Here is a 115343-nt window from a genome sequence, read left to right on the forward strand (position 1 = left end):
CCTGATCGCCAAACACCTCGACAACAAAGGCAAACGCGGCGCCATGCGCGTGCTCAAACGCCACCTCACCGACGTCATCCACCGCACGCTCCGCCGCGACATCCCACCGCTGACCTGCCACCAGCCAACCGCTTGACATAGAAGCGTCATTCCCAGGCGGGGTCAGGCGATGCGGTGCTCCTCGAGCGCGTCCTCGTCGGGGTCGAGGCCGGCGCCGGGGACCTCGGGGACGGTGACGGTGCCGTCGGGGTTGAGGTCCGGCGTGTGCTTGTACACGCGCCCGGCCATGGCGTTGACCTCTTTCGGGTAGAACTCGAGGAGCGGCGCGTTCGGGATGGCCGCCAGCAGGTGCAGGTGCGCCTGCTGGTCGCCGTGCGGGCAGACGTCCAGGCCGTGCGCCTGCGCCATGGCGGCCACCTTCATGAACTCGGTGACCCCGCCCATGTAGCGGACGTCGGGGTTGAGGATGGCGACGGCCTGGGTGGCGACGAGGTCGCGGAACCCGTGCTTGGTGTACTCGTTCTCGCCGGTCGCGAGCGGGATCGTCGTGTGCGCGGCGATCTTGCGGAAGCCCTCGTAGTCGTCGGGCTGCACGGCCTCCTCGAACCAGAACGGCTCGTACGGCTCGGCCCGCCGCGCGAGCTGGATGGCCTCGTAGTACCGGTAGGCGCAGTTGGCGTCGAGCAGGAGCTTGACGTCGGGACCGACGGCCTCGCGCGCGGCGGCGATGCGGGTGATGTCGTCGTTGACGGGGACGGCGCCGATCTTCATCTTCACGGCGCGAGCACCCAGCGCGACGTACGACGACAGTTCGTCCTGCAGCCCGCCGACACCCTTGCCCTCGGTGTAGTAGCCACCGGCGATGTAGATCGGGATGTCCTTGCGGAAGCCGCCGAGCAGCGCGTACAGCGGCAGCCCGGCCACCTTGGCCTTGATGTCCCAGAGCGCGATGTCGATGGACGACAGCGCCCGGGTCTCGTTGCCGCGACGGCCGGAGAGCTTCGGGCTCCACAGGTCGGCCCAGATGCGCTCGGTCATGAGCGCGTCGCGGCCGACCAGCTGCGGCAGGAACGAGGCGCGCAGCTCGTTCTCGCCGGCCCGCGGCCGGCCGACGCCGTAGCCGGTGACCCCGGCGTCGGTCTCGATCGTCACCACCGTCATCTCCGACGTGGTGTACGTGTGCAGCCCGTTGGTGATCGGGACCTCACGCTTCCACTCGTAGTCGGCGGTCGACACCCGGGTGATGGTGACGCTCATCGGCGCTCCTCGGTGGTCAGTCGCCGGCCGTGCCGACGACGATGCTGCGCAGGTTGGTGAACTCGCGGGCGCCCGCCACGCCGAGCTCGCGGCCGTAGCCGCTGTGCTTCACGCCGCCGAACGGCAGCCGGCTGTCCGACGCGACGACGGCGTTGACGAACAGCGCGCCGGAGGTGATGCCCGCGCCCACGCGCATGGCCCTGTCGGTGTCGCGCGACCACACACTGGCCGCCAGGCCGTACCGCGTGCTGTTGGCCACCTCGACGGCGGTGTCGTCGTCGGGGACGGCGACGACGGCGGCCACGGGGCCGAAGGTCTCCTCCGTCATCACCGCCATCGACGGGGTCACGTTCGCCAGGACGGTGGGGGCGTACCAGCAGCCCGGCCCGTCCATGGGCGCGCCGCCCACCAGCACCCGGGCGCCGTCGGCGACGGAGCGCCGGACCTGGGCGTCGAGGGCGTCGACGAGGTCGGCACGCGCGAGCGGCCCGATCTGCGTCTGCGGGTCGGCCGGGTCGCCGACCACGAGCTCGGCGGTCGCCGCCGCCAGTCGCGTCGCGAACTCGCCGGCCAGGCTCTCGTGCACGACGAACCGCTTGGCCGACAGGCAGCTCTGCCCGCCGTTGAGGTAGCGCGACGCGACGGCCCGGGGCACGACGGCGTCGAGGTCGGCGTCGTCGAGCACGACGAACGGGTCGGACCCGCCCAGCTCGAGCACGCTCTTCTTGATCGCCGCGCCGGCCGCCGACGCGACGGCGGACCCGGCCCGCTCGCTGCCGGTGAGCGTGACGGCGGCGACGCGGTCGTCGGCGATCAGGTCGGACACCACCGAAGCGACGTCGGACTCGGCCAGCACCAGCGCGCCGAACAGCCCCTGCGACAGCCCCGCGTCGAGGCACAGCCGCTCCAGCGCGAGCGCGCAGCCGGTGACGTTCGGCGAGTGCTTCAGCAGCACCGCGTTGCCCGCCACCAGCGCCGGCGCCACGCACCGGATGACCTGCCAGTACGGGAAGTTCCACGGCATGACGGCGAGCAGCACGCCCAGCGGCTCGTACCGCGTCCACGCGCGGGCGCCGGGGCCACCGACGCCGTCGGCGAGCTCGTCGGCCAGCGCCGCCGGGCCGTGCTCGGCGTAGTAGTCGCACGCGGTGGCGCACTTGGCCACCTCGGCCATGGCCTCGCCGATCGGCTTGCCCATCTCGGCGACCGCCAGCTCGGCCAGGCTCTTCTGGTCGCGGCGCAGCGCCTCGCCGATGGCGGCGACCATGCGCGCCCGGTCGTGGCGGTCCGTCCGGGCCCAGTCGGCCTGCGCCCGGACGGCGCGATCCAGCAGGTCGTGCGCCGTCCGGGGGTCCATGACGGGGTACGAGGAGAGCTCGGTCCCCGTGGAGGGGTCGACGGTCGTGACGAAGCCGTGGCTCATGTGGTCCGCTCAGACGTCGATGGTCTCGTAGGTCTTGACCTCGCGGGCCTCGAGGTACTCGACGATGTGACCGAACACGTGCTTCTGGAAGTGCTCCGACGCCTTGTGCGCCTCGTAGCCGTCGGCGTCGGCGTACTGCTCGTAGAGGAAGAACGTGGTGGGGTCGTCGGGCGACACCTGCGCCTGGTAATACAGGCACGCGGCCTCGGCGCGAGACAGCGGGGTCATGGTCTCGATGACCTCGCGGACGCGCCCCTCCTCGCCGGGCTTGGCCTTCCAGACGGCGGCGACGACGAATGCCATGTCAGTCCCTTCGGATGGGGCGGGGGCCCACGCGGTTGCGCAGCACCCCCACCGGTTCGGCTTCCAGCTCGATCACGTCACCGGGCTTGAGCCGGCGATCGAGTTCCAGGCCGGAGCCGCCCTTGGCGGTCCCGGACCCCAGCAGCTCCCCCGGGCGCAGCGTCAGCTCCTCGGAGGCGTAGGCGATGAGGTCGGCGAACGTGTACCGCATGTTGGCGGTGGTGTCGCGACCCCACTCCTCGCCGTTGATGCGCACCGCGAGCCAGGTGTTGCCGGGGTCGATCTCGTCGGACGTGACGATGCACGGCCCGAGCACGTTGGAGCCGTCCCAGTCCTTCGCCTTGCCAGGACCCATGCCGACGGGCAGCTCGCTGCGCTGGGCGTCGCGCGCGGACATGTCGTTCCAGAGCGTGTAGCCGAAGACGTGGTCCAGCGCCTCGCCGGCCTTGATGTCCTTGCCCTGGCTGCCGATGATGACGGCCAGCTCCAGCTCGTGGTCCAGTTCGTCGGTGTAGGCAGGCCAGGGGATCTCCTCCTCCGGCCCGATGACGGTGTCGGGCAGGCCCTTGTAGTAGGCCGGGACCTCGTACCACTCGCCGGGAATCTCGCGGCCCAGCCGGCCGAACGCGTTGATCAGGTGGCCCTCGAAGGCCAGGAAGTCGCGGATGGTGCGTGGCCGCAGCGGCGCCCTCAGCACGGCGCCCGGAACCCGGCGGGTGGTCCCGTGCGGCGCTCCGGCCTCGATGAACGCCACCATGTCGCCGTCGAAACCGAGGTCGACGACGTCGTCGCCGTCGAGGTATCCGACCCGGGTGGCGCCGTCGGCTGCGTACGTCACGTACCGAGTCATCCGCGCGGCCTCCCAACCATTGATTATCGATAATCAATCATTGCGAGCCGACCTTTGTCAAGCATCGGCCGTGGCGTCGAGCAACCGCTGGACCGGCCGGGATACCGCTTCCCCGGCTACACTGTCGATAATCGATATCTGCCCGTGGAGGACGATCCCGTGGAGACGGTGACGCCGAACGTACGGACCGTGACCACGGTTCGCGGCTGCAACCCGAGCGTGGTCACCACCAGCGACGGCGTCGTCGTCATCGACACACCGCAGCTGCCCACCCACGCCCTCCGGCTCCGCGCCGAGGCCGAGCGCGACGGCCCGGTCCGCTACGTCGTCAACACGGAGCACCACGTCGACCACGTCTTCGGCAACCACTGGTTCAAGGGCGCCGGCGAACTGGTCAACCATCGCGAAATCGATCGGCTGTTCATGGTGGGCGGGCCCGAGCTCGAGCCGTTCGGCTACGCCGTCGAGGCGATCCCCACCGACGACCCCGATGGCGCCGCGCTGCTGCCGTCGCGCGAGCAGTACTTCGCCGAGGCGCACCGCGCCTCCGTCGTGTTCACCGGCGACCTCACGCTCACGGTCGGCCGGCACACTTTTCACCTGCTGCACACGCCCGGCCACACCCCCGGCCAGACGGCGGTCTACGTGCCGCAGGAGCGGGTCGTGTTCACCGGCGACACCGTCTTCTCCGAGTGCCAGACCTGGCTGATGAACTCCGACATCGATCAGTGGCTGACGGCGCTCGAACGCATCGCCGGCCTCGACGTCGACCACGTGGTGCCCGGCCACGGGCCGGTGACGACACCGTCGTACCTCGACGTCCAGCGCAAGGTGCTGCTCGAGTGGGTCGACGCCGTCGCCGAGGCCGTCGCCCTGGGCTGGTCGCGCGACGAGACCGTCGAGCGCGTGACGTTCGCCGAGCGCTACCCCGTCGACGTCGGCCAGGGGTACATGATGCAGCACATCCAGACGCTCAACGCCGGCTCGCTGTGGGACAAGCTCGCGCACCGGCGCCCGCAGGAGCAGGAGGACGACGCGTGGCAGCCCTGAACCGCACCGTACTGCGCGAGCAGATCAAGGAACTGATCATCGAGCGCATCCTCGACGGCACCTACCCTCCGGGGACCCGCATCATCGAGCTGCAGCTGGCCCAGGAGTTCGGCGTGAGCCAGGCCCCCATCCGCGAGGCCGTCCGCGACCTCGAGGCGATGCGCTTCATCGAGAGCGAGCCCTACCGGGGCGCCCGCGTGCGCGCCGTCACCGCGAAGGAGCTGGCCGAGATCTACCCGGTCCGGGCCGCGCTCGAGGAGGTGGCCGGCCGGGCCGCCGCCCCACTCGTCACCGACGACCTCCTCACCGGCCTCGAGTCCGAGCTCACCGGCATGCGCGAGGCCGCCGTGCGCAACGACGTCCACCAGCAGCTCGTGCACGACGCCCGGTTCCACGAGCTGATCCTCGAGGCGGCCGGCAACCAGACGCTGCTCGAGGTGTGGCGGTCGCTGCGCATCGAGGCGCGCACGCTGGTCACCGTCATCACCTCCGAGTTCGACCTCGGCGCCATCGCCGAGACGCACGTCCCGGTGCTCGAGGCGCTGCGCCGCCGCGACCCCGAGCTCGCGGGCACCGAGATGCGCAGCCACATCGAGCGCTTCGGCGCCGCCCTGCAGCTCAAGACCCAGAGCTGAGTCACACGCGGTTGACCGTCGCTTCAGCGCGCCCGTATTCTGTTATTCAGACAATAACTTCCGAATAGCGGAATTCTAGGAGCGCGATCATGGCGGGTATCGAGGTCACCGGTCCTCTGCACGAACGGTTCGACGAGGTGCTGACCCCGACGGCGCTGGGCCTCATCGAGCGGCTGCACCGCGAGCTGAACCCGCGCCGGCTCGAGCTGCTGCAGCGCCGTGCCGAGCGCACGGCCGCCATCGCCGGCGGCGCCCAGCTCGACTTCCTCGCCGAGACCGCGGACGTCCGGGCCGACGACTCGTGGCGGGTCGCCCCGCCCGCGCCGGGACTCGAGGACCGCCGGGTCGAGATCACCGGCCCCACCGACCGCAAGATGACCATCAACGCGCTCAACTCCGGCGCCAAGGTGTGGCTGGCCGACCAGGAGGACGCCAACACCCCGCTGTGGGAGAACGTCGTCGGCGGGCAGCTCAACCTGCTCGACGCCGTCGAGGGGACCATCGAGTTCACCAGCCCCGAGGGCAAGCACTATGCCCTGCGCGACGACCAGCCGCTGGCCACCATCGTCGTCCGGCCGCGCGGCTGGCACCTGCCCGAGAAGCACATCCTGGTCGACGGCGAGGCGACGTCCGGGAGCCTGGTCGACTTCGCGCTCTACCTCGCGACCACCGGGCAGAAGCAGATCGACCGCGGTCAGGGCCCGTACTTCTACCTGCCGAAGATGGAGAGCCACCTCGAGGCGCGGCTGTGGAACGACGCGTTCCTCATCGGCCAGGAGGCGCTGGGCATCCCGCGCGGCACCATCCGCGCCACCGTCCTCATCGAGACCTACCCGGCGGCGTTCGAGATGGAGGAGATCCTCTACGAGCTGCGCGAGCACTCGGCGGGCCTCAACGCCGGCCGCTGGGACTACATGTTCAGCGTCATCAAGAACTACCGCACGCGCGGCTCGGACTGGGTGCTGCCGGACCGCAACTCTGTCACCATGACCGTGCCGTTCATGCGCGCCTACACCGAGCTGCTGGTCCGCACGTGCCACAAGCGCGGCGCGCACGCCATCGGCGGCATGGCGGCGTTCATCCCCAGCCGCGACCCCGAGATCAACGCGGCCGCGTTCGCGAAGGTCCAGGACGACAAGACGCGCGAGGCCGGCGACGGCTTCGACGGCTCCTGGGTGGCGCACCCCGGCATGGTCGAGACCTGCCGCGACGCGTTCACCGCCGTCCTCGGCAACCGGCCGAACCAGATCGACCGCACCCGCGACGACGTCGACGTCACGGCCGCGCAGCTCCTCGACGTCGCCTCGACGCCGGGTGAGGTCACCGAGGCCGGCCTGCGCAGCAACATCTCCGTCGGCGTGCAGTACCTCGCCGCCTGGCTGGGCGGCCTCGGCGCCGTCGGCATCAACAACCTCATGGAGGACGCCGCCACCGCGGAGATCAGCCGCAGCCAGGTCTGGCAGTGGCGGCACAACGGGGTCAAGCTCGCCGACGGCCAGCAGGTCACCCGCGAGCTGGTCGAGCGGCTCATCGACGAGGAGTGCGCGGCCATCGAGCAGCGCGTCGGCGCCGAGGCCTTCGGCGGCGGCCACTGGGCCGAGGCGCGGGCCACCTTCACCGACCTCTCACTCGCCGACGAGTACGTCGACTTCCTCACCCTGCCCGCCTACGACCGGATGCCCTGACGAACGACGCCGCCCCGAGCCCTCCGGTGCGGAGGACTCGGGGCGGCCGGCCGTCCGGGGTCAGGCGGTTGCGTGGGCCGCGTGCTTGACGGCGGTGGCGACGGCCGGGGCGACCTCGGGGTCGAACACCGACGGGACGATGTAGCTGGCGTTGACCTGCTCGGGGCCGACGGCGTCGGCGATGGCCCGGGCCGCGGCGAGCATGGCGGCGTCGGTGATCTCGTGTGCACCGGCATCGAGCATGCCGCGGAAGAACCCGGGGAACGCCAGCACGTTGTTGATCTGGTTCGGGAAGTCCGACCGGCCGGTGGCCACGACGGCGGCGTGCTCGCGCGCCGCGATGGGGTCGACCTCGGGGTCGGGGTTGGCCAGCGCGAACACGATGGCGTCGTCGGCCATGGTGGCGATGTCCTCGCCGGTGAGCAGGTTCGGGCCGGAGACGCCGATGAAGACGTCGGCGCCGGCCAGCACCTCCTTGAGCGTGCCGGTGGCGCCGCGCGGGTTGGTGTTCTCGGCGATCCAGCGGCGGAACTCGTCGCGGCCCTCGCCGTTGGGGTGCACGGCGCCGCGGCGGTCGCAGGCGACGATGTCGGTGACGCCCTGGGCGTGCAGCAGCCGGATGATCGCATGGCCGGCCGCGCCCACGCCGCTGACGACCACGCGGACGTCGTCGAGCGACTTCCGGACCACGCGAAGCGCGTTGTAGAGCGCCGCCAGCACGACGATGGCGGTGCCGTGCTGGTCGTCGTGGAAGACGGGGATGTCGAGGGCCTCGCGCAGCCGCGCCTCGATCTCGAAGCAGCGCGGCGCCGCGATGTCCTCGAGGTTGATGCCGCCGTAGACCGGCGCCAAAGCTCGAACGATCTCGACGATGTTGTCCACGTCCTGGGTGTCGAGGCAGACCGGCCAGGCGTCGACGCCGGCGAACTGCTTGAACAGCGCCGCCTTGCCCTCCATGACCGGCAGCGCGGCGGCCGGGCCGATGTTGCCCAGGCCCAGGACGGCCGACCCGTCGGTGACGACGGCGACGGTGTTGCGCTTGATGGTGAGCCGGCGCGCGTCCTCGGGGTTCTCGGCGATGGCGAGGCACACCCGCGCGACGCCGGGCGTGTAGGCGCGGGAGAGGTCGTCGCGGTGCTTGAGCGGCACCTTCGGGTTCACCTCGAGCTTGCCGCCGAGGTGGATGAGGAACGTCCGATCGCTCACCTTCCGGACGGTGACGCCGGCGACCTGCGTCAGCGCCTTGGTGATCGACTCGGCGTGGTCGGAGTCGACGGCGTCACAGGTGACGTCGACGACCAGCCGGTCGGCGAACGACTCGACCACGTCGAGAGCGGTCAGCGCGCCCCCGGCCGCGCTGACGGCGGCCGCCAGGCCACTGGTGGCCGTCGACGAGGACGGCGCCTCGACGCGGACCGTGATCGCGTATCCCGGGCTGGGCGTTGCCATGCTCAATCTCCAAAGTTCGTAATGCGGACGTTAGTATCTGCTGTGTGGAAACCGACTCGTCGTCGCGGCCTCGCTCGGGTGGTGTGCAGTCGGTCGAGCGCGCGTTCGGCCTGCTCGAAACCATGGCCGACCACGGCGGCAGCATGGGGTTGTCCCAGCTGGCCACGGTCTCGCGACTGCCACTGCCGACCATCCACCGCATCGTCCGGACCCTCGTCGACCTCGGCTACCTGCGTCAGGAGCCGTCGCGACGCTACGCTCTCGGGCCGCGCCTGATCAGGCTCGGCGAGAGCTCCTCGACCATGCTCAGCACGTGGGCGCGGCCGCAGCTCACTCGCCTGGTCGACGAGCTGGGCGAGTCGGCGAACCTCGCGATGCTCGACGGTGACCAGATCGTATACGTCGCCCAGGTGCCGTCGCGCCATTCGATGCGGATGTTCACCGAGGTCGGCCGCCGCGTCTGGCCGCACTGCACCGCGGTCGGCAAGGCCGTGCTGGCCACCCTGCCGGAGCGGACGGTGCACGAGATGCTGCAACGCACCGGCATGCCGAAGCAGACCGAGCACACCATCACCGACCCGGCCGCGTTCGCCCGCGAGATCGCCCACACCGCCGAGCGCGGCTACGCCATGGACGACGGCGAGCAGGAGATCGGAGTGCGCTGCGTCGCCGTCGTCGTGCCCGACGTGCCCTCGAAGCTCGGCCTGTCGATCTCGGGTCCGTCGTCGCGGGTCACCGACGAGCTGGTCGAGCGCGCGGTGCCGCTGCTGACCCGGGCCGCCCGCGAGCTCTCCGACGAGCTGAACGGCCAGACCCGGGCCTGACGCCGTCGGCGCCGTCACCGCCTGGCCTTCGGCAGCGGCACCCCGCGGATCGACGCGTCCAGGATCTCGATGGGGTGCACCAGCGGGATGTCCTCGCTGAGGAACCGGCGCACCTGGAGCAGGCAGCCGGCGTTCGCGGTGGCGATGACGTCCGGCGCCGTCGACTCGATGTGCGCGGCCTTGCGCCGGCCCAGCTCCTCGGCGGCGTCGGGCTGGACGAGGTTGTAGATGCCGGCCGACCCGCAGCAGATGTCCGCCTCGGGGATGTCGGTGACCTCGACGCCGGGGACGGCGCGCAGCAGGTCGCGCGGCTGCTTGCGGATGCGCTGGGCGTTCGCGAGGTGGCAGGCGTCGTGGTAGGCGACCTTGGCCCGGACGGGGTGCCGGGGCGCCCGCGGCGCCAGCTCGGCGAGCAGCTCGTTGACGTCGCGGACCGCCGCGGCGAACCGGGCGGCCCGCTCGGCGTACCGGGGGTCGTCGCGCAGCAGCTGCCCGTACTCCTTCATGGACGAGCCGCAGCCGGCGACGTTGACGACGACCACATCGGCCTCGGCCCGCTCGAAGGTGTCGATGAGCGTGCGGGCACGCGCGGCGGCGTCGTCCTCGAGGCCGGCGTGCAGGTTCAGCGCGCCGCAGCACTGCTGGCCCTGCGGCACCACGACCTCGCAGCCCTCGGCCGCCAGCACCCGCATGGTCGCGGCGTTGACGTCGCCGAACAGCACCCGCTGGGCACAGCCCTCGAGCATGGCGACCCGCAGCCGCTTCTCGCCCGCCGCGGGCGCACCGGCGGGCAGCCGGCGGAACAGCGACCGCACCGGCACCGGCGGCAGCAGGTCCTCGGCGGCGCGCAGCTGGGCCGGCAGCCGGTTCATGATCCCGAGCGAGTGCGCGAGCCGGCGCAGCCCGAGCCGCCGGTACAGCACGCCGAGCACCGCCGCGGCCCGCATGCGCGCCGGGTAGGGGAACACCGCGAAGATCCCCCGGCGCACGAGCCGGTCGAGGCGGGTGCGCGGGACGTGCCGCTCGAGCTGCGGCCGGGTGGCCTCGAGCAGCAGGTCGTACTGGACGCCCGACGGGCACGCCGTGACGCAGGCCAGACAGCCCAGGCAGGAGTCGATGTGCCCGGCCATCGTGCGGTCGAGCGGGATCTCGCCGCGCTGGGCCAGGTCCATGAGGTAGATGCGCCCGCGCGGGGAGTCCATCTCCTCGCCGTCGATGAGGTACGTCGGACACGTCGGCAGGCAGAACCCGCAGTGCACGCAGTCGTCGAGCAGGTCGCGCCGCGGCGGGTGGTGCGCGTCGAACGAGCCGGTGTCGCCGGGGATCAGAACCATGGCGCGAACCTTCCCTTGCCGAGCCGGTCGTCGGGATCGAACGCGCGCTTGACCGCGCGCAGGACGGCGACGGCGGGCGGCGGCTCGCCCCAGGCGGGCAGCAGGTCACGCAGGCCGCCGGTCCATCGGCACACGGTGACGGCCGGCGCCGCCTCTCGCAGGTTCTCCACGACGGCGGCGTGCGCGGCCGCCGTCCCGCCGCGCAGCCGGACGGTGTGCGCGCCGGCGAACGGGCTGCTCGACATGGCGGCGTCGACGGCGTTCGCCGCGGCCTCGCGGGCCACCAGCGCCGCCAGCGACGGCGTGCGGTCCGGCGCCGTGCCGAGGCGGACGACGGTGTCGCCCTCCTCGCCGTGCACGACGCGGCCGACGCCCTGCCAGACATCGGCCGCCGCGTCGGTGGCGTCGGGTCCGGCGAGCGCCCGCGCCCGGCGCAGGCGGTCGTCGACGCCGCCGGCGGTCCCGTCGAACCGGGCCAGCAGCGTCGCGTCACACCACTCGACCGCGACGGGTTCGAGTGAGCCGTGCACCAGCCGGCCCCCGAGGTCGAACGCCGCGGCCGCATCGCACGGGACCGCCAGGGTCGCCGTCGCCGCCGGGCGCGGGCGCAGCCGCAGGATCACCTCGGCCAGCACGCCCAGGGTGCCGAGCGAGCCGTGGAACAGCTTGGCGAGGTCGTAGCCGGCGACGTTCTTGATGACATGGCCGCCGGAGCGGGCCACCGTCGCGTCGGCCAGCACCACCGTCACACCGATGACGCAGTCGCGCAGGCTGCCGAACGTGTGCCGCACCGGGCCGGCGTCGGCCGTGGCCAGCAGCCCGCCGACGGTGGCGCCCTCGGCCGCGCGGGCGGGGTCGAGCGCCACCCACTGGGCGTTCTGTGCCAGCGTGCCCTGCAGCGTGGCGAACGGCATCCCGGCCTGCACGGCCACCGTCATGTCGGTGGGGTTGTAGCTGATGAGGCCGCTCATCGCGGTGATGTCGAGGACGGCGTCGTGCTCGGTCCGGCCGCCCCAGCCGGCGGCGGTGCCGGCGCCGGCGACGGCCAGCCGCTGCCCGGAACGGGCGCTGTCGGCCAGGGCGTCGCGCAGCTCGGCGAGGCTCGCCGGCCGGTGGGTGACGACGGTGCCGGTCATAGCCGCTCGATCACCCCCGCCTCCTCCAGCGGGTGTGGCCGGTACTTCCCGGGCCGCTCTCCGCAGAGCCGCGGCGTCGGGAACACCTTGCCGGGATTGCACAGGCCGTCGGGGTCGAACGCCGAGCGCAGCCGCAGCATGGTCGCGAGGTCGTCCTCGCCGAACATCCGCGGCATCGAGCAGGCCTTGTCGGCGCCGATGCCGTGCTCGCCCGAGAGCGACCCGCCGAGCTCGACGCACAGCTCCGCGATGTGCGTCGACAGGTGCTCGGCGCGGTCGTGCTGCCCCTCGGCCTCGCTGTAGAGGACGAGCGGGTGCAGGTTGCCGTCGCCGGCGTGGAAGACGTTCGCGACCCGGATGCCGGCGTCGTCGGCCATGGCGGCGATGCGGCCGAGCACCTCGGCCAGCCGGCCGCGCGGCACGACGCCGTCCTGGACGAAGTAGTTGGGGCTGATCCGCCCGACCGCGGCGAACGCGGCCTTGCGGCCCTTCCAGATCAGCGCGCGGTGGTCGGCGTCGGCGGCCAGCATGATCTTCGTGCTGCCGTGCGCCCGGCAGATCTCCTGGACCTCGTCGAACTGCTCGGCGACGTCGTCGGGCGGGCCGTCCAGCTCGACGACCAGCGCGGCGGCGGTGTCGGCGGTGAAGACGCTCTCGGTCGACGCGGCGACCGCCTGGATGGCGAGGTTGTCGAGCATCTCGACCGCCGCCGGGACGATGCCGGCGGCGATGATGCCGGTGACCGCGTCGCCCGCGCCGGCCACCGTCGCGAAGTCGGCGACCATGGTGCGGACGGCGGCGGGCAATGCCTGCAGCCGCACGGTCACCTGCGTGACGATGCCCAGCGTGCCCTCGGAGCCGATGAACGCGCCGAGCAGGTCGTAGCCGGGCAGCTGCGTCGACTCGCCGCCGAGCGTGGTGACGGTGCCGTCGGCCAGCACGACCTCGGCGGCCAGCACGTGGTTGACGGTGAAGCCGTACTTCAGGCAGTGCGCGCCGCCGGAGTTCTCCGCGACGTTGCCGCCGATGGTGCAGACCTGCTGACTGGACGGGTCCGGCGCGTAGTAGAGCCCGTACGGCGCGGCGGCCTTGCTGATGTCGAGGTTCGTGACGCCCGGCTCGACGACGGCGCGCAGGTTGACGGGGTCGACCTCGACGACGCGGCGCAGCCGCTGCAGCGAGACGACGATGCCGTCGGCCACCGGGAGCGCCCCGCCGGACAGCCCGGTGCCGGCCCCGCGGGCGACGAACGGCACGCCGTGCCGGGCACAGACCCGGACGGCCGCGGCCACCTCGGCGGCCGACCGCGGCAGCACGACCATCGCCGGGACCACCCGGTAGCCGGTGAGACCGTCACACTCGTAGGTGCGCAGCCGGGCCGGGTCGGTGATGACGTTCTCGCGCCCCAGGGCCTCGGTCAGCTCGGCAACCCAGGTCATATTCCGCAATCCGGAACACGTCGCCTCGCCATACGGATACCTTAGATCCGGCGCCAGGGGCGGTCAACGGCCCCGCCAGGGGCGTCGTTCCGGCCGCATCGCGCACGGGAGCGCAACCTATAGGATCACGGTCGCATTTCCGTTGTGTTGCCTCGCGGTAAAGCCGCAGGATCCGCTGCTGAGCTGCACCGTTACCGGTTGGCGGACACTCCGCGCCGAGCAGCCGATCGGATAGGATCTCGCCTGTTCGCGCGGAGGGAGTTGCATCGTGTCCACGGGCGCCGTCACCACCGGCATCGCCGGGCTCGCACCGCTGAACCGCATGCAACGCGCCGGCCGCACCGCGCCACACGTCCGCGACCTCCTCGAAGAGGCCATCCTGCAGGGCGTGCTGCTGCCGGGGGCGCACCTCAACGCCGACGGCCTGGCCAAGCAGCTCGGCATCAGCCACATCCCGGTCCGCGAGGCGCTGCGCGCCCTCGGCGTCGACGGCTGGATCGAGTTCCGGCCGCACCAGGGCGCGTTCGTCCGGGGCCGCAGCGAGCAGGAGCTGGCCGACCTGTTCGAGAGCCGCACGTTCCTCGAGGCGCACGCCGCCACGCTGGCGGCCGAGCGGCGCACCGGCGAGCAGCTGGCCATCCTCGACGACATCCTCGCCCGGCAGCGGCGCTCCACGGACCCCGTCGAGCTGGCCCGCATCAACGCCGAGTTCCACAGCGCCATGGCCGACTGCTCGCAGAACACCCTCATGGCCGGGTTCGTACGCACCCTGAGCATGCGGGCGCGGTTCTACTTCTCCACCGTCCCGCCGCGGCGCCAGGACACCTCCCGCCGGCAGCACGAGGGGCTGGTCGACGCGATCCGGCGGCGCGACAGCGCGGCGGCCGGCCAGCTGGCCCGCGAGCACGTGGCCGCCACGAGGCGCGACGTCCGCGCCGACCTGCACGCCCCCTGACCTTCCCGGTCCCCCGCCCCGGAATGACCACGTTCACCACCCGATTCCCTGCGCCACGAGGCCTGCGGACCTCGTGATGCCCGCGATGTCCTCGTGACGGAGCATCACGAGGATCGCGCGCGCGTCACGAGGCCTACAGGCCTGGTCTGGCACCCGATCGGGTGGTGAACGTGATCACTCCGGGAGGGGAGACGGCGACGCGCCGCCGCGAACCCTGGACGGGGGTCGCGACGGCGCGTCGTGTGCGTGCTGAGCCGTCAGTCGCGGCGGCGGCCGTAGCCACCCGACGGGCGGCCGCGGCCGGCGCCGGCGCCGGCGCCCTTGTACGGGCGGCCCGAGCCGGACCGGTTCGGCCGGCCGTTGCCGGACGAGCGCGGCCGCTCGCGCTCCGGCGCCATGGCCGGGGCGTCGGCGAGCGACGTCGGGGTGATGGGACCCTCGACGACGCGGGCGTCGACGTTCTTGGCGGTGACGCCGGCGCGGCGGAACAGCTCGCCCAGGCCACGCACCTGCCGCGGGGTCGCGACGGTGACGACGGCGCCCGTGGCACCGGCGCGGGCCGTGCGGCCGGAGCGGTGCAGATAGGACTTGGGCTCGCCGGCCGGGTCGAAGTGCACGACCATGCCGACGCCGTCGACGTGGATGCCGCGGGCCGCGACGTCGGTGGCGACGACCACCTTGGCACGGCCGGAGCGGAACCGGTCGAGGTTGCGCTCGCGGACCCGCTGCGACAGGTCGCCGTGCAGGTCGACGGCGGCGACGCCGGCGTCTTCGAGGTCCTCGGCGAGGCGCGTGGCGCCGTCCTTGGTGCGGGTGAAGACGATGCTGCGCGGGTTCGCCTTCATCAGCTCGGTCATGACCTCGAGCTTGTTGTAGGGGCCGACCACGAGCACGTGGTGGTCCATGGTCGTGACGGAGCCGGCGTCGGGGTCGACCTCGTGCTTGGCCGCGTTGTTCAGGTGCCGGCGGACCAGCCTGTCGACGTCGCCGTCGAGCGTGGCCGACAGCAGCATGCGCTGCCCGCCCTCGGGCGTGGCCGCGAGGAGCTCGTCGACCACCGGGAAGAAGCCGAGGTCGCACAGGTGGTCGGCTTCGTCGAGCGCGACGACCTCGACGTCGTCGAGCTTGCAGACGCCCTTCTCGATGAGGTCGCTCAGGCGGCCCGGGGTGGCGACGACGACGTCGGCGCCGCGGTCGAGCCGGCGGATCTGCCGGTCGTACGGCGCGCCGCCGTAGACGGTGACCATGCGCAGCCGCAGCGCCTCGGCCAGCGGCTCGAGCGCGGTGGTGACCTGGCCGGCCAGCTCGCGGGTCGGGACGACGATGAGCGCCCGCGGCCGGTTCGGCTCGCTGCGCTTGCCGTCGAGACGGGCGAGGATGGGCAGGCCGAACGCCAGCGTCTTGCCGGAGCCGGTCTTGGCGCGGCCGAGGACGTCGCGGCCGGCGAGGGCGTCGGGCATGACGGCAGCCTGGACCGGAGTCGGCTCGACGATGCCGTCGACGCCGAGGATCTTCACGACGCGGTCCGGCACGCCCATGGTGGCGAACGCCGAGCCGGCCGGGTCGAACGCGTCGATGGCGGCCCGGCGGGCGGGGTCGAAGGAACGGCGCTCGGCGGGGCGGCCGCCCTGGCGGCGGTCGCCGCGGAACGGCCGTCGGCCGTCGCCGTCACGACGGAAACCGCCCTCGCGGCGGTAGCCACCGCTCTCGCCGCGGTAGCCGCCCTCGCGGCGCGGACCGCCACTGCGGTCGGTTCGCTGCTGGCGGTAGCCGGAGGAGGAACGGGAATCGGTGCCGGTCGAACCGCCGGCGGGGTCGTACGAAGTCACTGTGCTCCGAATCGGTAGAGCGCGGGCGCGCACCCCAGCACGTCCGCAAGCGGGCGGACGTACGGTAGGCCTTCGAGGGCGCGGGGTACCCGACTTTCCCTCGACGTTCCACCGTCACAGAATTCGGGCACAGAATCAGGCCTCGCACGAACACGAGGCCCTGGCTTGTCTCTCAGTCTACCGGTTCGGCGCCCCAGGAGCACCATCGACGACGGAGACGCTCGTCACCACCCCGCGCCGTGCCCTGGAATGCGGCGCCTCGGCTGCCGCGTTGATCGCGGCATGAGCGACGACGCCCTCCGCAGACTCCTGGCCGGACAGAACCTCGGCGTGCTGGCCACCATCAAGCGCGACGGCCGGCCGCAGGTGTCCGTGGTGACCTACCACTACGACCTCGGCACCGACCTGATCCGCGTCTCCGTCCGCGACCCACTGGCCAAGACCCGCAACCTGCGCCGCGACCCGCGGGCCACGCTGGAGGTGACGGTGCCGGGCGGCGGCACCTGGGCGGCCGCCGAGGGCGTCGCGACGCTCAGCCCGGTGGCTCGCGACCCGCACGACGACACCGTCGAGGCGCTGGTCGAGCACTACCGCGACGCCCGCGGCGAGCACCCGGACTGGGACGACTTCCGCGCCGCGATGGTCCGCGACGAGCGGGTGCTGGTGCGGCTGCCCGTGGACCACGTCTACGGGCGGGCCTGAGCCTGCACCGGATCGGGCGCCTCGGCCGCGGCCGTCGCCACTGACGTCGTGAGGAACGGGTCGAGCAGACCGGGCGCGGCGGCCGTGGCCAGCTCGACGGCGTCGGCGGACGCGACGTCGAGCGCGGAGTATCGGCCCATGCCGGCCGCGGTGGTGACCTCGACGGTGGCCAGCCGCAGCCGCCGCTGCAGCAGCGACTGGCGGAACGTGACACCGACGACGGCGCGGCTCTGCAAGGCCGTGGTGGTGCGCGCCCAGGCGCCGGACCGGACGACGAGGTAGCCGTCGGCGACGGCGTGCCCGAGCGAGCGGTATGCCACGACGGCCAGCGCCAGGCCCACCGGCAGCAGCCCCAGCCCGGCGAGCCAGACGCCGCCGGGGAGCCCGTCGATCAGTGTGGTGAGCCAGGCCAGCAGCCCGGTGACCACCCCGGTGGTGGCGAGCGCCCAGCCGGCCCGGCGGCGCAGCGCCCGCCGGGGGTGCGGGCGCAGCGGCCGGTCGACGGGGCTGGGCGTGGTCTCGAGCACCTCGGCCGCCACCCGGCGGGCGACGGAGATCGGCCCGCGCGGCAGGATCTGCGCCGACGGCGTCATGCTCCAGATGCTCAAGCCGGTCGAGACGACGCTGGTGTCGGCCATGCCGATCCAGCGCCAGAGCAACGGCTCGGCGATCTGGACGCCGCGCAGGCGGTTGTCGTCGCGGTTGACCTCGCGGGTCTTGAACAGGCCCTGGGTGGTGCGCAGGACGGTGCCGCGCTCGCCAGGGACGCGTTCGAGCACGAATCGCCAGTTCTCGGTGAAGAAGTCGACCGCCAGCCCCACGACGCCGACGGCCCCGACCGCCGCGACCGCGATGACGATGGTCCACGCCGTTCCGATGGCGTCCCAGTCGGCCAGGCCGCGGACGAAGCCCGCCGGGTCGAGGCCGAACATCCGCAGCAGCCAGTACGTGCCCCACAGCAGGCCGGCCGCCATGAGGAACGCCCAGATGCTGAACATGTTGTAGAAGACCCAGGACCGGGCCAGCCGGGCCAGCACCCGACCCTCGGGTCGCGGCTCGGCGGGTTCGGCGGCGTCGACGGCGTCCGCCGCCGGGGCCGGGGTGACGCCGTAGAGCAACTCTTGGCGCAGCCGTTCCGCGGTCTCGGTACGCACGGCGTCGAGCACCAGCGCCGCCTCGCCGGCCGCGCTGTGCTGGCCGGCGCCGACGGTGACGACGCGCAGCCCGGCGAGCTTGTGCCGGAACCTCGCCGACGTGTCGACGCTGCGGATGCGGTCGCGGCGGATGGACCGGTGCCGGCGGACCAGCAGCCCGGTGCGCCGCTCGACGTACTGGTCGGTGATGCGGTAGCGGGTCTTGACCCAGCGCAGCAGGTCGGCGATGCCGCCGAGCACACCGAACGCGGTGGCCCCGAGGATGGGGCCCATGGTGCCCCAGTCGATCTCGGCGCCGAAGAACGCGATGGCGATGCCGGCGGGGACCATGGAGAGCAGCGTCTTGGCGGCGTCGACCCAGACGACCCGGGTGTCGAGCCGCTGCCAGGGCTCGTCGGAGGCGGGGTCGGGGGTGTCGGTGACCGCAGGCTCGGCGCTCATGTCGCGTCGCCGGGCGTGCGCTGGGTGATCTGCGTCAGCTCTTCGGCCACCCGTGCGGCGACCTGCGCGTCGATGCCGGGCACCTTGACGGCGCCGCGCGACGACGCCGTCGTGACCACCAGGGTCGCGAGGCTCATCGCCTGCTCGAGCGGCCCGCGGATGGTGTCGACGGTCTGGATGCGCGAGAGCGGCACGACCCGCCACTCGCGGACGACCCAGCCGGAGACGGCGTACACGGCGTCCTCGGTGACCTCCCAGCGATGCACGGCGTAGCGCCACAGCGGCATGACGAGGGTGACGACGGCGCCCCAGACCGCCACGACCACGAGGACCGGGCCGAGCCAGGAGCGCGCGCCGTCGACGATCAGATAGGCGGCCGTCAGCAGGCCGGCCAGCACCCCGAAGCCGATGAGCGACTGCAGCGCCCACAGCCCGATGGCACGCCGCTCGACCCGGTGCTTCGGGGAGCGCAGGGCGATCGGCTGCTCAGCCACGGGTGATCCGGCGCAGGCGCGATCGGCGGACGGCGAGGTCGTACGTCATGGACAACTCCTTCGCGTAGGCGGCGACGTCGGTGCCGGGACGGGCGAACAGCTCGCCCGGGATCGCCTCGAGGCTGCCGAGCAGCGTGACCGCCATGAACCGGGGCGAGAAGTCGCGGAACTCGCCGTGCTCCTGTCCCTCGCGCAGCATCTGCTCGATCTGGCCGACGGACTGCTCGCGCTGCGAGCGCACGAGCTCGCCGTTCTCCTGCCCGCCGACGCCGGCCAGCAGCTGACCCAGCGCGAGCACGTGCGCGCGGTGGGAGTCGCAGAACAGCACGAAGCCCTCGATGAGCCGCCGCAGCGCCTCGCGGTAGGTGTCGGCGTCGCCGATGTGCTCGGTGAGCCAGCCGTCCATGAGTGCGTTGATGTCCGCGACGACCTGCTGGAACAGGTCGGACTTGTTGTCGAAGTGGTACGAGATGAGGCCGGCGCTGATACCGGCGTGCTCGGCGATGCGAGCGAACGACGTCTTGGCATAGCCCAGTTCGGACAGGATCTCGACGGCGGCCTGGACGATCTGGTCGCGGCGTGCGGCCTCGATGAACGAGCGAGCCTTCTGGTCGATCGCCCCATTTCTTGGTCGCATGACCAAGATTCTAGCGATGCCGGCAAGATTCTCGTAGGATTGTTCGTCAGTGCAGGTCAGCCGCCGGAAAGCACGAGTTCGACGCGACTGGTGCCGCCGTCGACCACGCGGATCGGGATGCCCCAGTCCTGCTGATGGATGTGGCAGGCGGCGTTCTCGCCGCCGTCGTCGCACGACGCGGCCATGGCGGCGACGTGCAGGACACCGGCGCCGTCGGCACCCGGCTCGATGCGCAGCCGGCGGGCGAGCGCGGTGTCGCGGCCCGCGCCGTCGGTCAGCATCGTCCCGGGCGTCGACGACACCGTCAGCCGGGTGGCCGGGCCGTACCGCTCGTCCAGCTTCTGCCCCGGCGGCGGATCGAACACGACGACCAGCTCGACCTCGCCCGGCGCGACGTCGAGCACGGGCCGCTGGGTCCGGTGGGCCGAGCCGGACGCCGTCGCCGCCGATCCGAGCGGCACCCGGGTGAGCCGGTGCGCCGCGGACTCGACCACGACGAGGTGCTCGCCGTCGACGACGGCGCCGCTCGGCTCGCGCAGGCCGGTGGCGAGCGTGCTCACCTCACCGGTGGCGGGGTCGTAGCGGCGGACGGCGTTGTTGTAGGTGTCGCAGACGGCGACGGAGCCGTCCGGGAGCGCCGTCACGCCGAGCGGGTGCTGCAGCATCGCCTGCTCGGCCGGGCCGTCGCGGAAGCCGAAGTCGAACAGGCCGGAGCCGACGGCGGTCTCGACGACGCCGTCGCGCACGTACCGCAGTGACGACGTCTCGGAGTCGGCCACCCACACGGTGCCGTCGCCGTCGGTCGTCAGCCCGGAGGTCTGGGCGAACCAGGCCTCGCGGAGCTTGCCGTCGACCAGCCCCTCGTTCGTGGTGCCCGCCAGCACGGCGATGGTGCCGGCGACGGGGTCGTGGGCCCAGAGCTGGTGGATGCCGGCCATCGCGACGACGACCGTGCGGTCCGGCGGCGACCAGGCGAGGTCCCACGGCGACGACATCGAGACGGCGCGCGGGTCGCCGCCGACGTCGTCGCCGTTGGGGTCGCCCTGCATCCACGGCGTGCCGGTGCCGGCGACGGTGCCGACGTGGCCGTCGGCCAGCCGCAGGCCGCGGAGCACGTGGTTCACGGTGTCGGCGACCAGGACGTCGTAGCCGGCCCGCTCGCGCAGCTCCGGCGCCAACAGCAGGAGGCCCTGCGGTTCGCTGAATCGCGCCTCGCCCGGGCCGCCGTCGACGAGGCCGCGCTCGCCGGTGCCGAAGCGCCGGACCACCGTCTCGAGATCGTCGGCCAGCTCGACCAGGCTGTGGTTGCCGCTGTCGCTGACCAGGAACGTGCCGCCGGGCAGCGCGACGACCTTGCCGGGGAAGCGCAGCGTGGTGGGCTCGGGCTCCGGCGGGACGTACGGGCCGTCGCCGCGGCGCAGCGTGCCCTTGGCTTCGTGCACTCCGATGAGCTCGTCGAGAATGGCCGTGACCGCGTGTGCGTGCCCCTCGCCGGAGAACTGCGCGACGACGTACCCCTCCGGGTCGACCAGCGTCAGCGTGGGCCAGGCCCGGACGGCGTAGTTCTGCCAGGTCGTGAGGTCGGGGTCGTCGATGACCGGGTGGTGGACGCCGTAGCGCTCCACCGCCGCCGCGACGGCCTCGTGCTCGGCCTCATGCTCGAACTTCGGCGAGTGCACCCCGATGATCGTCAGCTCGTCGGCGTAGCGCTCCTCGAGCGGACGCAGCTCGTCGATGACGTGCAGGCAGTTGATGCAGCAGAAGGTCCAGAAGTCGAGCAGCACGAAGCGGCCGCGCAGGTCCGCGAGCGTCGGTGCGGTGTCGCCGGTGTTGAGCCAGCCGCCGCGGCCCACCAGCTCAGGAGCGCGGACCCGAGCCCGCCCAGTCGTTGCCATGGCCCCATTCTGCGCGTCCGACTTCACAGGAGCGTCGGGCGGGCGTCACCGAGTGGCCCACTACCGCACACCTCTCCTCCCGACAGTGGATGGTTCACCCCCACCCCCACCGGGAGAACCCATGCCCAGCACCCTGAGGACGACGGCGATCACCACGGCCGCCGTCGCGCTGACGGTCGCCGGCTTCGTCCGCGCGGACGACCAGGCGCCACCACCCGCCCCGCCGGAACCAGCGGCCGTCCAGCCGAGCACTCAGGTGACCGGAATCGAGGCCATCCACGAGATGTACCTCGACCACGGCCTCGACGCCGGCGTCATGGTCATCGCGCACCGCGGCTACTGGCGCGGCGCGCCGGAGAACTCGATCGCCGCCGTCGAGCAGGCGATCGAGCGGGGCGCGCACGTCGTCGAGATCGACGTGCAGCGGACGGCCGACGGACACCTGGTCCTCATGCACGACACGACTGTGGACCGGACCACGAACGGCACCGGCGCGGTCTCGTCGCTCACGCTGGCGCAGATCAAGGCGCTGCGGCTGCGGGAGCACCTCGGCGGCGCGCAGGCGGCCGTCACCGACCACCAGGTGCCCACCCTCGAGGAGGCGCTGGCGGTCGTGAAGGACCGGGCCTTGGTCAACCTCGACAAGGGCTGGCCGTTCCGCGACCAGGAGTACGACCTGCTGGTCGAGACCGGCACGCTGCGCAACGCGATCTTCAAGAGCGGCGCGCCGGTCGCCGAGGTCGAGGCGTTCCTCGCCCGCGACCCGGAGATCCTCTACACGCACGTCGTCGGCGACGGCAACGCCGCCTCGATCGGCGCCTTCACCGACGCCGCGGGCCGGCCGCAGGCGTACGAGCTGGTCTTCGACCGGCTGACCGACCCCCAGATCCAGCCCCGCACCGTCACCGGCATCCGCGAGCAGGCCCGGGTCTGGATCAACACCATGTGGTACGGCCTGGCCGCGGGCTACACCGACGAGAGGTCGCTGACCGACCCCGTCGACGGCTGGGCGAGCGTCGTCGACCGGCACGGCGCGTCGATGATCCAGACCGACGACCAGGACCAGCTGGTCGACTGGCTGGCGGCGCGCGAGGCCGGCCGCGACTGGCCGGCGCTCCCTCGGGCGGGCACACTGCGCGTGCAGGGCGAGGACTACTCCATCGACGGCGTGGGAGTCGGCTACTCCGACCAGGACGCCGAGAACCGCGGCGGCGCGGCCCGCGAGTACGAGGGCGTGGACGTCTGCGACAACGGCGGCGCGACCGTCGTCTGCTGGATCCGCGGCGCCGAGTGGATCCGCTACTCCGCCGACGTCCGGGTGCCCGGCCGGTACGCCGTGACCGCGCGGGTGTCGTCGCCGTACCGCCCGGCCGGCCGGTTCACGCTCGAGGTCGACGGCGGCAGCCTCGGCCCGGTGGACGTGCGGACCACCACCGGCCACAACACCTTCATGACCCAGCCGGTGGGCGAGGTCGTGCTGGGCCGCGGCATCCACGAGCTCACGTTCCGCGTCGACGCCGACGCCTACCAGAACTTCAACCTCGACTGGTTCGAGCTCACCCGGATCGGGAGCCGCTGATGCGCCGCACCACCGTCCTCACCACCGCCGCCGCTGCCCTGGCCCTGACCGCCGTCGCGCCGGCCGCCACCGCCGACCAGGCCTCCGGGCAGGCCGGCACCGTCCCCGTCCAGCTGTTGTCGATCACGGACCTGCACGGCTACGTCGGCGACTACACCGCGAGCATCCGCGGCGCGCACGCCGGCGACCCGGCGCAGACCGTCGGCGGCGGTGCGTACCTCGCGACGCACCTGAAGCGGCTCGCCGGCGGGCAGCCGAACTCGATCCTGTTCTCCGCCGGCGACGACTTCTCCGGCTGGCCGGACGAGACCGAGTTCTTCTGGAACGAGCCGACCATCGAGTACCTCGACGCGATCGGGCTGGAGTTCAGCACCGTCGGCAACCACGAGATGGACCGCGGCTTCGCCTTCCTCGACCACATGCGCAACGGCACCTGCGAGGGCCGCCCGGACGACGACCTCTGATTCACCGACTCGACCGGGCGGGTGTTCGACGGCGCCGAGTACGAGTACTACTCGGCGAACGTCGTCGACCGCGCGACCGGCGAGCCGGCCCTGGAGCCGTCGCACGTCGAATGGGTCGACGACGGCGCCGGCGGCCGGCTCCCGGTGGGCTTCGTGCACGCGACGACCTCGCTGACGTCGAGCGAGCAGATGTCGTACACGCCGGCCGGCTACGACTACACGCCCGAGGTCGCCGCCATCAACGCCGCGACGGCGGACCTGCGCGACCGGGGCGTCGAGGCGATCGTCGTCGTGCTGCACGAGGGCTTCTCGCAGCAGGCCGGCACCGGCTACAACGACTGCGTCGCCCCGTTCGGCCCGGCCGTCGACGTCAACCGCGAGATCGACGCGGAGGTCGACGCGATCGTCACCGGGCACTGGCACGGCATGGTCAACTGCTTCCTGCCCGGCCCCGACGGCGTGCCGCGGCCCATCGTCCAGGGCGGCAACCACGGCCACCTGATCAGCGAGATCGGCCTCGAACTCGACACGGAGACCGGCGACGTGGTCCGCCAGCGCACCACGTCCGTCCTGCACCCCAACACCCAGGACGTCGCGCCGGACCCGGAGGCGCTGCGGATCGCCGCCTACTGGCGCGCGGAGCTGGCCGAGCGCAACGCCACCGAGGTCGCCACCGTCACCGGCGACCTCCGGCGGGCGCCCGGCGACGCGGCGGAGTCGCCCGCGTACAACCTGGCGGCCGACGCGTTCCTGTGGGCGGCGAACCGGGACGGCGAGGCGGACCTCGCGGTGGCGATGCCGGGGATCCTGCGGGCCGACCTGACCCATGCGCCGACGGCGTCGCGGCCCGGTGACGCGCCCGGCCGAGTGCTGTTCCCGGAGATCGCGGTCGGCCTGGTCTACGACTCCGGCATCGGCGTCGGGATCGTCCGCGGCACGGTGACCGGGCGCGACGTGCTGGACCTGCTGGAGAGCCAGTGGCAGGCGGGCCCGAACGGGACCGTGACGTTCCGGTCCATGGCGGTGTCGGGCAACATGACCTACGCCTACGACACCGACCGGCCGGTGGGCCGGCGGGTCGTGCCGGGCAGCGTCCGGATCGACGGCCGGCCGCTGCGCCCGGGCTCGGACTACCGAGTGGCGACGCTGGCGAACAACTTCTTCGCCAAGAACGCCACACCGGGCTTCACAGCCCTGTTCGACGCCCGCGACCAGGACCGCAGCCTCTTCAACGGCGGTGACGCGCTGTGGCGGTACGCCGAGGCGCACTCGCCGCTCGCCCCGCCCGAGGTGGGCAGGGCGAGCGCGCGCTGACGGACGAGCGCGAGGCCCAGGGGGCGCCGGCGATCAGGTGAGGATCGCCGGCGTCTCCCAGTCCTTGCCGAGCACCTGGTGGGCCAGGAAGGCGAAGACCGTCTGGTACCAGACCTTCGCGTGCTGCGGGGTGAGGATCCAGTGGTTCTCGTCGGGGAAGTAGAGGAACTTGTGCGGGATCTCGCCGTCCTCGGCCTCGGCACGTGAGGCGATCTCGAACCAGAGCCGCAGCGCCTCGCCGATGGGCACCCGGTAGTCGCGGTCGCCGTGGATGACGAGCATGGGGGTGGTGATGGAGTCGACGTGGTGGTGCGGCGAGTTGGCCGCCGCCATCTCGGCCGTCATCTCCTTGACCCAGTAGAAGGCGGCGTCGGTGGTGGGCCCGAACTGGTCGAGCGCCCACAGACTGGCGTGGGTGACGATGGCGTCGAAGCGGTCGGTGTTGCCGGCCACCCAGTTGGCCATGTAGCCGCCGAACGAGCCTCCCATGGCGGCAGTGCGGGTCTCGTCGATGTCGTCGCGGGCCACGGCGGCGTCGGTGGCCGCCATGAGGTCGGTGAACGGCGCCTTGCCCCACGCGCCCCAGCCGCGGCGGACGTAGTCGAGGCCGTAGCCGGTGGACAGCGCGGGGTCGGGCAGCAGGACGGCGTAGCCCTGCGCGACCGCCAGCCACGGGTTCCACCGCCACGACCACGCGTTCCACGAGCCGAGCGGGCCGCCGTGAATCCACAGCAGCAGCGGCGCCGGGCTGGTCGCCGAGGCGCCCTCGGGCAGCGCCAGCCAGGACCGCACGCGGACGCCGTCGGTGGCTGTGGCCTCGACCTCGGTCAGCGTGCCGGGAAGCTCCGGCACGGGCGCCGGCGCCGGCAGCGGCGACGACTGCTGGCCGGCCTCCGTCGCGGACAGGCGCACCGGCCGCGGCGGCTCGAGGTACGACGTGCGCAGCGCGTAGACGGTCCGGCCGTCGGGCGAGACGACGAGGTCGGAGTAGGCGTAGTCGTCGGCGGTGAGCTTCGTGATCTCGCCACTCGCCACGTCGATCCGGAACACCGGGGCGCGGCCGTCGTCGTCGGCGGAGAAGAGGATCGCGGTGCCGTCGGGCGTCCACACGGGCGCGCCCGGCCAGCGGTCCCAGTCGGCGGTGAGCGAGCGGATGGCGCCGTCGGCGAGCGTGACGAGGACGAGCTCCTGGTCGACCGGCTCCGTGGGCGTCGACCGCTTGCCCTGGACGGCCGCCACCGTGGCGCCGTCGGGGCTGAACCTCGGCGCCTCGAACTCGTGGTCGTCGACGTCTGCGAGGACGCGGCGCTCGCCGGTCGCGACGTCGATGACCACCAGCACCTGGCGGAAGCCGCCGCGCTCGGGCTTGTTCCAGACGGAGACGACGGTGCCGCCGTCGGGGCTGACGTCGTAGCCGGCGGAGTCGAGCGAGCGGCCCGCGTCGGGCGTGAGGTCGCGAAGCTCGACCGCGGGGTCGTCGAGCGGGGACTCGCCGTCGCGCAGCGTGCCGGCGAACAGCCGCGGCGCGTCGGGTCCGAGGTCGTGGTCCCAGTACCGCACCGGATAGCGCTCGTGCAGGATCGCGTTGACCTTCTTCTCCTTGCGCTCCTTGCGCCGCTTCTCCTCCGACTCGAGGTCGGTGGACGACGGGAACGTGCTGGAGGCGACGACGACGGTGCCGGACTCGCGGGCGACGACCACGCCGCCGACACCACCGGGACGCTTCGCGACGACGCGCGCCTCGCCGCCGCCGGCCGGCAGCAGCCACAACAGAGGAACGGAGTCGTCCGCATCTTCGGAGCCGGCGGGATCTGGGCGGGCCGAGCCGAACAGCAGCGAGCCGTCGGGCAGGAACGCCGCGCCGCTCTCGCCCTTGGCGCTGCGGGTGAGCCGCCGGGCCGGGCGCTCCCCGGCGGGGTCGACGTCCCAGAGGGCCGTGACGTACTTGGTGGAGTCGGGGTTGAGCGTGGACACGGCGGTCACCAGCCGGGTGCCGTCGGGTGACAGCGTCAGCCCGCCGGTGCGCGGCAGTGCCACGTAGGCGTCCAGGTCGTGGAACGGAGTGGGTGGGGTGTCCGGGGTCTCCGGCGTGGTCTCTGTCACCTTTCTTACCTATCACGCCGTTACGGCCCGCTGACAGGACTACGTACGCAATGGCGCCGTGCTGGTCCGGGCGATGAGCTTGGTCGGGACGGTCATGACGGACGGCTCGCTGTCGATGCCGGAGCGCAGCCGGTCGACCAGCGCGGCCGCCGCCAGCCGGCCCTCTTCGCGGACGTCCTGCGCGACGGTGCTCAGCCCGAACAGCCAGGACAGGTCGTGGTCGTCGACGCCGATGACCGAGAGGTCCTCGGGCACCCGCACGCCGTGCTGCCGGGCGGCGTAGATGATGCCCATGGCGACCTCGTCGGACACCGCGAACACGGCCGTCGGCACCACGTCGAGGGCGGACAGCTCCCCGTAGGCGGCGATGCCGGCCTCGACGGTGAACTTGGCCGGCACCGAGAGCCGCGGGTCGGCCTCGACCCCGACGGACCGCAGCACCTCGACGTAGCCGAGCCGGCGGTCCGGCGATACCGGGAAGCCGAGGTGGTCGTCGGGGTCGCCGCCGGCGAACGCGATGACCCGGTGGCCGAGCTCGACCAGGTGCCGGGTGGCCTGCCGGCCCACCTCGACGTCGTCGACCCGGACCGAGGAGATGCCCGGCACGATGGGCCCGACCACCATGACCGGCCGGTGCATGGCGTGCAGCGCGGCGACCTCGTCGGCGTCGAGCGGCAGGCTCATGATCAGCAGGCCGTCGGCGCGCTTGCGCAGCAGCTGGGTGTCGAAGACCTTGCGCCGGTTGGTCTCGACCTCGGAGAGGTCGTAGCGGAGCACGTCATAGCCGTGTTGCGTCAGCACCTCCTGCGCGCCCTCGAGCACGGCGGTGAAGTACCAGCCGCGGGCGACCGGGGACACGACGGCGACGGCGCCCGTGCGGCCGGTGGGCAGGCCGGCCGCACTGGGCGACGCGACGTAGCCCAGCTCGGCCGCGATGTCCTGCACGAGCCGCCGGGTGGTGGCCGACACCCCTGGCAGCCCGCGCAGCGCCCGGGACACCGTCGCCACCGACACCCCGGCTCGAGCCGCGACGTCGACGATTCCGGTCATCGCACAGATCTCTCCGCCGCAGACGGGTCCAGGGTCACCCCTTGACGCTGCCTGCGAGCAATCCTCGGACGAAGTAGCGCTGGAGGAACACGAACACGATGACCGGGACGACGATGGACACGAAGGCGCCCGCCGACAGCAGGTGCCAGGTGCTGCCCCGGCTGCCGGAGAGCTCGGCCAGTCGCGCGGTCAGCGGCTGGATCTCTTGGGCGCCGGTCGCCATGGTGATCGCGACCAGCAGGTCGTTCCAGACCCAGAGGAACTGGAAGATCGCGAACGCCGCGATCGCCGGGGTCACCAGCGGCAGCATGATCCGCAGGAAGATCGTCACGTGCCCCGCGCCGTCGACCCGGGCCGCCTCCATCAACTCGCCGGGCACCTCGCGGAAGAAGTTGTGCAGCAGGAAGATCGCCAGGGGTAGCGCGAAGATCGTGTGCGAGATCCACAGCGGCCAGAACGTCCCGTTGAGATCGGCGTCGACGAAGAGGCGCAGCAGCGGGATCAGCGCCACCTGCAGCGGCACGATCTGCAGCGCGAACACGGCGACGAACAGGGTGTCGCGCATCGGGAACTTCATCCAGGCGAACGCGTACGACGCCAGGCAGGCGATGGAGACCGGGATGACCACCGACGGGATCGTGATGACGATCGAGTTGACGAAGTACGTCGACAGCGACGTGCCGCCGTAGAGCACCTCGTCGTAGTTGGCCAGGGTCAGCTGCGGGTCCGAGAACCAGGTCCACCAGCCGGACGTGCGGATGTCCATCTCGGGGCGCAACGAGGTCAGCAGCAGCCCGAACGTCGGAATGGTCCACAGCACGGCGATGACCAGCGCGAAGAGCGATGCCCAGCGCGAGGTCAGCCGCTTGCGGGTCCGGCCGGTGATGGTGGCCGGCTCGACCGTGGCCAACTCCTCCTGGAGCGCGGGCGTGGGGATCGCGGCGGTCATCGCAGGTCCGCCTTTCGCAGCTGTCGGACGTTGTAGGCAACGATCGGGATCACCAGGATGAACAGCAGGACGGCCAGCGCGGACGCAAGGCCCGTGTCACCCAGCTGGAAGCCCTGCGTGTAGAACTCGTTCGCCACGACGCTGGTGTCGAACTGCCCACCGGTCATGGTGCGGACGATGTCGAAGACCTTGAGGGTGCCGATCGAGATGGTCGTCAGCACCACGATGAGCGCCGGCCGGATGCTCGGCACGGTGATGTAGCGGAACATCCGCACCCCGGTGAGGCCGTCGAGCTGGGCCGCCTCGGTGATGTCGGACGGGATCGCCTTGATGGCCGCCGACAGCACCGTCATGGCGAACCCGGCCTGCACCCAGATCATGACGACGATGAGGAACAGCGTGTTCCACGGCGAGTCGACGAGGAAGTGCCGCGGCTCCAGCCCCACCCACACGAGGAGCTGGTTGAGCAGACCGACCTGGTCGATGTTCTGCTGGTCCGGCCGGTACTCGTAGACGTAGCGCCAGATGATCGACGCGCCGACCAGCGAGATGGCCATGGGCAGGAAGATGACGGCCTTGGCGAACGCCTCGACCCGGCTGCGGTCGACCAGCACGGCGTAGACCAGGCCGATGAACGTCGCCACGATCGGCGTCACGATCACCCAGATCGCCGTGTTGCGCAGGACGATCAGCATGTCCGAGTTGGTGAAGATCTCGGTGAAGTTGTCGAGACCGAGGAACTCGTCAGTGGTGCGGTCGAAGAGCGACTGGTACATGGTGCGGATCGCCGGGTAGATCAGCCCGACGCCCAGCAGGAGCAGCGCCGGCAGCACGAACGCCAGCGACTGCCAGATGTCGACGCGCCGCCGGGCCCGGCCCACGAGCAGCAGGATCGCGCCCATGACACCGACGAACAGCACCACCGCCAGCGCCATCTGGCCGAACTTCTCGAAGTTGTCCACGTGTCACCACCTCTAGACGCAGGAGGACGGGGCAGCAGAGAGGTGGGGGCGAGCGTCGTGCTCGCCCCCACCTCACCCGCTCACGGCCAGGCGGCCTCGATGGCGTCGACCGTCTCCTGGGTCTCCGCACCGGTGACCCAGTCGACCATGCCCGTCCAGAAGGCGACGGTCCCGACCTCGGCCGGCATCAGGTCCGACGCGTCGAACCGGAACACCGCCTCGGGGTCCTGGATGATCTCGGCCGAGAGCTGGTTGACCGGGCTCTCGTAGGCGTCGATCGGCACGGTCCGGTTCGCCGAGACGAAGTTGCCGTGACTGGCCCGCTCGGCGTGCCAGTGGTCGCTCGACAGGTAGGTCTGGAAGGCCTGGACCTCCGGACGCTCGGCGAACGCGGCCACGAACTCACCGCCGCCGAGGACCGGGTTGCCGTGCTCCTCCTCGATGCCGGGGAGGTAGAACGCGAACACGTCGCCGTCCTCCGCGACCTCGACGCCCTCGCCCCAGTTGGCCTGGTAGAACGACGCCTGGTGGTGCATCCAGCAGTTGCCGTCGAGGATGGGCAGGCCGGCGTCCTCGAACCGCGTGGTGGCGATGCTGGCGACGTCGCCGAGCCCGCCGTTGACGTACTGGTCGTTCTTGAGGATCTCGCCGACCGTGTCGAACGCCTCGACGACCTGCGGGTCGTTGAACGGGATCTCGTGCTTGTACCACTGGTCGTAGACATCGGCGCCCGCGGTGCGGAGCATGACCTCCTCGACCCAGTCGGTGCCCGGCCAGCCGGTCGCGTCGCCGGAGCCGAAGCCGGCGCACCAGGGCAGGCCCCCGTCCTCGACGATCTGGTCCGACAGCGTGATCAGGTCGTCCCATGTCTCCGGCACCTCGTAGCCGGCGCCCTCGAACGCCGACGGCGAGTACCAGACGAAGGACTTCACGTTCGCGCCGAACGGCGTGCCGTAGTAGGTGCCGTCGACGGTGCCGTACTCGATCCACGACGGGTCGAACGAGGCCTCGACGTTGGCTCGCGCCTCGTCCGGCACCGGGATGACCGCGTCGTAGTCACGGACCAGCGAGGCCAGCAGACCCGGCTGCGGAATGATCGCGAGGTCGGGCGGCGAACCGCCCTGGATGCGGATCGGCAGCTGTGCCTCGAACTCGTCGGAGCCCTCGTAGACGACCGTCGCGCCGGTGCACTCCTCGAACGCGTCGAACGACGCCTCCAGAGGCGCGTCCTCCGGCGCCACGATGGTGCTGTAGGCCGTGATCTCGGTGCCCTCGAGGTCACCGTAGTCGGCCGCGAAATCGCAGTCGGCGCTGTCCCCGCCCGTCTCCCCGCCGCCTGCGGTGTCGTCGCCGCCGTCGTCGCCACCACAAGCGGCAAGGACGAGCGACACGCTTGCAGCGAGGCCGACAGTCGCCCAGCCCTTGCGGGCGCTGCTCTTCGCCATGTGTCTGTCTCCCTCCCAGAAGGGATCGGTCCGAGCACCTGCCGCTCGAATCCCAATGCGTGTACTAGTGCATGAACGAAAACGTTTACGCTCCGAAATTGCAAGAGCCCATCGGCAACTTCGCCGTAACGATTACGTCACGCCGCCCGCGCGTATGTGAAATGTGACACGGAACAGCTCAGGCATGCCTGCGTGCGGTCACCACCCGGAACCGCGAGGCGACGAACGCGGAGTCGGTGATGCACGAGTTCGCGGCCGGGTTGGCGCCCGTGCCGTGGAAGTCCGAGAACGCCGCCGACTGGTTGACGAAGACGCCGCCGGTGAGGTTCACCGACAGCGGCACGCCGGCCTCGAGCGCGGCCTGCTCGGCCGCCTCCAGCACGGCCGGGTCGGTCGAGTAGACCGACGCCGTCATGCCGCCGTGCTCCTGGACCGACGCCGCGAACCGCTCCAGGGCCTGCGCCGTGGAGTCGGCCGCGATGAGGAACGAGACGGGTCCGAAGCACTCGGCGGAGTAGCGCTCCTCGTCGGCGACGTCGACGGCGACGACAGCCGGCGTGCGGACGGTGGCGCCGGGCCAGGCCGGGTGGGTGATCGAGCGCGCTGCCAGGACGGTGCCGCCGTCGCCGGCCAGCGCGTCGACGCGCTCGCGCACGCCGTCGTTGACCACGGCGCCCAGGATCTCGACCGCGCGGGCGTCGTCACCGAGCAGCTTGTCGATCGCGCCCGCGAGCGCGGCGCCGAACTCGTCGAAGGTGATCGTGCCCTGGTCGGTGAGGATGCCGTCGCGCGGCACGAACACGTTCTGTGGCGCGGTGCACATCTGGCCGGTGTAGAGGCTGAGCGAGAACGCGAGGTTGCCGACCAGCCCCCGCAGGTCGTCGGTGGAGTCGACGACGACGGTGTTCAGGCCGGCCTTCTCGGTGAACACGACGGCCTGGCGCGCGTGCTCCTCGAGCCAGTCGCCGAACGCCGTCGAGCCGGTGAAGTCGACGATGCGGACCTCGGGCCGGACGGCGAGGACGGCGGCCAGCCGGTCGGCGGGGTCCTCGGCGGCGAGCGTGACGAGGTCGGCGTCGAACCCGTGCTCGCCGAGCACCTCGCGGATCGCCTGCACGGTGATGGCCAGGGGCAGGACGGCGTTCGGATGCGGTTTGACGACGACGGCGTTGCCGGTGGCCAGCGACGCGAACAGGCCGGGCCACGAGTTCCACGTCGGGAACGTGTTGCAGCCGATCACCAGCGCGACACCGCGCGGGACCAGGTGGAACGTCTTGGTCATCCGCAGCGGCTCGCCCTTGGCCGGCTTCTCCCACAACGCCTCGGCGGGGACGCGGGACTGCTCGGCGTGCGCGTAGGCCACGGCCTCCAGCGCGCGGTCCAGCGCGTGCGCGCCGCCGGCCTGGAACGCCATGACGAACGCCTGGCCGGACGTGTGCATGACCGCCTGGGCGAGCTCGAAGATGCGCCCGTGCAGCCGGGACAGCGCCTCCAGGCAGACCGCGGCACGGGCGTCGGGGCCGGCGTCGCGCCAGCCGGGGACGGCCGCCCGCGCGGCGCTGAGCAGCGTCGTCACGGCCTCGTCGATGGCCGGCACCCGCGGGTAGCGGATGCCGAGCTCGGGGCCGAAGGGGCTGACCTCGGTGGCGACGGCGCCCTCGGCGCCGGGCGTCTCGAGCGGGAAGTCCGTACCGAGCCGAGCCTCGTGCGCCGCCAGACCGTCGGCGGCCGCGGTCTCGCCGTACACGCGCGGGCTGGGCGACTCCGGGTAGGCCGAGAAGAAGGCACGGTCCGCGATGGCCGCCTCGGCCTGGCCGAGCAGGTCGCGGTGTCGTTCGATCAGACTGCCCAGCGACATCGCGGGACCTCCAGAGCATGTGACAAACTAGCGCACAGTTGGCTCCACTCTGTCATAGCGACCTGGTGCCCGTCCACGAGGGGAGAGACTCGGTCCTATGGAGGCGATCGCTCGTTCCGTGCCCGTCGGCGTCGTCGGCGCCGGCACCATGGGCGCCGGCATCGCTCAGGTGGCCGCGGTCGCCGGGCACGAGGTGCGGGTCTACGACGCGGCCGACGGCGCCGCGGCGGCCGCCGTCGAGACCATCTTCGCCCACCTGGCCCGCGCGGTCGACAAGGGCCGGCTGCTCCAGGAGGAGGCCGAGGACGCCGCGACGCGGCTGCGCGCCGTCGGCACCCTGGAGGACCTGGCCGGCTGCGGCCTGGTCGTCGAGGCGGTGGTCGAGGACCTCGAGGTGAAGCGGGCGCTGTTCGCCGGGCTCGAGGCGGTCTGCGGGCCCGACGCCGTCCTCGCCACCAACACGTCGTCGCTGTCCGTCGACGCCGTCGCCGAGTCGCTGGCGGCTCCCGCCCGGGTCGCGGGACTGCACTTCTTCAACCCCGCACCGCTGCTGCCGCTGGTCGAGGTGGTCAGCGGCGCCCGCACCGACGACGGCGTCGCCGACCTGCTGGTGGCGACGGCGGCGGCCTGGGGCAAGACGCCGGTGCGGGCCGCGTCGACGCCCGGCTTCATCGTCAACCGCGTGGCCCGGCCGTACTACGGCGAGGCGTTCCGGCTGCTCGAGGCGGGCTCGGTCGACGCCGCGACCGTCGACGCGCTGCTGCGCGAGTCCGGTGGCTTCCGCATGGGCCCGTTCGAGCTGGCCGACCTCATCGGGCACGACGTCAACCTCGCGGTGAGCCGCTCGGTGTGGGAGGCGTTCGGCCGCGACCCGCGCTTCACACCGTCGGTGCTGCAGGAGCGCCTGGTCGCCGACGGCCGGCTGGGCCGCAAGACCGGCGGCGGCATCTACGGCGGCGACGACGCGCCCCGCCCGGCCCCGTCGACCGCCGAGCCGGTGGCGAGCGGGCCGACGGCCTGGGCGAGCTCCGGCGGATTCGATCCGTCGACGCCGGGGTGGCGCGCCGGCAACGGCGACGTCGAGCTGCGGCTCACGGACGGGCGCACCGCTGCCCAGCACACCGGTGGCGGCCCGAGCACCGTCGTGCTCGTCGACCTGGCCCTCGATCGGGCGGCGGTACGGCTGGGCATCGCGGCGCCGGAGCACGCACCCAAGGAGCACGTCGAGGCGGCGATCGGGTTCCTGCAGGGGCTCGGTCACGCCGTCACGGTGCTGCCGGACACCCCCGGCCTCGTGGTGGCGCGGACGGTGGCGACGCTCGCCGCCGCGGCCGCCGACGCCGTCGACTCCGGCGTCGCCACGGCCGAGGACGTCGACACCGCGATGCGGCTCGGCGTGAACTACCCGCGCGGCCCGTACGAGTGGGGTTCGGCGCTCGGCTGGCAGTGGGTCGCGGGTGTCCTGGACGCGCTCGCGGCGGCCGAGGACCCCGGCCGCTACCGCGTCTCGCCGCAGCTGCGCCGCCGCGCTCTCGAGGCCGGCGGCCGGCGCGACGACCCCGACGTGGCCGGGTACGACGACCTGGCCCGCCGCGCGTCCGAGGCGATGTGGGCGGCCGACGCGGCCTCGCAGGCGCTGGGCATGACGGTCGAGCAGGTCTCGCTCGGCACCGCAATGGTGCGCATGCGGGTCCGGCCGGACATGGTCAACGGGCACGGCGTCTGCCACGGCGGCCTGATCTTCGCCCTCGCCGACAGCGCGTTCGCCGTCGCCTGCAACACCCACAACCGGCGCACCGTCGCGCAGGGCGGCGACATCACGTTCCTGGCACCCGCCCATGAGGGTGACGACCTGCTGGCGGTCGCGAACGAGCGGTACCGGTCCGGGCGGACCGGCGTCTGCGACGTCACCGTCTACCGCGACGGCGCGACGATCGCGGAGTTCCGCGGCCGGTCGCGCGAGATCCCCGGCACGCTCGTGCCCGACGAGGAGGAGACATGACCGAGGCGTTCCTGGTCGACGGCGTCCGCACCCCGATCGGGCGGTACGGCGGCGCACTGTCGCCCGTGCGCCCCGACGACCTCGCGGCGCACGTGCTGCGCGCGCTGCTGGAGCGACACCCCGAGGTGCCGGCCGACGTCGTCGACGAGGTCGTGCTCGGCTGCGTCAACCAGGCCGGCGAGGACAACCGCAACGTCGCCCGCATGGCCGTCCTGCTGGCCGGCTACCCCGCGTCGGTGCCCGGCGTGACGGTGAACCGGCTCTGCGGCTCCGGCCTCGACGCCCTCGCCTACGCCGCCCGGACCGTGCGCACCGGTGAGGCCGACGTCGTCGTGGCCGGCGGGGTGGAGTCGATGTCGCGGGCGCCGTTCGTGCTGCCCAAGGCGCAGGTCGCGTTCGACCGCGGCACCGCGCAGGTCTACGACTCCACCATCGGCTGGCGGTTCGTCAACCCGGCGCTCGAGGCCGCCTACGGCACCGACGCGATGCCCGCGACCGCCGAGAACGTCGCCACCGAGCACGGGATCGCCCGCGCCGACCAGGACGCGTTCGCGCTGCGCAGCCAGCAGCGAGTGGCCGCCCGGCGCAAGGAGCTGGCGGCCGAGATCGTCTCCGTCACCGTGCCCCAGCGGCGGGGCGAGCCGGTCACCGTCGACCTCGACGAGCACCCGCGCGAGACCTCGCTCGAGGCGCTGGCGAAGCTGCGGCCGGTCGTGCGGCCCGACGGCACCGTCACCGCCGGCAACGCCTCCGGCGTCAACGACGGCGCCGCCGCGCTGCTGGTCATGAGCGCCGCGGCCGTCGAGCGCCACGGAGTCGAGCCGCTGGCCCGCATCGCCGGCGCCGCCACCGCGGGCGTCGAGCCGCGGGTCATGGGCCTCGGCCCGGTGCCGGCCACCCGCAAGGTGCTCGCCCGAGCCGGCGTCGCGATGGCCGGCGTCGGCAACGTCGAGCTCAACGAGGCGTTCGCCGCCCAGGCGCTGGCCTGCCTGCGCCTGCTCGGGCTGCCCGACGACGCCGAGCACGTGAACCCGAACGGCGGCGCCATCGCGCTGGGCCACCCGCTCGGCATGAGCGGCGCCCGCATCGCGCTGTCGGCGGCACTGGAGCTGCAGCGGCGCGGCTCGCGGCACGCGCTCGCCACCATGTGCATCGGGGTGGGCCAGGGGATCGCGGTGCTGCTGGAGCGGCCCTGAGCCCGGCCTGAGCGGCCGCTCACCGAGTGCCGGTACCATGAGCACCTGTACGCGCCGGTGCGTACAGGTGCTCATGGCACAGCGGGCTCAGCTCCAGACCAAAGCGTTGCCCGGGTCCTCGAGCAGCGCCGCGAGGTCGGCCAGGAACCGTGACCCCTGCTCGCCGTCGACCAGGCGGTGGTCGAACGAGAGCGCGAGCGTGGTGACCCAGCGCGGCTTCACCTGGTCCTTGTGCACCCACGGCTGCTTGCGCACCGCGCCGAACGCGACGATGGCCGCCTCGCCGGGCGGCAGGATCGGGGTGCCGGTGTCGACGCCGAAGACGCCGACGTTGGTGATGGAGATGGTGCCGCCGAGCATGTCCTCGGGCGGCGTCCTGCCCTCGCGGGCCGTGGCGGCCAGCTGGTTGATCGCCACGGCCAGTTCGCGCAGCGGCAGGCGGTCGGCGTCCTTGACGTTCGGCACGACCAGCCCGCGCGGGGTGGCCGCGGCGATGCCGAGGTTCACGTAGCGCTGCAAGACGATCTCGCCGGCCGTCTCGTCCCAGCGGGCGTTGACGTCGGGCGTGCGGCGGGCCGCGATGCAGACCGCCTTGGCCAGCACCGCGAGCGGAGACAGCTTGACGTCGCGGAACTCGCGGGAGTCGCGCAGCCGGTCGACCAGCTTCATGGTGCGGGTGACGTCGACGGTGACGAACTCGGTGACGTGCGGCGCGGAGAACGCCGACGTGGTGACCGCTCTCGCGGTCGCCTTGCGGACCGAGCGGATGGCGACCCGCTCCTGCCGCGGCAGGCCGTTCCAGCCGGTGCCCGACGGCGTCGGGCTCGGCGCCGCCGTGGGAGCGGGTGCGGCGACCGCCGCCTGGACGTCGTCGCGCGAGATGGTGCCGTGGGGACCGGTCGGGACGACGGCGGCGAGGTCGACGCCGAGGTCCTTGGCCAGCTTGCGCACGGGCGGCTTGGCCAGCACCGACACCCGCTCGGCCGGTGCGGCGACCGGCTCCGGCTCGGCGACGGGCGCGACCGGCTCCGGCTCGGCGACGGGCGCGACCGGCGCTGCCGCAGCCACCGCCGGCTCGGCCGTCTTCCGCGCCCGCCGCTTCGCCGCGGTGGTGCGCGGGCCGTAGCCGACGAGGACGGCCTGCCGCTCCCCCTCGGGCCCGGCCTCGGGCGCCGGCGGCGTGGGCACCATGTCCTCGGCCGGCCCGCCGACGACCCCGGCGGAACCCGGCGCGGGCGCCGAGCCGCCGCCGTCGCCGGTGCGGACCGCGATGATCGGGGTGCCGACGTCGACCGTGGTGCCCTCGTCGACCAGCAGGGTCTGGACCACACCGGCGAACGGGCAGGGCAGCTCGACCAGCGACTTCGCCGTCTCGATCTCGACGATGACGTCGTTGACCTCGACGTGGTCGCCGGGCTTGACCTTCCAGGACACGATCTCCGCCTCGGTCAGCCCTTCGCCGACGTCGGGGAGGTTGAACTGCGACACACTCATGCAGACCCTCCTCAGTAGGCGAACGTGCGGTCGACGGCGTCGAGCACGCGGTCGAGGTCGGGGAGGTACTCCTCCTCGACCCGCGCCGGCGGATACGGGGTGTCGTAGCCGGTGACCCGCTGGACCGGCGCCTCGAGGGAGTAGAAGCACTGCTCGGTGACCCGGGCGGCCACCTCGGCGCCCACGCCGAGGGTGCGGTGCGCCTCGTGCACCATGACCAGCCGGCCGGTGCGGCGGACGGAGTCGTACACCGCGCGCAGGTCCAGCGGCGACAACGAACGCAGGTCGATGACCTCGAGCGACCGGCCGTCGTCGGCGGCGGCCGCCGCGGCGTCGAGGCAGGTCTTCACCATGGGGCCGTACGCCGCGACCGTGGCGTCGGTGCCGGGCAGCGCCACGCGGGCGGACTCCAGCGGCAGGTCGGGCTCGCCGTCGAGGTCGACCTCGGCCTTCTCGTAGTAGCGACGCTTCGGCTCGAAGAACACCACGGGGTCGTCGAGCCGGATCGCCTGCTGGATCATCCAGTACGCGTCGAGCGGGTTGGAGCAGGTGACCACCTTGAGGCCCGGGATGTGGGCGAAGGTCGCCTCGGGGCTCTCGCTGTGGTGCTCGACGGCGCCGATGCTGCCGCCGTAGGGGATGCGGATGACGATGGGAAGGCGCAGCCGCCCGCCGGAGCGGAAGTGCATCTTCGCGACCTGGCTGACGATCTGGTCGTAGCCGGGGAAGACGAACCCGTCGAACTGGATCTCGCAGACCGGGCGGTAGCCGCGCAGCGCCAGGCCGACCGCGGTGCCGATGATGCCGGACTCCGCGAGCGGGGTGTCGATGACGCGGTCCTCGCCGAAGTCCTTCTGCAGGCCGTCGGTGACGCGGAAGACGCCGCCGAGCTTGCCGACGTCCTCGCCCATGACCAGGACCTTGGCGTCGTTCTCCATGGACCGGCGCAAGCCGGCGTTGATGGCCTTGATGATGTTGAGCTTCTGCACACCCGTGGGCTGGTCGGTCATCGCGCCGCCTCCTCTTCGAAGCTGTCCAGATGGGCCGTCATGGACTCGCGCTGGGCGACGAGGTCGGGCGTGGGCTCGACGTAGACGTGGTCGAAGATCGAGGTCGGCGTGGGGTCGGGCAGCGCCCGGCAGGCCGCCCGCAGGTGCACGGCCAGCTCGTCGGCCTCCTCCTCGACGCCGTCGAAGAACGCCTGGTCGGCGAGGTCGCCGCGGACCATGAACGCCTTCACCCGCTCGATGGGGTCCTTGAGCTTCCAGTGCTCGAGCTCGGCGTTGAGCCGGTACCGGGTGGGGTCGTCGGTGGTCGTGTGCGCGCCCATGCGGTAGGTGAACGCCTCGACCAGCGTGGGACCCTCGCCGTCGCGGGCCCGCTGCAGCGCCTCGCGGGTGACGGCGAGGCAGGCCAGCACGTCGTTGCCGTCGACGCGGACGCCGGGGAAGCCGAAGCCCGCGGCCCGGCGGTACAGCGGCACCCGCGTCTGGCGCTCCAGCGGCTCGGAGATGGCCCATTGGTTGTTCTGGCAGAAGAACACGACCGGCGCGTTGGTGACGCTGGCCCAGATGAACGCCTCGTTGACGTCGCCCTGGCTGGTGGCGCCGTCGCCGAAGTAGGCGATGACGGCGGCGTCGCGGTCGGGGTCGCCGGTGCCGATGGCGCCGTCGCGCTGGATGCCCATGGCGTAGCCGGTGGCGTGCAGTGTCTGCGCGCCGATGACGATCGTATAGAGGTGGAAGTGCGTCTCGACGGCGTCCCAGCTGCCCTGGTCGACGCCGCGGAACAGCGCCAGCAACTTCACCGGGTCGACGCCGCGGCACAGCGCGACCGCGTGCTCGCGGTACGTCGGGAAGACGTGGTCCTGGGGGCGCAGCGCGCGGGCGGAGCCGACCTGCGCCGCCTCCTGGCCCAGCAGGCTGGCCCACAGGCCCAGCTCGCCCTGGCGCTGCAGGGCGACGGCCTCGCTGTCGACGCGGCGGCCCAGCACCAGGTCGCGGTACATGGACCGGACGTCATCGCCGGTGATGTCGGCGATGAGGGGGTCGTAGTGCTCGCTGGGGACGCGCTGGCCCTCGGGGGTGAGCAGCTGGACGAGCTCGGGTTCGGGCGGGGTGTCCCCGGCCGCCGTCTCGACAGTCATGTGTCTCCTTCACGTCGTCGGCTCCGCAGGATTGCCGCGGGAGCCTGCTCCTCGTGACCACCGGCGGCGTGGGTGAGGACTACGGGTGGGTCCTCACGCCTCGCCGCGGTGCATGACCGTGACCGAAGTCACGACCTCGCTACCGCAACGGTACCCAGATCCGGGGTCGGACGGATGCACCGAGGCGGCAGGTGGGGCTCCATCCTGCAGCACCTCCTGCCAGCCTGCCCGCTGGGGATCGCTCGGAGGCTCGTCGTTCCGGACAAACTTCCTTGCCCGGACGCTGCACTGACCGCACAAGTCCTCTGTCGTCCTCGTAAGCCGCGCGCCTGACCTGAGACGACACGAGCCGCGCGGCGCGTCCGTCGGGACGCACCGCGCGGCTCGCGAGGTGTTCTGCCTGACTCGTGTTACTCGGAAGCGCCGCTGAACCGGCGGCGCAGCAGGAACGCGGCCGCGGTGATGAGGCCCAGCCCGAGGGCCAGCAGCGTGGCCGGCGAGCTGCCGGTGTCCGGCAGGTCCTCGTCCGGGCTGTCGCTGGGCGACGGCGTCGGGCTCTGGCTGGGCGTCTCGGACGGGCTGTCCGATGGCGTCGGGGTCGGCGTCTCCGAGGGGGTCTCCGACGGCGTCGGGGTCGGCGTCTCGGACGGCGTCTCGCTCGGCGTGGGCGTCGGCGTCTCGGTCGGCTTGGCGGTCCAGTCTACCGTTCCCTCGACGGTGAGCTCGGTCTTCTCCGACTGGGCCAGGATCAGCGACTGCGTGCGGATCTCCTCGGTGGAGCCCACGAACAGCCGTCCGGTGCTCAGGTTCGCCTCGGCGTGCAGCCGCACGGTGCCGTCGCCCGCCTCGGCGTCCTCGGGCACGTCGACGCCGAACGTGTCGCCGTCGCCCACCTGGCCACCCAGCGGGGCGCCGTCGCCGTCGACCAGCTCGACGCCCTCGGGCAGGTCCGCGGTGACGTCCACCGTCTCGGCGTTCGTGCTGACGGTGAACGGGCCGAGAACCGAACCGGCCTCGCCCGACAGCGACGTCGGATCCAGCGACAACGCAGGCTCCGGCTGCTCGCCGATGCCGACGTTCTCCTCACCGGTGAGGTACTCGTAGACCGCTCGGACGTCGGCGTCGATCTCGTCGTTCTCGGTGGTGATGTCCTCGAGGTCGACGGTGATGTTGTCGCTGAACGTCCACACGGCCGCCGAAGTGGCGGTGATCGCCTCGTCGACCGACAGCCCGTCGTTGAACGAGACATCGGACAGCGCGGCCTCGATCTCGTCGACCGATACGACGGGATACGAGTGTCGCAGTACCCAGAGGATCTTCGGCGAGTTCTCGGTGAACGGCGCATCCGGCTCCGGGTAGGCGTCCCAGGGCACCTCGGACATCTCGACCTCGTCGTCGGCGATGGGCACGTTGATCTCGACACAGTAGGCCTGCAGCAGCGCCCCGTCGTCGGCACGGAGGCCGAACAGGACGCCTTCGACAGTGGCGTCCTCGACGTCGGTCCGGTTCACGTCATAGGCGAAGTCGTGACCGCCGGGGTCGAGGTTCGCCCGGGGCTCGACGCCGGTCAGCTCGAACTCCGACGCGGCGGCGGGTGTGAGGAACGCGGCTCCGGCCAGCAGGCCGGCTGCCAGCGCGCCGGCGCCGAGGCGGCGCCGGGCCGGATGAATGGACATGTGTCTCCTTAGAGAACGTCAATGCTCAGGAAAATGAGCGCGCGCACCAGCACGGAACGACACGCAAGGAATCACAGACATGACTCAGAAAGCCCCCCTAGCGTGGGCATCCTAGTGGAAACGGCTATGTTTCGGGAAGTCCGGGACATCCCGGACGTCGCCGCACCCCCTGTCGGTGCCGGGCGGAGTCGCATAGGGTCTTGACCCGTGCCTGACTTCGACGAAGCGTCGGCTACGCGCCAGGTCTCCCCGGGCCTGCACAGCGTCGACATCGACGGGACCTGGTCGGTGGGCGAGGTGCCGAACGGCGGCTACCTGCTCGCGCTGATCCTGCGCGCCGTGCTCGGCGAGTCCGCCCACCCGCACCCGGTGACCACCAATGCGCACTTCGTGACCCCGCCCACGGCCGGGCCGGCGCAGGTGAAGGTCGACGTCGTGCGCACCGGCCGCACCATCGAGACGTTGCGCGCGACGCTGGTCCAGGACGACGAGCCGCGGGTCGAGGCCACGGTCACCACCAGCACGCTCTCGCGCACCTCGCCGGTCGAGTGGGTCGGCCCGCCGCCGGAGCCGGTGGCGCCGGTCGACGAGTGCATCCGTGCCGTCGTCGACCTCCCCGACGGCACTCATGTCGGCCTGCTCGAGCACGTCGACCTGCGGCTTGACCCGCAGACCCTCGGCTGGTTCTCCGGCCGCCCGGCCGGCCAGCTGTCCATGCGCGGCCACGTCCGGCTGGTCGACGGCACCCAGCCCGACCCCGTGGTGCTGGCGCTGGCGGTCGACTCGCTGCCGCCGACGGTGTTCGGCCTCGGCCGGTTGGGCTGGGCTCCCACCGTGCAGCTGTCGGTGCTGACGCGCAGCCTGCCGGCGCCGGGCTGGCTGACGGTGCACCTGCGCGGCCGGCTGGTCCGCGACGGCTGGTTCGACGAGGAGGCCGAGGTCTACGACGCCGACGGCGCTTTGGTCGCGCAGTCGCGCCAGCTGGCCCGCATCCGCGTCACCTGAACAGGCCTCCGGCCGAGTTCTCGCCAGCGTGTCGAGAACGCCGCGCCGGCTCCGTCCCAGGTTCACCAGCGGCCAGGACGGACCGCGCGACGACGTGAGGAACCATCATGCGCAAGCTCATCGCTCAGCAGTGGGTGACCGTGGACAACATCGCCGCGGAGGAGGACGGCGGGCTCGGCTTCGTATCGGGGGAGCCGTTCTCCGAGAGGACCAACCCGGCGTTCAAGGACTCCGTCATGGGGTTCATCGACTCGGTCGACACGATGATCCTCGGCGCGAACACCTACGCCCAGTCCGTGGGCTACTGGCCGACCGCCGACGACCAGGGCGAGTACGGGCAGAAGCTCAACGCCCTCACGAAGTTCGTCGCCTCGTCGACGTTGGACGACGCCCCCTGGGGCGAGTTCCCCGCCGCGACCGTGACGCCCGACCCCGTCGCCACCGTCAGGGAGCTCAAGGAGAACAGCGGCAAGGACATCTGGCTGTGGGGAAGCCTGACCCTCATGCAGTCGCTGCTGGACGCCGGCCTCGTCGACGAGGTCCGCATGCTGGTGTGCCCGGTGTCGCGCGGCAAGGGAAGGCGCGTCTTCGAGGGTGCGCACGACCTCGAGCTGATCGAGGCCACCGCGTTCGACAACGGCCTGGCGCTGCTGCGCTACGCGGTCAGGACCAGCTGACCCGGCACGTCGTTCCGGCCCGGGCCGGCCGTCAGTCGCCGGCCGCGAGCTTCTGCCGCAGCTGCTCGGTCATGCGCGCCTCTCCGGTGCGCAGGTGGGCGAGCAGCCGCTGCCGGGCCAGCTCGAAGTCGCGCCGCCCGACCGCCTCGGCGATGCCGGTGTGCTCGTCGAGGGTGTCGTCGATGCGCTGCGGCACCCCCGACGAGAGGTAGTGCCGCCCCCGGACGATGTGGTTCTCGATGACGGCGTAGAACCCCTGCAGCCGCGCGTTCTTGCTGCACGCGACCAGGAACGTGTGGAACGAGTGGTCGTGGCCGAAGTAGTCGTCGAACGTGTCGGGCAGAATCGGGTGCTCGTAGCCGTCGAAGAAGGTGGCGATGCGCTCGATGGCGTCGTCGTCGGGCTCCTCCTCGAGGCGGTCGAGGCCGGCGGGCTCGAGCCGGCGGCGCAGCTCGAACAGTTCGTGCACGTCCTGCTCGGAGAACGGGGTGACCACCCAGCCGCCGCGGCCGCGCGGGGTGAGCAGGCCGGCCGCCTCGAGCCGGTGCAGCGCCTCGCGCACCGGGGTGCGGCTCAGGCCGAGCAGCTCGGCGAGCTCGCGGTCCTTGACCGGCGCGCCCGGGGGCAGCTCGGTGCGGACGATGGCCTCGCGGATGGACTCGAAGGCGCGGTCGCCCAGCTGGACGGTCTCGATGGGCTGCAGGGACGTCACGGTCGGTTCCACCCCATTCATCTGCGCAGACGGCCCGTCTGGTCTTCCGAGAACAGTATCGTGTGTTCCGGATGTTGATCCGTAACGCGTCACGGCAGCTCCACCATCCGCAGGGCGGCATCGATCCAGGCGCGGTCCCAGGTCCCGGCCTCGATCGCCCGCCGCTCCGCCTCCTCGGCCGACCGCTTCTCCTCGGCCAGCGCCACGATCTCCTCGGCCCGCCCGCGCGGGATGACGGCGATGCCGTCCGCGTCGCCGATGACGAGGTCGCCGTCGGCCACCGCCACGCCGGCCAGCGCGACCGGTCCGCGCAGCTCGCCGGGGCCGTCCTTGTACGGCCCGAGGTGGCTCACGCCCGCGGCGAACACCGGCGGCGCCAGCGCGGCGAGGTCGGCCCGGTCGCGCACGGCGCCGTCGACGACCAGGGCGGCCAGCCCGCGCGTGCTCGCGTACTGGCCCATGAGCCCGCCGAGCACCGCCCGGTCGGTCTGCCCGCCGCCCGCCACCACCAGCACCTCGCCGGGCCGGGCGAGGTCGAGCGCCTTGTGCACGACGAGGTTGTCGCCCGGCCGGGTGCGCACGGTCAGCGCCGGCCCGGCCACCACCCGGCCGGTGGCGAGCCCGGCGACGGGCAGCAGCCCGGGCGCGCCGGCCCACCGGCCGAACACGTCGGAGACCAGCGACGTCGCAAGCTTGCGCAGCCGGTCGACCAGCTCTGACGGTGGCAGCGGCGTAGCCGGGTGGATCGGGCAGTCGACGGGCATGGTCACTCCATCTCCGGGGTGGACGGGCGCGTGGGCAGGCGGCGGTGCGGCAGGCCGAACTCGGCGGCGACGGCGTCCAGCTCGGCCCGCGCGGCGGCGGAGAGCCGGACCCCGTCGCGCTCGGCCGCGGCCAGGGCGGCGTCCTCGACCTCGCCGGGCAACAGGACGCGCTCGACACCGTCGGCCGGCGGCAGGTCGTGCACCTCGCGGGCGAACCCCTCGACGTGCGCGGCGAACGCCTCGCGGCCCAGCCAGCGGCCGGGGTCGAGGGCGAGGAACAGGTGGCTGACGCGCTGCTGGCGGTCCGGGTGCAGGTACATGTCGCCCAGTGCGTGCCCCGTCACCCCGGCCACCAGGCCGCCGCACAGCAGCTCGATCATCATCGCCAGGCCCGACCCCTTCGGCCCGGCGAACGGCAGCATCGAGCCGGCCAGCGCCGCGGTGGCGTCGGTGGTCGGCCGGCCCTCGGTGTCGACCGCCCAGCCCGGCGGGATCGGCCGGCCCTGCTGCTCGGCGACGATGACCTTGCCGCGGGCGGTGGCGCTGGTCGCGATGTCGAGCACCAGCGGCGGTCCGCCCGCGCGCGGGACGGCGATGCTCAGCGGGTTGGTGCCGACGGCGCGGCCGCGGCCGCCGTGGTACGTCATGGTCGGCGGGGCGTTGGAGAGGGCGACGACGGCGAACCCCTCCGTGGCCGCCCGGCGGGTCAGGTAGGCCAGCGTGCCGCAGTGGTTGGAGTTCGCGACCCCGGCCACGCCCACGCCGTGCGCTCCGGCCAGCGCGACCGCGGCTTCCAGCCCGGTCAGCGCGCCCAGCTGGCCGACGGCGTTGCGCGCGTCGACCCGGGCCGCGGCGCCGTCGTGCTCGGTCACCGGGACGGCCAGCGGGTCGACCGCACCGGACTTCAGCCGCGACGCGTAGACCCGCAGCCGGACCACGCCGTGCGAGTCGATGCCGCGCGCCTCGGCGTCGACCAGCGAGCCGGCCACCAGGTCCGCCGTCGCCGCCGGGAGCCCCGTCGAGCCCAGCACGGCGGCGCAGTGCGCCCGCAGGACCTCGAGCGGGATCGGGTCGGCCGGCGTCATGCGGGGTCGGCCCACCGCTCGTTCGGGATCAGGGGGTACCAGTCCGGCCGGGCGGGGTCGCGGTCGTAGGTGTAGTTGCCGACCTTCTGGAACAGCTCCGAGTACTTCGCCATCTTGTCCGGGTCGAGCACCACGCCGAGCCCGGGCCCGTCGGGGACGGCGATGGTGCCGTTCTCATAGGTCATCTTGCCGCCGACGATGACGTCGTCGGCCAGGTGGTGGTAGTGGGTGTCGACGGCGAACGGCAGTGCCGGCAGCACCGCGCCGAGGTGCAGCATGGTGGCCAGCCCGATGCCCAGCTCACCTGACGAGTGCATGGCGACGCTGAGCTGGAACGTCTCGCACACCCCCGCCGCCTTGACGCACGGCCGGATGCCGCCCCAGAACGTGGTGTCGAGCAGGATGACGTCGACCGCGGGCTGCAGCACGTTGGCGGCCAGCTGCTCGAAGTTCACGACGACGGTGTTCGTCGCGGTCGGGATGGTGATCGCCTCGCGCACCCGGCGCATGCCGTTGAGACCCCAGGTCGGGTCCTCGAAGTAGTCGTTGCGCAGGTGCTCGATGCCGCGGGCGAACCGGATCGACTCCTCGACGCTGAGCACCGAGTTCGGGTCGTAGCGCAGCCCGTCCCCGGGCGCCGCCTCGGCCACCGCCTCGTAGGCGTCGCGCTCGTAGTCGGGGTGGAAGACGCCGCCCTTGAGTTTGTGCGTGCGGAAGCCGAAGCGCTCCTTGAGGTCCAGCGTGTGCGCCGCGAGCTGCTCGGCGGTGCGGACCTCACCCGAGCCGTCCTCGTTCGGGTAGCGGAAGAACAGGTACGACCCGAACTCGACCCGGTCGCGCAGCCGTCCCCCGAGCAGCTGCGAGGCGGGCAGGCCGAGCGCCTTGCCCATCAGGTCGATGCAGGCGAATTCCAGCGCCGCGTGCAGGTGGGTGCGGTTGCCGTACAGCGCGGCGGTCGGGTTGAGCAGCTTGAACCGCATCGCCTCGAGGTCGAACGGGTCGTGGCCCTGCAGGTACGGCAGCAGCCCCCGGAACGCGTCCTCGGTGGCCCTGCCCGCGCCGCGCATCTCGCCCAGGCCGGTCAGCCCCTCGTCGGTGTCGACCTCGACGATGGTGCGCACGAACCGGCCCCAGTGCCCGCCGTTGGCGTGCCGCAGCGGCGCCTCGAGCGGTATCGCCACCGTCGTCGCGCGGATGTCCGTGATCTTCATCGGTGTCTCCTCACCGGTTGTAGAGCGGCGCGGCGCCACCCACGTCCGCCCAGACCTCGTCGCACGCCGCCGCCGTGGCGTCGTCCAGCGGTCCACCGTCGATCGCCCGCAGGTTCGCCTCGAGCTGGCCGAGCCGCGACGCCCCGAGCAGCACGGCGGCGGTCAGCGGCCGGTTCGCCACCCAGCGCAGGGCCAGCTCGACCAGCGTGATGCCGGCGGCGTCGGCGACACCGGCCAGCCGGTCGACGGCGTCGAACAACGGCCCGTTCCAGTACCGGTCGCGGTACACCTCGCGGCTGAACCGGGTGCCCGGCTCCGGCGCCCGATCGATGCGGTGCTTGCCCGTGAGCAGGCCGCCGGCCAGCGGGTTGTAGACGATGTTCGACAGCCCGAAGTGCTCGGCACAGGCGGCGTACTCGGCCTCGATGCGCCGGCCGACCAGGTTGTACATCGGCTGCGAGATCAGCGGCTCCGGCCAGCCGTTCGTCCGGGCGAGCAGCAGCGCCTCGGTGACCTGCCAGGCGGCGAAGTTGGACTGGCCGACGTGGCGGATCTTGCCGGCGGCCACGAGGTCGGCCAGCGTGGCCAGCGTCTCCTCGATGGGCGTGCCGTAGTCGGGCCGGTGCAGGTAGTACACGTCGATGCGGTCGGTGCCGAGCCGGCGCAGGCTGGCCTCGACGGCCTTCGTCAGCGCCGCCCGGCCCAGTCCCGTGAGCGACTCGTCGGCCTGCTCGACGTGGCTGCCGCCCTTCGTGGCCAGCAGCACCTCGTCGCGGAACGGCCTCACCGCCCGGCCGAGGATCTCCTCCGACGCACCGCCCTGGTAGTTGTTGGAGGTGTCGAACATGGTCACGCCGGCCTCGCGGGCGGCCCGCACCATCTCGACCGCGCCGGGCTCGTCGACCTGGGCGCCGAACGTCATGGTGCCGAGGACCACGCGGCCGATCGTCAGCGGCATGAGCTGCTCCTCCTGCGCCCTGGGGGCTCGATGGGGTGGGATGTGATGGGTGGCGGTCATTTCAGCCCCGTCGTCGCGACCCCGCGGACGAGGTACTTCTGGGCGGCCAGGAAGAACCCGAAGATCGGGCCGAGCGAGAGGATCGACATCGCGAACAGCGGCCCCCACGACGACTCGCCCTCGGCGTCCATGAACGCCCGCAGTGCCAGCGGGACGGTGTAGTTCTCCGGCGTCGACAGGTAGATCAGCGGCGACAGGAAGTCGTTCCACGTCCAGATGAACGTGAAGATCGCCGTGGTGGCCAGCGCAGGCATCGTCAGCGGCAGGATCACCCGCCAGTAGATGCCCCACCAGCCGCAGCCGTCGATCTTCGCGGCGTCGTCGAGCTCGCGCGGCAGCGTCCGGATGAACTGGACCATGAGGAAGATGAAGAACGCGTCGGTGGCCAGGAACTTCGGCACGATCAGCGGCAGGAACGTGTCGATCCAGTTCAGCTCCGAGAACAGGACGTACTGCGGGATCAGCACCACGTGCTGCGGCAGCATGATCGTCGCGAGCATGATCGCGAACCAGAAGCGACGGAACCGGAAGTTCAGCCGGGCGAACGCGTACGCCGCCAGCGAGCAGGCGATCAGGTTGCCGACGATCGAGCCGATCGCCACGACGAACGAGTTCACGAAGAACGTCGAGAACGGGATCCGCAGCGCGTTCCAGCCGTCGGTGTAGTTCGACAGCGTGAACCGGCTCGGCCACAGGCCCGAGTCGCTGAAGATCAGCTCGGTCGGCTTGAACGAGCTCGAGAGCATCCAGATCAGCGGGTAGAGCAGCAAGAGGCCGAACGCCACCAGGGCCACGTGCTTGACCAGCCGCCGCGCCCGCGACGGCCGTCCCGTCGTCGCCGTCGCCCCGCTCATCGCTCGTCTCCGTAGAACACCCAGTACTTCGACGCCGCGAAGTTGAGCGCGGTGAACAGTGCGATGACCACGAACAGCACCCACGCCATCGCCGACGCGTAGCCCATGCGGAAGCTGGCGAAGCCCTCCTGGTACAGGTACAGCGTGTAGAAGAGCGTGGAGTCGACGGGGCCGCCGGTGCCGTCGCTCACCACGAATGCCGGAGTGAAGGCCTGGAACGCGCCGATCATCTGCAGGATCAGGTTGAAGAAGATGACCGGCGTGAGCAGCGGCACGGTGATCGAGAAGAACCGCCGCACCCGGCCCGCGCCGTCGACCGACGCCGCCTCGTAGTACATGTCCGGGATCTGCCGCAGCCCGGCCAGGAAGATCACCATGGGCGCGCCGAAGGTCCACACGCTCAGTGCGACCAGCGTGTACACGGCGGTCGCCGGCTCGGAGATCCAGCTCCGGCCCTCGATGCCGAACGCACCGAGGAACGAGTTCACCAGGCCGTCGCCGCTGAAGACCCGCCGCCACAGGATCGCGATCGCCACCGACGAGCCGAGCAGCGACGGCAGGTAGTACACCGACCGGTAGAAGGAGAGCCCGCGCAGCCCCTTGTCCAGCACCATCGCCAGGAGCAGCGCGAACGCCAGCTGCAGCGGCACCGAGACCACGACGTAGATCAGCGTGACCTTCAGCGACGCGATGTAGCGCGGGTCGTCGGTGAACAGCCGCACGTAGTTGTCCAGGCCGATCCACGACGGCGACGTCAGCGGGTTGTACTCGGTGAAGGACAGGTAGAGCGAGGCGATCATCGGGCCGATGACGATGACGAACAGCCCCACCAGCCACGGCGACAGGAACAGGTACCCCGCCACGTTCTCGCTGATCCGGAACCGGCGCCCGCCGGCGCGGCGGGGCCGCTCCGGCGGGCTCTCGACCCGGTCTCGTGTGGCGACGGACATCAGCCGAGCAGTCCCGGCGCTTCGCTCATCAGCTGGCCGACGGCGTCCTCGAGAGTCATCCGGCCGAACGCGTACTCGTAGTACAGCCGCTGGTAGAGGTCGTTGAAGTCGCCGAACCCGGTCGGCAGCACCGGTGTCACCTGCGCGTCGTGCGCCTGCACGGTCTCGAGGTGCTCGAAGGAGCGCTGCTCGGTCTCGTCGACGGTGCCCAGGACCTCCTCGCGGATCGTCGGCGACGCCGGCACGCCGCGGGTGGTCTGCAGCAGCGCACCCGCCTCGGAGTCGTTGACCAGGAAGTCGATGAGCTTGGCCGCCTCGTCGGCGTTGGCGCTGGTGCGGGTGACGCTCCAGGCCATGCCGGCCCGCCAGACCTGGCCGGGCGCGCCGTCGTCGCCGAACGGGTAGGTGGCCATGCCGACCTCGCCCGGGCTCAGCCCCACGAAGTTCGTGTACTGGCTCGACGTGGTGAAGTCCATGGCCGCGTAGCCCTGCACGACGCCGGAGTTCTCCGGGTTGGCGCCCTGCGCGGTCTGCAGGTCGGCGGGCACCGCGGCGCCGTCCTCGCGCAGGTCCCCCCAGAACTGCCACAGCTCCTCGACGTCCGCGGCCTCGAAGCCGAGCTCGTTGCCGTCGAACAGCTGCTTGCCGCGCTGGTTGAGGAAGGACTGCAGGACCTCGTACTGCGGGCCGCCGTCCTCGGTGCCGTAGTAGCCCTCGCCGCCGGCCGCCGCGATCTCGCGGGCCAGGTCGGCGAACTCCGACCACGTCCACGTCTCGCTCGGCGGCTCGATGCCCAGCTCCTGCAACTTCGTGGCGTCGTAGACGAGCGCGTGGCCGTCGAGGCCCGGCGGGATGCCGTACAGCGTGCCGTCGATGGTCTGCGCCTCGAGCGGCTCCTCCTCCCAGCCCTCGATGTCGATGGTGCCGTCGTCGACGTACGGGCCGAGGTCGAGCAGCACGTCGCTGGTCGCGTACTGCGAGAGCACCTGGCCCGACATCTGGATGATGTCCGGGGCGTTGCCGCCGGCCACCTGCGTGGTCAGCCGGTCCCAGAAGTTCGTCGCGGTGGTGTACTCGACGCTGATGTCGACGTTCGGGTTCTGCTCCATGTACAGGTCGAGCGCGTCCTGGGTGCGGGTGTTGCGCTCGTCCGACCCCGACCAGGCGATCCGCAGCGAGACGTCACCGTCGCCACCCTCGGCGCCGGCGGAGTCGCCGTCGGACCCGCAGGCGGCGAGGCCCGCGACGAGCAGGGCGCACATCGTCGCCGTCAGAGCTGTGACTGCCCGCTGACGCGTAGTCCGTACCGTCATAGCGGTCTCCTCCTTGAGAGCTATCGATCACGGCAGAGTGCGGGAGCGCCGGCTGCGGGTCCGGGTGGCGTCAGATCACGACGCCACGCGGCCGAGCTGGCGACTGAGCTGGGCGAGGTTGCCCTGGACGGCCGCGTACAGGCCGTCCGCGGTCTCCTTCGGCGTGCGGGTGGAGACGGTGTAGGGGTCGGTGGCCACCTGGGCGGTGATGGTGGGCTCCCAGTCGGGGGGCAGTGCCGCCGTGCCGCGGAGCGCGGCACTGAGCGACCCCGCCACGCAGGCCCGGCCGTCGGTGTCGCGGCCGAGGTTGACGGCGGCGACGACGGCCTCGTACGGGTCGGCCCGGCTGATGTTGACGGCGGCGAGCGCCGTGCCGAGCGTCTCGACCGGCCACAGGATCGTGCGGCCGGCGTACTCGTCGTCGAGCAGGCCACGCAGGTTGCGCCAGTCGCCACCCGCGGGGACGTGCTCGAGGATGTGCTCGATCTCCGCGCGCGGCAGCGGCGAGAGCCGGGCCAGCGCGGCGTCGATGACGGTGTCCACGGTGGCGTCGGCGCTCAGGCCCTCGGCGATGCCGGCGGCGACGGCGGACGCGACCTCGAGGGCGTAGTTGCCGGGGACGCCGCTCTGGTCCTTGAGCCGGCCGACGTCGAGGGCGTCGGCGGCGGCCTGGGCGGGGTTGCCGGCGTTGACGACGCCGACGGCCGCCATCATCGCGGTGACGCCCCAGGCGCCCGGGAAGTAGGCGAACTTGCCGATCTCCCACGGCGGGACGCCGGCCTTGGCGGAGTAGTAGATGACCTGGTCCTGGCCGCCGAGCAGGATGCCGAACTTCGCCGGGTCGATGTCGCGGACCCAGATCTTCGCGACGTCCTCGACGGTGACCCGGCCGCCCTTCTCGATGACGGCGGTGACGGTGAGGCGGTGCCGCTCGTGGCCGTCCTCGCTCATGCCGGGCGGGCGGTCGTGCACCTGGTAGGTGTTCGGGTAGCCGCGGACCACCGGCAGGTTCGGGAACTTGTCCTTCCACTTGTTCGGCTGCGGCAGCATGGTCGTCACCAGGCCGAACTGCTCCTCGATGTCCTTCCAGTGCATCACCTCGGTGACGTCGCCCATCGAGTGGCCGACCGTCGCCGCGATCTCGACCGCGAGGATGCGGTCGTAGAGGCGGCCGCCGGTCGGCGCGTCCTGCTCACCGTCGGTCTGCGCGTGCGGCGCCATGTCCCTCCCGGTCGTCGTCGGCACGGGTTCCCATCCGCTGCGGAGCTCCATGGCGGTGGATGGTATTCAAAATTCTGTACTCTGGTCAAGGCATCCCTAACCGATCAAAGGACGCGACCCATGCCGACGTTGTTCGAGAAGATCTACGGAGTCGAAGCCGCCACCACCATCGCCAACTCCATGGGCGACGTGCTCGAGGGCCTGGCCTGGTTCGAGATCGAGGAGAGATACGGGCTGGTCACGGAGTTGCTGCCGCAGCCGAACAAGTGGGGCAGCCGGCCGGTCATGGGCATCAGTGCCGACGAGAACGGGCCGGCCCGCATGCCGCAGGAGTGGGGCAACGACTTCGTCTGGTACCCGCACGACCGGCCGCCGGGGCAGAGCGAGGACGGGCACGAGCGGCACCGGCTCGCCGTCACGGCCATCATCGAGAAGGGCGGCCGGGTCACCGTCGAGGACGTCGCCCGCATCTGGCTGCGCGACATCGACCCGGCGAGGTTCGGCTACCTGCTCGGCCCGCAGGACCAGGTCATCTACTACGCGCTCAAGGCCGGCGTGTGGCCGTGGGAGACCGGCCGGTACGCCACCTTCCCCGGCATGATCGGCACCTCCAAGATGATGATCGCCATCGGGACGGTGAACGCCTGCGACCCGCGGCAGGCCGCCCGCGACGCCCTCGACGTGGGGCGCATCAAGGACATCCGCGGCCCCCGCGACAACTACTCGCTCGAGGTCGCGGCGGCGATCGCGGCCGGCACCGCCGAGGCGCTGAAGCCCGCGGCCACCGTCGACTCCGTCCTGGCGGTCGCGCTGGAGCAGCTGAGCCGGGTGCCGCGGCGTGAGGTCGAGACAGCACTGGGCTGGGCTCGCGACACCGCCGACTGGCGCGACCTGCGGCCGAAGTTCCAGGACAAGTACCTCGGCCACTGGATGTCCGACGCCGTCGAGATCCTGTCCGGCGGTGCGGCGATCTTCCAGATCACCGGCGGCCACGTCGAGGACTCGATCGTCCAGGCGGTCAACCTGGGCCGCGACACCGACTGCCGCGCCTATATCGCCGGCGGCTGGTCGGCCGCGCTGCGCGGGATCGACGCGGTTCCCGAGCGCTGGGTGAAGACGGTGACCGAGCAGGTCGCGACCGATCCGTACACCGTCTCGACCCGCACCCCGCTCGAGAGCGCCACCGGGCTCTACGAGGCCGTGCAGAACGAGCTGCGCCGCTCGAAGGAGCGCGTCGCCGACCTGGAGTCCCTCGGCGCCGGCTCAGAATGATCACGTCCACCACGGAATTCCGTGCCACACCAGGGCTGTATGCCTGGTGTGGCACGGAATCCCCGTGTGGTGTGGCCATGCCTGCGTTGGTAATCGCTTTCCAGATGGCGTTCGCAGACGTCACGAGGATTACCTGAGCTTCACCACGATTGCAGGCCTGGTTCACCAGGGAATCGCGTGGTGAACGTGGTCATTCCCAGTGGGTCAGCCGGTGATGGTGAGCGTCAGCAGGGCCACGTTGAGGCTGACGACCACGGCGCTGACCAGCACGGCCAGCGCCGTGGTCAGCCGCGAGTTGGCCCACCGGCCCATGACCGACGACTTCGCGGTGACGGCGACCAGCGGGATGATCGCGAACGGGATGCCGAACGACAGCACGACCTGCGAGAGCACCAGCAGCCAGGTCGGCTCGGCGCCGGTGAGCAGGATCGCGACCGCCGGCACCAGCGTGACGAGCCGTCGGACCAGCAGCGGGATGCGGCGCAGCAGCAGACCCTCCATGATCACCGCGCCGGCGTAGCAGCCCACCGACGTCGACGCGAGGCCCGACACCAGCAGCCCGACGGCGAACAGCACGCCGATCGCCGCCCCCAGCCCGGACTCGACCGCGGCGTGGGCCCCGGCGATGGTGTCGGTGCCGTCGACGCCGCGCAGCGAGGCCGCCGCGACCAGCAGCAGGGCGATGTTGACGCTCCCGGCCACCAGCATCGCGACCCCGACGTCGGCGCGCGTCGCCCTGAGCAGCCGGCCGACCAGCCCGGGCTCCGGCGTGGCGCCGAACCGGTCGCGGGCCAGCGCCGAGTGCAGATACACCACGTGCGGCATGACGGTGGCGCCGAACATGCCCGCCGCCAGCAGAACGGTCTCGGTCCCCTCGAACCGCGGGGTCAGCCCGGACACGATGCCCGACGGCGACGGCGGCTCGACGAACAGCCCGGCCACGAAGCCGACGGCGATGACCAGCAGCGCCGTCGTGACCACGCCCTCGAACGCCCGCTGCCCCCGACCGTTCTGCACCGTCAGGAGCGCCATGGACACCACTCCGGTGATGACGCCGCCGAGCCACAGCGGCAGGCCGAACAGCAGGTTCAGTGCGATGGCCCCGCCGACCACCTCGGCGATGTCGGTGGCCATGGCGACCACCTCGGCCTGCAGCCAGTACGCCAGCCGGCCGCCGCGGGGCAGCCGGTCGCGCAGCACCTCGGGCAGCGACGACCCGGTGACCACTCCCAGCTTCGCCGACAGGTACTGCACCAGCCCGGCCATCGCCGTGGCCATGACCAGCACCCACACCAGCAGGTAGCCGTAGCCGGCACCGGCCGAGAGGTTGGTGGCGACGTTGCCGGGGTCGACATAGGCGACCGCCGCCACGAACGCGGGACCGAGCAGCCCCAGCCCCGCGCCGGGCAGCCGGGTCGGCGTCCCGTCCAGTCGCTCCGGACGGCGACGCCGCACCCGTACGTACATGAGTCCCTATCCTCCGCTGGCTCGGGCGTCGACCTCGTAGCTGGTGTTGATGGACTCGAAGAAGTTCACCAGTTGCAGCGTGTCATTGGCAGTCGCCATCCACTTCGCGGGATTGGCGACCTTGTAGTGCGGCTCGAAGCCGAGCTCCTCGAGCCGCCGGTCGGCCAGGTACTTGACGTAGTGGTTGATGTAGTCGGCGTTCATACCCAGGATCCCGGTGGGCAGTAGGTCGCGGTTGTACTGTTCCTCCATCGCGACGCCGTCGAGGATCATCTGCTCGATCTCGGCGGCGAACTCCGGCGTCTGGAGCTCGGGGTTCTCGTCCAGCACGGTGAGGACGAGGTTGATGCCGAACTTCAGGTGCAGGCTCTCGTCGCGGACGATCCAGTCGATCAGCGAGGCGAAGTTGCGCAGCAGGTTCCGCTGCCGGAAGCTCAGCGCCACCATGAACCCGCTGTAGAACCAGATGCCCTCGAGCACGATGTTGTAGGCGACCAGGTTGCGGACGAAGTCCTGCTTGCCCTCGACGGTGGTGATGTCGAGCGTCTGCTCGGTCATCCGCCTGATGTAGCGGACCTCGAACTCCTCCTTCGCCACCATGGACGGGACACTGACGTGCGCGGCGTACGCCCGCTCGCGGTCGATGGGGAACGTCTCGAGGACGTACTCGAAGGCCATGACGTGATTGGCCTCCTCCCACATCTGCTTGGCGAGGTACAGGTGCGCCTCGGCCGCGCTCAGGTACGGGTAGACGCCGAAGGCCAGCGCCTTGTTCACCAGCAGTTCGTTGGGGTTGAAGTAGCTCATGAGGAAGGTCAGCGCGTGCCGCTCCTCGTCGGACATTCTCTTGAAGTCGGCCATGTCCTCGCCGAGCTGGACCTCGTGCGGGAACCAGGTGTTCGCGACGGCCTGGTTGTACAGCTCGTACGCCCAGGGGTAGCGGACCGGCTTGAGCAGCAGGCCCTCCTGGATGCCGGTGCCGAGAATGCTCATCGTCGTCTCCCCTCTACTGGCACGACTCGCATTGGAGCCGTTCCTGCGGGTCGACGGGGCAGGCGACCGCCTCCTCGCCGGTGTCGACGACCTCCAGCTCGACGGCGTCCGGCGGGGCCGCCGCCGGAGCCACGACGGGGGCCGCAGCCGCGGCCTCGACAGAGGCCGCCGCCGGGGCCACGACGGGGGCCGCAGCCGTCGCCGTCGTGCCCCGGGCCGCTCCGAAGCCGCGATGGGGACCGCTCGGCGCAGCATCACTACCGTTCAGCGCTTCGGCTTTGTTGACTCTGACGGTGCTCTGCTCGGCGGTGTGGCGCGGCTTGACGTGCAGGTAGTACGTGGTCTTGACGCCCTTGGCCCAGGCGGCCGAGTAGATGTCGACCATGTCGCCGATGTCGCGGGTCTCGAGGTACATGTTCCGGCTGATCGCCTGGTCGATCCACTTCTGCGCCCGGGCCGCGACCTCGATGAACGCATACGGCGAGAGCTGGAACGACGTCTTGTAGATCGCCTTGAGGTCGGCCGGGACGGCGTCGAGCGCGGATACGTCGCCCTGGGCGCGCAGCAGGTCCTCGCGCACCTGCTCCCACAGCCCCCGCGCCTTGAGGTCGGCCACCAGGTTGCGGTTGACCTCGAGGAACTTGCCCGAGCTGGTGGCCCGGCTGAACAGCTGCGAGAACTGCGGGTCCAGGCCCGGCGTCGTGCCCGCGACCAGGCCGATGGACGCCGTCGGGGCGATCGCCATCAGCGTGGCGTTGCGCATGCCGCCGCGGACCTTGTCGCGCAGGACGTCCCAGTCGAGCCGGCTGGACCGCGACACGGTGATCGGCACGCCGCGCTCGCGCTCGGCCCGGTCGACGGTGTCGATGGGTACCAGGCCACGGCTCCAGCCGGAGCCGTCGAAGTTGGCGTAGGCGCCGCGTTCGCGGGCGAGGTCGGCGCTCTGGTCGATGGCGTGGTAGCTGATGAACTCCATGAGCCGGTCGATGAGGTCGTAGGCCTGCTCGCTCTCGTACGACCAGCCCAGCCGCTCGACGACGTCGGTGAAGCCCATGACGCCGAGGCCGACGGCGCGGTTGAGCTCGTTGGAGCGCTCGGACTCCGGCACCGACGAGACGGTGATGTCGATGAGGTTGTCGAGCTGGCGGACGGCGAGCCGGACGCTGTCACGCAGCCGGTCCCAGTCCACTCCGCCGGCGCCCAGGTGGGCGGACAGGTTGATCGACGCCAGGTTGCAGACGGCGATGTTGTCGCGGTCCTGCGGCAGTGTGATCTCGGTGCACAGGTTCGACAGGTGGATGGTGCCGGTGTTGTCGTTGAGCGCCCGGTTGTTGATGGTGTCCTTCCAGGTCAGCCAGGGGTGCGACGTGGTCTGCAGGGCGACGAGGATGGCCCGGAACTGCTCGCGCGCCTTGATCTTGGTGAACGAGCGCAGCTCACCGGCCTCGGCGGCGGCCGCGTACTCGGCGTAGCGCCGGCTGAAGGCGGCGCCGTAGAGCTCGGGCAGGTCGGGCACCTCGAGCGGGTCGAACAGGTACCAGTCGTCGTCGGCGGCCACCCGGGTCATGAACTCGTCGGAGATCCAGACCGCGGTGTTGGCGGTGCGGACCCTGCGGTAGGGGTCGCCGGCGTTCTGCCTGAGATCGAGGAACTGAGGGAAGTCGCGGTGCCAGTTCTCGATGTAGAACGCCAGCGCGCCGAACTTCTTGCCGCCGCGCGACACCGCCCGCAGCGTCGAGTCGATCGTGTGCATGAACGGGATGGGTCCGGTCGAGACGGTGTTGTTGCTGCGGATCGGCGAGCCCTCGGCGCGCAGCTTCGTCACCGACAGGCCGATGCCGCCGGTCCCCTTGGTCAGCCACATGACGTCGCGCACGCTCTTGGCGATGTGCTCGATGTCGTCGTGCATCTCCATGACGAAGCAGTTCGACAGCTGCGAGTACGCCGTCCCCGCGTTGACCAGCGTCGACCCTGCGGCCAGGTAGTCGAGGCTGGACATCTTGGCGTAGAACACGGCGGCGGCCGCGGTGGGATCCGCCTCGTTCAGCGACAGCCCCATCGAGACCCGCATCCAGAAGAACTGCGGAACCTCCAGCCGGTGGCCGTCGCGGTCGTTGATCATGTAGCGGTTGCTCATGGTGACCGCGCCGATGTACGTCAGCAGGTCGTCGCGCGTCGGGTCCAGCACGGCCGCCAGCCGGTCGAGGTCGAAGTGGGTCACGAGCCGTTCGTCGAGGAGCCCGGCGGCCACGCCGTCCGCCACGTAGCCCGGGAACCTCTCCCGATGCAGCTCGGCCAGCTGGTCCGGGGTCTCGTAGTCGCCCAGGACGCGCTTGTAGACCGTCTTCAGCAGCACGCGGGCCGCGACGGTGTCGAAGGCCGGGTCGTCGCGGACGTTCTGCAGCGCGACCTGGACGACGGCCTCGTCGAGCTGCTGGCTGGTGATGCCGTCGAACAGGGTGATCTCGAGTTCGGACTGCAGCTGCGTGACGCGGGCGACCTGGTTGTCCAGGCCGACGCTGGCGGCCTCGATGGCCCGGGCGATCTTGTAGCCGTCGTACGGCTCCACCGACCCGTCGCGCTTGACGACGTTGACGCTCATGCTCTCTCCTCGCGAGCTCGGCTGGCTCGGCCCACGGCGCTGACGGAGAGGGGCGAGGAGAGATGCGTCGCCGGCACCGCGCCGGTGGGGCGTCGGGTCGCTGGTGGCGCCCGGGCGCGGCGGTGAGTTCGTCGGCGTATCGTCCCCTGGCCCCTCCCTCGGGAGCCGCGGACCACCGCACGCGTGGCGCGTGCGGTGCGCTGGCAGGTCTTCGGACTCACGGGCGCAGAGGCCACCTGGCGGGTGGCGTTCCACCTACTGGCCGTCGCTTCCCAGGCCTTCACGTATGTCGGCCCAGTGCTTCGTTGACGGCGGTCGTTCCCGTTCACCGCTGCGGGGCAGTCCCGGACTCACACCGGGTTCCCTGTTGCCCCCGCCGATCCGGCTGACCGGCGGAACCAGCTGCGAGAGCCACACTATCTGGTAGTTACAAAGATGCAAGTCACCTACATCTAGTGTCTTGCCAGTCGGCCGCCCACACCGGGACAGATGCGACACCGGCGGTTGTCACGATGTCGCAGCGACATGGCCGAAACTCGCTTTCACTCCTGCTTGCCGATCCAGCAGAATGTGGGTCGTCAGTACTGACCTAGGGAGACACTCATGACTCAGGCCCCCGCGCGGCCTGCGATGATCTGGGCCGCGCTGGTCGTCGTCTACGTCGTGTGGGGCTCGACGTACCTCGCCATCCGCGTGGTGGTCGAGGCCGACATCCCGCCGTTCCTCGGCATGGGCCTGCGGTTCCTGGTCGCCGGGCTGCTGATGCTGGGCTACCTGTGGCTGCGCCACGGCCGCGAGCGGCTGCGCGTGAGCCCGCGCGAGCTGCGCGGCGCGGCCGTCATGGGCCTGCTGCTCCTCGTGCTCGGCAACGCCATGGTCGCCGTGGCCGAGCAGACGGTGCCCAGCGGGCTGGCCGCCCTGGTCGTCGCGGCGATCTCGCTCTGGTTCGTGTTGCTGCAGGTGGCCGGCGGCGAACGGCCGCCGGCGCTCACCTGGGTCGGCATCCTGGTCGGCCTGGCCGGTGTCGCGGTGATCTGCGTGCCCCGCGGCGGCATCGAGGGCGTCGAGGCCTGGGGCATCGGCATCCTGCTGTTCGGCACCATCTCGTGGGCGTTCGGGTCCTACTTCTCCCCGCGCCTCGGGCTGCCGCGCAACGCGCTGGTGGCCTCGGCCTACGAGATGCTGGCCGGCGGCGTCATGCTGATGGTCGTGTCGGCCGCGACCGGCGAGTTCGGCAAGCTGCACGTGTCGGCGGTGGCGACGGAGGGCTGGCTCGCGCTGGCGTACCTGATCGTGCTGGGCTCGCTGCTGGGCTACACGGCGTACGGCTACCTGCTGGCGAACGCGCCGCTGTCGCTGGTCGGCACCTACGCCTACGTCAACCCCGTGGTCGCGGTGCTCCTGGGCTGGGCCATCCTCGCCGAGCCCGTGACGGCCATCGTGCTGGGCGGCGGCGCGCTGGTGGTGGGTGGCGTGGTGCTCGTGGTCAACGGCGAGCGGGCGTCGGCGAGGGCGCGGCAGGCCGAGAAGTCGCCCGATCTCACGCCCGACGAGGCCATGGTCTGACGCCGGCGGAGACCGCCCCCGGACATGGCGAAGGCGTGAGCGGCGACATTGCCGCTCACGCCTTCACGACGGACGAACGAAGGGATCAGGCGATGGTGCCGGCGAACTCGCCCACCGAGGCGGTCTCTTCGTCGACCAGGGTGGCGCCGACGTACGGGCCGACGCGCACGGAACGCAGGGCCTTGTCGTAGGCGTCCATGGCCTCGTCGATGCGGCCGAGGTCGCGGTAGAGGTCGGCCAGCTCGCGCCAGGCGCCCGCTGAGAGCCGCGAGGCATGGATGGCCCCGAGCGCGGACGCCGCGAGCTCCGCCTCGCGGATGCTGCCGTCGACGTCGCCCTGCGCCCGCAGGATGCGCGCCAGGGTGAGCCGGGCGTCCGCGGCCGCGATGGGAGAGTTGCCCTCGAGCTCGCGCAGCGAGGTCTCGACGGAGAGACGGGCCTCGTCGACCCGGCCGAGGCGTAGCAGCGCCTCGCCGCGCTTGATGTGCAGGTTGCCGACGTCGACCTTGCTGCCGTGCTTGTTGATGCTCTCCTCGACCTTGTCGAGGATCTCGAGCGCCTGCTCGGCCTGCGGCTCGCGCGACTGCAGCAACAGCCAGGCGTAGGCGACCTTGAGACGGGCGAGGTTGCGCAGGTCGTCGCCCTCGCCGAACATCGCCAGCGCGCGGTCGACCAGGTTGAGCGCCTGGGCCAGCTCGCCGCGCGACTCGGCGATGATGGAGGCGTTCCAGTAGGCGGCGCCGCGGGTGTGCGGCGTGCCCAGCGAGTCGGCGGCGCTGACCAGCTCGGCGGCCAGCGCCTGCGACCGGACGATGTCGCCGCGGCCGTGGTAGGCGCCCAGCACGTTGCAGCCGAGCCGGATGTACTCGTCGGTCCCCTCGAGACCGAGGCCCGAAGCGGCGCGGCGCGCCTCCTCGCCGATCTGGATGGCCATGTCGAAGTCGCCCGCGAGGTTGTAGCAGCGGGTGAGCGCGATGGCGACGTCGAGCCAGGGCTGGACGGCCGGCGTCTCGCGCGCCTCCTCGGCCAGTTCGCTCAGCAGCTCGATGGCGGCCTCGAGGTCGCCCAGGCGCTCCTTCGCCAGCGCCCGGCCCAGCCGGGCCACCCGGCTCTGCTCGTCGTTGAGGCCGGCGTCGCCGACCAGGACGGTGAACTGCTCGTAGGCGTCTGCGGCACGACCCTCGCGCAGCGCCATCTCGGCGCGGCCAAGGGCGAGGCGGGCCTTCGTGCGGACGGAGGCGTCGACGCCGTCGCGCAGGTACTCGACGTCGATGCGCAGGCGCTCGGCGATGTGCGACAGCGCCGATGCCGCCGGCTGCCGGCGGCCGCTCTCGACGAGCGAGACGTAACTGGGAGACAGCATGCCCTCCGCGATCTCGGCCTGGGACAGGCCGAGCTCCAACCGGCGGGATCGGATACGCTGCCCGACGGGCGTCGGGACCGGCGCCTCGTCCTCTGTTGCTGGCTGGTCTACTGTCATGACAGTATTGGACTACAGCGAGTCATGTTTTTCCAGTCCAAATTCCGACTTTAGGGAGATCGATCGAGGTGAGGGGCGCCAAGAGAACCCTGGTCGCGATCATGGCTGCACTCGCTCTCACGTTCGTGGCCGCGCCGTTGGCCGGAGCCGCGGAAATGCAGCCCCGCAGTCCTGTCGACATGTGCTGCTGACGCACCGCCCATAGACCGCACAGACGGTGTCCGGCGTCTCGCCCCCCGAACGCAGGACACCGTCTGTGCCCCTATTTGCCCTGCATCAGGGCAGCTTTGCGAGAACGACAGTGTCAGCGTGCCCGCCAGTCGGCGGCCAGTCGAATGAGCCTGTCATTGGCCTCCGGCTCGGCCACGGTCACCCGGCAGCCCTCGCCCGCGAACGGCCGCACGACCAGCCCGGCTTCCTCGCAGTACCGGGCGAAGTCGACGGTCCGATCACCCAGTTCCAGCCACACGAAGTTGGCCTCGGTGTGAGGAATCTCCCACCCCTGCGCGACCAGCTCGTCGCGCACGCGGGCCCGTTCGGCCACGAGAGCCTCGACCCGCTCCAGTAGCTCGGGCTCGCGCGCCAGCGACTCGACGGCGGCGCGCTGGGCGATGCCGGAGACGCCGAACGGCACCGCCGTCTTGCGCAGCGCGTCGGCCACCTCGTCGTGCGCCACGGCGAAACCGACCCGCAGCCCGGCCAGCCCGTACGCCTTCGAGAACGTCCGCAGCACGCACACGTTGCGGTGGGCGCGGTAGAAGTCGAGGCCGTCGGCGGCGTCGGGGTCGCGCACGAACTCGCGGTAGGCCTCGTCGACGACCACCAGCACGTCCTCGGGGACGCGGCGCACGAACGCGTCGAGCTCGTCGTGGTGGACCACGGCGCCGGTCGGATTGTTCGGCGTGCACACCAGGACCAGCCGGGTGCGGTCGCCGATCGCGTCGGCCATGGCCGGCAGGTCGTGCCGGGCCCCGGGCGCCAGCGGCACCTGCACCGCCGTCGCGCCCGAGATGCCCACGACGATGGGGTAGGCCTCGAACGAGCGCCAGGCATAGACCACCTCGTCGCCCTCGGTGGCGGTGGCCTGGACGATCTGCTGCAGCACGCCGACGCTGCCCGTGCCGGTGGCCACGTGCTCCGGCGGCACGTCGAACCGGTCGGCCAACGCCGCGACCAGACCCGTCGCGAACATGTCCGGATAGCGGTTCATCGACTCCGCGGTGGCGGTGACGGCCTCGAGCACGCCCGGCAGCGGCGGGTACGGGTTCTCGTTCGACGAGACCTTGAACGCCTGCTCGGCACCGGCCTTCGCGGCGGCCGGCCGGCCCGGCTTGTAGGACGGCAGGCCGTCGAGAGCCTTGCGAATGCGCACCATGCCCGGCACGATAGCCGCTCCCGCGGAGGGCCTCGGATGTGTACGCTCGGCAGCCGTGACGTCTTTCATCATCCGCCTGCTGGTCAACGGGTTCGCCCTCTGGGTGGCGACCCAGATCGTCGACGGCGTGACCATCAGCTCTGACAGCACGTCAAGCGAGATCCTGACCTTGCTTGTCGTGGCCCTCATCTTCGGCCTGGTTAACGCCTTCATCAAACCAGTGGTCCAACTCTTGTCATTGCCGCTGCTGGTGCTGACGCTCGGGTTGTTCACCCTGATCGTCAACGCGTTGATGTTCTGGCTGACCTCCGGGATCGCCGACGCCCTCGACGTGCCCTTCCACGTCGAAGGATTCTTCTGGGAAGCCGTGCTCGGCGCGCTGGTGGTCTCGTTCGTCAGCTGGGTCCTGAATCTGTTGCTGCCCGACTGACGAACGGAGCAGCATCCCCTCATCCGTCCGGCGCTATGCCATGGGCCTTGACGTCGACGCGATACGACCCTTCTTCCGCTGGGCCGATGTTTGACGTACCTTTGGCCCAGCATCCTCTGCACGACGGATAGGCGCCCTTTTCCGCGGGTGCCACGGGGGTTCGTTGTGCCCTGAACTCAGTGTGGGCATGGTGGACATATGACGATCGGCTACGGCCCCGTCGGTTCGGTTCTGAACGAGCAGCCTCCTTCGGGGCATCAGCGCGCCCGGCACCACGGCGACGGCTTGTCCGCGCCGCGGCCGGCCCGGCTGGCGGTGACGACGCCTCCGGGCTATCCGGAGCCCGACTCCAACCGGCACGCGCTCGTGGGCTCCATGGTGTACGAGGTCGTCTACGACGATCCGCACGGCAATCCGATGCTCGCCTTCGCCGACGGCCAATGGTTCGACGTCACGTCCTTCGCTCCGCGTCCGGTGTCGGTCCGGCACGCGCTGCGCCGCGACCCCGCGTGGTCCGGCGCCGTCGTGCAGACCATCTGCCTGTGGATGCGCAGCAACCCCAACCACGAGCGGTCCTTCGATCTGGCCACCGAGCTCGCGTTGGCCGTCGGGGAGCTCGCACGCCAGCGCCGCTGATGCGCGTGGCCGTGTCCGATCCCACCAGTCCGTATCGCGTCTGCGTCGTCTGCGCCGGCAACATCTGCCGCTCGCCCATCGCCGAGTTCGTGCTGCGCCGGCGGCTCGAGGAGGCGGGCCTCGCCGACCTCGTCACCGTCGACTCCGCGGGCACCGGCGGCTGGCACGCCGGCCAGCAGGCCGACCCGCGGGCGCTCGCCGCGCTGCTGGGCCACGGCTACGACGGCGACAGCCACCGCGCCCGGCAGTTCCGCCGCGAGTGGTTCGACGACGTCGACCTCGTGCTCGCGCTCGACCGCGAGAACGTCGCCGACCTCAGCGCGCTGGCACCCGACGACGACGCGCGGGCCAAGGTGCAGCTGCTGCGCGGGTACGACGCCGACGCCGTGGCCGGCGACGACACCGACGTGCCCGATCCCTACTATGGCGACGCCGCGTCGTTCGAGCAGGTGCTGGCCATGATCGAGCGGGCCGCCGACGGTTTCGTCGCCGCCGTCCGGCACGAGATCGAGCTCGACGTGCCGGGCGGTGAGCCCAGTCGACACTGAGCATCTGCACGCCGTGCTGGGCACCGCCGTCGAATCGCTCACCCCGGTCGGCGGCGGTTCCATCTGCGCGGCCCACCGGGCCGTGCTCGGCGACGGCCGCACCGTCTTCGTCAAGACCCGCGACGGCGCCCCGCCCGGCTTCTTCCGGACCGAGGCGCACGGCCTCGAGCGGCTGGCCGGCGCGCGCGGCGGCGTCCCGGTGCCCGAGGTGCTCGCCTACGACGACCGGTGCCTGATCCTCGAGTGGGTCGCCACCGGCGTGCCGTCCGCCGCGGCGGCCGAGCGGCTGGGCCGCGCGCTCGCCGCCACCCACCGGGCCGGCGGCGACGTCTTCGGCTGCGCCGGCGGCGACGGCTGGATCGGCAGCCTCGACCTGCCCGGCGGGCCGTGGACGTCGTGGCCGGACCTGTGGGCCTACGGCCGGCTCGAGCCGTACCTGCGCGCGGCCCGCAGATCCGGCGCCGTCGACAAGCGCACCGTCGCCGACGTCGAGAAGGTCATCGCGGAGCTCCCCCGCCTGGCCGGTCCGGCCGAGCCCGTGGCGCTGGTGCACGGCGATCTGTGGGCCGGCAACGTGCTGTGGACCGACCGCGGCGCCGTCCTCGTCGACCCGGCGGCCCACGGCGGGCACCGCGAGACCGACCTCGCCATGCTCACGCTGTTCGGGCTGCCGCATCTCGACCGCGTCCTGGCGGCCTACGACGAGGCCTGGCCACTGGCCGCCGGCTGGCGCGAGCGGGCGGCCCTGCACCAGCTGCACCCGGTGCTCGTGCACGCGGTCCTGTTCGGCGGCTCCTACGGCGCCCAGGCGGGGCAGCTGGCCCGGCAGGCCCTGCGCGCCGGCTGACCGCGGCCGGTTCGCCGCGGCACCGAAGGCCGGCCGCAGGGTCCCGGCGGTGGCGGTCCCACGAGGGAATGGGGGAATTGCCCTCCTCCTGAAGTCGGACACGCTGGTTCGGCACCGCGAATGAGCTGGTCCGTACCCATGACCCGATAGGTTCACAGCGACCGACCACCCCGGGAGAAGCATGATCACGGCCCAAGGGCTCTACAAGCGATACGGCGCGAAGGTCGCCGTCGACCATCTGTCGTTCGAGGTGCGGCCGGGCATGGTGACCGGCTTCCTCGGACCCAACGGCGCCGGCAAGTCCACGACGATGCGGCTCATGCTCGACCTCGACAACGGGGGCGGCGAGACGCTGTTCGACGGCCGGCGCTTCGGCACCATCCGGCACCCCATGCGCGAGATCGGCGCGGTGCTGGAGTCCAAGGCATTCCACCCGACCCGCACTGCCCGCAACCACCTGCGCATGCTGGCCGCCGGCAGCGGCATCCCGTTCTCCCGCGCCGACGAGGTGCTCGAGTTCGTGGGGCTCACCGACGTCAGGAACAAGAAGCCGAAGGGCTTCTCGCTCGGCATGGCGCAGCGGCTCGGGCTGGCCCAGGCGCTGCTGGGCGATCCGCAGACGCTCATCCTCGACGAGCCGGCCAACGGCCTGGACCCGAGCGGCATCCACTGGCTGCGCACCGTGCTCAAGTCGCTGGCCGACCAGGGCCGGACGATCTTCGTCTCGAGCCACCTGCTGTCCGAGATGGCGCTGATGGCCGATCAGCTCGTGGTCATCGGCCGCGGCACGATGATCTACAACGGTGACGTCGACGGGTTCGTCCGCAACTTCACCCAGGCCAGCGTCGTCGTCCGCTCGCCGCAGGCGGCCCAGCTGGCCGAGCTGCTGCGCCGGGTCGACGGCGCCACCGTCGAGGAGCTCACCGAGAACGTCCGTCACGGTGTGGCGGCCGCCGTCGCCGCCGCGGCGGACGGCGCCGACGCTGCGGTCGCCGACGCTGCGGTCGCCGAGGATGCGGTCCGCGCGGCCGGTTCCGCGCTGTCGCCGGGGCTGCGGGTGTCGGGCATGGAGACCGCCGCCGTCGGCGAGCTGGCCTTCCAGAACGGCATCCTGCTGCACGAGCTCGCCACCCAGACGGCCTCGCTCGAGGCCGCGTTCATGACGGCGACCGGCGAGTCCGTGGAGTACCGGGCGCACGATCTCGACGAGGCCCCGCCCGGCGGCCCGCAGGACGGTCCTCCGGCCGCGCCGCCCGTCCCGCCGTCGCAACCCGGTGGCCCGACTCCCGGAGGTGCGGCATGAGCAGCGCGCTTCGCTTCGAGTGGGTGCGTCTGCGCACCCTGCGCTCGACCTACTGGCTGGTCGGCATCGGCCTGCTCATCACGGCGGGCGTGGCGTTCATCATCGCCTACGCCACCCGCAACGAGCCGCTCGACGCCGACATCGCGGCCCAGGTGCTCACCGGCGGCGCCGACTTCGCCACGTTCATCCCGGTGTTCACGGCGATCATCGGCATCTTCTCCACCGGCCACGAGTACCGGCACGGCACCATCCAGCCGACGCTGACGGCCATCCCGCAGCGGTCGCGGCTGCTGATCGCGAAGATCATCATGGTGAGCCTGTGCGCCGTCGTCGTGGTGGCGCTCTCGCTGGTCATCAACCTGGCCATCGGCATGATCTTCTGGGGCGAGGTGCCGTCGTTCGGCGAGCCGCTCAACGAGGTCATCCCCGGCTACTTCGTGCTCGTCGTGCTGTACGGCATCTGCGGCCTCGCGCTGGCCCAGCTGTTCCGCGGCGTGCCGAGCGCGATCGTGGTACTGCTGGTGACGCCGCTGCTGGTCGAAGGGCTGATCTCCGGCCTGTCGCTGGTGCCGGCGCTCGACTGGCTGCAGCCGGCGCTGAAGTTCCTGCCGTTCTCGGCCGGTGCACGGCTGCTGGCCACCGGCCCGTACGACCCTCAGGGCGGCCCGGACTTCGACTTCCTGTCGCGCTGGGCGTCCGGTGGCGTGTTCGCCGCCTTCGTGGCGATCATCCTCGCCGTCGCCTGGTACCTGTTCAAGAAGCGCGACGCCTAGCCGACCCCGAGGCGGCGTAGTCGACGGTGACGGTCGCCGTGATCTCGATCTGCTCCGGGCGCATCGAGACCACGGCGCCGCCGCCGGCGTCGGCACCCATGGGGACGATCTTGTAGGCGCGGGAGCCCTCGAACCCGGGCTGGGTGTGCGGCCGCAGCCCCGGCTCGAACAGGGCGGTGGCGGTGGCCGTCGCGTAGCCGAGCTCGGCGGCGTAGGCGTCGGCCCGCTCCTGGGCGTCGCGGACGGCCTCGGCCCGGACCTCGCGCTCGACCTCGGTGCGGCGATCGCGCGTCAGCTCCCACTCGACGCCGTCGACCACCACGCCGTCGATGGCGCCGACTTCGGTGACCCAGTCGGACAGCGCCGTGAAGTCGGAGAACCGCACGGCCACCCCGGCCGCCGCGACCTGGAACGTCTCGCTGACGTCGGAGTCGCGCAGGTAGCGCTGGACGGTCGACACGTACAGCTGGTCGGCCGACCACCGGGTCGCCGCACCGGCGGACACGTGCCGCCCGGCCTCGGCGGACAGCCGGGCGTGCAGGTCGGCGACCACGGGGACGACGTCGGCCGAGCGGCGCGCCTCGGCCGTGGCGCGCAGGTGGACGGTGCCCCGCTCGGCGGGCAGGAAGCGATGGGCGGTGCCGGCGACCGTGATGGTGACCATGCGCCCATTGTGGCTCAGACGGTGACCTCGCCATGGGCCGTTCGGAAGCGGACGGAGCGCACGCCCGGGCCGCCGTTGGCCGGCAGCCAGCACACGTCGACGTCGTCGAGCGGGTGGTCCTCGGGCTCGCCGAGCCAGGCCGTCACGAAGTGCGGGTCGCCGGCGATCTCGAGGCTGAGCAGCTCGACGTCGTGGCCGCCCTTCGACGGGTGCTCGGCCGGGTCGGACTCCCAGTGGACGAAGAACGGCAGCTGCGGGTCGTTCATCAGGCCCATGACGCCGATCTGCTTCCAGACGAGGTCGAACCCGTCGGGCCGCACGCGGTGGCCGTCGACGGCGGGACGGCCCAGCCGCTCCTCGACCGGGGCGAGGTCGTCGACGGCGACCACCCAGCCGAGCCAGCCGCCGCCGGCCTCGGAGCGCGTCTTCACCGCCTGCCCGAACGGCACCTTGTCGACCGCGGGATGGTCGAGGGCGGCCACCACCTCGAGGTAGTGGCCGCCGGCGAGCGGAAGTACGCGGTTGCGGGTGCCGAACCGCGGGTGCAGCCCGCCGTCGACGAGGCCGACACCGAGCTCTCCGGCCAGCCGCGCGGCCGTGGCGTCGAGTCCGTCCGGTCCTGCGGCGTACGAGACGTGATCGAGGCGCATCCCCGCATCGTGGCAGCCTCCGGACCGGTTTGGCGAACCGAGCACCGTGCCGCGGATGGGTCCGGCCGGTGCGTTACGGTTGCAGATCGGTGATCACTTCGATCGGGAGGATCCGGGACGAAGGGGCACCCGCACCGGTAGAAATGATCAAGCATCTTCTGTGGCATCGATCCAGCACCCCTGGAGGCGACTGCGCGTGAGCATCGAGATCACCAGGACCGCCCGCAGCTACGCCGCCTACCTGGACGGAACCCGGGTGGGCGAACTCACCTACATCCGCCGCGCCCACGAGATCGTGGCCCTGCACACCGAGGTCGGCGAGGCCGCCGAGGGCAAGGGCATCGGTGGCGCGCTGGCCCGGGCGCTGCTCGACGACGCCCGTGAAGGCGGCCTGAAGGTCGTCCCCCAGTGCCCGTTCGTGGCCGGCTACCTCGACCGCCACTCCGAGTACGACGACCTGCGCGCCGGCTGACCTCAGGTCTCCAGCGCCGCCCGCAGCCGGCGGGCGGCACCCGCGGGATCGTCGGCCGCGGTGATGGCCCGCACCACGACCACCCGGCGGGCGCCGGCGTCGACGACCTCACGGACGGTGTGCTCGTCGATGCCGCCGATCGCGAACCACGGCGTCGACGGCGCGGTCTCGGCGACGGCCCGGACCGTGTGCACGCCGACGGGCGGCCGGCCCTGCTTCGTGGGCGTGGGCCAGACCGGCCCGACGCAGAAGTAGTCGATGTCCGGGTCCGCCTCGGCCACCGCGGCCTGCTCGACAGAGTGCGTCGAGCGTCCCAGCAGCACGTTCGGGCCCAGCAGCCGCCGGCTCGCCGCCACCGGAAGGTCCTCCTGGCCGGTGTGCAGGATCGCCGACCCGGCCAGCTCGGCGAGGTCGGCGCGGTCGTTGACGGCCACCAGGACGCCGTGCTCCGCCGCGACCCGTGCCACCAGCGACTGCAGCTCCAGCTCGGCGCGTGCGTCGAGCGTCTTGTCGCGCAACTGGACGATGTCGACGCCACCGGCCAGCGCCGCGTGCAGGAACGGCTCGAGGTCGCCGCGGTCGCGCCGCGCATCGGTGCACAAGTAGAGCCGGGCGCCGGCCAGCCGCCGTCTCGCGTCGGAGGTCACAGGCGGAGTCTGCCACGGGCGGAGTACGGTGGTGAGTGCACGGGAGCCCTGGCGGCAGGGCTGAGAGGGCCAGCAGGCCGACCGTAGAACCTGAACTGGGTCATGCCAGCGGAGGGAGCGATCAGGTGGGTGTCGACGTGGCCGTCGTGGGCTGCGGCATCATCGGCGCCGCGGCGGCGTGGCGGCTGTCGCAGCTCGGCCTCGCGGTCACCGTCCTCGACCCCGCGCCAGGCGACGGCGCCACCTTCGCGGCCGCGGGCATGCTGGCCGACGTCACCGAGGCGGAGTTCGGCGAGGACCACCTGACGGCGCTGAACGTCGCGTCGGCGCGGGCGTGGCCGGACTTCGCCGCCGAGTTGTCCGAGGCAGCGGGCGGCGCGGATCTCGCCTTCCGGCGCTCCGGCACGCTCACCGTCGCCTACGATTCCGGCGACCGGCAGCACCTGCACCGGCTGCTCGACCTGCGACGCGGGCTCGGCCTGCCGGTCGAGGAGATCACCGTCGACGACGCCCGCGGGCTGGAGCCGCTGCTCGGCCCGCGCATCGCCGGCGCCACCTGGACGCCGGACGAGCACCAGGTCGACCCGCGCCGGGTGCACGCGGCACTGCTGGCCGTGCTGGCGGACCGTGGCGTGGCGATCGTCCGCCGCCGCGTCGCGGAGCTGCGGCTGACACCGTCGGGCACCGTCGGCGGGGTGATCGACGATCACGGGGAGCGGCACACGGCCGGGTCGGTGCTGCTGGCGGCCGGCTGGGCCAGCCGCCGGCTGGTCCGCGACCTCGCCCGCGCGCTGCCGGGCCTGTCCGCCGTCCCCACCCGGCCGGTCAAGGGACAGGTGCTGCGGCTCGACGGGTCGGGAGAGCCGGGGTTCACGCTGAGCCGGGTGGTGCGCGGCTTCGTCCAGGCCCGGCCCGTCTACCTCGTGCCGCGGACCGGCGGCGAGGTCGTCGTCGGCGCCACCAGCGAGGAGCAGCCCGACGACCGGCGGGTCACCGCCGGCGCGACGTTCGCGGTGCTGCGCGACGCCCGGGCGCTGGTGCCGGGCATCGACGAGCTGCCCCTCACCGAGCTGACGGCGCGGGCCCGGCCGGGCAGCCCGGACAACCTGCCCCTCATCGGCGATTCGGGCATTCCCGGCCTGGTCCTCGCGACCGGCCACTACCGCAACGGCATCCTCCTCGCGCCGATCACCGCGTCGGCGCTCGCCGCTCGGTACGGTGCGGGAACGGTGCCCGAGTGGGCCGCGGCGGCGGACCCGCGCCGGTTCGCCGCGACTGTGACGGGAGGACCCCCATGACCACGGTGGTGACGGTCAACGGCGACATCGTCGCCTTCGACTCCGACGCGACGCTGGGCGACGTGGTGCTGCGCACCATGACCAAGCCCGACGGCACGTTCAGCGACCGCGGCATCGCCGTCGCCGTCAACCAGATCGTCGTGCCGCGCGCCGAGTGGCCGGCCACAAGCCTGCGACCCGACGACAAGATCGAGATCATCACCGCCGTCCAAGGAGGCTGACATGACCGGCCACGATCCGCTCGTCATCGCCGGCGTGGAGCTGACGTCGCGGCTCATCATGGGCACCGGCGGCGCTCCGAGCCTGCTCGGGCTCGAGGCGGCGCTGCTGGAGTCCGGGACGGAGCTGACGACGGTCGCGCTGCGGCGGGTGCAGGCCGGTGGCGAGGGATCGGTCTGGGAGCTCCTGCAGCGCAACGGCATCCGCGCGCTGCCGAACACCGCCGGCTGCTTCTCCGCCGCCGAGGCCGTGCTGACGGCGAAGCTGGGCCGCGAGGCGTGCGAGACGGACTGGGTGAAGCTCGAGGTCATCGCCGACGACGTCACACTGCTGCCCGACCCCGTCGAGCTGGTCTCGGCCGCTCGCCAGCTGGTCGACGACGGCTTCACCGTCCTGCCGTACACCAACGACGACCCCATCCTGTCGCGCAAGCTCGCCGACGTCGGCTGTGCGGCGGTCATGCCGCTCGGTGCGCCCATCGGCACCGGGCTGGGCATCCTCAACCCGCGCAACATCGCCGCGATCGTCGCCGACGCCTCCGTCCCGGTCATCCTCGACGCCGGCATCGGCACCGCCTCCGAGGCCGCGCAGGCCATGGAGCTCGGATGCGACGGCGTCCTGCTCGCCACCGCGGTCACCCGCGCCGCCGACCCCGTCCGCATGGCCCGGGCGATGCGGCTGGCGGTCGAGGCCGGCCGCGACGCCGCGCTGGCCGGCCGGATCCCGCGGCGCGAGGACGCGTTGGCGTCGTCGCCGGTCGACGGGCGGGCCAACCTGGATCTGGCGATGTGACCGTCCCGGGTGTCGGCGTCCGGCTGTCGCCGGATGATCGTTCCTGGCACGATTCGTCCTCATGGGTCTGATCGACGTCCTCCTGCTCGACCTCGACGGCGTGGTGCGCCACTACGACCCGGCGGCGACAGAGGCGATCGAGCGGAAGAGCGGGCTGCCGCCGGGCAGACTGCACGAGACGGCGTTCGAGACCCGGCTGCTGCACTCGGTCGTCACCGGCGCCATCACCCGGGCCGAGTGGGTCGACCGCGTCGCGTCCGCCGTCGGGCCGGTGGCCGCCACCGCCTGGGCGACGCAGCGTCCCGCCGTCGACCGCGAGGTGCTGACACTGGTCCGCAAGCTGCGGGTCGACGGCGTCCGGGTCGGCCTGCTCACCAACGGCACCGACCGCGTCGGCGCCGAACTGGCCGAGCTGCGCATCGCCGACGACTTCGACGAGGTCTTCAACTCCGCGGAGATCGGCGTGGCCAAGCCCGATCTCCGGATCTTCATGCACGTGCTGCGCGTGCTGGGTGTGGCGCGCTCGGCCGTCCTCTTCCTCGACGACTCCTCGGCCAATGTGCGCGGTGCGTCGGCGGTCGGCATGCGGGCACACCTGTTCACGTCGGCGAGCGATCTGACCGACGCGTGCAAGATGTATCGGCTGATCTGACCGCCGGTGTCAGTCGGGTCCGCTACGGTCTGACGCACGAGGTGAGGCAGATGACCGACGTCGACGCCGTGGTGCCGCTGACACGTGTCGAACCGCCACTGCGGGCCGCCGAGAAGGACGCGCTGGTGCTCCGGCTCGACTTCCTGCGCGAGACCGTGGTCAACAAGGTGGCCGGCCTGACCACCGAGCAGGCCACCACGGCCTCCGTCCCGCCCAGCACCCTCACCCCCGCCGGCATCGTCCGGCACCTCATGTGCGTCGAGCGGTGGTGGTTCGCCCTCGACTTCGCCGCCCTCCCCGACGTCCCCGACCCCTGGGGCGAGCACGACGCCGGCGGCTTCGACCTCGAGCCCGGCGAGACGCTGGCGTCCGTCGTCCGCACCTACCTGGCCGAGTGCGCGCGGTCCAACGAGGTCATCGCCGCCAACTCTCTGGACGACGTCGCGCGCAGCGAAGGCTTCGACTTCGACCTGCGGTACGCCGTCATCCACCTGATCGAGGAGACCGGCCGCCACTGCGGCCACCTCGACCTCCTCCGCCAGGTCATCGACGGCGCCGTCGGCGAGTGACGCCCGCTGACGTCGTCAGTCGCCGATGCGCAGGCGGATGCGGCGGAAGCCGCGGCCCTTGTTCTCGACCTTCGCCACGTCGATGCGCCCGATCTGCTTGGTCGACGCGACGTGGGTGCCGCCGTCGGCCTGCAGGTCGAGACCGTTGATGTCGACCAGGCGGATGTCCTCGAGGTCGGGCGGCAGGAGGTCGGTCGCCGTCTTGACGATGGGGCCCAGGGCGTAGGCCTCCTCCCGCGGCAGGACGCGGACCTGGATGGCGCGGTCGGCAGCCACCTCCGCGTTCAGCGCCGCAGTGAGGTCGTCCTTGAAGCCGGGCGGGACCTCGGCGAGGTCGAAGTCGAGGCGGGCCTGGCCGGGCTCCATGTTGCCGCCGGTGACCGGCACGCCGAAGTCGCGCGCCATGACGCCGCAGAGGACGTGCAGGCCCGAGTGGGTCCGCATGAGCAGGCTGCGCCGGTCGTCGTCGACGGCGCCGCGGACCCGGGTGCCGACCGGCGGCAGCGGGTCACCGGGGTCGGGGACCAGCCACAGGTCGTCGCGCGGGCGGACGCCGACGATGCGGGTCTGCACCCCGCCCCAGATCAGGACGCCCTGGTCCGGCGGCTGGCCGCCGCCGCCGGGGTAGAAGGCGGAGCGGTCGAGCACCAGCCCGTCCTCGGGATCGCTGGCCAGGACCGTGCAGTCCCACTCGCGCAGCGTCTGGTCGTCGAGCTCGAGCCGGTGGGTACGGCCGTGGTGGTCATGTCGCACCCCACGGACCGTACTCCCGGCCCGGACGACTGGGAAGGACGTCAGGGAAGGCTGATCGCCACGTACTTGGTCTCGAGGAACTCCTCGATGCCCTGGACGCCGCCCTCGCGGCCGAAGCCACTCGCCTTGACGCCGCCGAAGGGTGCGGCGGGGTTCGAGACGATGCCGGCGTTGAGGCCCACCATGCCGACCTCGAGGCTCTCGCTGACCCGGATCGCGCGCTGCAGGTCGCGGGTGAAGACGTACGCGACCAGGCCGTACTCGGTGGCGTTGGCGCGCGCCACCGCCTGCTCGTCGGAGGAGAAGGTGGTGACGGGAGCGACGGGGCCGAAGATCTCCTCCGTCAGCAGGCGGGCGTCGTCGGGTATCTGGGACAGGACGGTCGGCTGGAAGAAGTACCCGGCGTCGCCGACCCGGCCACCACCGGTGACGACCTTCGCACCGCGGTCGACGGCGTCGGAGAGCAGCTCCTCGACGGTGCCACGCTGCTTGGCCGACACCAACGGGCCGACGTCGACGCCGTCGTCGGTGCCGCGGCCCACGCGCAGGGCGCCCATCCGCTCGGCCAGCCGCGCGGTGAACTCGTCCGCGACGGACTCGTGGACGTGGAAGCGGTTGGCCGCGGTGCACGCCTCGCCGACGTTGCGCATCTTGGCGAGCATGGCGCCGTCGACAGCGGCATCGAGGTCGGCGTCCTCGAACACCAGGAACGGCGCGTTGCCGCCGAGCTCCATGGAGACGCGGAGCACCTGCTGCGCCGACTGCTCGATGAGCGTCCGCCCGACACCGGTGGAGCCGGTGAAGGAGAGCTTGCGCAGCCGCGGGTCGCGGATGATCGGCTCGGAGACCTTGCCGCTGGACGAGGTCGGGATGACGTTGAGGACGCCGTCGGGCAGACCGGCCTCGCGCAGGATCTGCGCCAGCGCCAGCATCGACAGCGGCGTCTCGTGCGCCGGCTTCACGACCATGGTGCAGCCCGCCGCGATGGCCGGGGCGATCTTGCGCGTCCCCATGGCCATGGGGAAGTTCCACGGCGTGATGAAGAACGACGGTCCCACCGGCTGCTTCATGGTCAGCAGGCGGCTGCCGCCGGCCGGCGCGACCGAGTAGCCGCCGCTCACGCGGACCGCCTCCTCGGAGAACCAGCGCAGGAACTCCGCGGCGTAGGTGACCTCGGCCTTCGACTCCTTGACCGCCTTGCCCATCTCGAGCGTCATCAGCAGCGCGAGGTCGTCCGCCCGCTCCGTGACCAGCTCGAACGCCCCGCGCAGCAGCTCGCCGCGCTCTCTCGGCGGGGTGGCCGCCCACGAGGCCTGCGCCTCGGCCGCCGCCCCGAGGGCCGCCAGGCCGTCGTCGACGGTGGCGTCGGCGACGCTCGCGACGGCCTCGCCCGTGGACGGGTCCTCGACGTCGAACCGCTCACCGGAGGAGGCGGCCCTCCAGCCGCCGCCGATCAGCAGGTCGGTCGGCACTCCGGACAGCACTGCACGCTCATGGTCCGCACTCATGGATCCATTCCTACCCCCACGGGCCATGCCATGTCGCGACCCGTTCCGGGAATCGACACGGCGGGACCGGCAACGACGAGATGCAGCCCGGCCACGTCGAGCTCCGCGCTCAGCGCGTACGTGCCCCCGGCCGGCCCGGACAGCACGTGCAGGTACCGCAGGCCGGCCCAGCGCAGGTCGTGCCGGCCGACCTCGGCGCCGGAGGCGTCGCGGACGACGAGGACGGCGTCGTCGGCGGGCGCGCCCGTCCGGGACGGTCCGGCGAAGCCGAGCAGGACCGGGCGGATCCGGCCGGTCCCGGTGACGCTCCACTCCGGCTCCCAGCGCTCGACGGCGACCGGCTCGGTCGCGGCGGACTGACCCGCGGCGTTGGCGGCGACGGCGGTCAGCTCGCTCCCGCCGACGGCGACGGGCGCCGCCAGGTGCCAGCTGCCGTCAGGCGCCGTTCGCGCCGTCGCGACCGGCTCGCCGCCGGCCAGCACCGTCACCGTCGACGGCCAGTCCGCGCTGCCACTGACCGCGACGGTGCCGGTCACGGTGACCGCGGGCGCCTCGAGGGCCGGAACGCCAGGAGCCGTCACCGTCACGTCGCGGGCCCAGTCGACGGCGTTGAGCAGCAGCCGCTCGCCGTCGCCGGTCCAGCCCAGTCCGGGACCGACGGCGCCGGTCACCGCGCTCGCCGACAGCACGACCTCGACGCTCGCATCGGTGCGCCAGTCGTACCCGGCCGCGATCCCCGTCGCCGGCGAGGACAGCGTCGCCAGCGGCCGGCCCACGTACGACGACAGCGCGCTGTAGTAGCCGCCGTCGGTGATGAGCGTCGCCGGATCGGACAGACCGGCGAACAGCTCGTGCGCCGGGTCGAAGCCGGTCATCGTGACCGCGCCCTCGCCGTAGCCCTGGGCCCCGACGGCGACCCGGCCGGTGTAGGTCTCGAGCAGCCGGACGCCGCCCTGGCCGACACCCCAGGTGCCGGTGAAGACGAGGCTGGCCTCGGCGGCGTCGGCAGCGGCCAGCACGCCCTCGAACGTCGCGCGGTCCGGCCGGCCGCCGTTGACCACGACCACCTCGTAGGCGTCCAGGCTCCCGGACGCGACGGTCCAGTCCACCGGCGCCGCGGCGACCCCGGCGTCGCGCAGGAACGCCGTGACCGCGCCGCCCACGTCGCCGAGCACGCCCACGTCCAGCGGCTCCAGCGTGACGTCCAGCGTGGCCGTGGCGTCCGCCGTCACGGCCACCGACGCCGTCGCCGGCAGGTGCCCATCGGCGCTGACGGTGACCGCGTAGGTACCCTCGAGCAGGCCGCCGGCGGCGTACGCTCCGGTCTCGTCGGTGGTGGCGGTCCAGCCGTCCGGCCCGGTCCCGGTGACGACGGCGCCGGCCACCGGCTCGCCGTCGGCGGACGTGACGGTGCCGGCCACGCTCCCCCGCGGCAGCGGCGACAGCGCGACGTCGAGGGTGACCGTCCCGGACGCCGGGACCTCGACGGTCCGCGTCGACGGCGCGTACCCGAACGCCTCGACCCGGATCGTGTGCGTGCCGGCCGCGAGCCCCAGCACGTAGGCGCCGTCGGCACCGGTCGTCGCCGACGCCGCCGCCTCGACGGCCGTCACGGTGGCGCCGTCGACCGCCTCGCCGTCCGCCGTCACCACGCCCGCGACCTGCGCCTGCCGTGCCTCGGCCGCCCACGCGACGGCGTTGAGGTAGATGTCCTCCGCGGCCTCGGTCCAGCGGTCACCGGGCCGGCCGTACGAGCTGGCCGCGAGCCCGCCGAGCAGGATCTCGACGCTGGTCCCGGAGGTGAACCGGTAGCCGACCCCGTCACCGAGCGCGGCCCCGTCCGTCGCGGACCGCAGCGTCGCCACCGTCGTGCCGCTGTAGCCCGAGTAGGTCAGGTACTGCTGGTTGCCGCCGGGGTTGACCAGCAGCGGGATCGGCTCGCCGGACGCGTACCCGGCGAAGATCGGGTGCTCGGCCGACGGGACGACCTCGACCGCCTCGGTCACGAAGTCGTAGTCGACGGCCTCCGGGTCGCCGCGCAGGGCCGACAGCGCGCCGACGGCGTACCCGCCCCATTGCCCGGCGTGGACGACGGAGACGCCCGCGGCCGCCGCGGCATCGACGACCTGTGCGAACGCCGCGCGCTCCGAGGTCAGGACCGTGCCGTTGAGGACGACCAGCCGGAAGTCGCCGACCCGCGCCGCGAGGCCGGCCAGCTGCGGCCCGCTGACCTGCTCGACGGCGTACCCCTCGCCCTGCAGCAGGCCGGTGATCGACGACGACAGGTCCTTGACGACGGCGACCGGCAGCGACGCCCGCAAGCGGACGTCGACGTTCGCCGTCCCGCCGCCCGGCACCGCCACGGACCGCTCGAACGCCTGATGGCCGGCCGCGGTCACGCGCACCGTCCACGCGCCGGCCGGCACCCCGGCCACGCTGAACGCGCCGTCGGCGTCCGTCGTCGCCGTCAGCGGCGTGCCGAGCAGCTCGACCCGCGCCCCGCCGACCGCGGCGCCGTCGGGTCCGGTGACCGTGCCCGCGACGGTGCCCATCGCTCGGGTCGCGAGCTGGATCGGCCGGGTCAGCACCTGGCCGGCGGCGACGGTGACCGGCACCTCCGCCGTCACATGTCCGAAGCTCTCCGCGCGCAGCGTCCACGTTCCGGGCGGCAGCGGGACGACGAAGCTGCCGTCGCCGGACCGCGCGGGCACCGTCTGGCCGGTCTCGGCGACGGTGACGCTGCCGGTCAGCGCCGTGCCGCCGGCGTCGGTGAGGGTGCCGCGCACCTCGGCGCCGACGCGGTCGGTGTCGAGCGCGTGGCCGAGGGCGTTGCGCAGCAGCCGCTCCGCCTCCGGGGACCAGCTCAGGCCGGGCTGCGTGCCGTAGGCCGGGTAGCCGTAGGTGCTCACCGACAGCGTGCCGAGCAGCACGTCGACCGCCCGGGCGCCGCGGTGCCGCACGCCGGCCAGCCCGCGCTCCGTACCGTTCTCGGAGCGCACGGTCGCGACCGTCGTCCCGCTGAAGTCCTCGAACCAGGAGTACTCGCCGTCCTCCTCGACCAGCGGGAACGTGTCGGACAGCCCGGCCAGCAGCGGGTGCTCGGGGTGTGCGGCGGAGGCCGTGACGGCGCCGTCGTTGCGGGTCTCGCCGGCCACGCCGGGGTCGCCGCCGTAATCGGACAGGTAGCGGAACGAGCCGCGGCCGAACTGGTCCAGCCAGACCACGGGCACGCCGGCGCGGTTGAGCGCGTCGTCGAACGCGGCCCAGCCCGCCGCGCCGGGGTCGAACCCGGACGACGAGCCGAGGTTGGCGACGACGAGGTCGAGGTCGCCGACGGCGGCGGTGTCGGTCCAGGTCAGCGGCCGCGGCGCATAGCCCCAGTGCTGCAGGTACCCGGCCAGCCGGCCCTGGTAGTCGTCGACGACGCCGACCGACGGCGACGACCGCAGCTCGACATCGGCGCCGGTCTCCGCGCCGATGGTGACCGACACCGCGACGCGAGTGCGCACGTGCCCGTCGGCGACCACCTCGAGCTCGTAGTCGCCCGGCTCGACCAGCCCGAGCGCGTAGCTGCCGTCCTCGGCGGTCGTGGTGGTCAGCGGCGTGCCGAGCAGCGCCACCGTCGCCCCGGCGATCGGCTCGCCCAAGGCGGACGGGCCGCTGATGTCCACCTCGCCGGTGATCCGGCCGCGGACGGCCCCGGTGTCGGACGGGGTCAGCTCGGCGTCGAGCTCGGTGACGCCGTTGCGGGTGACGGCGACCTCGTGCTCGGCGGTCTTGTACCCGAACGCGCTGATCCGCAGCGTGTAGTCGCCGGCCTCGAGCGGGATGACGTAGGCGCCGGTCGCGTCGGCGGAGGCGGAATGGCCGGTCTCGACCACCTCGACGGTTGCGGGCACGGGCACGCCGTCGACGCCGCTGACCGTGCCCTCGACGCTGCCGAGTCCGGGTGCGGCGGCCCAGCGGACCGCGTTGACGTAGAGCGCGCGGCCGTCGTCGGTCCAGTCCTCGGCCGGGTGCTGCAGCAGCGTCGCGGCCAGGCCCGAGAGCAGCAGGTGGACGCTGCCGGGCGTACGCGCGGTGTACGCGGCGCCGACGCCGCGGTCGCCGCCCTCCTCGGTGACGGTGTGCGCCAGCGGCACGCCGGAGTAGCCGACGATCCCGGTGCTGTACCGGTCGGCGAGCAGGATCTCCGGCTGGCCGGGCAGGCCGGCGAACAGCGGGTGCTCCGGCCGTGTCGGCGCCAGCGAGACGATGCCCTCGCTGCTGACCGGCGTGGTGCCGGCCGGGTCGCCCAGGTGCGTGCGCAGCAGCCGCACCCCGCCGTCGGAGCTGAACCGGTCGTCCGGGAAGATGCCGCTGACCTGCGCGGCGTCCATCGCGTCGAGGAACGCCACGAACGCGGCCCGGCCCGGGTCGGGCGGGTCGTTGAACACGATGACGTCGAACTCGCCGACCCGCGCGACGTCGGTGAACGCGATCGGCTCGGCGGCGATCTCCGCGCCCGTCAGGAGCGCGACGATGCCGTCGCTCGCGTAGTCGCCGATGACGCCGACCCGCGGCGCCGGCTCCAGCTCGACGCCGGCGACGGCCTCCCGGCCGGCGACGACGGTGACGGCTGCGGTCGCGGAGAAGTGGCCGTCGGCCGACACCCGCAGCTCGTACGTCCCGCCGGGCACGTCGGCCAGCCGGTACGTGCCGGCCGCGTCGGTGGTGGCGGTGAGCTCGGTCCCGGTGAGCGCGACCTGCGCGCCGCCGACGGGAGTACCGTCGCGGCCGCTGGTGACGGTGCCGCGGACCGCCCCGAGGCCGGAGCTCGTGAGGGTCGCGTCGGCGGTGAGCTCGCCGCCGGCGGTGACGGTGACGCCCTGTTCGACCGGCGTGCTGCCGGGCCGGGTGAACCGCAGCGTGTGGTCGCCGGGCTCGAGCAGCAGCCGGTAGCGGCCATCGGCGCCGGTCGTGGCGCTCTGGCCGCCCGCGGCGACGGTGGCGCCCGCGAGCGGCGCGCCGGTCTCGTCGGTGACGGTGCCCGCGACGGCGCCGAACTCCGCACCGGCGGCGTACTCCACGGCGTTGCCGAGGACGGTGAACGCGGGCGCCAGCCAGTCGGTGTCCGGGACGCCCCAGCTCGCGGCCGCGGCCAGCGAGCCGAGCAGCACGTGGGCGCTGCCGGTGCCGCGCGGCGCGTAGCCGATGCCGCCGCCGGCCGCGCCGGCCTCGTCGGTGTGCAGCTCGGCGACGGTGATGCCGGAGTAGCCCGTGAACGCCGACCAGGCGGAGCCCGGCACCAGGATCTCCGTCCGCGCGTCCAGCGGCAGCCCGGCGGTCAGCGGGTGCTCCGCCGTCGCGAGCAACGACACCCGCCCGGCACCGCTGAGGTCGCCGGGCGCGGCCTGCGGGTCGCCGGTGTAGTCGACGAGGTGGTTGATCGCGCCCCAGCCGAGCGACCACTGGTCCAGCCAGACGACGCTGGTCCCGGCCGCGTCGGTGGCGGCGAGGAACCGCCCGAACGCCTCCTGCCCCGGCTCGGTGCCGTCGGCGCCGTTGGCCACGACCACCTCGAAGTCACCCGCCCGCGCCGCGACATCGGCGTAGTCCGTGGACTGGGCGGCGTAGCCGAGGTCCTCGAGCACGGACAGGATGCGGCCGCGGTCGTCGCCGACGACGGCGACCTCGTACCGGGTCAGCGTGAGCTGCGCGTCCGTGGTCTCGCCGGCGGTGACGGTGATCCGCACGCGCAGCGGGGCGTAGCCGGTCAGCTCCGCCTCGAGGGGGTAGGTGCCGGCGGCGATGTCGTCGAACTCGAAGGCGCCGGTGGAGTCGGTGGTGACGGCGTCGAGCGGGGTGCCGGCCAGGGTGACGGTGACCCCGCCGAGCGGATCGCCCGCCGCGTCGCTGACGGTGCCGGTGACGGCGCCGGTCTCGACGGCGGTGAGCTCGGCGTCGATCGTCACGGTGGCGCCCGCGGCCAGCTCGACCGTGCGGGTGTCGGTGCTCAGGCCGTAGTGCGCGACGGTGACGGTGTAGGTGCCGGGCGGCTCGGTCAGCTCGAACGCGCCGGTGCCGGGGTCGGCGGTGACCTCGGCCCCGGTCTCCTCGATGCGGACGGTCGCGGCGACCGGGCCGTCGGGTCCGGTGACGGTGCCGCGGACGGTGCCGGTCGGATGGAACGCGAACACGTTGCCGCGCACGTCGGCCGTGACCAGCAGCCCGTCGGCGTAGGCGGGCGACGTCGTCACGTTGCCCTCGGCCGCTGTCTCCCACACCAGCGCGCCGGTGGCGGCGTCCAGCGCCCAGAGCCGGTGGTCGAGCTGCGAGCCGCCGACCACGAACCCGTCGTCGGTGACCATGACCGACGCGCTCACGGCGCCGGACACCGCGTACTGCCAGACCTGCTCGCCGGTCCCGCGGTCGTACGCGACGACCAGCCCGAGGCCGTGCGACCCGGCGATGACCAGGTCGCCGTAGACGGTCGGCGTGCTGCCCTGGCCGTCGCCGTGCGTGTCGGCCTCCCAGCGCAGCGCCCCGGTGGCGGCGTCGACCGCGAGCAGGCTGCCGCCGCCGTCGCCGTCCGTCGTCGGGACGAACACGGTGCCGTCGACGATGCTCGCGCCGCCGATGAAGTAGTCGTCCTCACGGGTCAGCGTCCAGCGGACCGCCCCGGTGGCGGCGTCCAGCGCGACCAGCTCGCCGTCGTCGGCGTTCCCGACGATCGCCAGGCCCTCGCCGACGGCCGGGCCGGCGAACACCGAGGTGCCGACGTCGGCGGACCACAGCTGCTGTCCGGTGGCCGCGTCCAACGCGAACACCGTGTCCTCACGGTCCTGCGTCGGCCCGGTCGCCGCGTAGACGACGCCGTCGACCACGCTCGGCGCGGTGTAGACGGTCAGCCGGTCCGGCGTCGGGACCGCCCAGCGCTGCTGCCCGGTCGCCGCGTCGAGCGCGACCAGTCCGCCGTCGAGCCCGCCGCCGGCGACGACCAGATCGCCGGCCACAGCCGGGGTGCCGCGCAGCGCGTCGCCGGTCTGGAACGACCAGAGCCGCTCACCACTCGCGGCGTCGTAGGCGGCCAGCCGGCCGGCGTCGGAGCCGAGGAAGACCCGGCCGCCGGCGATGACCGGCGAGGCGAACGTCACGGGGCTGTCCGCGTCCTGCGTCCAGCTCGGCCGCAGCGTGCCGGCCGCGAGCGCGTCGCCGGCCATGCCGCTGCGGGTCGCGTTGTTCTGGTACTGCGACCAGCCGGGGTCGGTGGGCTGGTCCAGCGCGTCGAGGGCGAGGTCGAGATGCTCGTCGCCGTCGACGGTCGCGTCGGCGGTCACCGGCTGGTGGCCGGCGGCGGTGACCCGGACGGTGTACGTGCCGGCGGCGACGCCGCCGAACGCGAAGGCGCCGTCGGCGTCGGTGGTCGCGGCGTCGAACGGGGTGCCGGCCAGGGTGACGCGCGCGTGCTCGACCGGTCCGCCGGGCCCGGTGACGGTGCCGGTGACGTCGTGCGTCGCGGCGGTCTCGAGCTCCAGGTCGAGGGTGACGGTCGCTCCGGTCTCGACCGCGACGGCGGTCGTCGCGGTGACGTAGCCGTAGGCGGCCGCCGTCACGGGGTGCTCGCCCGCGGCGACCGGCAGCGTGTAGGCGCCGGCGTCGTCCGTGGTCGTGGTCTCGTCGCCGACGGTGACGGTGGCGGCGCCGACGGGGTCGCCGTCAGTGCCGGTGACGGTGCCCGCGACGGTGCCCGAGTAGGCCGCGCGGGTGACGGCGGCGTACGCGTCGACGATGCCGGCGCCGTAGCTGTCGTTGGGCAGCTCGCCCATGTGCGCCTCGGTGCGCGCGGTGTCCTCGAGCAGGCCGCGGATGTCGTCGATGGTGAGGTCCGGGTTCGCCGACAGCATCAGTGCGACCACGCCGGTGGCGTGCGGCGCGGCCATCGAGGTGCCGGAGATCGTGTGGTAGCCGCCGTCGCTCTCGGGGAGGTCGCGCGGCCAGGTCGAGCGGATCTGGTGGCCGGGCGCGCTGACCTGCGGCTTGCGAATGCGCTCGCCGTCCCAGATCGCCGGGCCGCGGCTGGAGAAGCCGGCGACGACGTCGTTGACGTCCGTCGCGCCGATGCCGATCGCGTTCGGGAAGCTGGCCGGCGAGCCGACCGTCCCCGGTGCCGGGCCGTTGTTGCCGTTGGCGAAGATCGGCACGATGCCGGCGGCCTCCCAGGCGGCGACGTCGTCCCAGAACGTCGTCGCGGCGCCGGCGTCGGAGCCCCACGAGTTGTTGACGACGTCGGGCGCGGCGGCCGGGTCGCCGCCGGGCGCGAGCATCCACTGGAAGCCGTCGTGGATGATCGACTCGGTGGTGCTCCCGGAGTCGCGGAAGATCTTCGCGGCGATCCACCGCGCGCCCGGGGCGACGCCGGTCAGCTCGCCGGGCGCGGTGCCGACGATGCTGCCGGTGACGTGCGTGCCGTGGCCGTTGCCATCGCCGGGGGTCGGGTAGTTCTCGCCGGTCGGGGCGTACCAGCTGGTGGCCGGGTCGCCGTCGGTGCCGCGCCAGGTGGCGCTGAGCGCGGGGTGGCCGCCGTCGGCGCCGCCGTCCATGATGCCGACCACGACGCCCTCGCCGCGGACGCCGTAGTCGGCCCAGGCCTGCGGTGCGTGGACCTTCTCCAGGCTCCAGCCGGGCAGCAGCGGCTCGCCGGGGGCGGGCTCGATCGGCTCCTCGAGGGTGATCTCCTCGTCCAGGCCGACGCTGGCGACGCCGGGGTGGTTCTCGAGTGCGGCGAGCGTCTCGGCGTCGACGGTCGCGGCGACGCCGTTGAAGATCCAGTACGGGGTGACGGCGGTGGCGCCGCCGTCGGCGAGCAGGTCGAGGACCGCGGGCTGGCTGGCCTCGGCGGTCGCCTGGAGCTCGGCGACGACGGTCTCGGTGCGGGCGACGCGGGCGGCCTCGTGGGCGTCGGCGGCGCTGCTGCGGTGGCGGGCGCGTTCGGCGGCCGCGGCGGCGTCGGCCTGTGCGGCGACGGCGGCGAGGTCGGCCTGCTCGCGCAGCCGGATGACCACCGCAACGGTGCCGTCGTCCGCCACTGCGGTGCGGACGGCGTCCTCGACACCGGTGGGAGCTGCGGTGCCGGCGTCCGCCGTGGTCGCGTCGTCCCGGCCGAACTCCGACGGGTCGACCGGCAGTCCCGCGGTCAGATCGGCGGGGACGGGGTCGCTCTCGGCCGCGGCCTTCGCCGTCGTGACCGCGGTCCGCACCGGGAGTGATCCGGACGCCGTCGCCGCCGGCGGCACCAGTGCGAGGCTTAGCAGCGGCGCCAGGAGCAGCGCGAGGGAGCGCGGGAGCAGCGTGCGTACAGGCATGGTGACCGCCCTTCACCACCGAGTCAGCGCCTTCGCCCGCCCGGGATTCGGACCAACCAGCGCATGGTGGTGCGCAACGGTATAGACCAGTCATGGACGGTGTAAAGACTGATCTTGTGACCGGTTGCTGCCAATGGCGGCTACCCGACAGCGTGCGCGGCCCGGTACGCCGTGGGCGTGAGCCCGGTGTGCCGGCGGAAGTGCTGGCGCAGGTTGGCGGCGGTCCCGAACCCGGCCGCCCGCGCGATCTCCGCGACGTCGAGGCCGGTGGTCTCGAGCAGCGACCGCGCGTGGTCGATGCGCTCGTGGTGCAGCCAGCGCAGCGGGGTGGTGCCGGTCTCGGCGAGGAACCGGCGGTGGAAGGTGCTCGGGCTCATGGCCGCGCGACCGGCCAGCTCGGCGACGGTGAGCGGGCGGTCGAGGTGGGCGGCGGCCCAGTCGAGGACGCCGGCGAGCGTGGCCTCGTCGGGCCGCGGGACCGGGCGCTCGATGAACTGCTGCTGGCCGCCGTCGCGGTGCGCGGGGAAGACCAGCCGGCGGCTGACGGCGCTCGCGACGGCCGCGCCGTGGTCGGAGCGGATGATGTGCAGGCACAGGTCCATGGCCGCGGCGCTGCCGGCCGCCGTCAGCACCTGGCCGTCGTCGACGAACAGCACGTTCGGCCGCAGGTCGACCTGGGGGAAACGGCGGCGGAACCGGTCGGCCCAGCGCCAGTGCGTGGTCACGGCGTGCCCGTCGAGCACGCCCGCCTCGGCCAGCGTGAACGCGCCGGTGCAGAAGCTGACCATGCGCGCGCCGTTGTCGTGGGCCGCGGCGCGGAGTGCCTCGAGGGTGGCGGCGCCGAAGCCCCGCTCCGGGTCGGGCCGGTTCGGCGCGATGACGGTGTCCGCCGTCGCGACGTCGTCGAGCGTGCCCGGGCAGCGCATGGTGAACAGCCCCTCGCGCACGTCGACGTCGTCGCTCGCGGAGCAGACCACGAGGTCGTACCAGTCGACATCGAGCTCCGGCCGGGCGATGCCGAACATCTCCATCCCGATGGCCATCTCGAGCGGGTTCGACCCCGGCCCGACGACGAGCGCGACCCGGTGCCGTCGAGGATGGGAGGATCGTTGCGACATATGCCATTCCTAGCACTCACGGTGTGGTTCCGTCGTCAGCCAGGCTTGACGGCATGACTTCGGAACCGATCAACCTCGACGCCGCCCTGGGCTCGTTCCAGGAGTTCTGGAGCCCGCGCATCGTCACGAAGATCAACGACTACGACGTCAGGATCGCCAAGGTGCAGGGCGAGTTCGTCTGGCACGCCCACGACGACACCGACGAGTTCTTCCTGGTCCTGGACGGGGAACTGACGATCTCGCTGCCGGACTCCTCGGTGCTGCTGCGCCGCGGCGACGTGTTCGTCGTCCCGCGCGGGGTGCAGCACCGCCCCTCGTCCGCCGACGGCGCGTCGATCCTCATGTTCGAGCCGACCGGCACGGTCAACACCGGCGACCACGACGGCGACATGCCCGCGCACGTCGCCAGCACCGCCGGCCGGGCGCTGTAGCCGCCTGCGGCGCTAGACCAGCGGGGTCCCCCAGCGGTCGAGGTAGCTGAGCTCCTCGACCGGCTGGCGGGTGCCGGGCTTGAAGTCCTGGGTGGTCGTGTAGGCGATCGGCAGCAGTCCCACCTGGGTGACGTCGTCGGGGATGCCGAGAATGCGGGCCGCCTCGGCCTCCTTGACCAGGTGGTACGACGTCAGCGTGGAGCCGAGGCCGCGCGAGCGCAGCGCCAGCTGGAAGCTCCAGACAGCAGGGAAGATGCCGCCGTAGAACACGGAGTCGGCGGCGTTGGTGCCGTGCGGCCGGCCCTGCACGCACGGGATGACGAACACCGGCACCCGCTCGATGATGTCGACGAGGTGCTGGCCGGAGTCGAGGATCCGCTTCATCGGCTGCTGCTCGGCCGCGGCACCCGCCGCCTCGCGCCGACGGCGCATGTACTCGCTGCCGACCTCGCGGAAGATCGCGCCGATCTGCGTGCGCAGGTCCTGGTCGCGCACCACCAGCCACCGCCAGCTCTGCGCCGCACCCGGTGTGGGCGCCTGGACGGCGAGGCGCAGGCAGTCGGTGATGACCTCGGGCTCCACCTCGCGCTCGAGGTCGAGTTTGCGCCGCACCGCACGCGTGGTGCTGAGCAGGTGGTCGGTGACGGCGGTGTCCATGCGGGCTCCCTCGGCGATTCGGTCCGGTCAGGCTACTGATCGGACCCGGCCCGCGGCGCGAGGGGCGACCGGCAAGCTACGGCGTCCAGTCGGGCGAGTCGACGGAGCCGGTCTCGGCGACGAAGAGCACGTGGACGCCCGCGGCGGCACGTCCGGTCCTTGTGCGCTCGGCGAGGTCGCGGTAACGCGGCATGTCCGGCAGGACCACCAGAGACTCGTGCCCTGGATGGGAGTCCAGGAGCATGACCGCCTTCACCAGTGCCTGGGAGTACCAGTGTCCTGCCTGAGTGGACGGGCGCGTCTTCTTGATCTCGTCGGCCCGCCGGACGTCTGCGTATCCGGCCGACGGCCAGCCCTTCACCTCGGCGCCGAGCCGCCGGTCGTCCTTGCGGGCGACCACGTCGACGCCGTGTTCTCGCGAGGCGGTGTCGGCGAGCGAGACCAGCCGCCAGCCGTGCTCGCGCAGGTACGCCGCGAACAGCGACTGCACCTCGCCCTCCCACGGCCAGCCGGCAGCAGAGGACGAGGCCCTGCCGGACCGGGCCGGCCGCGGCCCGGCCGGCTCGGGACCGATGATCTCGAACCCCAGCGACCGCAGGTGCCGCCGGGCGACGGCGCTGCTGAACTGACCGCGTGGCAGCCCCGTCACCAGCTGGTACACCTGCTTGACGGGGAAGACGGCGGCGCCGACGCGCACGCCGTACTTCTGCACCGGGGCGGGCTGCACGCCGGTGAGGGCACGCATCACGTCCTCGCGGGTCAGGTCGAGCTCGACTCCCCTGACGACGAACCGCATGGGCCGAGCATGCCGGGAGGCTCGGACTCAACCACCGGCCGCCGGCCGGGAGGCTCGGACTCCACCACCGGCCGCGGGCCGGGCCGCGTACTCGACCAGGCGGCACAGCGTGTTGACGCCCTGGACCTGGTCGAGGCTGCGCACCGGCGCGCTCAGCAGGGCCGGGCTGCCGACCAGCACGGCCAGCGACCGGGCCCGCGACACCGCGACGTTGAGGCGGTTGCGGTTGGCGACGAAGTCGACGCCGCGAGGCGCGTCGCTCGCCGAGGACGTGGTGAGGGAGACGATGACGACCGGCGCCTCCTGGCCCTGGAACTTGTCGACGGTGCCGACGCGCGCCCGGCCGTCGAGCACGCCGAGCAGCTGGCCGACCTGCGCGTTGTACGGCGCGACCACGAGGATGTCGGCCGGCCCGAGCACCCGCGACGACCCGTCGCCGGCCGTCCAGGTGCGGCCGGTCAGCGACGCCACCAGGTCGGAGACCACCGTCACCTCGGCATCGCTGCGGACCGAGCAGCCGGCGTGCTCGACCGGCACCCAGCGCACCCCGGCCCCGGCCAGCGCGTCGTCGCCGCCGACCACCTGGCGCTCCAGGCCGGACCGCGGCACCAGCAGCGAGTCGTAGGACAGCTCGGACACCGGCGCGCACACCTCGGGGTGCATGCGCCACGTGGTGTCGAGGAACAGGCCGCGCTCCGGCGGGACGGTGTCGTGCTCGCCCAGCACGTGGTCGAGGGCGGAGACGCCGGCGCCGTCGGGATGGATGCCCTTGGCCGGCTGCGGCAGCTGGCGCGGGTCGCCCAGCAACACCAGCGAGTCGGCGGCGGCCCCGGCGGCGACGGTGTTGGCCAGCGAGAACTGCCCGGCTTCGTCGACCACGAGGACGTCGACGCGGACGTCGGGGCGGGCGAACAGCCAGCCGGTGCCGGCGACGAGGTTGACCGTGCCGGCCGCGATGGCGGACTCGACGTCGGCGTTGTCGGTCGTGACGGTGACCGACGGGTGCCGGCTGGCGTTGCCGTCGTCGGCCTTCTGGATCGCCCGCACGAGCGGCCGGCCGCCGAACAGCGAGCCGTCCTCGGTCTCGCCGCCGGCCGCCGCCATGACCGCGTCGAGCAGGTGGGTGATGACCCGGTGGCTGAGTGCGGTGATGCCGACGGTCTTGCCCGCGCGGAGCAGCTCGACGACGGCCTGCGACCCGGCGTAGGTCTTGCCCGCCCCCGGCGGGCCCTGCACCGGCAGCGCACCGTCGAGCGCCGGCGCCACCCGCCGCAACGCGTCGGAGCCGGACTCGCCGGCCAGCCGCAGCTGGGTGCCGTCGGCCAGTCGCGGTGTCGCGCACGAGAGCAGGTCGCGCACGCCGCGGAACTGTCCCTCGGCCTCGAACCCGTGGACAGAGACCCAGCCGCCGACCCGCACCAGCGCCTTCTCCTGAACGCCGGCCGGGATGGGGTCGGGCGGCAGCAGCGCGACCGGGTGCGGGTGTTCCTTGGCCAGCGCGCGCTTGAGCTCGACGATGCCGTTCTCGAGGTCGAGCCGCAGGATCTTGCTGGTGCCGCCGTCGGCGCCGGCGTGGCCGCACTGGTCGCCGGGGCGCAGCCGGCTCTCCTGCGCGGGGATGGCGTAGCGCCAGACGCCGGAGCGCTTCTCGGTGCGCAGCAGTTCCGGGGCGTGCAGTCCGCCGAGCGTGGCGGGGTCGTCGACCAGCTCGTCGACGGCGAGCCGGCGGACGCGGAAGTACTCCCACCACTCGGCCCGGTTCTCGCGCCGGTGCCACTCGAGCAGCCCGGCCAGCAGCGCTCTGGACCGCTGTTGCGGGGTACGGGCCGAGGGGTCGGCCGGGACGCCGTCGAGCAGCCGCGCCTCGATGGCGACCAGCTCGGGGTCGCGCTCCTTGAGGTGCTCGGCCTGCTCGTCGCCGATGTCGTCGGGGCGCGGGACGGCGTGTCCGGCGGCCAGCGCCTCGGCCCGGCGGTCTTCGAGCCAGTCGCGCAGCTGCCGGGTGCTGACGCAGTCGTCGCGGTTGTAGGCCTCGATGTCGTCGAGGATCTGCTGGTCGCGCTCGGCCAGCCAGCGCTCGTACTCGACGATGCTGGCCCCGGCGTCCTTGACGGCGGCGCCGAGCCGGCCCTCGGGCGAGTAGAACCGCTCGAGCGCCTTGATGGAGTACGACTCGGTGCCGACGAGCAGACCCTGCTTGACGACGGCGTAGAGGTCGACCAGCCGCTCGCCCCGCAGCAGCGCGTCGACCTCGTCGACCCGCGAGCCGTACCGCTGCGACAGCCCCTTGAGCCGGCTCGGCTCGTACGGCGCGTAGTGGTAGACGTGCATGCCGGGACGGGCCCGCCATGCGGCCATGACGTGGTCGACGACGTGTTCGAACGCCCGCCGCTCGGCCTGCGGGTCGTGTGCCCACCAGGACACGAACCCGTCGCGCATGTCGGACACGCCCCACAGGTACTCGAGCCCGTGGTCGCCGAAGAACGGGTCGCCCTCGAGATCGAGGAAGAGGTCGCCGTCGTCGGGGGCGGGCAGCAGCGCCAGGCCGCGGCGCACCTCGATGGGGGTCACCAGCTCGTACGGCGGCAGCTCCTGTGACCGCGCCCCGACCTGCAGCCGGGCCTGCGTGGCGAGCTTGCGCTTGGACGCGAGGCCGACTCGCCCGACGGTGTCGAGCTCGGCCGGCGTGGCGGCGGCCAGCCGGCCGACGGTGGTGATGCCGGCGGTCCGCAGCGCCTCGCGCTGGTCGCGCCGGAGGAACGGCACCAGGACGAGGTCGTCGTCGGCGTGCCACTGCTCGGCGCAGGTGTCCTTCCACGGGCAGATGGCGCAGTGGCTGACCCGCAGCGGGTAGGTCTGGGGCGGGTCGGCGAGCCACTGCCCGTACCGCCGCATGGCGTGCCGCGCGTACGCCGCGACGTCGACGTAGGGGACGGCGACGTGCTGGCGGTCGCCCAGGATGACGGTGAGCGTTTGCGGCGCGACGCCCTGCAGCTCCTCGAGCCGCTGGGCGTAGACGGCCATCTGCAGCAGCGCCGCGGCCTTGACGTGGCGCGCCAGCTTGGTGTCGGCGATGTCGTAGGACCAGGGCCCGAGCTCGGACGGGCGGTGGTCGTTGCGGACGAGGAAGTCGGCGTGCCCGCGCCACCGTCCGTCGAAGAAGGTGGCCTGGAAGATCCGGTCGGCGCCGTCCTTCATGGCGGCCAGCGTGCGGTCCTCGGCGTCGGCCAGGTCGCTGCCGCGCGGGATCTCGACCACCCGGAACGACGCCGCCATCTCGGCCAGGACGGCGGCCTCGTGCTCGTCGCCGCGCCGGCGGACGACGTCGGCGCCGGGGTCGGCGCCGGACGGCCGCGGCCGCCGTCCTTCCGCGACCTCGCGGTTCAGCGTGGTGAGGTGCGGGCACTCGAGGTGGCCGACCAGGTCGGTCGGGCTGAGGACCAGCCCGCTGTCGGTGACGTACATGCCGCACCTCCTTCTGTCCAGACCCAGCCTGCCGCATGCCTCCGACAGAATCGCGACGCCGCGTCAGCCGGCGAGTGAACGAACGATCAGCGTGATCGCCGACAGCGCGCACACCACCATGACCGCCATCCGCAGGCGTCCGCCGTCGGCCGCCGCCCGCAGCACCGACGCCAGCGCGAACCCGGCGGCGAGCAGCGGCGAGAGCCACAGTGCCGCCGTCGTCTGCACCATGGTCAGCTCGCCGACCACCCGCAGCGCGGCCAGCGAGAACCCGGCGCCGATGAGGAAGTACACCGCGAGGGTCGAGCGCACCTTCGGGCCGAGCTCGCTCTGGTAGACCAGCGCGAGCGGCGGCCCGCCGATCGAGGTCGCCGTCCCGGAGATGCCGGACACCGAGCCGGCCGCGACCAGCACGCCGCGCGTCATCGGCAGCCGGATCGTCCGGACCGTGAGCACCACGGCGGCCAGGATCACCAGCCCGACGCTCACGCTCAGCACCCGCTGCGAGATCACCGAGACGATCCACGCGCCGAGGGCGGTGGCCGGCAGCCGGCCGAGGAACGCCCAGCGCAGCCCCCACCAGTCGACGTCGGACCACTCGCGGGCCAGGGTGAACACCGGCAGCAGCATCGACAGCCAGAGCAGCGTGCCGGGCATCAGCTCCGGCGCGAGCAGCGCGGCCACCGGCGCGGCGAGCAGTCCGAGCCCCAGCCCGATCGCGCCCTGCACGGCGGCGCCCAGGAACACGGCGACTGCGAGCACCACCATGACGTCAACCGGCGGCATCATGAGCCCCGTGACCGACGACCTCGACGCGCTGCGCGACCGCCTGCTCCGCTTCGTCTCCGACCGCGACTGGGAGCGCTTCCACACGCCCAAGAACCTGGCGATGGCGCTGGCCGGCGAGGTGGGTGAGCTGCTCGCCGAGCTGCAGTGGCTGACGCCCGAGGAGTCGGTGACCGTGATGGCGGCGGATCCGGACGCGGCGGCCCGGATCCGCTCCGAGGTCGCCGACGTCACCAACTACCTCGTCCACCTGGCGGCGGCGCTGGACATCGACCTGGTGGCCAACGCGCACCACAAGCTGGACGAGGTGGAGCTGCGGTACCCGCCGGGCGCGCAGCCGCGTGCGTGACGTCATCGGCGACGACGTCAGCCGCGGCTGCGTGCCCGCTGGACCGCGTCGGCGACGATCGCGACGTTGGCCGCCACCAGGTTTAGGCACTCGGCCGGGCCGGCTGTGCTGGGCGACGAGACCTTGACGCCGACGAAGCGCGGCTCCGATGCGGCGTCGACGCAGGCCCGGACCTCGTCGGCGGTGAGCAGGCTGGTGGCGGCCTCGGCGGCGACCGGGGCGTCGGACCAGTCGCGGATCGGCAGGTGCAGGTCGGCCCAGGCCGGCCCGTCCAGCGTGTCGGCGTCGGACACCCCGGAGAACACCAGGGCGCCGAGCCGGCCCCGCGCCACCACGGCGGCGAGGTGCTCGCGGGCGCCGCCGACGCGGCGGGTCTCGATGACCGAGCGCCCCCAGTTCACCGAGAAGCCGATGCCGCGCTGGGCCGCGACGGCGAGCTCCTCGTCGAGCGGGAGGAAGCCCTTGGCCGGCTGGTGGTCGTCGCTGTGCGCGTCGGAGTGCTCGATCAGCAACTCCGTGCCGCCCCAGTCCCAGCTCAGGACCTCGTCGAGCGACGCCCGGAACGCGTCGGCGGAGGTGAACGGCCGTCGCGGCGCGGAGTGCACCTCGACGGCGGTGATGGTGCCCCCCGGGCCCTCGTTGACGGCGGTGACGAACTCGAAGGCGCGGCGCAGCTGCTCGACCGCCTGCTTCCGGCCGCCGTCGTCGGACGATGCGAGCCCCTGCGCCGGTGCGCCGGCCAGCGCCATGATCGTCGCGGGGATCATCGTCAGCACGTGCTCGCTGGCGACCGCGGTGGCGTGCAGGTAGGCCGGGTCGTTCCACGCCGAACCATGGCCCTGGAACGGCACCTCGAGCCCGTCGACCGCCGGCAGGGCCAGCACGTCGTCCACGTAGGTCCGGAACCGGGTGCCGGGCTCGAGACCCCGGGGTGCCGCCGCATACGCACCGACGATGAAGGGCATGCCGATCTCCTCGCTGGCTGGTGGACTGGCCGCGCTCAGCGTAGGTCGCCTCGACATGGAACGGTTTGCCGGGTCGGAGTCGGGCATCCTGGTCGCATGACCGCGTCGGTGATCCCGGTGATCGTCGAGGAGTGGCAGTTCGCCTGCTGCGCCGACCCGTTCGCCGTCGGCGACCTGGTGAGCTGGCGGCTCTCCTTCGCCGAGGACGACGTCGCGCTGGACGAGGCGCGGGTGACGGTCGACGTCGTCACGGGCGAGCACATCGAGACCGAGCAGGGCCGGTTCGGCAGCCTGCTCACCGTCCAGAGCGAGCCAGGTCGCGGCGTCACGGCGTTCGGCCCGTCGCACCCGGCGGGTCGTGCCCTCCGGCTGTCGGGCGCGTTCGCCCAGGACCATCACGACCTCGTCCCCGCCACCGTCCCACTCACCACCGGGCGCATCACCCGCGTCCGCGAGGCTCCGGTCACGTCGCAGCTGCGGGACGTGCGAGGTTTCGCCGACCGGACCATCGACCTCGACGACGAGCACGCGTGGGCGCCGCTCTTCCTGATCGACCTGCAGGTCGGCCAGCGCTGATCAGCGGCGGCGGACGGCGAGCAGGCCGAGCACGAACAGGACGACCGCGACCCCCGTCATGAGCAGGCCGACGTCGTGCAGGCCCTCGGTCGAGAGGTTCTGCTCGAGGACGACGCCGAGGACGCTGGTCGCGGCGATGGCGCCGATGTAGCGGAAGGTCTGGAACAGCCCGGCCGAGGCGCCCATGCGACCGGCCGGCGCCGCCGAGTAGAGCGCCGTCTGCAGGCTGATGTTGTTGACGCCGTTCGGGACGCCGAGCAGGACGGCGATCCCGAGCAGCAGCACGACGGGCGTCGCGTCGCCGAGCAGCTGCAGCGCCGACGCCGCCACCACCATGAGCCCCAGCCCCAGCAGCCGCGGCCCCGTCGGGCCGTGCCGGCGGATCGCGCGGGCGGTGATCGGCGTGACGATGATGCTGAGCACCGTCGTCGGCAGGACGAGCAACCCCACCATCGCCGGGTCGAAGCCGCGGACGTTCTCGAGCCAGATCGGCATGCCGAAGAAGATGCAGTAGAAGATGAGGTTGATCCCGCCCTGCTGCACGAGAACGGTCCTGAGCGCCCGGTTCGCCACCAGCCCGCGCACGTCGAGGAACGGCTCGGCCACGGCGCGCTCGCGCAGGACCAGCAGGACTCCCAGTGCGGCGACCACCGGGACCAGCCACCACCGCGGCTCGCCGGCCAGCGACAGGACGGCGAAGATCAGCGCGACCAGTAGACCGCTGAACAGCGCGATCCCCGGCAGGTCCACGTCGCGCAGGCCGATCCCCCGGCCGCGCTCGACCGGCACGCCGCGCAGCACCCGCGTCGCCAGCACGATCCCGAGCAACGTCACCGGCACATTGACCAGGAACACCGCCTCCCAGCCGGCGACGGCGATCAGCAGCCCGCCGAGCACGGGGCCCAGCGCGGCGCTCCCCGACGCGGCGACCGACAGGACGGCGAGCGCCCGGGCGGGCGGCCCGGCGCCGGCGCCGCTGCTGCCGGCCGCTGCCCGCACCAGGATCAGCGCCGACGGGTACGCCGTGGACGTCGCGGCGGCCTGGACCAGCCGGACCACGAGCAGCCAGCCGAAGTCCGGCGCGAGCGGCGCCAGCGCGGACGCCGTCCCCATGACGACCAGCCCGCCGATGAACAGCCGCCGCGCGCCGAACTGGTCGGCGAGCCGGCCCATCAGCGGCTGGCACACCGCGGCGACCACGTAGAACCCCGACGCCAGCCAGGTGGTCGTCGCGATGCCGATGCCGAAGTCGCGCTGCAGGCTGACCAGCGCCACCGCGATCATCGACGAGTTCAGCGGGTTGAGCAGGGTGCCCAGCGACAGCGTCAGCAGGAGCCGGGTCGGGACGCGGCCGGCGCCGCCGGCTCCGTCGGACCCGCCCCGGCCCCCGTGGATCACGGCGCGGCGCCGTGGCGGGGCACCCAGCGCGCCATCAGGGTGGCGGCGACGAACGCGACGGCGCCTGCCGCGGCGATGGCGGCGCCCAGGGTGGCGGCCGCGGTGACGACGCTCACGAGCACCGGCCCGGCGCCGTTGCCGAGGTCGGCGAACAGCCGCCAGGCGCCGAGGAAGGTCGCCCGGCTCACCTCGGGAGAGACGTCGGAGCCGATGGTCATGATGATGCCGCTGCCCAGGCCGTTGCCGAAACCCATCAGGAGGGCCACGGCCGTGTAGGTGCCGATGCCGCTGGTCAGCGGGAGGAGCACGAGCGACAGGCCGAGCAGCACCATCGAGGGGACGATGATCCAGCGCCGGCCCAGGCGGTCCATCGCGTAGCCGGCCGGGTAGAAGATCAGCATCTCCATGGCCCCGGAGAGGCCGAACAGCAGGCTGACGGTCGCCGGGTCGAGACCGATGTGCTCGCCCCAGAGAGGGATCGCCACCTGCCGCGACGCCCGGGCCGCGCCGACCAGGAGCGCCCCGACGCCCAGCGTGCGCAGGACCGGCAGGTGCCGGCGGATGATGCGCGCGGTGCTGTCGGGCTTGCCGGCCGGGCGGACGGCGGTGCGCTCGCTGCCGCCGTCGGCCGCCGGTGGCTCGCGCACCACGAGCAGCACCACGACGGCGGCGACCGCGACCACGACGTGCACCCAGTACCCGCCGCCGAGGCCGAGCCGGCTCATCACCGCCGCACCCAGGAACGGGCCGACGAACAGGCCGATGCGCTGCATGCCGCCGAGCGTCGACAGCGCCCGGCCGCGCAGGTGGAACGGGATCGCCTCGGTGACGTACGCGTGCCTGGCCAGCCCGAACACCGACGACGAGATGCCGATGGCCACCACCGCGACGGCCAGCAGGTGGACCGACGGCGCCAGCAGGCAGGCGGTGAGCGCCCCTAGCACGACGACCAGCGCGAACAGCATCGCGCGCCGCTCCCCCAGCCGAACGGCCAGCATGCCGGCCGGCAGGTCGCCCACGATCTTGCCCACGCCCAGCAGCGCGACGATCAGGCCGGCGGTCGCGACGGAGCCGCCCAGCTCGCGCGCCGACAGCGGGATGACCGGAGCGATGGCTCCCTGGCCGATGCCGAACAGGAGCGAGGGAAGGTACACCGAGGGACCGATCGACCAGATGCCGACCTGCTTGCGGGCCGTCAACGTCGGTCCTGGCGCACTGCGGCAGCCTCCCTGACCCGTCACGCAGGGTCGCGGCTCTCGATCTGTCCGGGGTGTGTCGTACCGTCCTCTCGCTCTGGTCGACCTGCTCGGTCTTGGGGGTGCGGGCAGGTCGGCCGGAGTCAGGCTGCCTCACTGCAGCGGCGCGGTCACATCCAGTGGATATTGTAGCGATCCCGCAGGTCTCCGGCGTGTGACTTGACCGACGTCACACGTACAGCCCGGCCCCGGTCTCGGGCTCCCAGGCGCCGTCGCGGACGAACCGCACCAGCGTCGCCGTCGTCACCTCGTCGCCGTCGGCCAGCACCGCCCGCCGCACCAGTTCGCGCAGGTCGGCGCCCGACGCGCCGTCGGTTCCGGCGGCGACGGCGGCGACGTCGACGGCCGTGGCGAGCCGCCCGAGGTAGTGCAGCAGGATGGCCCGCCGCTGCGCACCGTCGGGCAGCGGCACCTCGACCGTGCGGTCGAACCGCGCGGCCCGTACCGCGGCGTCGTCGAGCACCTGGGGATCGTTGGTGGTGGCGACCGTGACCACGCCCTGGTGCCGGCTCATGGCGCCGTCGAGCGCGGCGAGGAACCCGTGCAGGCCGACGTCGTTGCCGTGCCGGCGCCGCCCGACGACGAGGTCGAGGTCCTCGAGCACGACCAGCGCGGGCGAGAGCCGCGTGAGCTCCTCGTACACCACCTCGATGGAGTCGACGACGGTCCGGGCGTCGCAGAACACGACGGTCACCTCGCCGGCGAGTTCGGCGGCGAGCACCCGGCACAGCGCCGACTTGCCCGTGCCCGGCGCGCCGAACAGCAGCAGGCCGCGGTTGGTGCCGAGGCCGAGCTCCTCGAGCAGCGCACGCCGGCGGAACAGCCCGGCGACGTTGAGGTCGATCTCGGCCCATACCGCCGCCGGCACGACGACGCCGTCGCGCGACACGTCGGGCACCGGCACCGTGCTGACCTTGAAGCCGCTGCCGTCGGCACGGACCTGCAGGCAGCGGCCCTTGAAGTAGTTGCGCGGGCCGCGGCCGCGCTCGACCACGCTGTGCAGATACGCCTCGGCGGCCTCGACGTCGCCGGCGCGGGCGTGCACGATCAGCTCCTTGTACGACCAGCGCGCGTCGATGGCCACGACCAGCGGCGCCGCCGCGTCCAGGGTTCCGGCCGGGAACGCCGCGACCAGGGACGTCGGCACCGTCTCGACGGCGTCGGCGTCGGCGAGGTGCAGGCGGTCCCAGCGCGGGCTCTCGTCGCTCTCGAGCCCGGCGAGGCCGGACGGCGGGTGGGCGCGCATGTCCTCGGCGAGCACGCGCGCCACCAGCGGCGCGGTGAACGGGCCGAGCTGCTCGCGGACGGCGACGACCCCGGCGCCGCTCGTGGAGCCGGGCATGGCGCCGTCGTCACCCGGCCCGACCGGCCCGACCGGCCCGATCGAGCCGGCGAGCCAGCGCCGGGCGAACTCGTCGTGGTCCTCGGCCGCCCGCAGCGGCAGCGTCGCGTCCAGCACGTGCGCCAGCCACGACAGCGTGTCCCTGACGTCCGCCGGCATGCGCCGGGTCGCGTCGTCGGTGCGCTTCACGTCATCGGTCGGTTCCTGCTCGGCGTCCATCGCCGTCACCTCCCTGGGCGTAGAAGCGCGCCACCTCCTGCCGCGCGCTCCCCCAGGGAGCGGCTGGTCGTTGCGGGGCCAGGTGCCATGTCTCGACGATACGGGCGGCCTCCGTCAGAACTCCATCGGATTCTCGCCGGCCGCGTTCCGTCCGGGGTGGCGCCTAGAGTGACGCCGACACCGTCGGGCGGCGAAGGGTGCCCATGCCAGGAGGACGCGACCAGCTCGGACCGCTGGAACGGCTCACCCGGCTGTTGCTCGTGCTCGAGTCGGCCGAGCCGGCCGGGCTGCCCGCCGCGCGCCTCGTCGCCGTCGGGCAGTACGGCGCCGACTCCGCCTACGACGCGCAGCGGCAGCTCGCCCGCGACGTCACCGCGCTGACCGCCATCGGCTGGGACATCCGCAACGTCGCCGGGCCCGGGGTCGACGCCGTCTACCGGCTGCATGCGCGCGACACCCGGCTGCGGGTCGAGCTGGCGCCGGAGCACCAGGTCGAGCTGGTCCGGGCGGCGCTGGTCGCGGGCGACCCAGGCTTCCGCGAGCGGCTGGGCGACCTGCCCGAGCCGGACTCGGACGAGGCTCGTCTCATCCGCTCGGGCGAGCCGCCCCGCGCGGCCGACCCGCTCACCGAGGCCGCGTACGCCGTCGAGCGGCGCTGCCTCATCCACTTCACCTACAAGGGCCGGGTGCGCGTGGTGCGGCCGCAGCTGGTCCGCCCGGGCGCGTCCGGCTGGTACCTGTACGGCCACGAGATCGGGTCGGCCGAGACCAAGTGGTTCGTCACCGACCGCATGTCCGACGTCTCGCTCGACCCGCCCGGCACCGCCGGCCCCGTCCGCGACGTCACCGCCGACCCGCTGAATCCCGTCACCTGGACCCGCGACCCGCTCGTCGACGTGGTCGTCGCGACCACGGCCGAGCACGAGCCGCAGGTCGCGGCCATGCTCGGCACGCCGTCCGCCCGTCATGCGGCCGGCGACGGCGACACCGTGCGTCTCACCGTGCCGGTCACGAACCGAGCGGCCTTCCGGGCCCGCCTCTACGAGCTCGGCCGGCGCGCCCGCGTCGTCTCGCCGCAGGACGTCGTCGACGAGATCGTGGCCGAGCTGCGCCGGTTCGTGGGGCCGGCCGCACCGGAGCGGCGGTGAGTCGAGCGTGAGCACGCCACACTACGTCCGCCGGTTCGACCGCGTCACGCGCGCGCTCAACGAGCTGTCCCTGCACGCGGGCGGGCTGCCCATCGCCGCACTCGCCGAGCACGTGGGGACCGACGCGGCGACGCTGCGGGCCGAGCTGCGCGCCTACTTCCGTGCCGACGTCGACCCCGCCTTCAGCCCGAACGCGATCAGGCAGACCAGCATCCGCTTCCACGACGCCGACGGCGCCGACGTCGAGCCGGCGGTCGCGGAGTTCGTGTCGGCGTCGCCGCGGCCCACCGAGGAGATCGGCGCCGACTACGTCACCGTCGGCGAGCTGGCCCGCATCTACCGCGCGGGGCAGGACCTGCTCGCGGTGGAGCCCGGGAACTCCGCTTTGGAGGGTGCCCTCACGGCGCTGACGGCGACCGTGCTGGCCGGTCTCGGGACGGGCGGGTCCGGCCGGGCCGCCTGGCTGGGTGATCTGGTCGCGTCCGTCGGCGACGCCCTGCGGTCGCGGCGGCGGCTGTCGCTCACCTACGCCCGGGCCTGGCAGCCCGGTGTCCGCACCCACGTCGTCGAGCCGTACCGCCTGGTCAAGACCCGCCGCGGCTGGGAGCTCGATGCCGGCTTGGTCGAGAACGACGCCTTCGGCGGGCGCGTCGGCACCTTCCTGCTGTCGGGCGTTCGATCGGCGACGGTGCTCGCCGCCGGCTTCGAGCGCCCCGCCGGCGTCGACGACCTGATCGCCGCCAACCGCCGCACCACCGCCGTCGACCTCGTCACTCCCCAGGACAGCCGCTGGGTGGTCGACCGATTCTCCGAGTCCGTCGAGGTGCTGGGCGCGGACGAGGACATGGTCCGCATGCGGGCGCATCTGCTGCCCCCGGTCGAGCAGCGGCTCGGGCTGCTGCTCCTGGTCGCCGGGCCGGACACCTGGGTCAACACCCCGACGGCGCTGAGGGACGCCGGCACCGACCTCGCCCGCGACCTGCTCGCCCACTACACGAGCTGACGCGCGCCGAACTGTCCGAGGTCGTTGCTAGACATCGCCGTGATCGAACACCACGGTCGAGGAGGCGCGTCCGATGACCGACCACGACGGACCTGACGACGGCCACGTCCTGAGCGCCGTGCTCGAGCTCGCCGACGCCGACGACACGTTGACCGACGAGTCGACGGTGCTGGTGCTCGCGGCGCTCGAGAGCGAGGCCGAACTCGCTGCCGCACTGCGCGCCGGCCGTGATGAGGGGTCGGTTCCCCGCCCGCCGATGCCGGCGCAGTCCACGCCGCCGGTCGGTGCCTTCGTGACCTCGATCCGCGTCGAAGGCTTCCGTGGCATCGGTCCCGCCGCCGAGCTGACGCTGCACCCGAGCCCAGGGCTGACGGTGGTCGCCGGCCGGAACGGCTCTGGCAAGTCCAGCTTCTCCGAGGCGCTGGAACTCGCCCTGACCGGCGACAGCTACCGCTGGAGCAAGCGAACGGCGGTATGGTCCGAGCACTGGCGCAACCTCCGTAGCCGGGCGGCGGCACGCATCCGGATAGGCCTGGCCGAGGAGGGCGCCGGCACCACCACGGTCGGCGTCGACTGGGCCGACGGTGCCGGGCTCGGCGACAGGCAGGTGTGGGTCCAGCGGCCGGGCGGACGGCGCGAGTCCGGCACGGGCGGCCTGGGCTGGAGCCGGCCGCTCGAGCTGTACCGGCCGATCCTGTCCTACGAGGAGTTGGGCGGGATCCTCCAGGACGGCCCCAGCAGACTGTTCGACGCTCTCGACGCGATCCTCGGCATCGAGCAGGCCACCGATGCGCTGCAGCGCCTCGCCGCCGTCGCGAAGGAGCTGGAGGCGCCGGCGAAGGCCGTGAAGGCGGAACGCACAGCGCTGAAGAAGGTGCTCGCGGGGTCGGCCGACGAGCGGGCGGCACAGGCGCACGATCAGTTGCGCCGGCACCATCCCGATCTCGCAGCCGTCGAAGCCGTTGCCACTGGCCGGCAGGCGGTGCAGCCCGTGGGCGACCTCGCCCGGCTGCGTGCGCTGACGAGACTGACGGTGCCGGCGCAGGACGAAGTCCGGGCCGGGGTCACGGAGCTGCGCGCGGCCGCCGCGGAATTCGAGGCGCTGGCCGCGGACGCGGCCGAGCTGGCCGCGCGGCGGGCCGCACTTCTCCGGCAGGCGCTGGAGCTCCACCGGGAGCACGGCGACGTGCCCTGTCCGGTGTGCGGCGGTGGGACGCTCGACGCCGCCTGGCATGAGGAGACCGAGGCCGCGCTCGCCGCGGCGTCGGCCTCCTCGGAAGCGTACGGCGATGCCTTCCGACGTCTCGATCTGGCCCGAGACCAGGCCCGCTCGCTCGTGCGCGAGGTCGGTGAGCCGGTCGCGGCGGACCGCTTCGCACTGCAGGCACACGCGCCTGCGCTCACGGCCTGGCACGCCTGGAGCCGCCCGGCCGCCGATGACGACGAACTGGCCGCACGTCTGGACACCGAGTACGACCGGTTGGCCGCCGCGTACGCGCGACTCCGGGACGAGGCGTCCGCGGTCCTCTCCGAGCATGAGGATGCGTGGACCCCGCTCGCCGTCCGATTGGCCACATGGGTGGAGCAGGCCCGCAGCGTGCAGTCGGACGACCCGGCTCGCGAGCAGGTCGATGCCGCCCACCGATTCATGAGGGCCGCCGTCGACGAGCTCCGGACGCGCGAGTTCGACCGGCTGGCCGACCGAGCCCGCGAGATCTGGGCCGCCCTGCGCCACGACAGCAACGTCGACCTCGGCGCCATCCGGCCGAAGGGGCAGGGCAATCGGCGCCACATCGAGCTGGTGGCGGAGGTCGACGGCGAGGACGCGGGCGCGCTCGGCGTGATGAGCCAGGGCGAGCTGCACGCCCTCGCCCTGGCGCTCTTCATCCCGCGCGCGACGATGCCCGGCAGCCCGTTCCGCTTCATCGTGCTCGACGACCCGATCCAGGCCATGGACCCGGCCAAGGTCGACGGCCTCGTCCGAGTCCTCGCCGAGCTGGCCGTGGACCGCCAGGTCATCGTCCTGTCGCACGACGATCGCCTCACCTCCGCGGTGCGACAACTCGGCGTCGATGCCCGCATCCTCGAGCTCTCCAGAACGGCCGGATCCGCCGTCGACGTGCGGCCGGGAAAGGATCCGGCGCAGCGGCACCTCGACGACGCCTTCGCGGTCGCCCGGGACGGGCAGGTGCCTGCCGACATCGCACTGCGCGTGCTTCCCGGACTGTGCCGAGCCGCCGTCGAGGCGGCCGCCCGCGACGTCTACTTCGCCGCCCGGTTCCGAGCGGGTGCCTCTCGGGTCGAGGTCGAGCGGGTCTGGCAGAGCGCCCTTCGGACCCGGCAACGGCTGGGACTCGCCCTGTCCGGTGACGCCGACATGAACCTGTCGTCGTGGCGGGATCGGAAGCACTGGCGGCGTACGGCGCTCGGCATCGTCGGGTCGGGCGCGCACGACGGCCTGCGGAGCGACCCCATCGGCGCCCTTCGCGATGTCGAACGCCTGGTCCAGGAGTTGCGGCTTCCATGACCGACGCCGGTGAGGTTCTCCGTCAGGCACGCGGAGTCCTGGACGGAACCCACGCCGTCCCCGCGGCGCAGGTCTCCCGGGTGGCCGCGATCCTCGCCCGGCAGGCGCTCGAAGAGCTGATCGTGGATCGTCTCGCACAGCTGGGCGCTCAGGTGCCCGGAGCCACGATGCGGTCCAAGCTCGTGTGCCTGCGCGGTCTGGACGATCGAGTGGTCGCCGAGAGCGCGACGATCGCGTGGGACGGTCTCAGTCGTGCCTGTCATCTGCATGCCTACGAACTGCCGCCGATGCCGGAGGAGGTCGGCTACCTGATCGACATGGTCGAGGCGTTGCTCGAGCCGTCACGAGCCGCGGTGCCGGCCGCGAGATGAGGTGGGGCGAGCTCATCGGCTCGGACCGGTCGGGCCGCGCGCGCCGCCGTCGTGAGCACCGATTCGTGTCGGTCCCGCCGCTGAGGTGCTGCGCCACACCGCCGCCTTCCACGACGGCGCGGTGGACGAGGTGCACGTGGTGGGCGCTCGCCGGCCACGCCGCGGTCGCGACCGGCAGCCGCTCGTTCTCGGCAGCCGGGTCCACGCCACGCTCAACGACACCCTGAGATCGGCGGCACCACGAGGCTGGCCGGCTCTCGCCGCCGCGCCGACCGCTACCGCGCCTACGTCGAGACGGTCCACCGCTGGGCCTTCGACTACCAGTCGTCAGGCCTCGACGTCGGCGCCGAGCGCATCGAGTTCGTGCTGTTCCACCACAACGGAGGTGCGCCACCGAATGGATGACCAGGAGGCCGACTGTCCGCGCTCAGGCGTAATGTCCTGATTGCACATATCCGCGGCCCACGGGGGACGCCATGGCGCGCACCGTCAGCAGCACCGCGCTGCCCGCCGCACTTCCGGCGCTCATCGACAAGTATCGCGACGTCCAGCCGCGGCCGGTACGATTCCGGCCGGCGACTTGGAAGGGCGTGCTCTACCACGTGCGCCCCGAGCTGGACGTGACGGCGTTGCTGCGCAGCCGGCAGTACACCGCGCCGCTCGCGGAGTCGAAGGCGAAGGATCGCACCGTCACGCTCGCCGACGTGCGGGCGGCGTGCCGGGCGATGGACCTCGCCGACGAGCGCGACGTGTTGCAGACGTTCGTGCTGACCATGGCCTGGGCGTCGGAGGGGACGGCGGCGAACACCACCCTGCGGGCGACGGCGCGGGCTCTCACCGACCCCGGCCGGGCGCACCGGATCCTGGCCGACGCGGCGCGCACGCTCCGGGCGGCGCAGGGCCTGCGTGACGGCGCCCTCGAGGCCGCCCATCGGGCCTGGTCGCTGCGCGGCGTCGGCCAGTCGCAGGCGAGCCGGTGGTGGGCCTGCGCGGGTCACGTGGCCGGCCGGACGTGGCAGCCGCTGATCCTCGACGACCGGGTGTACGCGACGCTGAACCGAACGCTCATGATCGGCGGGACGACCCGGCTGGCCAGCTCGCGCCGCCGCGCTGACCGCTACCGCGCCTACGTCGAGGCGATCCACCGCTGGGCCGTCGAGCTGGGGCTCGAGGGCCGCGACGCCGACGCCGAGCGCATCGCGTTCGTGCTCGGCCGGCACGACGGTGGCGCGGTGCCGACTCCCTGATCACGCCCTGGTGAAGGTCACTGGAAGATACCTTTCCGGTCGTTCGCCTGACCCGGAAGGGGATCTGCGCAATCATGGTCAAATACCGCAACGGCGCGGGAGGTTCCGCGGGGTAGGTCGCCAGTAGTCGACGTCGAACCCGGCACACCGTGGTGAGGAAGGGACTGACGTGACGACACACCCTGCTCTCGACGACGAGCAGCAGCGGCTCGACCGCTCGTACGCCGTCCTGGGCGACGACGCGCCGGACCGGCCGCTGATCTTCGGCCGGGTCGACGACGCCGGCGGCTCGCGCTACGTGGGTCGCCTCGAGGTCCGCGACGACTCCGGCGACCCCGTCGTCATCGCCTGGCACTCGCCCGAGGCCGGCGCGTTCTACCAGGCCTGCGCCACCGATCCGGCCGGCGTCACGCTCAAACGCGTCGTCACCGTCAGCGGCCGCCAGGTCATCGCCGTCCACGACGAGATCGCCGGCGGCGCTCCCGCCGACGTCAGCCCCGGCCGCGACAACCGCCCCGTCGTCGGCAAGGTCGTCGTCGCCGCGCTCGAGCAGTTCCGCACCGGCACCATCGCCGAGGCCACGGCGACCCTCCGGCCCGAGCAGTACCGCATCGTCCGCGAGGCCGGCGACGGCGTCCTGGTCGTCCGGGGCGGGCCCGGCACCGGCAAGACCATCACCGCGCTGCACCGCGCCGCCTGGCTGGCCGCCCACGACGACGGCGTCCGCTCGGCCGGCCTGCTGCTCGTGGTCCCGACCCCGGCCCTGCGCAGCTACATCGGCGATGCCCTGCCGTGCCTGGGGGTCGACGCGCTGACCGCTGACATCGCCTCGCTCTACGGCGGCCCGGCCCGACGCCGCGGCCGCGACACGAAGGCCGAGGCGGCACGGGTCAAGGGCTCCGCCGTCATGGCCATGGTGCTGCGCCGCCTGGTCGAGTCGGCCGGCGACCCCGGCACACCCGAGGACCTGCTGCGCCAGCTCTACGGCGACCCGTCACTGCTCGAGCGCCTCGCCGACGACCTCCTCAAGGTGGGCCAGCGCGACGTCCTGTACCGCGAGCCGGCCGCGTCGGCCGACGACGAGCCGTGGACCGTCGACGACCTCGTGCTGCTCGACGAGCTGTCGCACCTGCTGGGCCATGCGCCGCCGCGCTACGGGCACGCCGTCGTCGACGAGGCCCAGAACCTCTCGCCCATGCAGGCACGCGCCATCGCCCGCCGGTGCCGCAACGTCACGCTCGTCGGCGACCTCGAATGCTCCACCGGCCCCGGCAAGCACGACTCCTGGAGCGAGCTGACCAGCTACTTCGCCTCCGAGGCGCGCGAGGCCACGCTGAGCCTCGGCTACCGCGTCCCGCGTCCCGTCGTCGAGCTGTCGCGCCGGCAGCTGCCCGACGGCGGCACCCTCGACCTCGCGCAGTCACTGCGCGACGGTCTCGGCACCCCGCTGGTCCGCCGCGTCGACCCGGGCGACGCCGTCGCGGTCGCGATCTCCGCGGGCGAGGCGGCGGCCGGCACAGGGTTCAAGGTCGGTGTCGTCGTGGCCCCGGCCCGCTACGACGAGGTGCTGCGCTACTGCTGCTCGGCCGGCATCAAAGCCGGCGACGGCCGCGACGGCGACCTCGCGCAGCCGGTCACGCTGCTGCCGGCCGACCAGGTCAGCGGCCTGGAGTTCGACGCGGTCGCGCTGGTCGAGCCGGCCGAGATCGGCGACGACACGGAGCTCGGGCGGCGGCTGCTGTACGTCGCCATGACCCGGTGCACGCAGTCGCTGGCGGTCTTCCACTCGGCGCCGCTGCCGGCCGGCATGGAGCACCTCGAGGGCCCGGCGCCGTCGCGCGAGCCCGAGGTCGAGCACCGGCCCCGGCCCGCCCGCACCGAGGACCTCGTCGACCTGTTCAAGCTCTTGCGCGACGACGACCGCATGCTCGTCGAGGTCATGATCCGCCGGCTCCTCCGCGACTCCCTCGAGCGCGACGAGGACTGAGCGGTCCACTGCATTGGCGCAAGGCGGCCGTCATCGTCGCGACCGCGGCACCGCCGAACTCGACCGACCGCGGCGGGCTGCGGTCAGCCGTCGAGGGACTGCTGCGCACCTGGGTGGAACTGGAACACGGCACGGCCGGCACGGTGGCGCAGACCGAGGCGCGGGTGCGGCGCGTGGCGGCAGGACTGACGGAGGTCCGGCTGCCGGCGCCGGGGAGATGGTGGGATCGTCTGCACGAGTTTGACCGCCCGCGACCGCGTGAACCACAGCAGGACGAGTAAATGGTTCATCTGGTGAAACCGTCACCACCTTGTGCCTATCGAAACCTCCGTGGCTAACCGGCAGTTGGGGCAATACACCACGGTAATTCGGTCCAAAATGAGAAATGGCGAACTACCCTGGCCTTTCACATGACACGGGCATAGCATGATCGTCCGATGTTGCTGTGGAGGGGCGCCATGGCTGGAGGACGGGACCAACTCGGTCCATTGGAACGGGTGACTCGGGTGCTGGTCGCGCTGGTCGCGGCCGAGCCGAAGGGGATCCCTACTCCGCGATTGCTGAAGATCGCGGCGTTCGGCGGGGGAGAAGAACATCATGTACGGCAGTTGAAACGGCTGATCGAAGATCTCAACACGGCCGGGTGGGACATCCGCAACACCGCGCCGCCCGGGCAGACCGCCGTCTATCGCGCGTTCGCCGGCGACAATCGGCTGCGGCTGACCCTGACTCCGGCGCAGCAGGCCGAGCTCGCGCGCGCCGCGCTCATCGCCGGCGACTCCGAGTTCGCCGAGCGCGCCGGCATCGAGGGCACACGCGCGGAGCCGATCCCGGAGTTGCGCACCGCGCAGCGGGCCGGGCAGGACGACGCCCTCGACAAGGTCCTGTACGCGCTGGAACGACGGTGCCGGCTGCGGTTCGTCTACAAGCAGCGGCATCGCGTCGTGCATCCGCACTTCGTCTATCCCGGCACGTCGGGCTGGCACCTGGTCGGCCACGAGGACGGCAGCGAGAAGGACAAGCGGTTCGTCACCGACCGCATGTCCGCCGTCCGGGTCGACCTGCCGCGCACCGCCCACCCGCGGCACGAGCCGTTCCGCGACGAGCTCGACCCGCTGACCTGGGGGGTCGACGAGCCCGTCGACGTCACCGTCGAGACGACGCCGGAGCACCGCAACCAGGTCGAGACACTGCTGGGCACGCCGTCGTACCACGAGGTCGACGACGACGTGGTCCGGCTGACCATCCGGGTGACGCACCGGTCGGCGTTCCGCAACCGCGTCTACGAGCTCGGCCCGCGCGTCAGCGTGCTCGGGCCCGAGAGCATCCGCAGCGAGCTCCTCGCGGAGCTGGAATCATTCCTGGACTGACCCATGACCATCACCACGCCCGTGTTCGTCCGCCGCTTCGAACGGGTCGCGCACGCCCTCCAGATCCTGACCATGCACCCCGACGGCGTGCCGCTGAGCCGGCTCGCGGCCGAGCTGGACGTGGACGAGCAGACGCTGCGCGCCGAGATCGTCGCGTTCTACTGCGCCGACAGCGCCGCGTTCGACCCCGGCCCGCTGCGGCAGGTCCGCATCGAGTTCCTCGACCGCGACGGCGGGGTCGACGACGCCGATCCCGCCGTCGCCGAGCTGGTGCGCGCGTCGACCGAGCGGCCCGCGGCCGAGATCGGCGTGGTGCACACCTCGCCGGCCGAGCTGGCCAACATCTACCGGGCCGGGCAGGCGCTGCTGTCGCTCGAGCCCGAGAACGACGTGCTCGACGGCGCGCTGCGAGCACTCGGCGACACGATGCTGCAGGGCATCCGGCCGGTCGACGACCACTGGAAGGCCGAGCTCGCCGCCATGCTCGTCGAGGCGATCAAGCGGCGCCGCTGGGTGCACATCGACTACACGCCGGTGTGGCGCGACGACAGCCGCGAGCACCGCATCGCGCCGTACCGCCTCTTGCGCACCCGGCGCGGCTGGGAGGTCGACGCCGGCATGTCCGCCGACGGCCGCGTGGTGGGCAGCTTCCTGCTGACCGGCATCCGCGAGGCGACGGTGCTCGACGAGACGTTCGAGCGCACGCCGGAGATCGACGACCGGCTGGCGACCAGCCGGTACGAACAGCAGGTCGAGCTGGTCGTGCCGCAGGACGCGCGCTGGGCGGTCGACCGGTTCGCCGAGGGCTCCGACGTGCTCGCCGAGGACGCGGAGTCGGTCCTGCTGCGGGTGCGGCTGCTGCCGCCGGTCGAGCGACGGCTCGGCATCCTGCTGCTCACCGCCGGGCCCGAAGCGTTCGTCACCGATCCGCCGGTGCTGGCCGACGCCGGGCGGACCCTCGCCCGCGAGCTGCTGGAGCACCACGCGGGCGCTCGCCCGACCACCGCCGACGACTGATCGGGCCCCATGACAGGCTTGGCCGCATGGCTGAGAACGCACTACGCACGGTGTTCCTGCGGCGCGTCGGCGAGCGCCGCTACGTCGCGACCAACGTCCGCGGCGGCGAGTTGACCGTCGGGGAGGACGGCGACGACTTCACGCCCGTCGAACTGCTGCTCACGGCGATCGCCGGCTGCTCGGCCATCGACATCGACCTCATCACGTCGCGCCGCGCCGAACCCGAGAAGTTCGAGATGGTGACGACCGCGACCAAGATCCGCGACGAGCAGGGCAACCGGCTCGAGGACATCGAGGTCTCGATCCGCATCACGTTCCCCGACGGCGAGGGCGGCGACGCCGCACGCGAGGTGCTGCCCGACGCCGTCAAGAAGACGCACGACCGCCTGTGCACCGTGAGCCGGACCGTCCAGATCGGCACTCCGGTCACGCTGAACCTCGGCTGACACCCGATATGTCGTGGGTCGACCGCCTCGGCGAGCTGACTGACACGCGCACCATGCGCCGTGGCCAGGACTACGCCGGCCGTGGTCTGGTCGTCGACCTCGCCGACGACGGTGACCGGGTCACCGCGGTGGTCCGCGGCACGGACGACTACCGGGTGGAGCTGGTCGCGACGAAGCTGCGCTGGTTCTGCGACTGCCCGGTGGGGGTCACCGGCGCGTTCTGCAAGCACTGCGTGGCGGTCGCCATCCGGGCGGCGGGAGACCATGCTCGGGCAAGCGAACCCGCCGGGCTCGACCCGTTCGACGTCCGGGCCGGTGGCGACCTCGCGGTGCTCGCCGACGAGGTGGCGCGAGTGTTCACCCCTCGTCGCCGCTACTACGACTACGACCAGGCCAACGCCTATGCGGACGCCGCGGAGGCGACGACCGGCCTCCTCGAGGAGTGGAGCCGCCGAGCGCCATCGGCTGGGCTGCTGACCATCGTGCAGGCCGCCATCGATCGTGCGGTGCGCACGATCCTGCGCAGCGACGACTCGTCCGGCGGCCAGAGCATGCAGATCGACCGGCTGCTCGACGCCCACCGGAACACGGCCCGGCACGCGTCGCTCGACCGCAAGTCCGCGACGGCGCTGGCCCGGTGGCTGTACCGCTTCATGTTCGCCGGACCGCAGGACTTCCTCACCGTCGACATCGATCAGTACGCCGACGCCGTCGGGCCGGCCGGAATCGATCTCTATCGCCGCCTGCTCGACCGGACCGGCGACGGCCACGCGTCGGCGCTGCGCCATGCGCGCGGGCGGCTGGCGATCCTGAGCAGGGACGCGGAGCAGATCAGGGCTCATTTCGGCGGCGACCTGAGCCGCGCGTTCCTCGTCGACGAGCTGGCCAGGGCGCTGGAGGACGCCGGCCACGCAGACCTGGCCCTCGCACACGCCCGGGCGGGCCTGGCCGCGGATCCCCGGTCGCCGTACGCCGCTCCGCTCGTCGAGCGATTGGTCACGGACGCACTGCGCCGCAGCGCCGTCGACGAGGCCGCCCGCCTGCGTGCGGACGACTTCCACCATCGCCCGTCGACGACCACCTACGCCGCGCTCGAGCGGGCGGCCACCGCCGCGGGCAGCTGGGAGGTCGAGCGCGAGCGCGCGGACCCCGTGCTGGCGGCGGCCGATCCACCGGGCTGGGTCTCGACCTTGCTGCGCCAGGGTGACTCCGCCGCGGCGTGGGCAGCGGCGGAGACGATGCCGGAGCGCGTCGGCCTGGACCTGTGGCGGCGACTGTTCCGCGCACGGGTGCGGATCGACCCGGCGTCGACGCTGCCGCACTACCGCCGTCTCGTCGAGCAGTGCGTGCTCGCCGGGGATCGCGGCAACTACCGGACGGCCGCACGGTTGCTGCGGAACATGCGCGACACCGCGACGAAGGCGGACCGGTCGGCGCAGTTCGCGACGTATCTCGCCGAGCTCCGCGAGCGCCACCGGCGGCGCCCGGCGCTCCACGACGAGCTGCGCCGGGGCGGGGTGTGACCGGCCGTCGTCAGCGCGGGGCGCCGGCTGCGATGCGGGCCTCGTAGCGCGCCCGGGCCTTGGCGGCCTCCACCTCGCGGTCGCGCGGCGGCGCGTTGGTGACCAGCGCGTCGAGGAGATGCCTCGTCGTGTGGGCGATCTCCTCGACCGCGTGGTCGAACGCCTCGCGGTTCGCCTGCGACGGGTTGCGAGTGCCGGCCAGCTTGCGCACGTACTGCAGCGCGGCGTCGTACACCTCGTCGTTGGTGGCCGGCGGAGCGAGATTGTTGAGCGGTCTGATGTTGCGGCACATGCCCCCGAGCCTAGGCGCAGCCGCCGAGAGCGTGCACGCCCTCAGTCGCCGTCAGTCTCCGACCAGCACGTCGCCGCGGGCACTGCGCTGGTAGCGGACCACCCGCCCGTCGCGGGTCCGGTGGACCAGCCCGGCGCGCAGCAGGACGCCCAGATGGTGCGAGACGGTGGCCGGGGCCAGGCCGTGCCGGGTGCTGAGGTCGCCGGTGGACCGCGCCTCACCGAGGTCGCAGAGCAGCACGCCGCGCGTGGTCCCGAGCAGCGCGGACACGGCCCGGCGACGACGGTGTCCGGCGGCGGCGCCCGCGGCGGGCGCACCCGCGCCCACGCCGTCCGCGCCCACGCCGTCGGCCGGATAGCAGAGGACGGCGTTGCCGGGCGCGCAGATCTGCACGCTCAGCGCCGGCCAGCGCAGCGCCGACGGCGCCAGCACCAGCTCGTCGTCGCGCAAGGCGAGCCGTTCGCGATACGGCTTGCGGACCTCGAGCCGTCCGCCGGCCCAGCGCAGGTCGCCGTGCAGGGACGCGAGCACGTCGCCGACGCCGTACTCGGCCAGCCGGTGCGAGCGGGCCCGGATGTCGGCGTCGAGCGTCCCGTGCAGCGCGCTCCAGCCGTCGGCCAGCGTCGCCCGCCAGAACGCCCGCATGCCCTCGGCGACACGGGTCGCGAAGGTGCCGGCGCGGACGGCGGCGCGCGCCTCGCCGGGCAGCTCCCGCTCGGCCGCGCACCACTCCAGCTGTTGCGCGACGACGCCGGAGGGCGTGGCGGCGACGGCGTCGAGCTGGGCCTCGAGCAGCCGCGACCGACGCCCGGCCGGCGGCTGCGGCGTGAGCAGATCGGGGATGTAGCCGCGGCCTGCCTGCGGCAGGACCGCCGCGACCAGCGCCGTCCGCGGGTCGCGCAGGGCCGTCCGCGCCGCCGGGCCCGGGTCGCCGAACACCGGGTGCCGACGCCCCTGCGCCGCGAGCATCAGCCAGCCGATCAGCTCATAGGCCGGCGACGGCGTCAACCTCACCCTCGCGAGGCTCGCGCTGTCGACGTCCACCAGGATCACGGGTGCACGATAGCCCTCCTCGTCCCGATTCGACCCAGGTCGAATCTCTTCGGACCCGGCCCGGCACTGCTCTTGACTCGGTGCACCGTCCCGAGAGGAGCACCCATGAAGATCCGCGCCCGCGCCGCACTGCCCGCCGTCGCCGTCCTCGCCGCCGCCGCGCTGCCCGCCGCCTCGCACGCCGACCCCGCCGCCGAGGTGTCAACCGCCGGCCTGCCGCACCGGATGTGCGCGAAGGCCTTCGACCGCGCCGTCGACGCCTACGTGCAGACCACCCACGACCGCGACGTCGACGGGTTCGCCGCGGTCCTGCACGAGGACGTCACCGCGATCTTCGCCACCGGCGACGTCCTGTACGGCAAGGACCAGACAATGGGCTTCATCGAGCGGTTCTTCGCCGCGCCGGACTGGACGCAGACCTTCCAGGAGCTGACCCGCGAGGTCCGCGGCTGCAGCACCGGCTTCGTGCTCTTCGACTCCGTCTACACGCCGTCGCCCGGCGCGGACCCGGAGCCGCTGGTCATCGGCGTGACGTTCGTCTTCGAGCGGAGCCGCTGGCTGGCACTGCACAACCAGGACAGCACCGGCCCAGCCACCGGCACCCCCTGACGTCAGCCGGCGAGCTCGCGTTCCAGCGGGGTACGGAAGCTCGGGATGACCGTGGCGCCGCCCAGCCGCGCCTCGAGGTCGCCGGCCGCCTGCTCGACGGCGGCAGCCGCCTCGGTGCCGGCGTCCTCGAGCAGCCGCCACCGGATCGTCCCGCCGCCCATGCCCCAGCCGCCGACCACCCGCCCGCCCCACCACACCGTCGGGCCGATGTTGCCGTTACGGTCGAACAGCGCGTCGCGGTGCGGGCCGAGGAACCAGTCGCGCTGCTGCCAGCCCATGGGCGTGGGGTCGAGGGCGGGCAGCAGCGTGGCCACGGGCGCGACGTCGGCGGCGGGCTCGGTGTCGTCGGCCAGGACCACGCCCGCGACGCCGGAGAGGTCGGCGTCGACGGTGTCGAGTGCGGCCAGCACCTGGCGCGTGACGCCGAGGGTCCACCCCGTCCACCACTGCAGGTCGGCCACGGTGGCCGGGCCGAACACCTCGAGCCAGCGCCGGGCCAGCGTGACCCTGGCCTCGGCCTCGGGGATGTCGGGCAGGCCGTCGGGCCAGAGGCGGCGGACCGACGCCCACCGGTGCTGCCGCGACAGCCAGGTGCCCGCGGGCCGCCCGCGCACGATGCGGCCGTCGGCGCCCATGAGCGTGAGCACCCGGCTGGTGATGTTCTGCTTGACGTCCCACTTCTTGTCGGTGGTGGGCAGGACGGCGGTGCGCAACCGCGGCTCGGCCTTGGCCAGCTCGGTGGCCAGCGCCTCGCCGCGTTCGTCGAGCGCCTTCTCGGTACTGGTCTCGACGTCGGCCAGCCAGGCCGCGACGTCACCCTCGAGCGGCGGGTCGGTGGGCAACGTGCTGAGGTGCTGGACCAGCTGGCGGCGCAGCCGCTGGGCGATGGCCAGCCCGGCGGCGCTGTGGACGACCGGCACGAAGTCGGCCGGCGCGACGAACATGGTGCGGCGCATGGCGATGAGCTTGACCACCGAGCGGTCGTCGTAGAGCGCGGCCGACACGTCGCCGAGCGTGGCCGCAGGCACCCTGGCCAGCGCGGACAGATACACCGACGCGGGATCGGTGGCGTGCAGGACGACCATGCCGGCGACCGCCTCGGCCACCGACGCGGCGGCGGTCTCGCGCGCCAGGTGGTGGCGGCGCAGCAGGCGCACGCGGCGCTGTTCGGGGCTGACGGTGAGCACGATTCCGATCCTCGCACGGCCGTCCGACAACGTCGGAATGTCCGGGATTCATCGGACCACGGAACGGGAACGATCTCCGTGATCCGGTTGACAGTGTCCGTAATGTATGAGGTTGGCACGATTCTTCTCAGTACGTGGACTGCTCGGGGGGCACCGTGAGTCAGCACAAGGCAACGGAAGAACGCCGCTACCGGACGGAGCTGGCGGTCGTCATCCTCATCGGCATCGCCATCGCCGTCGGCGCCGTCGTCGCGATCATGAGTCAGGGCGGGTCCTCGGACGACCTGCCGCAGCAGTTCAACGGCTCGTCCGCCGTCGGCTGACCCGGCTCAGCTCCAGCGCACCCGCACCTGCGACCGCCAGTCGCGCAGCACGTCCGGCCGCCCGGTCGCGGTGAGCTCGGCGCCGCGGTTCCACAGGCCGAGGTAGAGCTGTGCGGCGGTACCGGCGAACTCGGCGTCGGGCTGCGCGCCCGCCCGAGCGCCCGCCGTCGTCGTCAGCGCGTCCGGCTCGACCCGCAGCGTCCACGCGTCGCCGGTGTCCGTGGCCCGGACGGCGACGGTGTACGGCTCGTCGGTGCGCAGCTTGCCGCGGCCGCGCGTGATGAAACCGCACAGCAGTTCGTCGACGCCGTCGGCCGCGAGCTCCGGCGCGATGGTGACGTCCGACGCCGTCGGCGCCCGGCCGAGCGCCGCCGCCAGCGAATCGGCGCTGTGGATGGTGGTCTCGTGCGCCTGCCTGCGGGCCCAGAAGCGGCGCGGCGGCGGCGCGTCCTTCAGGAAGACCATGGCCTCGGCGTCGTCGG

98 protein-coding genes and 2 riboswitches (1 of these 100 running past the window's edge) are annotated in these 115343 nt (G+C 72.7%); of the genes, 42 read left to right on the plus strand and 56 right to left on the minus strand.

The window, feature by feature from the left end; translation table 11 throughout:
- Positions 1-162: 162 nt before the first annotated feature.
- The 4 genes from E1212_RS01000 to E1212_RS01015 are packed head-to-tail and all read right to left on the minus strand — an operon-like array spanning position 163 to position 3821.
- Positions 163-1257: a mandelate racemase/muconate lactonizing enzyme family protein gene (locus E1212_RS01000; RefSeq protein WP_131977799.1), complete on the minus strand. Its 1095-nt coding sequence runs from the start codon at positions 1255-1257 to the stop codon at positions 163-165.
- Positions 1258-1273: 16 nt separating this feature from the next.
- A complete protein-coding gene (locus E1212_RS01005) occupies positions 1274-2680 on the minus strand; it encodes an NAD-dependent succinate-semialdehyde dehydrogenase (RefSeq protein ID WP_131977802.1) in 1407 nt (468 codons plus the stop codon).
- Between the two features lie 9 nt (positions 2681-2689).
- The gene (locus E1212_RS01010; protein ID WP_131977805.1) at positions 2690-2983 is read right to left on the minus strand and encodes a putative quinol monooxygenase; all 294 of its coding nucleotides are present in this window, start codon (positions 2981-2983) and stop codon (positions 2690-2692) included.
- A gap of 1 nt (position 2984) precedes the next feature.
- Entirely contained in the window at positions 2985-3821 is an 837-nt protein-coding gene (locus E1212_RS01015; RefSeq protein ID WP_203416118.1) for a fumarylacetoacetate hydrolase family protein, read from the minus strand.
- A 201-nt stretch (positions 3822-4022) separates the two neighbouring features.
- Between E1212_RS01015 and E1212_RS01020 the strand changes: the two genes are divergently transcribed.
- The 3 genes from E1212_RS01020 to aceB all read left to right on the plus strand — a co-directional run bounded on the left by E1212_RS01020 (position 4023) and on the right by aceB (position 7203).
- On the plus strand, positions 4023-4883 hold the full coding sequence (locus E1212_RS01020) for an MBL fold metallo-hydrolase (protein ID WP_203416120.1): 861 nt from the start codon (positions 4023-4025) through the stop codon (positions 4881-4883).
- Positions 4871-5518 carry a GntR family transcriptional regulator gene (locus tag E1212_RS01025; RefSeq protein ID WP_131977814.1) on the plus strand — a complete coding sequence of 216 codons (648 nt, stop codon included), beginning with the start codon at positions 4871-4873 and terminating at the stop codon, positions 5516-5518. Before E1212_RS01020 ends, E1212_RS01025 begins: the two co-directional genes overlap by 13 nt.
- Positions 5519-5607: 89 nt before the next feature.
- The gene (aceB, locus tag E1212_RS01030) at positions 5608-7203 is read left to right on the plus strand and encodes a malate synthase A (protein WP_131977817.1); all 1596 of its coding nucleotides are present in this window, start codon (positions 5608-5610) and stop codon (positions 7201-7203) included.
- A gap of 60 nt (positions 7204-7263) precedes the next feature.
- On the opposite strand, the gene E1212_RS01035 is transcribed toward aceB, so the two are convergent.
- Positions 7264-8652 (minus strand): NAD-dependent malic enzyme, encoded by a 1389-nt coding sequence (locus E1212_RS01035; protein WP_131977820.1) that lies wholly within the window; start codon positions 8650-8652, stop codon positions 7264-7266.
- 44 nt (positions 8653-8696) lie between these two features.
- Between E1212_RS01035 and E1212_RS01040 the strand changes: the two genes are divergently transcribed.
- Positions 8697-9476, plus strand: a complete 780-nt coding sequence (locus E1212_RS01040; protein ID WP_131977823.1) for an IclR family transcriptional regulator — start codon at positions 8697-8699, stop codon at positions 9474-9476.
- A 14-nt stretch (positions 9477-9490) separates the two neighbouring features.
- Here the strand turns inward: E1212_RS01040 and E1212_RS01045 are convergent, their stop codons facing one another.
- The 3 genes from E1212_RS01045 to E1212_RS01055 are packed head-to-tail and all read right to left on the minus strand — an operon-like array spanning position 9491 to position 13385.
- On the minus strand, positions 9491-10810 hold the full coding sequence (locus tag E1212_RS01045) for a (Fe-S)-binding protein (RefSeq protein ID WP_131977825.1): 1320 nt from the start codon (positions 10808-10810) through the stop codon (positions 9491-9493).
- The gene (locus E1212_RS01050; RefSeq protein ID WP_131977828.1) at positions 10801-11946 is read right to left on the minus strand and encodes an FAD-binding oxidoreductase; all 1146 of its coding nucleotides are present in this window, start codon (positions 11944-11946) and stop codon (positions 10801-10803) included. The genes E1212_RS01045 and E1212_RS01050 overlap by 10 nt, the downstream gene beginning before the upstream one ends.
- The gene (locus E1212_RS01055) at positions 11943-13385 is read right to left on the minus strand and encodes an FAD-linked oxidase C-terminal domain-containing protein (protein ID WP_131977831.1); all 1443 of its coding nucleotides are present in this window, start codon (positions 13383-13385) and stop codon (positions 11943-11945) included. Before E1212_RS01055 ends, E1212_RS01050 begins: the two co-directional genes overlap by 4 nt.
- Positions 13386-13653: 268 nt before the next feature.
- Between E1212_RS01055 and E1212_RS01060 the strand changes: the two genes are divergently transcribed.
- Complete coding sequence (locus E1212_RS01060) at positions 13654-14340, plus strand: GntR family transcriptional regulator (protein ID WP_131977834.1); 687 nt, start codon at positions 13654-13656, stop codon at positions 14338-14340.
- Between the two features lie 257 nt (positions 14341-14597).
- Here the strand turns inward: E1212_RS01060 and E1212_RS01065 are convergent, their stop codons facing one another.
- Positions 14598-16169: a DEAD/DEAH box helicase gene (locus E1212_RS01065; RefSeq protein WP_131977837.1), complete on the minus strand. Its 1572-nt coding sequence runs from the start codon at positions 16167-16169 to the stop codon at positions 14598-14600.
- 282 nt (positions 16170-16451) lie between these two features.
- On the opposite strand from E1212_RS01065, the gene E1212_RS01070 reads away from it, so the two are divergent.
- A complete protein-coding gene (locus tag E1212_RS01070) occupies positions 16452-16871 on the plus strand; it encodes a PPOX class F420-dependent oxidoreductase (protein ID WP_131977840.1) in 420 nt (139 codons plus the stop codon).
- Here the strand turns inward: E1212_RS01070 and E1212_RS30660 are convergent.
- From E1212_RS30660 to E1212_RS01090, 4 genes are read right to left on the minus strand one after another with little or no spacing between them, the layout of a single operon-like run.
- On the minus strand, positions 16856-18466 hold the full coding sequence (locus E1212_RS30660; protein WP_131977843.1) for a PH domain-containing protein: 1611 nt from the start codon (positions 18464-18466) through the stop codon (positions 16856-16858). The two genes, E1212_RS01070 and E1212_RS30660, sit on opposite strands and share 16 nt — an antisense overlap.
- Positions 18463-18960 (minus strand): PH domain-containing protein, encoded by a 498-nt coding sequence (locus tag E1212_RS01080; RefSeq protein ID WP_131977846.1) that lies wholly within the window; start codon positions 18958-18960, stop codon positions 18463-18465. The genes E1212_RS30660 and E1212_RS01080 overlap by 4 nt, the downstream gene beginning before the upstream one ends.
- Positions 18953-19597: a TetR/AcrR family transcriptional regulator gene (locus tag E1212_RS01085; RefSeq protein WP_131977849.1), complete on the minus strand. Its 645-nt coding sequence runs from the start codon at positions 19595-19597 to the stop codon at positions 18953-18955. The genes E1212_RS01080 and E1212_RS01085 overlap by 8 nt, the downstream gene beginning before the upstream one ends.
- Positions 19598-19653: 56 nt before the next feature.
- Entirely contained in the window at positions 19654-21492 is a 1839-nt protein-coding gene (locus tag E1212_RS01090) for an NHL domain-containing thioredoxin family protein (protein WP_131977852.1), read from the minus strand.
- Between the two features lie 121 nt (positions 21493-21613).
- Here E1212_RS01090 and E1212_RS01095 point away from each other — a divergent pair, with 121 nt between their 5' ends.
- Genes E1212_RS01095 through E1212_RS01100 form a run of 3 tightly spaced genes read left to right on the plus strand, consistent with a single transcriptional unit; the run spans position 21614 to position 24849 of the window.
- Positions 21614-23071: a glycerophosphodiester phosphodiesterase family protein gene (locus tag E1212_RS01095; RefSeq protein ID WP_131977855.1), complete on the plus strand. Its 1458-nt coding sequence runs from the start codon at positions 21614-21616 to the stop codon at positions 23069-23071.
- Positions 23071-23535: a metallophosphoesterase gene (locus E1212_RS29815; protein WP_203416122.1), complete on the plus strand. Its 465-nt coding sequence runs from the start codon at positions 23071-23073 to the stop codon at positions 23533-23535. The genes E1212_RS01095 and E1212_RS29815 overlap by 1 nt, the downstream gene beginning before the upstream one ends.
- 21 nt (positions 23536-23556) lie before the next feature.
- Positions 23557-24849 carry a bifunctional metallophosphatase/5'-nucleotidase gene (locus tag E1212_RS01100; protein WP_203416124.1) on the plus strand — a complete coding sequence of 431 codons (1293 nt, stop codon included), beginning with the start codon at positions 23557-23559 and terminating at the stop codon, positions 24847-24849.
- Between the two features lie 33 nt (positions 24850-24882).
- Here the strand turns inward: E1212_RS01100 and E1212_RS01105 are convergent, their stop codons facing one another.
- The 6 genes from E1212_RS01105 to paaN all read right to left on the minus strand — a co-directional run bounded on the left by E1212_RS01105 (position 24883) and on the right by paaN (position 33216).
- The gene (locus tag E1212_RS01105) at positions 24883-26952 is read right to left on the minus strand and encodes a S9 family peptidase (protein ID WP_131977858.1); all 2070 of its coding nucleotides are present in this window, start codon (positions 26950-26952) and stop codon (positions 24883-24885) included.
- A 39-nt stretch (positions 26953-26991) separates the two neighbouring features.
- Positions 26992-28002 (minus strand): LacI family DNA-binding transcriptional regulator, encoded by a 1011-nt coding sequence (locus E1212_RS01110; RefSeq protein ID WP_131977861.1) that lies wholly within the window; start codon positions 28000-28002, stop codon positions 26992-26994.
- A 34-nt stretch (positions 28003-28036) separates the two neighbouring features.
- The gene (locus E1212_RS01115; RefSeq protein ID WP_131977864.1) at positions 28037-28951 is read right to left on the minus strand and encodes a carbohydrate ABC transporter permease; all 915 of its coding nucleotides are present in this window, start codon (positions 28949-28951) and stop codon (positions 28037-28039) included.
- On the minus strand, positions 28948-29886 hold the full coding sequence (locus E1212_RS01120; protein ID WP_131978219.1) for a carbohydrate ABC transporter permease: 939 nt from the start codon (positions 29884-29886) through the stop codon (positions 28948-28950). The genes E1212_RS01115 and E1212_RS01120 overlap by 4 nt, the downstream gene beginning before the upstream one ends.
- Before the next feature lie 107 nt (positions 29887-29993).
- Positions 29994-31358 carry an ABC transporter substrate-binding protein gene (locus E1212_RS01125; protein WP_131977867.1) on the minus strand — a complete coding sequence of 455 codons (1365 nt, stop codon included), beginning with the start codon at positions 31356-31358 and terminating at the stop codon, positions 29994-29996.
- 178 nt (positions 31359-31536) lie between these two features.
- Entirely contained in the window at positions 31537-33216 is a 1680-nt protein-coding gene (gene paaN, locus E1212_RS01130; protein WP_131977870.1) for a phenylacetic acid degradation protein PaaN, read from the minus strand.
- A gap of 97 nt (positions 33217-33313) precedes the next feature.
- On the opposite strand from paaN, the gene paaI reads away from it, so the two are divergent.
- Together paaI and pcaF are read left to right on the plus strand one after the other, a co-directional pair.
- Positions 33314-35218, plus strand: coding sequence for a hydroxyphenylacetyl-CoA thioesterase PaaI (gene paaI / locus E1212_RS01135; RefSeq protein WP_131977873.1), 1905 nt, complete (start codon positions 33314-33316; stop codon positions 35216-35218).
- Complete coding sequence (gene pcaF, locus E1212_RS01140; RefSeq protein ID WP_131977875.1) at positions 35215-36414, plus strand: 3-oxoadipyl-CoA thiolase; 1200 nt, start codon at positions 35215-35217, stop codon at positions 36412-36414. Before paaI ends, pcaF begins: the two co-directional genes overlap by 4 nt.
- Positions 36415-36501: 87 nt before the next feature.
- On the opposite strand, the gene E1212_RS01145 is transcribed toward pcaF, so the two are convergent.
- The 4 genes from E1212_RS01145 to E1212_RS01160 form a co-directional block, all read right to left on the minus strand.
- Entirely contained in the window at positions 36502-37908 is a 1407-nt protein-coding gene (locus E1212_RS01145) for a dihydrolipoamide acetyltransferase family protein (protein ID WP_131977878.1), read from the minus strand.
- 11 nt (positions 37909-37919) lie between these two features.
- Positions 37920-38918 (minus strand): alpha-ketoacid dehydrogenase subunit beta, encoded by a 999-nt coding sequence (locus tag E1212_RS01150; protein WP_131977881.1) that lies wholly within the window; start codon positions 38916-38918, stop codon positions 37920-37922.
- Positions 38915-40054 (minus strand): pyruvate dehydrogenase (acetyl-transferring) E1 component subunit alpha, encoded by a 1140-nt coding sequence (gene pdhA, locus E1212_RS01155; RefSeq protein ID WP_131977884.1) that lies wholly within the window; start codon positions 40052-40054, stop codon positions 38915-38917. Before pdhA ends, E1212_RS01150 begins: the two co-directional genes overlap by 4 nt.
- Positions 40055-40464: 410 nt before the next feature.
- Positions 40465-41730, minus strand: coding sequence for a thioester domain-containing protein (locus tag E1212_RS01160; RefSeq protein ID WP_131977887.1), 1266 nt, complete (start codon positions 41728-41730; stop codon positions 40465-40467).
- Positions 41731-41937: 207 nt separating this feature from the next.
- Here E1212_RS01160 and E1212_RS01165 point away from each other — a divergent pair, with 207 nt between their 5' ends.
- On the plus strand, positions 41938-42735 hold the full coding sequence (locus tag E1212_RS01165) for a thioesterase family protein (RefSeq protein ID WP_131977890.1): 798 nt from the start codon (positions 41938-41940) through the stop codon (positions 42733-42735).
- A gap of 107 nt (positions 42736-42842) precedes the next feature.
- Positions 42843-43412, plus strand: a complete 570-nt coding sequence (locus E1212_RS01170; protein ID WP_131977893.1) for a dihydrofolate reductase family protein — start codon at positions 42843-42845, stop codon at positions 43410-43412.
- 31 nt (positions 43413-43443) lie between these two features.
- On the opposite strand, the gene E1212_RS01175 is transcribed toward E1212_RS01170, so the two are convergent.
- The 9 genes from E1212_RS01175 to E1212_RS01215 form a co-directional block, all read right to left on the minus strand.
- Complete coding sequence (locus tag E1212_RS01175) at positions 43444-44124, minus strand: GntR family transcriptional regulator (protein ID WP_162605246.1); 681 nt, start codon at positions 44122-44124, stop codon at positions 43444-43446.
- Between the two features lie 89 nt (positions 44125-44213).
- Complete coding sequence (locus tag E1212_RS01180) at positions 44214-44888, minus strand: RraA family protein (protein WP_131977899.1); 675 nt, start codon at positions 44886-44888, stop codon at positions 44214-44216.
- Positions 44889-44890: 2 nt separating this feature from the next.
- Positions 44891-45988, minus strand: a complete 1098-nt coding sequence (locus tag E1212_RS01185; protein WP_131977902.1) for an Ldh family oxidoreductase — start codon at positions 45986-45988, stop codon at positions 44891-44893.
- The gene (locus tag E1212_RS01190; protein ID WP_131977905.1) at positions 45970-47184 is read right to left on the minus strand and encodes an enolase C-terminal domain-like protein; all 1215 of its coding nucleotides are present in this window, start codon (positions 47182-47184) and stop codon (positions 45970-45972) included. The genes E1212_RS01185 and E1212_RS01190 overlap by 19 nt, the downstream gene beginning before the upstream one ends.
- A gap of 10 nt (positions 47185-47194) precedes the next feature.
- Positions 47195-48142 (minus strand): aldo/keto reductase, encoded by a 948-nt coding sequence (locus tag E1212_RS01195; protein WP_131977908.1) that lies wholly within the window; start codon positions 48140-48142, stop codon positions 47195-47197.
- 56 nt (positions 48143-48198) lie between these two features.
- On the minus strand, positions 48199-49056 hold the full coding sequence (locus E1212_RS01200; RefSeq protein WP_131977911.1) for a carbohydrate ABC transporter permease: 858 nt from the start codon (positions 49054-49056) through the stop codon (positions 48199-48201).
- Positions 49053-50006, minus strand: a complete 954-nt coding sequence (locus E1212_RS01205) for a carbohydrate ABC transporter permease (RefSeq protein ID WP_131977913.1) — start codon at positions 50004-50006, stop codon at positions 49053-49055. Before E1212_RS01205 ends, E1212_RS01200 begins: the two co-directional genes overlap by 4 nt.
- The gene (locus E1212_RS01210; protein ID WP_131977916.1) at positions 50006-51319 is read right to left on the minus strand and encodes an ABC transporter substrate-binding protein; all 1314 of its coding nucleotides are present in this window, start codon (positions 51317-51319) and stop codon (positions 50006-50008) included. Before E1212_RS01210 ends, E1212_RS01205 begins: the two co-directional genes overlap by 1 nt.
- A gap of 75 nt (positions 51320-51394) precedes the next feature.
- Complete coding sequence (locus tag E1212_RS01215) at positions 51395-52591, minus strand: ADP-ribosylglycohydrolase family protein (RefSeq protein ID WP_131977919.1); 1197 nt, start codon at positions 52589-52591, stop codon at positions 51395-51397.
- 69 nt (positions 52592-52660) lie between these two features.
- On the opposite strand from E1212_RS01215, the gene E1212_RS01220 reads away from it, so the two are divergent.
- Entirely contained in the window at positions 52661-53812 is a 1152-nt protein-coding gene (locus tag E1212_RS01220) for an ADP-ribosylglycohydrolase family protein (protein ID WP_131977922.1), read from the plus strand.
- A 204-nt stretch (positions 53813-54016) separates the two neighbouring features.
- On the opposite strand, the gene E1212_RS01225 is transcribed toward E1212_RS01220, so the two are convergent.
- Genes E1212_RS01225 through E1212_RS01235 form a run of 3 tightly spaced genes read right to left on the minus strand, consistent with a single transcriptional unit; the run spans position 54017 to position 58874 of the window.
- Entirely contained in the window at positions 54017-55279 is a 1263-nt protein-coding gene (locus E1212_RS01225) for an Nramp family divalent metal transporter (RefSeq protein WP_131977925.1), read from the minus strand.
- A gap of 6 nt (positions 55280-55285) precedes the next feature.
- Complete coding sequence (locus E1212_RS01230) at positions 55286-56272, minus strand: ribonucleotide-diphosphate reductase subunit beta (RefSeq protein WP_131977928.1); 987 nt, start codon at positions 56270-56272, stop codon at positions 55286-55288.
- A gap of 13 nt (positions 56273-56285) precedes the next feature.
- Positions 56286-58874, minus strand: coding sequence for a ribonucleoside-diphosphate reductase subunit alpha (locus tag E1212_RS01235; RefSeq protein ID WP_131977931.1), 2589 nt, complete (start codon positions 58872-58874; stop codon positions 56286-56288).
- 185 nt (positions 58875-59059) lie between these two features.
- Positions 59060-59292: riboswitch (cobalamin riboswitch) on the minus strand.
- 185 nt (positions 59293-59477) lie between these two features.
- Between E1212_RS01235 and E1212_RS01240 the strand changes: the two genes are divergently transcribed.
- Positions 59478-60440: an EamA family transporter gene (locus E1212_RS01240; protein ID WP_203416128.1), complete on the plus strand. Its 963-nt coding sequence runs from the start codon at positions 59478-59480 to the stop codon at positions 60438-60440.
- Positions 60441-60525: 85 nt separating this feature from the next.
- Here the strand turns inward: E1212_RS01240 and E1212_RS01245 are convergent, their stop codons facing one another.
- A complete protein-coding gene (locus E1212_RS01245; RefSeq protein WP_131977934.1) occupies positions 60526-61920 on the minus strand; it encodes a helix-turn-helix domain-containing protein in 1395 nt (464 codons plus the stop codon).
- A 304-nt stretch (positions 61921-62224) separates the two neighbouring features.
- Positions 62225-63295, minus strand: coding sequence for a histidinol-phosphate transaminase (gene hisC / locus E1212_RS01250; RefSeq protein WP_131977937.1), 1071 nt, complete (start codon positions 63293-63295; stop codon positions 62225-62227).
- Positions 63296-63350: 55 nt separating this feature from the next.
- Here hisC and E1212_RS01255 point away from each other — a divergent pair, with 55 nt between their 5' ends.
- The 6 genes from E1212_RS01255 to E1212_RS01280 all read left to right on the plus strand — a co-directional run bounded on the left by E1212_RS01255 (position 63351) and on the right by E1212_RS01280 (position 67832).
- The gene (locus E1212_RS01255; RefSeq protein ID WP_131977940.1) at positions 63351-63725 is read left to right on the plus strand and encodes a phage holin family protein; all 375 of its coding nucleotides are present in this window, start codon (positions 63351-63353) and stop codon (positions 63723-63725) included.
- 198 nt (positions 63726-63923) lie between these two features.
- Positions 63924-64361 carry a hypothetical protein gene (locus E1212_RS01260; protein WP_131977943.1) on the plus strand — a complete coding sequence of 146 codons (438 nt, stop codon included), beginning with the start codon at positions 63924-63926 and terminating at the stop codon, positions 64359-64361.
- Positions 64362-64372: 11 nt separating this feature from the next.
- On the plus strand, positions 64373-64909 hold the full coding sequence (locus tag E1212_RS01265) for a low molecular weight protein-tyrosine-phosphatase (protein WP_238992214.1): 537 nt from the start codon (positions 64373-64375) through the stop codon (positions 64907-64909).
- Positions 64890-65756 (plus strand): fructosamine kinase family protein, encoded by an 867-nt coding sequence (locus E1212_RS01270; RefSeq protein ID WP_203416130.1) that lies wholly within the window; start codon positions 64890-64892, stop codon positions 65754-65756. The genes E1212_RS01265 and E1212_RS01270 overlap by 20 nt, the downstream gene beginning before the upstream one ends.
- 181 nt (positions 65757-65937) lie before the next feature.
- On the plus strand, positions 65938-67059 hold the full coding sequence (locus E1212_RS30285) for an ATP-binding cassette domain-containing protein (protein WP_131977949.1): 1122 nt from the start codon (positions 65938-65940) through the stop codon (positions 67057-67059).
- A complete protein-coding gene (locus E1212_RS01280; protein WP_131977952.1) occupies positions 67056-67832 on the plus strand; it encodes an ABC transporter permease in 777 nt (258 codons plus the stop codon). The genes E1212_RS30285 and E1212_RS01280 overlap by 4 nt, the downstream gene beginning before the upstream one ends.
- On the opposite strand, the gene E1212_RS01285 is transcribed toward E1212_RS01280, so the two are convergent.
- Complete coding sequence (locus E1212_RS01285) at positions 67813-68496, minus strand: SIMPL domain-containing protein (RefSeq protein ID WP_131977955.1); 684 nt, start codon at positions 68494-68496, stop codon at positions 67813-67815. The two genes, E1212_RS01280 and E1212_RS01285, sit on opposite strands and share 20 nt — an antisense overlap.
- Positions 68497-68510: 14 nt before the next feature.
- Positions 68511-69146 carry a VOC family protein gene (locus tag E1212_RS01290; RefSeq protein ID WP_131977958.1) on the minus strand — a complete coding sequence of 212 codons (636 nt, stop codon included), beginning with the start codon at positions 69144-69146 and terminating at the stop codon, positions 68511-68513.
- Between the two features lie 196 nt (positions 69147-69342).
- Here E1212_RS01290 and E1212_RS01295 point away from each other — a divergent pair, with 196 nt between their 5' ends.
- Entirely contained in the window at positions 69343-69618 is a 276-nt protein-coding gene (locus E1212_RS01295) for a GNAT family N-acetyltransferase (RefSeq protein WP_203416132.1), read from the plus strand.
- Positions 69619-69620: 2 nt separating this feature from the next.
- Here the strand turns inward: E1212_RS01295 and thiE are convergent, their stop codons facing one another.
- Entirely contained in the window at positions 69621-70265 is a 645-nt protein-coding gene (thiE, locus tag E1212_RS01300; protein ID WP_131977964.1) for a thiamine phosphate synthase, read from the minus strand.
- 29 nt (positions 70266-70294) lie between these two features.
- Positions 70295-70399: riboswitch (TPP riboswitch) on the plus strand.
- Between thiE and thiO the strand changes: the two genes are divergently transcribed.
- From thiO to E1212_RS01325, 5 genes are all read left to right on the plus strand, one after another.
- Entirely contained in the window at positions 70391-71563 is a 1173-nt protein-coding gene (thiO, locus tag E1212_RS01305) for a glycine oxidase ThiO (protein ID WP_131977967.1), read from the plus strand. Its footprint overlaps the riboswitch before it by 9 nt.
- Positions 71560-71784: a sulfur carrier protein ThiS gene (thiS, locus tag E1212_RS01310; RefSeq protein ID WP_131977970.1), complete on the plus strand. Its 225-nt coding sequence runs from the start codon at positions 71560-71562 to the stop codon at positions 71782-71784. Before thiO ends, thiS begins: the two co-directional genes overlap by 4 nt.
- Before the next feature lies 1 nt (position 71785).
- Entirely contained in the window at positions 71786-72574 is a 789-nt protein-coding gene (locus E1212_RS01315) for a thiazole synthase (protein WP_131977973.1), read from the plus strand.
- A gap of 61 nt (positions 72575-72635) precedes the next feature.
- On the plus strand, positions 72636-73226 hold the full coding sequence (locus tag E1212_RS01320; RefSeq protein WP_131977976.1) for an HAD-IA family hydrolase: 591 nt from the start codon (positions 72636-72638) through the stop codon (positions 73224-73226).
- 50 nt (positions 73227-73276) lie between these two features.
- Positions 73277-73795 (plus strand): DinB family protein, encoded by a 519-nt coding sequence (locus E1212_RS01325; RefSeq protein ID WP_131977979.1) that lies wholly within the window; start codon positions 73277-73279, stop codon positions 73793-73795.
- A gap of 15 nt (positions 73796-73810) precedes the next feature.
- On the opposite strand, the gene E1212_RS01330 is transcribed toward E1212_RS01325, so the two are convergent.
- The 4 genes from E1212_RS01330 to E1212_RS01345 all read right to left on the minus strand — a co-directional run bounded on the left by E1212_RS01330 (position 73811) and on the right by E1212_RS01345 (position 86518).
- Positions 73811-74548, minus strand: a complete 738-nt coding sequence (locus E1212_RS01330; RefSeq protein WP_131977982.1) for an alanyl-tRNA editing protein — start codon at positions 74546-74548, stop codon at positions 73811-73813.
- A 41-nt stretch (positions 74549-74589) separates the two neighbouring features.
- The gene (locus E1212_RS01335) at positions 74590-76056 is read right to left on the minus strand and encodes an NAD-dependent succinate-semialdehyde dehydrogenase (RefSeq protein WP_131977985.1); all 1467 of its coding nucleotides are present in this window, start codon (positions 76054-76056) and stop codon (positions 74590-74592) included.
- Positions 76053-85400, minus strand: coding sequence for a carboxypeptidase regulatory-like domain-containing protein (locus E1212_RS01340; protein WP_131977988.1), 9348 nt, complete (start codon positions 85398-85400; stop codon positions 76053-76055). Before E1212_RS01340 ends, E1212_RS01335 begins: the two co-directional genes overlap by 4 nt.
- A 140-nt stretch (positions 85401-85540) precedes the next feature.
- Complete coding sequence (locus E1212_RS01345) at positions 85541-86518, minus strand: GlxA family transcriptional regulator (RefSeq protein ID WP_131977991.1); 978 nt, start codon at positions 86516-86518, stop codon at positions 85541-85543.
- Positions 86519-86571: 53 nt separating this feature from the next.
- On the opposite strand from E1212_RS01345, the gene E1212_RS01350 reads away from it, so the two are divergent.
- Complete coding sequence (locus tag E1212_RS01350) at positions 86572-86949, plus strand: cupin domain-containing protein (protein ID WP_131977993.1); 378 nt, start codon at positions 86572-86574, stop codon at positions 86947-86949.
- A gap of 12 nt (positions 86950-86961) precedes the next feature.
- Here E1212_RS01350 and E1212_RS01355 read toward each other — a convergent pair whose 3' ends face one another.
- The 4 genes from E1212_RS01355 to E1212_RS01370 form a co-directional block, all read right to left on the minus strand.
- Positions 86962-87606 (minus strand): nitroreductase family protein, encoded by a 645-nt coding sequence (locus tag E1212_RS01355; RefSeq protein ID WP_131977996.1) that lies wholly within the window; start codon positions 87604-87606, stop codon positions 86962-86964.
- A 76-nt stretch (positions 87607-87682) separates the two neighbouring features.
- A complete protein-coding gene (locus tag E1212_RS01360; protein WP_131977999.1) occupies positions 87683-88402 on the minus strand; it encodes a hypothetical protein in 720 nt (239 codons plus the stop codon).
- 27 nt (positions 88403-88429) lie between these two features.
- Positions 88430-91867 carry a TM0106 family RecB-like putative nuclease gene (locus E1212_RS01365; protein WP_131978002.1) on the minus strand — a complete coding sequence of 1146 codons (3438 nt, stop codon included), beginning with the start codon at positions 91865-91867 and terminating at the stop codon, positions 88430-88432.
- Positions 91868-91930: 63 nt separating this feature from the next.
- Positions 91931-92635, minus strand: a complete 705-nt coding sequence (locus tag E1212_RS01370) for a sulfite exporter TauE/SafE family protein (protein ID WP_203416134.1) — start codon at positions 92633-92635, stop codon at positions 91931-91933.
- Positions 92636-92663: 28 nt separating this feature from the next.
- Here E1212_RS01370 and E1212_RS01375 point away from each other — a divergent pair, with 28 nt between their 5' ends.
- Positions 92664-93002, plus strand: a complete 339-nt coding sequence (locus E1212_RS01375; protein ID WP_238992215.1) for a nucleotide pyrophosphohydrolase — start codon at positions 92664-92666, stop codon at positions 93000-93002.
- 17 nt (positions 93003-93019) lie between these two features.
- Here E1212_RS01375 and E1212_RS01380 read toward each other — a convergent pair whose 3' ends face one another.
- Complete coding sequence (locus E1212_RS01380) at positions 93020-93967, minus strand: DUF4862 family protein (protein ID WP_162605247.1); 948 nt, start codon at positions 93965-93967, stop codon at positions 93020-93022.
- Positions 93968-94063: 96 nt separating this feature from the next.
- Here E1212_RS01380 and E1212_RS29175 point away from each other — a divergent pair, with 96 nt between their 5' ends.
- Positions 94064-94543 (plus strand): DUF6578 domain-containing protein, encoded by a 480-nt coding sequence (locus E1212_RS29175; RefSeq protein WP_162605248.1) that lies wholly within the window; start codon positions 94064-94066, stop codon positions 94541-94543.
- On the opposite strand, the gene E1212_RS01385 is transcribed toward E1212_RS29175, so the two are convergent.
- The 3 genes from E1212_RS01385 to E1212_RS01395 form a co-directional block, all read right to left on the minus strand.
- Positions 94544-95941, minus strand: coding sequence for an MFS transporter (locus tag E1212_RS01385; protein WP_131978014.1), 1398 nt, complete (start codon positions 95939-95941; stop codon positions 94544-94546).
- Positions 95938-97140, minus strand: a complete 1203-nt coding sequence (locus E1212_RS01390) for an MFS transporter (protein WP_131978017.1) — start codon at positions 97138-97140, stop codon at positions 95938-95940. The genes E1212_RS01385 and E1212_RS01390 overlap by 4 nt, the downstream gene beginning before the upstream one ends.
- 226 nt (positions 97141-97366) lie before the next feature.
- Positions 97367-98758, minus strand: coding sequence for an AAA family ATPase (locus tag E1212_RS01395; RefSeq protein WP_131978020.1), 1392 nt, complete (start codon positions 98756-98758; stop codon positions 97367-97369).
- Positions 98759-98961: 203 nt separating this feature from the next.
- On the opposite strand from E1212_RS01395, the gene E1212_RS01400 reads away from it, so the two are divergent.
- The 10 genes from E1212_RS01400 to E1212_RS01445 all read left to right on the plus strand — a co-directional run bounded on the left by E1212_RS01400 (position 98962) and on the right by E1212_RS01445 (position 111397).
- Positions 98962-99906, plus strand: coding sequence for a helix-turn-helix transcriptional regulator (locus E1212_RS01400; RefSeq protein ID WP_131978022.1), 945 nt, complete (start codon positions 98962-98964; stop codon positions 99904-99906).
- Between the two features lie 7 nt (positions 99907-99913).
- Positions 99914-100909 carry a helix-turn-helix transcriptional regulator gene (locus E1212_RS01405; RefSeq protein WP_131978025.1) on the plus strand — a complete coding sequence of 332 codons (996 nt, stop codon included), beginning with the start codon at positions 99914-99916 and terminating at the stop codon, positions 100907-100909.
- 73 nt (positions 100910-100982) lie between these two features.
- A complete protein-coding gene (locus E1212_RS01410; protein ID WP_131978027.1) occupies positions 100983-103436 on the plus strand; it encodes an AAA family ATPase in 2454 nt (817 codons plus the stop codon).
- Positions 103433-103807 (plus strand): hypothetical protein, encoded by a 375-nt coding sequence (locus tag E1212_RS01415; RefSeq protein WP_131978030.1) that lies wholly within the window; start codon positions 103433-103435, stop codon positions 103805-103807. The genes E1212_RS01410 and E1212_RS01415 overlap by 4 nt, the downstream gene beginning before the upstream one ends.
- 476 nt (positions 103808-104283) lie before the next feature.
- Positions 104284-105054, plus strand: a complete 771-nt coding sequence (locus E1212_RS01420) for an 8-oxoguanine DNA glycosylase OGG fold protein (RefSeq protein ID WP_131978033.1) — start codon at positions 104284-104286, stop codon at positions 105052-105054.
- Positions 105055-105223: 169 nt separating this feature from the next.
- Entirely contained in the window at positions 105224-107041 is a 1818-nt protein-coding gene (locus E1212_RS01425) for an ATP-binding domain-containing protein (RefSeq protein ID WP_131978036.1), read from the plus strand.
- Positions 107042-107538: 497 nt separating this feature from the next.
- Positions 107539-108411: a helix-turn-helix transcriptional regulator gene (locus E1212_RS01430; protein ID WP_162605249.1), complete on the plus strand. Its 873-nt coding sequence runs from the start codon at positions 107539-107541 to the stop codon at positions 108409-108411.
- Positions 108412-108414: 3 nt separating this feature from the next.
- Positions 108415-109428 carry a helix-turn-helix transcriptional regulator gene (locus tag E1212_RS01435; protein WP_131978042.1) on the plus strand — a complete coding sequence of 338 codons (1014 nt, stop codon included), beginning with the start codon at positions 108415-108417 and terminating at the stop codon, positions 109426-109428.
- A gap of 26 nt (positions 109429-109454) precedes the next feature.
- The gene (locus tag E1212_RS01440; RefSeq protein ID WP_131978045.1) at positions 109455-109874 is read left to right on the plus strand and encodes an OsmC family protein; all 420 of its coding nucleotides are present in this window, start codon (positions 109455-109457) and stop codon (positions 109872-109874) included.
- Between the two features lie 53 nt (positions 109875-109927).
- Entirely contained in the window at positions 109928-111397 is a 1470-nt protein-coding gene (locus E1212_RS01445; RefSeq protein WP_131978048.1) for an SWIM zinc finger family protein, read from the plus strand.
- Between the two features lie 10 nt (positions 111398-111407).
- Here E1212_RS01445 and E1212_RS01450 read toward each other — a convergent pair whose 3' ends face one another.
- Positions 111408-111689 carry a DUF2277 domain-containing protein gene (locus E1212_RS01450; protein ID WP_131978051.1) on the minus strand — a complete coding sequence of 94 codons (282 nt, stop codon included), beginning with the start codon at positions 111687-111689 and terminating at the stop codon, positions 111408-111410.
- Positions 111690-111740: 51 nt separating this feature from the next.
- Complete coding sequence (locus tag E1212_RS01455; RefSeq protein ID WP_131978054.1) at positions 111741-112742, minus strand: ArsR/SmtB family transcription factor; 1002 nt, start codon at positions 112740-112742, stop codon at positions 111741-111743.
- Positions 112743-112847: 105 nt separating this feature from the next.
- Here E1212_RS01455 and E1212_RS01460 point away from each other — a divergent pair, with 105 nt between their 5' ends.
- Entirely contained in the window at positions 112848-113351 is a 504-nt protein-coding gene (locus E1212_RS01460) for a YybH family protein (protein ID WP_131978057.1), read from the plus strand.
- 2 nt (positions 113352-113353) lie between these two features.
- Here the strand turns inward: E1212_RS01460 and E1212_RS01465 are convergent, their stop codons facing one another.
- Positions 113354-114538 carry a winged helix DNA-binding domain-containing protein gene (locus E1212_RS01465; protein WP_203416136.1) on the minus strand — a complete coding sequence of 395 codons (1185 nt, stop codon included), beginning with the start codon at positions 114536-114538 and terminating at the stop codon, positions 113354-113356.
- A 155-nt stretch (positions 114539-114693) separates the two neighbouring features.
- Between E1212_RS01465 and E1212_RS29180 the strand changes: the two genes are divergently transcribed.
- Positions 114694-114861: a hypothetical protein gene (locus E1212_RS29180; protein ID WP_162605250.1), complete on the plus strand. Its 168-nt coding sequence runs from the start codon at positions 114694-114696 to the stop codon at positions 114859-114861.
- 6 nt (positions 114862-114867) lie between these two features.
- Here E1212_RS29180 and E1212_RS01470 read toward each other — a convergent pair whose 3' ends face one another.
- Positions 114868-115343 carry the 3' portion of a maleylpyruvate isomerase family mycothiol-dependent enzyme gene (locus tag E1212_RS01470; protein ID WP_203416138.1) on the minus strand. The gene runs 298 nt beyond the window's last position, so only the last 476 of its 774 coding nucleotides appear in the window; its start codon lies beyond the right edge, outside the window; it ends in the stop codon at positions 114868-114870.

The organism is Jiangella ureilytica (assembly GCF_004348545.1).
GTDB lineage: Bacteria > Actinomycetota > Actinomycetes > Jiangellales > Jiangellaceae > Jiangella > Jiangella ureilytica.

What these genes read in the sequence shown, in the direction of transcription:
- E1212_RS01000 (WP_131977799.1), bottom strand. Translation starts at nt 1,257, where the DNA reads ATGAGCGTCACCATCACCCGGGTGTCGACCGCCGACTACGAGTGGAAG.
- E1212_RS01005 (WP_131977802.1), bottom strand. Translation starts at nt 2,680, where the DNA reads ATGAGCCACGGCTTCGTCACGACCGTCGACCCCTCCACGGGGACCGAG.
- E1212_RS01010 (WP_131977805.1), bottom strand. Translation starts at nt 2,983, where the DNA reads ATGGCATTCGTCGTCGCCGCCGTCTGGAAGGCCAAGCCCGGCGAGGAG.
- aceB (WP_131977817.1), top strand. Translation starts at nt 5,608, where the DNA reads ATGGCGGGTATCGAGGTCACCGGTCCTCTGCACGAACGGTTCGACGAG.
- E1212_RS01035 (WP_131977820.1), bottom strand. Translation starts at nt 8,652, where the DNA reads ATGGCAACGCCCAGCCCGGGATACGCGATCACGGTCCGCGTCGAGGCG.
- E1212_RS01045 (WP_131977825.1), bottom strand. Translation starts at nt 10,810, where the DNA reads ATGGTTCTGATCCCCGGCGACACCGGCTCGTTCGACGCGCACCACCCG.
- E1212_RS01050 (WP_131977828.1), bottom strand. Translation starts at nt 11,946, where the DNA reads ATGACCGGCACCGTCGTCACCCACCGGCCGGCGAGCCTCGCCGAGCTG.
- E1212_RS01055 (WP_131977831.1), bottom strand. Translation starts at nt 13,385, where the DNA reads ATGACCTGGGTTGCCGAGCTGACCGAGGCCCTGGGGCGCGAGAACGTC.
- E1212_RS01070 (WP_131977840.1), top strand. Translation starts at nt 16,452, where the DNA reads ATGAGCGACGACGCCCTCCGCAGACTCCTGGCCGGACAGAACCTCGGC.
- E1212_RS30660 (WP_131977843.1), bottom strand. Translation starts at nt 18,466, where the DNA reads ATGAGCGCCGAGCCTGCGGTCACCGACACCCCCGACCCCGCCTCCGAC.
- E1212_RS01085 (WP_131977849.1), bottom strand. Translation starts at nt 19,597, where the DNA reads ATGCGACCAAGAAATGGGGCGATCGACCAGAAGGCTCGCTCGTTCATC.
- E1212_RS01090 (WP_131977852.1), bottom strand. Translation starts at nt 21,492, where the DNA reads ATGGCAACGACTGGGCGGGCTCGGGTCCGCGCTCCTGAGCTGGTGGGC.
- E1212_RS01095 (WP_131977855.1), top strand. Translation starts at nt 21,614, where the DNA reads ATGCCCAGCACCCTGAGGACGACGGCGATCACCACGGCCGCCGTCGCG.
- E1212_RS29815 (WP_203416122.1), top strand. Translation starts at nt 23,071, where the DNA reads ATGCGCCGCACCACCGTCCTCACCACCGCCGCCGCTGCCCTGGCCCTG.
- E1212_RS01110 (WP_131977861.1), bottom strand. Translation starts at nt 28,002, where the DNA reads ATGACCGGAATCGTCGACGTCGCGGCTCGAGCCGGGGTGTCGGTGGCG.
- E1212_RS01115 (WP_131977864.1), bottom strand. Translation starts at nt 28,951, where the DNA reads ATGACCGCCGCGATCCCCACGCCCGCGCTCCAGGAGGAGTTGGCCACG.
- E1212_RS01120 (WP_131978219.1), bottom strand. Translation starts at nt 29,886, where the DNA reads ATGGCGCTGGCGGTGGTGCTGTTCGTCGGTGTCATGGGCGCGATCCTG.
- E1212_RS01125 (WP_131977867.1), bottom strand. Translation starts at nt 31,358, where the DNA reads ATGGCGAAGAGCAGCGCCCGCAAGGGCTGGGCGACTGTCGGCCTCGCT.
- paaN (WP_131977870.1), bottom strand. Translation starts at nt 33,216, where the DNA reads ATGTCGCTGGGCAGTCTGATCGAACGACACCGCGACCTGCTCGGCCAG.
- paaI (WP_131977873.1), top strand. Translation starts at nt 33,314, where the DNA reads ATGGAGGCGATCGCTCGTTCCGTGCCCGTCGGCGTCGTCGGCGCCGGC.
- pcaF (WP_131977875.1), top strand. Translation starts at nt 35,215, where the DNA reads ATGACCGAGGCGTTCCTGGTCGACGGCGTCCGCACCCCGATCGGGCGG.
- E1212_RS01145 (WP_131977878.1), bottom strand. Translation starts at nt 37,908, where the DNA reads ATGAGTGTGTCGCAGTTCAACCTCCCCGACGTCGGCGAAGGGCTGACC.
- E1212_RS01150 (WP_131977881.1), bottom strand. Translation starts at nt 38,918, where the DNA reads ATGACCGACCAGCCCACGGGTGTGCAGAAGCTCAACATCATCAAGGCC.
- pdhA (WP_131977884.1), bottom strand. Translation starts at nt 40,054, where the DNA reads ATGACTGTCGAGACGGCGGCCGGGGACACCCCGCCCGAACCCGAGCTC.
- E1212_RS01160 (WP_131977887.1), bottom strand. Translation starts at nt 41,730, where the DNA reads ATGTCCATTCATCCGGCCCGGCGCCGCCTCGGCGCCGGCGCGCTGGCA.
- E1212_RS01170 (WP_131977893.1), top strand. Translation starts at nt 42,843, where the DNA reads ATGCGCAAGCTCATCGCTCAGCAGTGGGTGACCGTGGACAACATCGCC.
- E1212_RS01180 (WP_131977899.1), bottom strand. Translation starts at nt 44,888, where the DNA reads ATGCCCGTCGACTGCCCGATCCACCCGGCTACGCCGCTGCCACCGTCA.
- E1212_RS01190 (WP_131977905.1), bottom strand. Translation starts at nt 47,184, where the DNA reads ATGAAGATCACGGACATCCGCGCGACGACGGTGGCGATACCGCTCGAG.
- E1212_RS01195 (WP_131977908.1), bottom strand. Translation starts at nt 48,142, where the DNA reads ATGCCGCTGACGATCGGCCGCGTGGTCCTCGGCACCATGACGTTCGGC.
- E1212_RS01200 (WP_131977911.1), bottom strand. Translation starts at nt 49,056, where the DNA reads ATGAGCGGGGCGACGGCGACGACGGGACGGCCGTCGCGGGCGCGGCGG.
- E1212_RS01205 (WP_131977913.1), bottom strand. Translation starts at nt 50,006, where the DNA reads ATGTCCGTCGCCACACGAGACCGGGTCGAGAGCCCGCCGGAGCGGCCC.
- E1212_RS01210 (WP_131977916.1), bottom strand. Translation starts at nt 51,319, where the DNA reads ATGACGGTACGGACTACGCGTCAGCGGGCAGTCACAGCTCTGACGGCG.
- E1212_RS01215 (WP_131977919.1), bottom strand. Translation starts at nt 52,591, where the DNA reads ATGGAGCTCCGCAGCGGATGGGAACCCGTGCCGACGACGACCGGGAGG.
- E1212_RS01220 (WP_131977922.1), top strand. Translation starts at nt 52,661, where the DNA reads ATGCCGACGTTGTTCGAGAAGATCTACGGAGTCGAAGCCGCCACCACC.
- E1212_RS01225 (WP_131977925.1), bottom strand. Translation starts at nt 55,279, where the DNA reads ATGTACGTACGGGTGCGGCGTCGCCGTCCGGAGCGACTGGACGGGACG.
- E1212_RS01230 (WP_131977928.1), bottom strand. Translation starts at nt 56,272, where the DNA reads ATGAGCATTCTCGGCACCGGCATCCAGGAGGGCCTGCTGCTCAAGCCG.
- E1212_RS01235 (WP_131977931.1), bottom strand. Translation starts at nt 58,874, where the DNA reads ATGAGCGTCAACGTCGTCAAGCGCGACGGGTCGGTGGAGCCGTACGAC.
- E1212_RS01240 (WP_203416128.1), top strand. Translation starts at nt 59,478, where the DNA reads ATGACTCAGGCCCCCGCGCGGCCTGCGATGATCTGGGCCGCGCTGGTC.
- E1212_RS01245 (WP_131977934.1), bottom strand. Translation starts at nt 61,920, where the DNA reads ATGACAGTAGACCAGCCAGCAACAGAGGACGAGGCGCCGGTCCCGACG.
- hisC (WP_131977937.1), bottom strand. Translation starts at nt 63,295, where the DNA reads ATGGTGCGCATTCGCAAGGCTCTCGACGGCCTGCCGTCCTACAAGCCG.
- E1212_RS01260 (WP_131977943.1), top strand. Translation starts at nt 63,924, where the DNA reads ATGACGATCGGCTACGGCCCCGTCGGTTCGGTTCTGAACGAGCAGCCT.
- E1212_RS30285 (WP_131977949.1), top strand. Translation starts at nt 65,938, where the DNA reads ATGATCACGGCCCAAGGGCTCTACAAGCGATACGGCGCGAAGGTCGCC.
- E1212_RS01280 (WP_131977952.1), top strand. Translation starts at nt 67,056, where the DNA reads ATGAGCAGCGCGCTTCGCTTCGAGTGGGTGCGTCTGCGCACCCTGCGC.
- E1212_RS01285 (WP_131977955.1), bottom strand. Translation starts at nt 68,496, where the DNA reads ATGGTCACCATCACGGTCGCCGGCACCGCCCATCGCTTCCTGCCCGCC.
- E1212_RS01290 (WP_131977958.1), bottom strand. Translation starts at nt 69,146, where the DNA reads ATGCGCCTCGATCACGTCTCGTACGCCGCAGGACCGGACGGACTCGAC.
- thiS (WP_131977970.1), top strand. Translation starts at nt 71,560, where the DNA reads ATGACCACGGTGGTGACGGTCAACGGCGACATCGTCGCCTTCGACTCC.
- E1212_RS01315 (WP_131977973.1), top strand. Translation starts at nt 71,786, where the DNA reads ATGACCGGCCACGATCCGCTCGTCATCGCCGGCGTGGAGCTGACGTCG.
- E1212_RS01320 (WP_131977976.1), top strand. Translation starts at nt 72,636, where the DNA reads ATGGGTCTGATCGACGTCCTCCTGCTCGACCTCGACGGCGTGGTGCGC.
- E1212_RS01325 (WP_131977979.1), top strand. Translation starts at nt 73,277, where the DNA reads ATGACCGACGTCGACGCCGTGGTGCCGCTGACACGTGTCGAACCGCCA.
- E1212_RS01335 (WP_131977985.1), bottom strand. Translation starts at nt 76,056, where the DNA reads ATGAGTGCGGACCATGAGCGTGCAGTGCTGTCCGGAGTGCCGACCGAC.
- E1212_RS01340 (WP_131977988.1), bottom strand. Translation starts at nt 85,400, where the DNA reads ATGCCTGTACGCACGCTGCTCCCGCGCTCCCTCGCGCTGCTCCTGGCG.
- E1212_RS01345 (WP_131977991.1), bottom strand. Translation starts at nt 86,518, where the DNA reads ATGTCGCAACGATCCTCCCATCCTCGACGGCACCGGGTCGCGCTCGTC.
- E1212_RS01350 (WP_131977993.1), top strand. Translation starts at nt 86,572, where the DNA reads ATGACTTCGGAACCGATCAACCTCGACGCCGCCCTGGGCTCGTTCCAG.
- E1212_RS01355 (WP_131977996.1), bottom strand. Translation starts at nt 87,606, where the DNA reads ATGGACACCGCCGTCACCGACCACCTGCTCAGCACCACGCGTGCGGTG.
- E1212_RS01360 (WP_131977999.1), bottom strand. Translation starts at nt 88,402, where the DNA reads ATGCGGTTCGTCGTCAGGGGAGTCGAGCTCGACCTGACCCGCGAGGAC.
- E1212_RS01365 (WP_131978002.1), bottom strand. Translation starts at nt 91,867, where the DNA reads ATGTACGTCACCGACAGCGGGCTGGTCCTCAGCCCGACCGACCTGGTC.
- E1212_RS01370 (WP_203416134.1), bottom strand. Translation starts at nt 92,635, where the DNA reads ATGGTGGTGCTCGCAGTCGCCGTGTTCCTGGGCGCCGCCGTGCAGGGC.
- E1212_RS01380 (WP_162605247.1), bottom strand. Translation starts at nt 93,967, where the DNA reads ATGCCCTTCATCGTCGGTGCGTATGCGGCGGCACCCCGGGGTCTCGAG.
- E1212_RS29175 (WP_162605248.1), top strand. Translation starts at nt 94,064, where the DNA reads ATGACCGCGTCGGTGATCCCGGTGATCGTCGAGGAGTGGCAGTTCGCC.
- E1212_RS01395 (WP_131978020.1), bottom strand. Translation starts at nt 98,758, where the DNA reads ATGGACGCCGAGCAGGAACCGACCGATGACGTGAAGCGCACCGACGAC.
- E1212_RS01400 (WP_131978022.1), top strand. Translation starts at nt 98,962, where the DNA reads ATGCCAGGAGGACGCGACCAGCTCGGACCGCTGGAACGGCTCACCCGG.
- E1212_RS01410 (WP_131978027.1), top strand. Translation starts at nt 100,983, where the DNA reads ATGACCGACCACGACGGACCTGACGACGGCCACGTCCTGAGCGCCGTG.
- E1212_RS01415 (WP_131978030.1), top strand. Translation starts at nt 103,433, where the DNA reads ATGACCGACGCCGGTGAGGTTCTCCGTCAGGCACGCGGAGTCCTGGAC.
- E1212_RS01420 (WP_131978033.1), top strand. Translation starts at nt 104,284, where the DNA reads ATGGCGCGCACCGTCAGCAGCACCGCGCTGCCCGCCGCACTTCCGGCG.
- E1212_RS01435 (WP_131978042.1), top strand. Translation starts at nt 108,415, where the DNA reads ATGACCATCACCACGCCCGTGTTCGTCCGCCGCTTCGAACGGGTCGCG.
- E1212_RS01440 (WP_131978045.1), top strand. Translation starts at nt 109,455, where the DNA reads ATGGCTGAGAACGCACTACGCACGGTGTTCCTGCGGCGCGTCGGCGAG.
- E1212_RS01445 (WP_131978048.1), top strand. Translation starts at nt 109,928, where the DNA reads ATGCGCCGTGGCCAGGACTACGCCGGCCGTGGTCTGGTCGTCGACCTC.
- E1212_RS01450 (WP_131978051.1), bottom strand. Translation starts at nt 111,689, where the DNA reads ATGTGCCGCAACATCAGACCGCTCAACAATCTCGCTCCGCCGGCCACC.
- E1212_RS01460 (WP_131978057.1), top strand. Translation starts at nt 112,848, where the DNA reads ATGAAGATCCGCGCCCGCGCCGCACTGCCCGCCGTCGCCGTCCTCGCC.